Consider the following 102,929-nt stretch of genomic DNA (forward strand, 5'->3'; position numbering starts at 1 on the left):
GGCTTCCTGTCGCTGCAGGCCGGCTGGCTGTACGGCGGGACGCTGCTCGCCGCGCTGATCGTCCTCGGCCGGCGGGTGCGGCTGGTCAGGCGGCGGCGGGCGGACGGACGGGCGCAGGCGCGGCGGCGGCCATCGCGGCCCCCACGATCCCCGCGTCGTTCCCCAGCTCAGCGGGCACGATCTCGGCACTGACACCCTCGATCAGCGGCAGGAACCGCTCCGCCTTGCGGCTGACGCCCCCGCCGATGACGAAGAGCTCGGGCGAGAACAGCGCCTCGACGTGCCGCAGGTACTTCTGCACCCGGCGCGCCCAGTGGTGCCAGGAGAGGTCGCCTTCTTCCTTGGCCCGGCTGGAGGCCCGCGTCTCGGCGTCGTGGCCGCCGAGCTCCAGGTGGCCGAGTTCGGTGTTGGGGACGAGCCGGCCGTCGGTGAAGACCGCGCTGCCGATGCCGGTGCCGAAGGTGAGCACGATGACGGTGCCCGTGCGGCCCCGGCCGGCGCCGAAGGTCATCTCGGCGACACCGGCCGCGTCCGCGTCGTTCAGCACCGTCACGGGGGCGCCGATCCGCGCGCCGAGCAGGGCGGCGGCGTCCCGGCCGATCCAGCCCTTGTCGACGTTGGCGGCGGTCCTGGTGACGCCGCCGGTGACCACGCCGGGGAAGGTGGCGCCGACCGGGCCGCCGGACCAGCCGAAGTGGTCCAGCACCTCTTTGACGCGGTCGGCGACCGCGTCGGGGGTGGCCGGGTGCGGGGTGAGCACCTTGTGGCGCCCCGCCGCCGTCGCCCCCTTCGTCAGGTCGACCGGAGCGCCCTTGATGCCGGATCCGCCGATGTCCACACCGAATGCGTCCATGGCGACCACGCTACGGGCGGAAGCCCGCCGTCACCCCTCGGTGGACGTCCCCGAGGCGGTCCGCGGGCCCGCGACGGCCGCGGCGGCCTCGGCGCGCAGGTCGCGGCGGAGTTCCTTGGGGAGGGAGAAGGTGATGGACTCCTCGGCGGCCTTGACGGTCTCGACGTCCTCGTAGCCGCGGGCGGCGAGCCATTCGAGGACGCCTTCGACGAGGATCTCGGGGACGGAGGCGCCGGAGGTGACGCCGACCGTCGCCACGCCCTCCAGCCAGGTCTCGTCGATCTCCTCGGCGTAGTCGACCAGGTGCGCGGCGCGGGCGCCGGCGCCGAGGGCGACCTCGACCAGGCGGACGGAGTTGGAGGAGTTCTTGGAGCCGACGACGATGACGAGGTCGGCCTCGGCGCCCATCTGCTTCACCGCGGTCTGCCGGTTCTGCGTGGCGTAGCAGATGTCATCGCTGGGCGGGGAGAGCAGGTTGGGGAACTTGTTCTTCAGGGCGCCGACGGTCTCCATGGTCTCGTCGACGGAGAGGGTGGTCTGGGAGAGCCAGACGACCTTGTCGGGGTCGCGGACCTCGACGTTCGCGACGTCGTCGGGGCCGTCGACGAGCTGGATGTGGTCCGGGGCCTCGCCGGAGGTGCCGATGACCTCCTCGTGGCCCTCGTGGCCGATGAGGAGGATGTCGTAGTCCTCGCGCGCGTAGCGCACGGCCTCCTTGTGGACCTTGGTCACCAGCGGGCACGTCGCGTCGATCGTGGCGAGCTTGCCCCGCTTGGCCTCGTCGTGGACGACCGGTGCGACGCCGTGCGCCGAGAAGATCACGATGTTGCCCTCGGGCACCTCGAACGTCTCGTCGACGAAGATCGCACCCTTCTTCTCCAGGGTCTTGACCACGTATTTGTTGTGGACGATCTCGTGGCGCACGTACACCGGCGCGCCGTACTGCTCCAGGGCCTTCTCGACGGCGATCACGGCACGGTCCACGCCCGCGCAGTAGCCACGGGGGGCGGCGAGCAGGACCTTTCGAGCGCTGGTTGCAGTCATGTCGTCCATCGTACGGGCCACCACCGACATCGGCGGCGCGTCCCGGTGCCCTCCCCCGGGCCGGGCCGAATACTGGCCGGGCGGCCCCGCACCCGTTCCGACCGACCGCAGGGGAGGCACCCGTATGCCGGCACCTTCAGCACCTCCCTTCCCGGAGTCCGGCGGCGGGGACGGCGCGCTCCGCCGCACCCTGACCTACCGGGACCTCGTCGTCTACGGGCTGTTGTTCATCGCCCCGATGGCGCCCGTCGGCGTCTTCGGCACGCTGGTGGCGAAGGCGCACGGCGCGGTGGCCGCGGTGTATCTGGTGGCGACGGCCGCGATGGGGTTCACCGCGTACTCCTACGCGCGGATGGTGCGGGTGGTGCCGCGGGCCGGTTCCGTCTACGCCTACGCGCGGGTCGGGCTGGGCGAGGGGGCGGGGTTCGTCGCGGGGTGGATGGCGCTGCTCGACTACCTGCTGATCCCCGCGGTGGCCTATCTGTTCTCGGGGATCGCGATGCACGCGCTGGTGCCGGCGGTGCACCCGTGGGTGTGGACGGCGCTCGCGGTCGCGGTGACGACCGGCCTCAATCTGTCAGGAGTGCGGGTCGCGGCGCTGGCGGGGTTCGCGGTGCTGGCGGTGGAGATCGCGGTGCTGTGCGTCTTCGTCGCCGCGGCGGCCTGGGCGCTGGCGGCGGACGGGCCGCGACGCGGCTGGCTCGCGCCGCTGACCGGCGAGGGCGCCTTCGACACGGGTGCCGTGCTGACGGCGGTGTCCGTGGCGGTGCTGTCGTACCTGGGGTTCGACGCGATCGCCGCGTTCGCGGAGGAGGCGGCGGGCGGGCCAGGGCGGGTGGCCCGTGCGGTGCTCACCTGTCTGGTGGCGGCGGGTGTCCTGTTCCTCGTCCAGACGTATCTGGCGGCGCTGCTCGTGCCGCTGTCGGCGGCGGAGCTCGCTGCCGAACCGGCTCGGCAGGGGGCCGCGTTCTACGACACGGTGGATGCCTCGACGGGGCGGTGGCTGCACGATCTCGTCGCGGCGAGCAAGGCGGGCGGGGCGGCGTTCGCGGCCCTGTCCGGGCAGGCGGCCGCCGGGCGGCTGCTGTTCGCGATGGCTCGGGATCGGCGGCTGCCGGGGGCTCTGGCCGTCGTCGACCGGGGCACGGGGGTGCCGCGGCGGGCGGTGTTGTGTGCTGCCGTCGTCACGCTGGTCGCGGCGGTGTGGGCGGCCCGGCGGGGGGATGGGCTGGACCGGTTGGTGTCGGTGGTGGATGTGGGGGCGCTGGTGGCTTTTGGGTTGTTGCATTTGTCGGTTGTCGGGTGGTTCGCGGTACGGCAGCGGATGCGGTGCGGCGTCGTTCGGGACGTGCTCGCGCCGCTGGGCGGGTTGGCTGTGGTGGTCGCGGTGCTTGTTCGGGCGGCGGGGGTGGCGCAGGTGGTGGGAATGGTGTGGCTGGGGGTGGGGTTGGGGGTGCTGGCCGCGCAGGGGGCGCGCGGAGCGCGGTGAGCAGCCCCGGTCCCGCCCTTTCACCGTTTCCGCGGGAGGGCCCGCGCCCCCGCAACGCGGCTGCGCCGCGTTCGTCCTCAAACGCCGGACGGGCTGAATGCCGTGCCCGGGCGCGCACTCCAGCCCGTCCGGCGTTTGAGGACGAGCGGCGGAGCCGCGACAAGGGGGGGGCTGGGGCACAGCCCCAGGAAACGGCGAAAGGGCGGGACCGGGGCGTACCCACCCCCGATACCCTCGACCGCATGGCCCTCACCACCTCCCCCGACGCCCCCCTCCCCGTCGGCCAGGTCTCCCGCCTCATCGGGGGCTGGATCGACCGGCTCGGTGCCGTCTGGGTCGAGGGGCAGATCACGCAGTTGTCGCGGCGGCCCGGGGCGGGGGTGGTGTTTCTGACGCTGCGCGATCCGTCGCACGACATCTCCCTCTCCGTCACCTGCTACCGCGCGGTGTTCGACCAGGTCGCGGACGTCGTGTCCGAAGGTGCGCGGGTCGTGGTGCACGCGAAACCGGAGTGGTACGCGCCGCGCGGGTCGTTGTCGCTGCGGGCGGCGGAGATCCGGCCGGTGGGGGTCGGGGAACTGCTGGCGCGGCTGGAGCAGCTGAGGAAGTCACTGGCGCGGGAGGGGCTGTTCGACGCCGGGCGGAAGCGGCCGCTGCCGTTCCTGCCGCAGCTGATCGGTCTGGTCTGCGGGCGGGCGTCGGCCGCCGAGCGGGATGTGCTGGAGAACGCCCGGCACCGCTGGCCGGCCGTCCGCTTCGAGGTGCGGAATGTGCCGGTGCAGGGTGTGCACGCGGTGCCGAAGGTGGTCGAGGCGGTCCGGGAGCTGGACGCGCTCGACGAGGTGGACGTGATCATCGTCGCGCGCGGCGGCGGCAGCGTCGAGGACCTGCTGCCGTTCTCGGACGAGCAGCTGGTCCGGGCGGTTGCCGCGTGCCGGACGCCGGTGGTGTCGGCGATCGGGCACGAGCCGGACTCCCCGCTCCTCGACCTGGTCGCGGACCTGCGGGCCTCGACGCCCACCGACGCCGCCAAGCGCGTCGTCCCGGACGTGGGCGAGGAGCTGGCGCGCGTCGAGCAGTTGGGTGGCCGGGCGCTGCGCGCGGTGAGCACGCTGCTGGACCGGGAGGAGCGCGGGCTGGCGGCCGTACGGGCGCGGCCGTGCATGCAGCGTCCGCAACGGATGGTGGAGGAGCGCGAGGAGCAGGTGGAGGGGCTGCTGGGACGGGCCCGGCGGACGTTCGGGCACCTGCTGGACCGCGCCGACTCCGAGCTGACGCACACGCACGCCCGGGTGGTGGCGCTCTCCCCCGCCGCGACGCTGCGGCGCGGGTACGCCGTCCTCCAGCACGCCGACGGTTCGGTGGTCCGGGCCGCGGACGAGGTGGCGGCGGGCGAGGAGTTGCGGGCGCGGGTGGCCGAGGGCGCGTTCGCCGTACGCGTCGAGGGGCCGGCCGACTGAGCCCGCGGCGTGCCCGGCGGCAGGCCCTACGCTGGGCGGCATGGCGAAAACGGATGAGTCCGGCACCGGGACCGGCGCGGACGAGGAGCTGGGCGCGCTCGGCTACGAGCAGGCGCGGGACGAGCTGATCGAGGTCGTCCGCAGACTGGAGACCGGCGGCCAGACGCTGGAGGAGTCGCTGGCCCTGTGGGAGCGCGGCGAGGCGCTGGCCCGGGTGTGCCGGCACTGGCTGGAGGGGGCGCGGGCGCGGCTGGACGCGGCGCTCTCCGCGCCGGAGCCGGAGGCGGGGGCCGATGGGGGCCCGGCCGACGGGGGCTGAAAACCCCGGGGCCGCGCGGTCGGCGGCGCCGACCCCCGCCGCTTTAGTTTAACTTTCAGTTGAAAGTTCACATAGTTTGTTCTAGAGTGGACACCGGCCGACCCGAATACCCCAGCACAGCAAAGAAGGTCACCCCCCATGACTCTCGCCCTGGACACCGCCGCGCAGGACCTGCTCTTCCGTGAGGCGCACACGGCCAACGCGTTCACCGACGAGCCCGTCTCCGACGAGCAGATGCAGGCGCTCTACGACCTGATCAAGTACGCCCCCACGGCGTTCAACCAGTCGCCGCTGCGCATCGTCCTGGTCCGCTCCGAGGAGGCCCGCGAGCGTCTCGTCGCCCACATGTCCGAGGGCAACCAGGCCAAGACCAAGGCCGCGCCGCTGGTCGCGATCCTGGCCGCCGACAGCGAGTTCCACGAGGAGCTGCCGGCCCTGTTCCCGCACTTCCCGCAGGCCAAGGACGTCTTCTTCAGCGAGCGCCCGGTCCGTGAGAAGTCCGCCGAGCTGAACGCCGCGCTGCAGGCCGGCTACTTCATCCTGGGCGTCCGCGCCGCCGGCCTGGCCGCCGGCCCGATGACCGGCTTCGACGCCGCGGGCATCCAGAAGGAGTTCCTGGACGGCGACCACACCCCGATGCTCGTCGTCAACATCGGCAAGCCGTCGGAGGACGCCTACCGTCCGCGCTCCCCGCGCCTGGCCTACGACCAGGTCGTGTCGGTCGTCTGACCGGCGCACCGCCACAGCCTTCCAGGGGCCCCTCGTGGGCCCCTTCGGCATGTCCGGGGGCGGCGCGCGCCCCTGCGGTCAGCTCTTCGGCTTCCCGTCCGGCTTCCCGTCGGCCTTCCCGTCCCGGAGCGCGGCGGCCATCTCCGTGAGCCGGCGGTCGGACGCGGTCCCGGCGACCACCGTCGTCGCCCCGTGCTCCGTCCGTACCAGGGCGTTGTACTTCTCGCCCTCGTAGCGCTGCCAGACGGTGTCGCCCACCCGCTGCGTCCGCTTCGTCGGCTCCGCGTGCTGCGTGGAGTCCTCGATGAAGTCGCCCGCCGGGCCGTCGCTCTGCTCGATCTGGACGTACTCGGTGTCCGGGTCGACGAAGCCCAGGTGCCACACCTTGCCCCCGCCGGGCTCCTGGCGGTACCAGACCGAGGTCGCGCGCCAGTCGGCGCCGAGCCCCTCGGGGGCCACCACCGGGTACGGTGCCGCGCGCCGGGCGGAGGCGACCTCCACCTGGTAGGCGACGGTCCTCACCGGATCGCGCCCGCTGCCCTCGTGCGGGAGCAGCAGATAGCCCGTGCCCGCCACCGGAATCGTCACCGCCAGCGACAGCAGCATGTTGCGTGCCGTCTTGTTCTTCCCGTTCCTGCCTGCCACGCCCCCATCGTCCCCCATGACCTCGACGATCATCACGCCGGAGGGGGTCACGGCCGCGTCGGGGCGGGTGGCGGGGCCTTGACGCCGCTCATGCGTGGGGCGCCCTGCTCATTCTCGAAATCAGCGGATAAAGTCATGGACACCCTCACCCTCCTGGCTCACCCGGCAGGGGGGACCCACGGCCGACCGCCGTACAGAAAGGTGCGCCCGATGACCGATCACCATCTCCCGTCCCAGCTTGAGGTCAGCCCGGAGGCCCCGGACCGCAACCTCGCCCTGGAGCTGGTCAGGGTGACCGAGGCGGGCGCCATGGCCTCGGGCCGCTGGGTCGGCCGCGGAGACAAGAACGGCGCCGACGGCGCCGCCGTCCGCGCCATGCGCGCGCTCATCCACACCGTGTCGATGAACGGCGTCGTCGTCATCGGCGAGGGCGAGAAGGACAACGCCCCGATGCTCTACAACGGTGAGCGCGTCGGCGACGGGACCGGCCCGGAGTGCGACGTGGCCGTGGACCCGGTGGACGGCACCACCCTGACCGCCAAGGGCATGGCCAACGCCGTCTCCGTGCTCGCCGTCGCCGACCGCGGCTCGATGTTCGACCCGTCGGCCGTCTTCTACATGGACAAGCTGGTCACCGGTCCCGAGGCCGCGGACTACGTGGACATCAACGCCCCGGTGGCCGTGAACATCCGCCGGATCGCGAAGGCGAAGCGTTCCTCCCCCGAGGACGTCACGGTCGTCGTCCTCGACCGGCCGCGCCACGACGGCATCGTCAAGGAGATCCGCGAGGCGGGCGCCCGCATCAAGTTCATCTCCGACGGCGACGTGGCCGGCGCGATCATGGCGGCGCGCGAGGGCACCGGCGTCGACCTGCTGCTGGGCGTCGGCGGTACGCCCGAGGGCATCATCGCCGCCTGTGCCATCAAGTGCCTCGGCGGCACCATCCAGACCAAGCTGTGGCCCAAGGACGACGCCGAGCGGCAGCGGGCGATCGACGCCGGGCACGACCTGGACCGGGTGCTCTGCACCGACGACCTGGTCAGCGGAGACAACGTGTTCTTCGTCGCCACCGGCATCACCGACGGCGAGCTGCTGCGCGGGGTGCGCTACCGCGCGGAGACGGCGACCACGCAGTCGCTGGTCATGCGGTCGAAGTCGGGGACGATCCGGCAGATCGACTCGGTGCACCGGCTGTCGAAGCTCCGGGCGTACAGCGCGATCGACTTCGAGCGGCCCAGCTGAACCCGCTTCGCGCGGACCGGATCGGGTCCGGGCGGAGCGGCCGGATCGAGTCTGAGCGGAACGGCCGGATCGAGTCCGAGCGGGCCGGCCGCATCCGCTACGAGCGGACCGGCGGCGCCGAGCGACCCCGGCCGGCCGGATAGCCCGGGCGGTCGGAGCAGCCCGAGCGGTCAGGTCCGCCAAAGCGGTCCGAGCGGTCCGGCGCGGTCCGGCTGGAACTCGGCCCCGGGAAGCGGCTCGCCGCCCGTCCCCGGACGCCGGACGGGCGGAGCCGTGCGGATCAGTCACGGCCGGCCCGTCCGGCGTCCGGGAACCCCGGGGCGTCCGCTATCCCGCCGCGGCCACCCGGGTGGAGCGCTGGAGCTCCGCGTCCCGGCGCCGCCGGCGGGCGAGCACGACGCGGCGCTCGGCGGCGGTGAGGCCGCCCCACACGCCGTACGGCTCGGGCTGGAGCAGTGCGTGCTCCCGGCACTCGACCATCACGGGGCAGCGTGCGCAGACGCGTTTGGCGGCTTCCTCGCGGGACAGACGTGCCGCCGTGGGCTCCTTCGACGGTGCGAAGAAGAGACCGGCTTCGTCCCGGCGGCACACCGCCTCCGAATGCCAGGGGCCGGCCTGATCCCGCGCGGACATCCGCGGCGACGGTACGGCGGCTTCCTGCAGGGGCTGATGCGGTAGCAGCACGGTCCACTCCTGACGACGGCTTTGCTCGGCCGGTTGAGTCACCCTTGCCCGTCTCACCCTGCACGGCCTTTGTCCGACAGTCGCACCCGCAGCCGTACGAGAGACGATGCACCAAGCTTTACCCGCTGTGCGCGTGCTTATTCACACCGTTGCCATGACCGGAATCCCGTCCGTCACCCCCGCCCCGTCCTCGCCGGGCGCGGGGCGGTCAGCCGGCCGCGCGGAGGTCCTTGACCCGCTTGCCCCGACAGGCTTTGGCCGCGACCCCGCCGAACAGCGCCCAGCCGGTCACCACGACCACGGGGGCGCCCTCGTCGGACGACTCGTATCCGTCGACGTCGAAGCCGCCGAAGACACCCGTGCCGGTGCAGCGCAGCGAGACGTTCTCCGGGACCTTGATGTCGACGCCGCCGAAGAGGGCCCAGGTGCTGATGACCACCGTGCGCTGCTCGAAGAGCGCCTCGGTGAGGTCGATCTCCACACCGCCGAAGAGCGCGAACGCGTTCAGCCTGGCGCCGGCGCGCCAGCGTCCCCGGCGGCCGGCGCCGCCGAAGACGGCTATCAGGTTCTCCGCGGGGGCGGCCGGCGCGTGGGGGTCCGCCGGGAACGGGCGGTGGGCGGCGGCCGGCCGGCCGGCGCCGGCCGGCAGGTCCCGGACCAGCGGCTCCAGCTCGCCGACCGTACGGGCCCGGTAGACGGCGTCGACGCGGTCGGCGTGTTCGTCCGGGGTGAGCCGGCCCTCGGCCAGCGCCTCGCGCAGGATGTCCGCTGTCCGGTCGCGGTCCGCGTCGGACGCGCGCAGCGCCGGCCCGGCGGGTCCGGCGGGCGCGACCGGTGCCGCGGCGGGGGTCTTGGTCAGGGGCACTCGGCGCTTCTCCAGCGATGACTCGTCCACGGCCACCAGCCTAGCGACTCGCGATAGATCGCGACAGGGGCGCGGGTGCGGAGGCCCGCGGGCCACCGTTGTGAGGGCAACCTCACCGGCCCGCCGCCCTCCCGGCGGCCTACCCTGAGAGACGCCGACGGTCCCCCCGGACCCGTCCGGCACTCCCAACCCGCAGAGTGAGTGAGGAATCGCCGCGATGTCTGACCGGTCAGTCCCCCCAGGGTTCGCCTACACGGATCTGCTGCCCCTGGGCGAGGACGAGACGCCGTACCGACTGATCACCTCCGAGGGCGTGTCCACGTTCGAGGCGGACGGACGCACGTTCCTCAAGGTGGAGCCCGCGGCGCTGCGCCGGCTCGCGGAAGAGGCGATCCACGACATCCAGCACTACCTGCGCCCCGCGCACCTCGCCCAGCTGCGGAAGATCGTCGACGACCCCGAGGCGTCCTCCAACGACAAGTTCGTCGCCCTGGACCTGCTGAAGAACGCCAACATCGCCGCCGCGGGCGTGCTCCCGATGTGCCAGGACACCGGCACGGCGATCGTCATGGGCAAGCGCGGCCAGAACGTCCTCACCGAGGGCGGTGACGAGGAGGCGCTGTCCCTCGGCATCTTCGACGCCTACACCAAGCTCAATCTGCGCTACTCGCAGATGGCGCCGCTCACCATGTGGGAGGAGAAGAACACCGGCTCCAACCTCCCCGCGCAGATCGAGCTGTACGCGACGGACGGCGGCGCCTACAAGTTCCTCTTCATGGCCAAGGGCGGCGGCTCGGCCAACAAGTCCTTCCTCTACCAGGAGACGAAGGCCGTGCTCAACGAGGCGAGCATGATGAAGTTCCTGGAGGAGAAGATCCGTTCGCTGGGCACGGCCGCGTGCCCGCCGTACCACCTCGCGATCGTCGTGGGCGGCACCAGCGCCGAGTACGCGCTGAAGACCGCCAAGTACGCGTCCGCGCACTACCTCGACGAACTGCCCGAGGAGGGCTCCCCGCTCGGCCACGGCTTCCGTGACAAGGAGTTGGAGGAAAAGGTCTTCGAGCTGACGCAGAAGATCGGCATCGGCGCGCAGTTCGGCGGCAAGTACTTCTGCCACGACGTGCGTGTGGTGCGGCTGCCGCGGCACGGCGCGTCCTGCCCGGTCGCCATCGCCGTGTCCTGCTCGGCCGACCGGCAGGCCGTCGCGAAGATCACCGCCGAGGGCGTCTTCCTGGAGCAGCTGGAGACGGATCCGGCGCGGTTCCTGCCGGAGACCACCGACGAGCAGCTCGCCGAGGAGGGCGACGTCGTGCGCGTCGACCTCAACCGGCCCATGGACGAGATCCTCGCCGAGCTGACGAAGTACCCGGTCAAGACGCGGCTGTCGCTGAGCGGGCCGCTGGTCGTCGCCCGTGACATCGCGCACGCGAAGATCAAGGAGCGGCTGGACGCGGGCGAGGAGATGCCGCGGTACCTGCGCGATCACCCGGTCTACTACGCGGGCCCGGCCAAGACCCCCGAGGGGTACGCCTCGGGCTCCTTCGGGCCGACCACCGCGGGGCGCATGGACTCGTACGTCGAGCAGTTCCAGGCGGCGGGCGGGTCGAAGGTGATGCTCGCCAAGGGCAACCGGTCGAAGCAGGTCACCGACGCGTGTGCCGCCCATGGCGGCTTCTACCTCGGGTCGATCGGCGGGCCGGCGGCCCGGCTCGCGCAGGACTGCATCAAGAAGGTCGAGGTCGTCGAGTACGAGGAGCTCGGGATGGAGGCGGTCTGGCGGATCGAGGTGGAGGACTTCCCGGCGTTCATCGTGGTGGACGACAAGGGGAATGACTTCTTCCAGGATCCTGCGCCGGCGTCTCCGACGTTTACCTCGATCCCGGTGCGGGGGCCTGGGCTGTAGTTGGGTCTGCCCCGGTCCCGCCCCTTCGCCGATTCCTGGGGCTGCGCCCCAGACCTCCTTTTCGCGGCTTCGCCGCTCGTCCTCAAACGCCGGACAGGCTGATTTTTCAGCCCGTCCGGCGCTTGGGGACAACCGCGCGGAGCGCGGTTTCGGGAAGTGCGGGGCTTGCCCCCGCAGAAACGGTGAAAGGGCGGGACAGGGGCTCACCCCCCGCCGTCAGCCGAAGCTCTGGCTCCGCGAGCCGTCGCACCGCTGGAGCCGCACCGGATCCTTCGCCGACGCGAGCGTCAGGCAGAGATCGGGAGCCGCCGCGGGGCGGATCGACCCGCCGGAACGCGTGAAGCGCTGGTTGTCGCCACCGTGGCAGTTCCAGAGCGCCACCGCGACCCCGGCCGCGTACTTACCCGCCGGCACGTCCACGCACCGGTCGTGCGAAAGAGCCGTCCGCAACGACCCTCGCTGCGCGTCGTACCACCACTCCTGGTTCCGGTTCCCGGTGCAGTCCCAGCCCCCGACGGTGGTCCCGTTGCGGGACGAGGCGCCGTAGGCGTCCACACACGTGCCCGTCGCGTCGTTGCGCAGCGGCCGGTACGCGTCGTCCCAGGCGCCGCCGTACAGCTCGGGCTTCCCGGTGCTCGCCGGGTCGGCGCAGCCCGCCTCACGGCGGTCGGCGGCGTAGAACGCACTCAGGCAGGCGGCGAAGGCGGCGTGGCCGCGGGTGTTGGGGTGGAAGGACTGGCGGACGGAGTTGGAGTCCGGCGGGACGGGGTTGGAGAGGTCGATGTACAGGCCGCGGGCCCAGGCGTCGTCCATGCACACCTCGTGGCCGTGGAAGAGGCGCGAGTTGTCCAGGAAGAAGGCGCCGCTCTCGCGGGCGGCCCGGCGCATGCCGCGTTCGAAGGCGGGGACGGCGGTGTTGCGGCCCCAGGCGGCGTCCGAGGTGTAGCCGACGCAGCCGCCCGGGAGCTTGCCTGGGTAGTCCGGGTTGTCCTCGATGTCGGGGCCGATGGGGCTCGGGTAGCCCATGACGACGAGTTTGTAGTCGCCGTCGGCGTAGCCCGCGTCGCGCATCACCGTGCGCAGGTCGCGGACGGTCTGCTCGACCTTGGGGACCAGGCCGTCGACGCGGGCCTGCCAGCCGGGGTCGTACTTCGGCTCGCAGGTGCCCTGGAGGGTGAGGTAGCGGGTGACGCAGTCGGTCATGACCGGGCCGAACTGGAGGTCGTCGTTGGCGCCGGCGACGAGCAGGACCATCTTGACGCGGGTGTTGCGCGCCTTGACGGCGAGGTTGTCGCTCTGGACCGGTTCGTCCGCGTACTGCTTGGTGCCGCCGATGCGGATGTTGGCGGTGGTGGCGCCGGAGCAGGCGACGTTGTAGGTGACGTCGGCGGGGATCGTGGTGCGGTGGATGGCGGCCTCGGGCGAGCGGTGGCACCAGTTGTCCGGGCCGCTGGTGCCGGGTTCGTAGGTGCCGACGCCCTCGCCGGATATCTCGCTGTCGCCCAGGGACAGCAGGGAGGTCTTGCGTTCGGCGAGCGGGCGTTCGGCGGCGTCGCCGTAGAGCTTGACGGCCTCGGCGGCCCGCATCTTCTCCAGCTCGGGTGAGAGCGGAGTGGCGGTCGTGACGGCGGTGGCGGCGTGGGCGGTGCTACCGGTGGCCATGGTTCCGGTCATACCGCCGAATGCGGCCGCGAAGGCGGCGACGGCCGCGAGAGAACAGCGCAGGGTGGGTCTGCGTGTCATGGAGCCTCCCCGATTTCTGTTGTTACTCGCGGTATTTACTGGCTGGTAGTGGTGTTCGGGAACACGGTGAACCGGCCAAACGCTGTACTCCACAGGAGGTAAGTGACGATGACCGAGAGCGATCAGTACCGGATCGAGCACGACTCGATGGGTGAGGTGCGCGTCCCCGCACACGCCAAGTGGCGGGCGCAGACCCAGCGGGCCGTGGAGAACTTCCCGGTCAGCGGGCAGCGGCTGGAGCGGGCGCACATCGAGGCGCTGGCCCGGATCAAGGCGGCCGCCGCCAAGGTCAACGCCGAGCTGGGAGTGGTCGACAAGAAGGTGGCGGAGGCGATCGCCGACGCCGCGGCCGAGGTCGCCGAGGGGCGCTGGGACGAGCACTTCCCGGTCGACGTCTTCCAGACCGGATCCGGCACCTCCTCCAACATGAACACCAACGAGGTCGTCGCCACGCTCGCGAGCGAGCGCCTGGGCCGGGACGTGCACCCCAACGACCACGTCAACGCCAGCCAGTCGTCCAACGACGTCTTCCCGTCCTCCATCCACATCGCCGCCACGGCCGCCGTCACCCGCGAGCTGATCCCGGCGCTGGAGCACCTGGCGGCGGCGCTGGAGCGCAAGGCCGAGGAGTTCGCCGAGGTCGTCAAGTCGGGCCGGACGCACCTGATGGACGCCACGCCGGTGACGCTCGGCCAGGAGTTCGGCGGGTACGCGGCGCAGGTCCGGTACGGCGTCGAGCGGCTGCGCGCCTCGCTGCCGCGGCTGGCCGAACTCCCGCTGGGCGGCACGGCGGTGGGCACCGGCATCAACACCCCGGCGGGCTTCTCCGCCGCCGTCATCGCGGAGGTCACCCGGGCCACCGGGCTGCCGCTCACCGAGGCCCGCGACCACTTCGAGGCGCAGGGCGCGCGGGACGGGCTGGTGGAGACCAGCGGCCAGCTGCGGACCATCGCCGTCGGCCTCACGAAGATCGCCAACGATCTGCGCTGGATGTCCTCGGGGCCGCGCACGGGTCTGGCCGAGATCAGCCTTCCCGACCTCCAGCCGGGCTCCTCGATCATGCCGGGCAAGGTCAACCCGGTGATCCCGGAGGCCGTGCTGATGGTGGCCGCCCAGGTGATCGGCAACGACGCGACGGTGGCGACGGCGGGCGCCGCAGGCAACTTCGAGTTGAACGTGATGCTGCCGGTGATGGCGAAGAACCTGCTGGAGTCGGTGCGGCTGCTCGGCAACGCGGCGCGGCTGCTGGCCGACCGGACGGTCGACGGGATCACGGCGAACGTGGAGCGGGCGCGGGAGTACGCCGAGTCGTCCCCCTCGGTGGTCACGCCGCTGAACCGGTACATCGGGTACGAGGAGGCGGCGAAGGTCGCCAAGAAGTCGCTGGCGGAGCGGAAGACGATCCGTCAGGTGGTGCTCGACGGAGGGTACGTCGAGCGCGGCCTGCTGACCATGGAGCAGCTCGACGAGGCCCTGGACGTGCTGCGGATGACCCGGCCGTAACGCGGGATCCGAACGGCCGTTGCCCGTGCGGTACACATCACGGCACGGGCCCGGCCCCGCCCCCTAAGATCTGCGCATGGCAGCGGAGACAGCGGACACCAGGACCACGGCAGGCTCCGCGGGCGGTTTCTGGGCGCCCGGCGACCGGATCCTCTGGCGGTACCGCGCCAATGCCGAGGACCGTGTGCACATCTGCCGGCCGGTGACGGTCGTCCAGGACACCGCGGACCTGCTCGCCGTCTGGGTGGCGCCGGGGACGGCGTGCGTCCGGCCCGTGCTCGCCGACGGCAGACCCCCGTACCAGGAGCCCCTGGCGACCCGCTACACCAAGCCGCGCACCACCAGCGTCGACGCCTGGTCCGGGACCGGCGTGCTCAAGCTGGCCCGGCCCGGCGAGCCCTGGTCGGTCTGGCTCTTCTGGGACCTCGACTGGAGGTTCAGGAACTGGTACGTGAATCTTGAGGAACCGCTCGCGCGCTGGACCGGCGGGGTCGACTCCGAGGACCACTTCCTGGACATCGCCGTCTATCCGGACCGCAGTTGGGAGTGGAAGGACGAGGACGAGTTCGCGCAGGCGCAGCGGGTGGGCCTGATGTCAGCCGCCCGGGCCGAGGAGGTGCGGGCCGCCGGGCACGCGGCGGTCGAGCGGATCGAGGCGTGGGGCGCCCCGTTCGCCTCCGGCTGGGAGCACTGGCGGCCCGACCCCGCGTGGCCGGTGCCGGAGCTCCCGGACGACTGGGGGCGCACTCCGGCGCCCCTGCGGGCGTGAAGCGCTTGCCGTCGCCCCGCGGGGCAACCGTAGGATCGTCCTCCGCGCCCCCGTACGCGTTGCCGACCGGCAACGCACCAGGCGCGATACCGAAAATGACAGTCAGTCAGTCGTTACACAGGCAGCAGGCGGAAGGGCGGAGCGGTGAGCGGTGACCACATCCGGCGGGCCTATGACGGCTACGCCCCCGCGGGCCTGGACCGCAGCGGGCAGGCCGAGGCGTTCGACGCCATCGGCGACCGGTACGACGAGGCGTTCCCGCACAAGGAGGGCCAGCTGGCGTCCGGCGCCTGGCTCGCGGAGTCGCTGCCGGCCGGCTCCCGGATCCTCGACGTCGGCTGCGGCACCGGCCTCCCGACGGCCCGGCAGCTGGTGGAGGCGGGCCACGAGGTGGTGGGCGTCGACCTGTCCGCCGGGATGCTCGACCTGGCCCGCGCCCACGTCCCCGGGGCGGAGTTCCACCAGGCCGACCTGGCCGATCTGCGGGACGGCCGGCTCGGCGCCTTCGACGGCGTGGCGGCCTTCTTCGCGCTGCTGATGCTGCCGCGCCCGGAGATACCGCACGCGCTGCGGATGCTGCACGGGCTGCTGAGACCCGGGGGGCTGATGGCTCTCTCGATGGTGGAGGCGGACGTGGACGACTATGCGATACCGTTCCTCGGTAACACGATTCGGGTATCGGGTTACCTGCGCGACGAGTTGCGGGAGGTCGTCCGCGAGGCGGGGTTCGAGATCGTCGGGGAGAACTCGCTGGCCTACGCCCCGCTGAGCACGGACGTCCCGCCCGAGATCCAGCTCTTCCTCAATCTGCGACGCGCCGCCTGACCATGGTGCGCCCTGTGCGACCGGGCTCGACGCCCCGACGGATGGAACCCCACGCGTGACGGAGCAGACCGACTCCCACGGAGGACAGCGGAATGCCGCAGTCCGGCATAGCCCCGTGCCGACGCCCTCACCGGCCCCCGCGCCGGCGCCCGCCTCGGCCGAAGCGCCACGCCCCCGCCCCGGCGGTACCGCCGGTGACGCCCCCGGCGACCGGCCCGACGACGGGCTGCCGCTGCCGCGCGGGGCGCGGCCCGTACGGCCCGTCGTGAGCACCTCCGAGGCGGCCGGACCGCCCGGCGGCACGGGGCCCGCGGCCGGGCAGCACCCCGGCGGCAGCGGGGAGCGGCTGCGCTTCGTCGGCGCCGCCACCCGGCGGATCGCCCGCGGCATCGACCTGGACGAGATCGTGCTGGGCCTCTGCCGGGCCACCGTGCCGACCTTCGCCGACGCCATCCTCGTCTATCTGCGCGACCCGCTGCCGGTGGGCGACGAGCGGCCCGTCGGCCCCGTCGTGCTGCGGCTGCGCCGCACCGACCGGCTCCCCGAGTACGCGCGCGGCATGGGCACGGACAGCGTCTGGCCGCCGGAGGCACCCGGGTCGCCGGAGGGGACCCGGTCCGGCTCGGCCGACTCCCCCGGCCTGGGCCTGGAGCTCGCCGACGAGGCGGCCGAGCGCTGCGAGGTGCGCATAGGCGGGCCGCTCGCGGAAGTGCTGCGGGGTGTCCGGCCGGTCTTCGGGGACTCCTCGGCCGCGCGGGCGGCCCTGCCCGAACTGCTGGGCGAGGACCGGCACGTACCGCAGCGGCGCCGGACGATCCTCGCGCCGCTGCGCGGGCGCCGCCGGGTGATCGGCGCCGCGGTCTTCATCCGCCGCCCCGACCGGGCGGCGTTCGAGGGCGACGACCTGCTGGTGGCCGCGCAGCTGGCCACCCACACCGCGCTCGGCGTGGACAAGGCCGTCCTCTACGGCCGCGAGGTGTACATCGCGGACGAGCTCCAGCGCACCATGCTCCCCGACTCCCTCCCGCAGCCCACCGGTGTCCGGCTCGCCAGCCGCTACCTCCCGGCCGCGGAGACCGCCCGGGTGGGCGGCGACTGGTACGACGCGATCCCGCTGCCCGGCAACCGCATCGCGCTGGTCGTCGGCGACGTGATGGGCCACTCCATGACGTCCGCCGCGATCATGGGCCAGCTGCGCACCACCGCGCAGACCCTGGCGGGCCTGGACCTGCCGCCGCAGGAGGTGCTGCACCACCTCGACGAGCAGGCCCAGCGGCTGGGTTCGGACCGAATGGCGACCTGCCTCTACGCGGTCTACGACCCGGTCTCGCACCGCATCGTGATCGCCAACGCGGGCCACCCGCCGCCCATCATGCTGCACCGCGGCGGCCGTGCCGAGGTGCTCCGGGTGCCGCCGGGCGCACCGATCGGCGTGGGCGGGGTGGACTTCGAGGCCGTCGAGCTGGACGCGCCCGCCGGCGCCACGCTGCTCCTCTACACGGACGGGCTCGTCGAGTCGCGGATCCGGGACGTGTGGACGGGCATAGAGCAGCTCCGTGAGCGCCTCATCGACACCGCCCGCCTCACCGGCCCCAACCCGCCGCCGCTGGAGCCCCTGTGCGACGAGGTGCTGGGCATGCTCGGCCCGGGCGACCGGGACGACGACATCGCCCTGCTCGCCGCCCGCTTCGAGGGCATAGCCCCCAGCGACGTCGCGTACTGGTTCCTCGATCCGCGCCCGCAGACCGCCCGCCAGGCGCGCCGGCTGGCCCGCCGGGCGCTGGACCGCTGGGGCCTGACGGAGCTGACGGACGCGGTGGAGCTGCTGGTCAGCGAGGTGATCACCAACGCCGTCCGGTACGCGGAGCGGCCGATCACGCTGCGCCTGCTGCGGACGGACGTCCTCCGCTGCGAGGTCGGCGACGACGTGCCGCAACTGCCGCGGCTGCGGCAGGCCCGGCCGTCGGACGAGGGCGGACGCGGGCTGTACCTGGTGAACAAGCTGGCCCGGCGGTGGGGTGCGACCCGGCTGAGCACGGGCAAGGTGGTGTGGTTCGAGCTGGGGCTGCCGGGTCCGTCCGCTCAGGGGTACTGACCGCAGCGAACCGGCCAAGGTCGGGCGGGGTTCGGGGACCGTGTTGCCGAACCCGCCGCGGGCGGAGTTGACTTGCCCGGTGCGGGGGGCGGCGAGGGCGCCGCCCTCACCTCGTCCGTTGCGGGAGGCGTCTTCCATGACCGAATCGGCGCACGGTACTCCGGAAACGAGCACTCCTTACACCACGAACAACGTCGGCATCCCCGTGGAGAGCGACGAACACTCGCTCACCATCGGCGACACCGGCCCCATCCTTCTCCAGGACCACTATCTGATCGAGAAGATGGCCCAGTTCAACCGGGAGCGGGTCCCCGAGCGGGTGGTCCACGCCAAGGGCGGCGGCGCCTACGGCACGTTCCGGGTGACCAACAACGTCAGCCAGTTCACCAAGGCGGCCGTCTTCCAGCCGGGGGCCACGGCCGAGACGCTGGTGCGGTTCTCGACGGTGGCGGGTGAGCAGGGTTCGCCGGACACCTGGCGCGATCCGCGCGGCTTCGCGGTCAAGTTCTATACCGAACAGGGCAATTACGATCTGGTCGGCAACAACACGCCGGTCTTCTTCGTCCGCGACCCGCAGAAGTTCCAGGACTTCATCCGCTCGCAGAAGCGCCGCCCCGACAACGGGCTGCGCGACAACGACATGCAGTGGGACTTCTGGACGCTCTCCCCCGAGTCGGCCCACATGGTCGCCTGGCTGATGGGCGACCGCGGCGTCCCGCGCACCTGGCGGCACATGAACGGCTACGGCTCGCACACCTACCTGTGGGTCAACGGCGGCGGCGAGAAGCACTGGGTCAAGTACCACTTCAAGAGCGACCAGGGCATCGAGTGCCTCACCCAGGAGGAGGCCGACCACCTGGCCGGCGAGGACCCGGACCGGCACCGCCGCGACCTCTGGCAGGCGATCGACGGCGGGGACGCCCCCTCCTGGACCCTGCACGTCCAGGTGATGCCGTTCGACGACGCCCCGGACTACCGCTTCAACCCCTTCGACCTCACCAAGGTGTGGCCGCACGGCGACTACCCGCTGATCGAGGTGGGGCGCCTCACCCTGGACCGCAACCCCGACGATTTCTTCGTCCACGTCGAGCAGGCCGCCTTCGAGCCGTCCAACCTGGTCCCCGGCATCGGCCCGTCCCCCGACAAGATGCTCCTCGGCCGCCTCTTCTCCTACCCCGACGCCCACCGCTACCGCGTCGGCCCCAACTACGCCCAGCTGCCGCCCAACCGCCCGCGCTCCGGCGTGAACTCGTATGCGAAGGACGGCCCGATGCGCTACGAGCCGTCGCGCACGGCCCGCCCGTACGCCCCCAACTCGTACGGCGGCCCGGCCGCCGACACGGCCCGGTTCGGCGAGAACGCCGGCTGGCACGCCTCGGGCGACATGGTCCGCGAGGCGTACCGGCCGCACCGCGAGGACGACGACTGGGGCCAGGCCGGCACCCTTGTCCGCCAGGTCTACGACGACGCGGCCCGCGACCGCCTCGTCGCCACGGTCTCCGGCCACCTCCTCAACGGCGTCAGCGCCCCCGTCCTCTCGCGGGCGCTCCAGTACTGGCGCAACATCGACAAGGCGACCGGGGACCGCATCGCGGCGCGGGTGAACGGGGGCTGAGGCTCCCCCGGTTCCCGGGGTATGACGAAGGGCCGTTCCCCTCACCGTCGGGTGGGGGGAACGGCCCTTGTCGTGTCAGGTCGGATTCGCAGCGCGGCTACGGCAGGTTCAGCCCGCCGTCGTCACCGCCGCCCGGGCCTCCCTGGCCACCCGGGCCACCCGGGCCGCCCGGGCCACCGGTGTCCGGCGGGGTGGGCCGGTTGGTGTGCGGCGACTTGGTCGGCGGCTTGGACGGCGGCGTGTGCTTCGTCTCCCTGTCCGACGGCGTCGTCGGCTTGGCCGGCGGCGTCTTGGACGGCGGCGGAGTGGACGGCGCGCGCGTGGCGGTCGGCTGGGTCGTCGGGGCCGTCGTCGCGGTGGGTCCCGTGGTGGCCGGCGGCGGGGCCTCCGCGGTGGCGGCGCCGTTCTTGGTGTCGAGGTCGAACTCGGCGGTCGGGTTGTCGCCGAGCGCCTCGGACATGTAGGCGTCCCAGATCTTCGCCGGGAAGCCACCGCCGTTGACGCGGTCCTCGCCGCCGACTCCGTAGAGCTTGGCGTGGTCGCCCTTGGGCTCCTCGCCGAAGACGCCGACCGTGGTGACCAGGTCCGGGGTGTAGGCCGCGAACCAGGCCGAGCGGTCCTCGTCGGAGGTACCGGTCTTGCCCGCGATCTGGTAGCGGTCGCTCCGGACAACCTTGCCCGTACCGTCCTTCTGCACCACGCTCTTCAGGATCGCCGTGACACCGTCCGCGGCGCCCCGGGAGATCGCGTCGCCGCCGACCGCGCTGTCGAGGTCGATGTTCTGGCCGTTGCGGCTGATGGACTTGACGATGGTCGGCGTGACCTTCTTGCCGTGGCTGTCCAGCGAGGCGTAGGCCGCGGCCATGTGGAGCGGGCTCTGGCTCATGGCACCGAGGGCCATGGAGGCGTGGGCGCCGAAGTCCCTGGCCTCGCCGTTCATGCCGAGGTCCGTCGCGGTCTTCTTGACCTTCTCCAGACCGACGTCCACGGCCATCTGCGCGAAGACCGAGTTGACGGACTTCATCATCGACTCTTCGACGGTCTGCGGTCCGTAGGACTGCTGGTCCTCGTTCTCCGGGTGGTAGCCCGTCGGGCCGTTGGGGCCGACCACCATGCGCTCGTTGTCGCCGTTGTAGATGGTGTTGGCGTTGATCGGCTTGCCGTCCTGGGTCGTCGACCCGTTCTCCAGGGCGGAGGCGTAGATCAGCGGCTTGAACGTGGAGCCCGGCTGGTAGTCCTCACGGGTGGCGTTGGAGATCTGGTGCGTGGCCCACTCCTTGCCGCCGTACATGGCGACGATCTGGCCGGTCTTCGGATCCACGGAGACGGCGCCCGGCTGGACGTAGTTGTCGACCTTGCGGGTCTTGGGGCTCAGCTTGTCCCAGAGCTCGGTCTTGACCGCGTTCTCGAGCTGCTTCTGCCTCTTCGGGTCGATGCTCAGGGTGATCGTGTAACCACCGGCACCGATGTCCATGCCCTTTTTCTTGAGGATCTCCGAAGCCTGGTCCTCGGCCAGCTTGTAGAGGTACCCGTCCTGGCCCTTGAGTCCGGTGACCGGCTTGGGCTTCTTCACCTCGGGGAACTTCATCGTCTGGCGCTTGTCCTTCGCCAGCCAGTTCTTCTCGACCATCTTGTCGAGGACGTAGTTCCAGCGCTGCTTGGCGAGCTTCTTGCCCGTCTCGGTCCCCGTGACGACGTCGTACTGGCTCGGCGCCTGGAGCAGGGCGGCGAGGTACGCCGACTCCTCGACGGTGAGCTTGTCGAGGTCCTTGTTGAAGTACGCGTGGGAAGCGGCCTGGATGCCATAGGAGTTGCGGCCGAAGTAGCTCGTGTTCAGATAGCCCTCAAGGATCTTCTCCTTGGACAGCTTGTTCTTGAGCTTCAGCGAGATGATGAGCTCGGTGACCTTGCGGCTGACGGTCTGTCGCTGGTCGAGGTAGTAGTTCTTGACGTACTGCTGGGTGATCGTCGAACCACCCTGCTTGCCCTCGCCCATGACCGTCTTGAGAATGCCGCGCGTGGTGCCCATCAGGTCTACACCCGAGTCGTCCCAGAAGTCCTTGTTCTCCGCCGCGATGACGGCGTTCTGGACGTTCTTCGGAATCTTCGAGAAGTCGACCATCTCGCGGTTGAACTCGCCGTCCCGCTTGATGACCCTGCCGTCGGGCATCTTGTAGACCGTGGCCTGCGCCATCGCGGCGTGCTTGCCGTCGGTCGGCACGTCCACGTACAGGTACAGCGCAACGAAGGCGCCCACGCCCAGGGCTATCAGCCCAAAGAAGTAGGCGAGCAGCTTCTTCCAGGTGAAAAAGCGGCGTATACCGGTCTTTTTGGGCTTTTTGCCCTTGGCGCTGCGGGCACTGCCCTTCTGCGCCCGTCGTGCTTCGGCTCGACCCATCTCTCCCGTAGCTCCACTCTGTCCGCCCCCAACCAGCTCACGAAGCTAACACCGCAAGTGTGACCAAAGGCCCATCGATCAAGGGTTTGGCGCACGTGACATATAGCACCCCGGGGGACGGAACCCGGGTGCGGCGCGATGCGGGAAACCGTACAGGGCGATAAACTGATATCAGATTGCTAGACACCATCCAGGGGGACAGTCATGCCCGAAGCACCGCTCGACACCACCGCCGCACTCCCGGCCGAGGCACCCGCGCCGCCCGTCCGCGAGTTCCCGGCCAAGGACATCGGGGGCGGACTCGCCCTGCTGCTGGGGCTGCTGGGACTGCTGGCCGGGGTGGGACTGATCGTCCTGGGCGCCGGGTTCGGGGCCGACGGCAACAAGGGCGCGGCCGGCGGACTCATCGCGACGGGGGTGGTCGTCGGACTCGGCGCGATCATCGCCATGTGCGGGCTGAACACCATCGCCCCCGGCGAGACCCGCGTCGTCCAGCTCTTCGGCCGCTACCGCGGCACGATCCGCACCGAGGGCCTGCGCTGGGTCAACCCGTTCACCAGCCGGGAGAAGATCTCCACCCGGGTGCGCAACCACGAGACGGCCGTCATGAAGGTCAACGACGCCTACGGCAACCCGATCGAGCTGGCGGCGGTCGTGGTGTGGCAGGTCGAGGACACCGCGCAGGCGCGGTTCGCGGTCGAGGACTTCCAGGAGTTCGTGGCCGTCCAGACCGAGGCGGCCGTCCGGCACATCGCCATCGAGTACCCCTATGACGCCCACGACGAGTCGGCGCTGTCGCTGCGCGGCAACGCCGAGGAGATCACCGAGAAGCTGGCCGTCGAGCTGCACGCCCGGGTGGCGGCGGCGGGCGTCCGGATCGTCGAGTCGCGGTTCACCCACCTCGCCTACGCTCCGGAGATCGCCTCCGCGATGCTCCAGCGGCAGCAGGCCGGCGCGGTCGTGGCCGCCCGGCAGATGATCGTCGAGGGCGCGGTCGGCATGGTCGAGCAGGCCCTGGCCCGCATCAACGAGCAGGGCATCGTGGAGCTGGACGAGGAGCGGAAGGCGGCGATGGTGAGCAACCTGATGGTGGTCCTGTGCGGGGACCGGGCCGCACAGCCCGTCCTCAACACCGGCACCCTGTACCAGTGACGGACGACCTGCCACCCCAAGGCCGGCCGCGGCAGCGCAAGCAGGTGCTGCTGCGGCTCGACCCCCTGGTCCACGACGCGCTCTCGCGCTGGGCCGCCGAGGAGCTGCGGAGCGCCAACGCGCAGATCGAGTTCCTGCTGCGCAAGGCGCTGGCCGAGGCCGGCCGGCTGCCCCGGAACGTCGGCGCGATCCGCCGGCCCGGGCGCCCGGCCGCGTCGGAGGAGGGGCGGGAGGAACCTCGGGAGAGAAGGCGGGGAACCGAAAGTGGCGGCTGAGGCGTCTGGGTCGACAGAGGCGGTAGCGGCCCTTCCGGATGGACCGGCTGTACACCACGTCTCTACACTCAAGGTATAGACCTGTTGTACAGTCGCGGCATGTCGATCGGACACACTCTGCTCGGCCTGCTGGAATCCGGCCCCCGGCACGGTTACGACCTGAAGCGGGCCTTCGACGCCCACTTCGGCCACGACCGGCCGCTGCACTACGGCCAGGTGTACGCGACGATGTCGCGGCTGCTGAAGAACGGGCTCGTCGAGGTCGACGGGATCGAGCAGGGCAGCGGCCCGGACCGCAAGCGCTACGCGATCACCGAGGCCGGCGTCGACGACGTCGGCCGGTGGCTCGCCCGGCCCGAGAGGCCCGAGCCGTACCTCCAGTCGACGCTCTACACCAAAATCGTCCTCGCCTTGCTGACCGGGCGGGACGCCACCGGACTGCTCGACGCCCAGCGGGCGGAGCACCTGCGGATGATGCGCGGCCTGACCGAGCGCAAGCGCTCCGGCGACCTGGCCGACCAGCTGATCTGCGATCACGCCCTGTTCCACCTCGAAGCCGACCTGCGGTGGCTGGACATGACCGCCACCCGGCTCGGCCGGCTCGCCGAGGCGGTGGGCGCGTGATACCCGCCGGCTCCCTGCTGAGCGCCGTCGGCCTGCGCAAGTCCTACGGCCCGACGCGCGCCCTCGACGGCGCCGACTTCTCCGTCCACCCGGGCGAGGTCGTCGCCGTCATGGGCCCCTCCGGCTCCGGCAAGTCCACGCTGCTGCACTGCCTGGCCGGCATCGTGCGGCCGGACGACGGCGTCGTCACCTACGACGGCCGGCGCCTGACGGACCTGCCGGACGCCGAGCGGAGCGCCCTGCGGCGCGGGGAGTTCGGCTTCGTCTTCCAGTTCGGCCGGCTGGTGCCGGAGCTGACGTGCGTCGAGAACGCGGCCCTGCCGCTGCGGCTGGCCGGCCTCCGACGCAAGGAGGCCGAGGCCAGGGCCCTGCACTGGCTGGAGCGGCTGGACGTCGCCGACGCCCGCGACCAGCGCCCCGGCGAGGTGTCCGGCGGCCAGGGCCAGCGCGTCGCCGTCGCCCGCGCGCTCGTCACCACACCCCGCGTGATCTTCGCGGACGAGCCGACCGGCGCCCTCGACTCCCTCAACGGCGAGCGGGTGATGGAGCTCCTCACCGCCGCCGCCCGGGAGACGCGCGCGGCCGTCGTCCTCGTCACCCACGAGCCGCGGGTCGCCGCGTACTCCGACCGCGAGGTCATCGTCCGCGACGGCAGGGTGCGGGACATGACGGGGGTGCTGTGACGGACGGTGACGTCCGCGCGGTGGACCGGGATCCGGACGACGGGGACGTCCGCACGACGGCCCGGGACACGGGCGACGAGGTGCACCCGGACGACGAGGTGCGCCCGCGCGACGTACGCCCCACGCCCCCCGGCAAGGACCGCACCTCGCCCCGCGCCTCCCGCCCCACCGGCCCCCACGGCCCCGCCCGTTGGCTCCGCGACCTGTGCTTCGGCGCCCGGTACGCCGTCGCCGGCGGCCGCGAAGGACTGCTGCGGACCGCGCTCACGGCGGTGGGCGTCGGCCTCGGCGTGGCCCTGCTGCTGCTCGTCGCGTCCGTGCCGTCGATGCTCGCCCACCGGCACGCCCGGGAGGCGGCCCGCTCGGTCGGCGTCACCGGCGAGTTCCGGGACCCGGCCGAGCGGGACGCCCGGCGCGGCCCGGACACCCTGCTCTACCAGGAGGTCGGCACCGACTTCCGCGACAAGCCCGTCACCGGCGGGCTGCTGACCGCGGACGGCCCGGACGCGCCCCGCCCGCCGGGCGTGGACCGGATCCCGGAGCCCGGCGAGATGGTGGTCTCCCCCGCGCTCGCCGCGCTGCTGGCATCGGACCGGGGAGCGCTGCTCCGCGACCGGTTCGCCGCCTACCGGACGGTCGGCACCATCGGCGACGCGGGACTCGTCGGACCCGACGAGCTCCTCTATTACGCGGGCAGCGACCGCATCGGCCCGGCGACGGGCGCCAAGCGCGTCGACCGGTTCGGGTACGACGAGCCGGACACGCCGATGAGCCCGGTCCTCATCGTCCTCACCGTCCTTACCTGCGTGGTGCTGCTGACGCCGGTCGCCGTCTTCATAGGCACCTCCGTCCGGTTCGGCGGCGCGGGGCGCGACCGCAGGCTGGCCGCGCTGCGGCTGATCGGCGCGGACCTGCGGATGGTCCGCCGGATCGCGGCGGGCGAGGCGCTGACCGGCGCGGTGCTCGGGCTGGGCGCCGGCACGGCGGTCTTCCTGTCGCTGCGCGCGTACGCCCGTGACCTCACCATCCGCGACACCGGGGTCTTCCCGTCCGACGTCCTGCCGGCGCCCTGGACGATGGCGATGATCGCCGTCGCGGTGCCGGCCTGCGCGGTCGCGGTCACCCTGTTCACCCTGCGCGGCGTCGCCGTCGAACCGCTCGGGGTCGTACGCGGCACGGCGCCCCGGCGGCGCCGGCTGTGGTGGCGGCTGCTGGTGCCGGCGCTGGGGGCCGTCCTGCTCACCCCTGCGTTCGGCCGGGCGACCGGGGAACTGCCGGGCGTGCCGATGGACGCCTGGCAGGTGGCCATCGGCGCCGCGCTGCTGCTGCTGGGCGTCACGGCACTGCTGCCGTGGGCCGTCGAGGCGTTCGTCACCCGGCTGCGCGGCGGCCCGCCGTCCTGGCAACTGGCTGTGCGAAGACTCCAGTTGAACAGCGGTCCGGCGGCCCGGGCGATCAGCGGCATCACCGTCGCGGTCGCCGGGGCCATCGCCGTACAGACGGTCTTCACGGGTGTGCGCGGCGACTTCGACACATCGCCCGAGGCGCTCGCGACCCACTCGCAGCTCGTCGGCTCGCACACGGTCGGCTCCCCGCGGCAGGTGCACGACTGGGTGGACCGGCTCCGGCGCACCCAGGGCGTACGGGCGGCGGCCGGGTACGTGGAGCGGTACATCGAGAAGGACGGCGAGCCGGACACGGTCACCAGCGTCGTCATCGGCGACTGCGCCACCCTCGCCGAGCTCGCCGACATCGGCTCCTGCCGGGACGGCGACGTCTTCCTCGGCCGTTCCGAGGAGCCCGGCCACGCCGACGCGTTCGGTCCGGGCACCAAGGTCGTCGCCGACCCGTACACCGACGCCGCGGCGCGCCCGTACCGGTGGACCGTCCCCGACTCCGCGCGCGTGGTGCGCACCCGGCCCGATCCGACGGGCGAGCACCCCGACGGCGTCCTCGCCACCCCGTCGGCCGTCGACGCGTCCGCCCTGCCCGACGCCAGGACCCGGCTGGCCGTCCGGACCGAGCCGGGCGACCCCGACGCCATCGAAAGGGTCCGCAACACGGCGGCCGGCATCGATCCCACGTTGCGCATCGAGCGGCTGGGCGGCGTGGTGAAGGACGACAACTATCCGCTGGTCCACCGCGGCCTGCTGCTGGGCGCCGCGGGCATGCTGGCCCTGATCGGCGCGAGCATGCTCGTCACCACGCTGGAACAGCTCCGCGAACGGCGGCGCATGCTGGCCGCCCTCGTGGCCGTCGGCACCCCCCGCCGCACCCTGGCCTGGTCGGTGCTGTGGCAGACGGCGATCCCGGTGCTGCTGGGCATGGCCGTCGCCGTGGCCGGCGGCCTGGGCCTGGGCTGGGCCGTCCTGCGGCTGACGGACGCGCGGGTCGCGGACTGGTGGGCGTTCCTGCCGGTGACCGGCGCGGGCGTGGGCCTCATCGCCGTCGTCACCCTCGCCACCCTGCCGGTGCTGCTGCGGGTGACGCGGCCGGAGGGGCTGCGGACGGAGTAGCGGGCGGTTTACCACAGGTCAGGTGAGGTTCCGGGGTGCTGTTCCCCCCTGCGAGTGAACACCTGTGCAAGGGATCGGAACGGCTGTACCGGCCTACGATGATGGTCTCGACACCGGACGTCAGGAGGCACCTCATGTCCGCAGCACCAGTAGAGCCTTACGGCCACCACGTCCGAAAGCCGCATTCGCTTCTGGACGCGGCCGGGGAGATCTCCGAGCGTTTCCCCGGATACCGTGTCGAGATCTTCGGGGGAGAGATCCACGTGGCACCACCCGCGGACGGGCAGCACGGCGAGGTCCTGACCGACGTCATGCTGGCCATGGCCGCGCTGCACCGCGGCGAGAGCAGGCTGATCCAGGCCCTGGGCATGTGGCTTCCCACGGGGGAGGACGACTATGTGATCCCCGACCTCGCCCTGGTGGACGCCGATTACACCGAGCACCGGCTTCGGTACAACTGCTACGACCCCGCCGTCTTCCGCTTGGTCCTGGAGGTCACCTCGTCCAACCACAGGACGGACCTGCGGGACAAGGCCGCCCTCTACGCCGAGGTGGGCGTGCCGGTCTATGTCATCGTCGACCGCCGCCACCAGCGTGTCCACGTCCTCACCGAGCCGAAGGACGGCGAGTACCGGCACACCGTCCACGCTCCGGGCAGCACCTTCACGCTTCCGGAGTCGGTGGGGGCGGAGGTGGAGCTGTCCGTGGACACGCTCCTGCGGCTGAAGCCCTCGGGGGCCGTCGACTGAGAGCCGGGGCCCGCTCAGCCCACGATGCGGACCGGCAACGAGCTCAGCGCGTCCCGCAGGGCGTCCGCGAACTCCTCGAACTCGCTCTGCCGCGCCGCGCCCGAGCGCATGGCCAGGGCGATCCGGCGGGAGGGCGGGGGCGCGGCGAAGCAGCTGGTGGCGAGGCGGTCGCTGCGGGCGGCCTCGACGCGGACGGCCGTCCGGGGCAGCAGTGTGACGCCGAGCCCGCCGCCGACGAGCTGGACCAGCGTGGACAGGCCGGACGCGCTGGTGGCCACGGGTGCGCCGGGGGCGCGGCCCGCCTCGCGGCAGACGTCGAGGGCCTGGTCGCGCAGGCAGTGGCCCTCGTCCAGGAGCAGCAGGTCGAGGTCGCGCAGCGCGCTGCGCGGGACGTCCGCGCGCCCGGCCAGTTCGTGGTCGCAGGGTGTGACCAGGACGAAGTCCTCGTCGAACAGCGGTATTTCGGTGACCCCGGGGGCGCCGAGCGGCACCGCGAGCAGCAGCAGGTCCAGCCGGCCCTGGGTGAGGCCGTCGAGGAGGGACGAGGTCTGCTCCTCGTGCACATGGAGATCGAGGTCGGGATAGACCTCGTGGACCAGCCGGAGCACGGTGGGCAGCAGGTACGGCGCCACGGTGGGGATGACGCCCAGCCGCAGCACGCCGGTGAAGGGCGCCCGGGCGGCCTCGGCCTCCTCCAGGAAGTCGCCGACGGCGTCCAGCACCGTCCGGGCCCGCGCGGCCAGCCGTTCACCCGCCGGACTGAGCAGCACTCTCCGCGTCGTACGCTCGAAGAGCTGAATTCCGAGCGACTCCTCCAGGGCCGAGACGGCGCCCGAGAGCGCCGGCTGGCTCATCGAGATGGCCGTGGCGGCGTCCCGGAAGTGCAAGTGCTCGGCGACCGCCGCGAACGCCCTGAGCTGGGCCAGGCTGGGCTGGCGGGGCCGGCCGGACGACGTCTTCGCGCCGCCCGGGCGGGTGGCCGGCTCCTGGGGCGCGGCGCCCCGGGCGGCCCGGTTCCGCGGTATGGACGACTCCATCGATAACCACCTCCGATCAACACCAATCAGTCTAACTATTTCCGCTATCAATGCCTCCTGTGGCAGGGTGGATCACGTCCAACCCCGCAGAAAGTCCGCAACCAGGGACTTTCTTCGCTGCAAGGAGAGCGCGTGCTCACTGTCGGTGACAAGTTCCCCGAGTTCGACCTGACCGCCTGTGTGGACCTCGACGCGGACAAGGCTTTCGCGCAGATCGACCACAAGACCTACGAGGGCAAGTGGAAGGTCGTCTTCTTCTGGCCGAAGGACTTCACCTTCGTCTGCCCGACCGAGATCGCCGCGTTCGGCAAGCTGAACGACGAGTTCGCCGACCGCGACGCCCAGATCCTCGGCGTCTCCGGTGACTCGGAGTTCGTCCACCACGCCTGGCGCAAGGACCACGCCGACCTGCGTGACCTGCCCTTCCCGATGCTGGCCGACGCCAAGCACGAGCTCATGCGCGCGTGCGGCGTCGAGGGCGAGGACGGCTACGCCCAGCGCGCCGTCTTCATCGTCGACCAGAACAACGAGATCCAGTTCGTCATGGTGACCGCCGGCTCCGTCGGCCGTAACCCCAAGGAGGTCCTGCGGGTCCTCGACGCCCTGCAGACCGACGAGCTGTGCCCCTGCAACTGGAGCAAGGGCGACGAGACCCTCGACCCGGTCGCGCTCCTCTCGGGCGAGTGAGCTGATTCCCCATGGCTCTCGATGAACTGAAGTCCGCCATACCGGACTACGCCAAGGACCTGAAGCTGAACCTCGGCTCGGTTATCGGCAACTCCGACCTCCCGCAGCAGCAGCTGTGGGGCACCGTCCTCGCCTGCGCGATCGCGACCCGCTCGCCGATCGTCCTGCGCGAGCTGGAGCCCGAGGCGAAGGCGAACCTGTCCCCGGAGGCGTACACCGCCGCCAAGGCCGCCGCCGCCATCATGGCGATGAACAACGTCTACTACCGCACCCGGCACCTGCTGTCGGACCCGGAGTACGGCAACCTGCGCGCCGGTCTGCGGATGAACGTCATCGGCAACCCGGGCGTGGAGAAGGTCGACTTCGAGCTGTGGTCCCTGGCCGTCTCCGCCATCAACGGCTGCGGCATGTGCCTCGACTCGCACGAGCAGGTGCTGCGCAAGGCCGGTGTGGCCCGCGAGACGATCCAGGAGGCGTTCAAGATCGCCTCCGTGCTCCAGGCCGTCGGCGCCACGCTCGACGCCGAGGCCGTTCTCAACGGCTGAGCACACCCCGTAGTACGCACGGCGGCCCGCCGACCTCCTTGGTCGGCGGGCCGCCGTCGTCATGTCCGGCCGTGGAGCCACGGCCGGCGTCGTCATGTCCGGGCCGTGGGGCCGCGGTCGGTGTCGCGTCCGGGCCGTGGAACCGTGGCCGGCGTCGCGTCCAGGCCGGTTCACTCCAGGCGTTCGCCCGGGACCTCGCCCCGGGAGTACGCCTTCAGGTAGCCGACGACCGTATTGGTCACCGCCACCAGCGGTACCGCCACCACCGCGCCGCCGATCCCGGCGATCATCGAGCCGGCCGCCACGGAGAGCACGACCGCCAGCGGATGGACACGGACCGCCCGGCCGAGGATGAACGGCTGGAGGACGTGGCCCTCTATCTGCTGCACGGCCAGCACGACCACCAGCACCATCGTCGCCGTGAAGACACCCTCCGTGACCAGCGCCACCACGACCGCCAGCGCGCCGGAGACCACGGCACCGACGAGCGGGATGAAGGCGAAGAGGAAGATGAAGACGGCCAGCGGCACGGCCATCGGCACCTTGAGGAAGTAGAGGCCGATGCCGATGCAGATCGCGTCGATCATGGCCACTATCACCGTGCCCCGCACATACGCGGTGAGGGTCGCCCACGCGCGCGGCCCCGCCCCGGCGACACCCTCGCGGGCCGCGCTCGGCACGAGCCTGAGCACCCAGCGCCAGATCCGCGGCCCGTCGTAGAGCAGGAAGAGGGTGGTGAACATCGCCAGGACGATGCCGGTCAGGGTCTCGATGATGACCTGAACGCCCTGTATGCCCGCCGAGGTGATCTCGTCCGTGTTGGACCGGAGCGCCTTGGTCAGGTTGTCGGTGATGTTGTCGATCTGGTCCTGGGTGACGTGGAACGGACTGGTCCGCAGCCATTCCTTCAGGTCGTGGAGGCCCGTCTCCAGCTTCCCGGACAGGTCGTCGGCGTTGTCCATCACCTGCCAGACCACGAACCAGCCGACCAGCCCCATGATCACAAAGCCCGAGATGAAGGTCAGGGCCGCCGCGAGTCCCCGGGGCAGGCCCCGCCGGACGAGCGTCGCGACGGTCGGCTGGAGCAGCGCCGTGATCAGCAGGCCCGCGACGAACGCCAGCACCACCAGTTCCACCGCGCTGATGACGCGCATCAGCACCCACAGCGTTCCCGCGAGCACCAGCAGTCGCCAGCCCGCCTCGGCGGCGACGCGTACGCCCCAGGGCACGGCGGCGACGGGGTCGGGGCGCGGCGGTTCGGCGAGGACGGCCGCGGCGGAGGGGGGCGGGGTCCGGTCGGCCGGGGCCGACCCTGGGGCCGGCGCCTCGTCGGGTGCGGCGGCGGGCGGTTCGGCGGATTCGACGGATTCGGCCGATCCGGTCCGGGAGGGCGCGGCGGGTCCTGCGGGTTCGGGTGCGGCGGGTTCCCCGTCCGCCCGCTCCTGGACCGGTCGCCCGGGGGTCGAACCGCCGGCCGGCGGTCGCGCCCAGGCGGGCACACCGTCCGGGTCGGTGCGCGCCTTGCGCTCCTCCAGCCGCTGGGAGAGCCGCGTCAGGCCCGAGCCGGCCCTGCCGAGCCATTGTGGCAATCTGGACATTTCTCTTCCTCTACCCCCACATCCCCCGCGGCCATCCGGCATGAACGTTACCTGGGCCCCCTGGGTCGGAGACGAAAGGTTTCCGCCCGTGGGGCCCGCGTTCCCTCCGGAAGACCCACAAAGCCCCCGACCGGTTGAGGTCGGGGGCTCGTGGAAGCGTAGCGCGGCGCGCGCCGGAGAGCCTGATACCGGCCGTGGGCCTAGTACCAGCTGTTGGCCTGCCAGAAGGACCACGCGCCACACGGGCTGTGGTACCGCTCGTTCATATAGCTGAGGCCCCACTTGATCTGGGTGGCCGGGTTGGTCCGCCAGTCGGCGCCCGCGGAGGACATCTTCTCGGCGGGGAGCGCCTGGACGAGGCCGTAGGCACCGGAGGAGGCGTTGGTGGCCGTGTAGTCCCAGCTGCTCTCGTTGTTCACGATGTTGCTGAAGCACTGGAACTGGTCGGCGGGAACGATCTGCCGGGCTATCGCCTGCACCTCGGCGGCGCTGTAGGAGCCCTTGACCGGGATGTCGACGGAATCGCGCGTCGCCGAACGGCTCGCGACCTCGTCCTTGTCCTTCTTCTCCCGGTCCTTCTCCGCCTTCTCCTTGGCCTTCTCCTCCGCCTCCTTCTTGGCGGCGGCCTCGGCGGCTTCCTTCTTGGCGCTGGCGTCCTCGGCGGCCTGCTTGCGGGCGGCCTCCTCGGCTTCCTTCTTGGCGATCGTCTGGGCCACGCCGACCTGGGTGTCCGCCTGCTCCGTCAGCGAAGCGGTCTGGACGGCGTTCTGCCCGGCGGGAAGTTCCGCGAGGAGTGTCGTGTCGGCCGCGGCGGCCTGCACTCCGCCGGTCGTCGTCTTACCCTGCTCGTCGCCCTGGGCGACGCCCACGACGGCGCCGACGGTGGTGACCGCGGTGGCGGAGGCCACGGCGAATCCCCGGACCGAGATCCGGCTCACACGCTTTCCTTCCAGCATCGTCCGCGCACATGACCCTCGCGGACGCGATCGCGCCCCTGACGCTGGCCTCTGCTGGTACGGAGCCGCGGCATCGCGGGACCGGCCGGTCACTGGAGGCACTGGCCCGGCGGGCCGTCGGTGAACTTCCCGGTGCGGGAGGTACGTACGGTGCTCGGGCGGCATACGGCGACGCTGTTCAGTTGTCGGTTCACTCGCCGGTTCAAGGGCGGTGAACCGCGCGCTCCCTGGGGAGCCCGAGGTGCAAGTGCCGTATGCGGGGCCTGACAGGAACCAGACTCTGCCCGACGCGCACGCTCGGAGGCAATTCCGCGTTGCGTGGGAAACGTCACACCATGTTCGGCGCACCGGAATTCCGGGAATGGCGGCGCGGCGGCACAACGCGCGGCTAAGCTCCCAGGCTTTGCCGCGCGTTGTCTCCGGGCGTTGCCACTCGGTCTTGTCACCGGGCGTTGCCGCTGGGCCTCGCCGGACAGACCGCGTCCGGCTGCCCGTCAGATGCGCCCGTCCTCCAGCATCTCCGTGACCAGCGCCGCGATCGGCGACCGCTCCGAACGCGTCAGGGTCACATGCGAGAACAACGGGTGCCCCTTCAGCTTCTCCACCACCGCCGCCACCCCGTCGTACCGCCCGACCCGCAGGTTGTCGCGCTGGGCCACGTCATGGGTGAGGACGACACGGGAGTTGGCGCCGATGCGGGAGAGCACGGTGAGCAGGACGTTGCGCTCCAGCGACTGTGCCTCGTCCACGACGACGAACGCGTCGTGCAGCGACCGCCCGCGGATGTGCGTCAGCGGCAGCACCTCCAGCATCCCGCGCCCCACGACCTCCTCGATCACCTCGGCCGTGGTCACCGCCGAGAGCGTGTCGAAGACCGCCTGGGCCCAGGGGCTCATCTTCTCCGACTCGCTGCCGGGCAGATAGCCCAACTCCTGGCCCCCGACCGCGTACAGCGGACGGAACACCATCACCTTCCGGTGCTGCCGACGCTCCAGCACCGCCTCCAGGCCGGCGCAGAGCGCCAGCGCCGACTTGCCCGTACCGGCCCGGCCGCCCAGCGAGACGATGCCCACCTCGGGGTCGAGCAGCAGGTCCAGCGCGACGCGCTGCTCGGCGCTGCGCCCGTGGATGCCGAACGCCTCGCGGTCGCCGCGGACCAGGCGCACCGCGCCGTCGGCCGTCACCCGGCCCAGCGCCTTGCCCCGCGGCGACTGGAGCACCAGGCCGGTGTGGACGGGCAGTTCGACCGCTTCCGGGACGTATGTCCGTTCGGCGGCGAACAGTTCGTCCACCTGCTCGGCGGTGACGGACAGCTCCGCCATCCCCGTCCAGCCCGAGTCGGTGATGGCCAGCTCCGCCCGGTACTCCTCGGCCAGCAGGCCCACCGACGACGCCTTGATGCGCAGCGGCAGGTCCTTGGAGACCACCGTGACGTCGTACCCCTCCGCCTGGAGGTTGCGGGCGACCGCGAGGATGCGCGAGTCGTTGTCGCCCAGGCGGAAGCCGACCGGGAGTATGGCCGGATCGGAGTGGTTGAGCTCGACCCGCAGGCTGCCGCCGAGCTCCCCGATGGGGATCGGCGCGTCGAGCCGGCCGAACTGCACCCGGTACTCGTCGAGTCGGCGCAGCGCCTTCCGGGCGAAGTAACCGAGCTCCGGATGGTGCCTCTTGGCCTCCAACTCCGTGACCACCACGACGGGCAGCACCACCTCGTGCTCCTCGAAGCGGCACATGGCGCCTGGATCCGCCAGCAGGACGCTGGTGTCGAGGACATAGGTGCGCCGGTCGTTCTCACGGCGCTTCTTGCTGGTCACCACGGGTGCACGAACCCCCTCGGGGAGAGGTCTGGACGCGACCTGGGTCGCGGGGAAGGGGCCGGGTCCACGCCCTTCGAGGGCCGGTCGACGGCCCTCCACGTCCTCCGCGCGGCCCGCAGGGGCGGCAGAATCCGCCTGCACCGCTCAGCCGTCGCGGGCTTCGTCCGTTGCAAAGGGCCTCCCGGGCGGGCGGCCCCATGCCGCCCGCTGGCAGAGCGACGGTCATTGGGGCGACCGCCGGCCTGTGGGGGATATTCCCGCCGAAGCGCTTGACCATGCAACGGCATATGCGACGAGCAGGTGAACGACCGATCACCGGACCGCTACGGGGGCCCGGCCGGCAACGCTGTGACATCGGGCAATCGCCCAGCGCACATGCGGGACAAGGGCCGTGACGACCCGTACGGCGAGCCCCCGGAGGCCCGCGCCCGACACGTCCGTTCAGTATCCGTAACGCCGGTGGCGCGCCGCATAATCACGCAGTGCGCGGAGGAAGTCGACCTTTCGGAAGGCCGGCCAGAAAACCTCGCAGAAGTAGTACTCGGAATGCGCGCTCTGCCAGAGCATGAAGCCGGACAGCCGCTGCTCGCCGCTGGTACGGATGATGAGGTCCGGATCGGGCTGGCCGCGCGTGTAGAGGTGCTTGGTGATGTGGTCGATGTCGACCGACTCGGCCAGTTCCTCGAAGGACGTGCCGTTGTCGGCGGCTTCCAGGATCAGGGAACGGACGGCGTCCGCGATTTCCTGCCGGCCGCCGTAGCCGACGGCCACGTTGACGAGTATTCCCTTGACGTCGAGCGTGGCCTGCTCGGCCTCTTTCAGGACGGTCTGCGTCTCGGCCGGGAGCAGGTCGAGCTGGCCCACGTGGTGGACGCGCCAGCGGCCGTCCGCCGCCAGCCCGCGAACCGTGTTCTCGATGATGCCGAGGAGCGGCTTCAGCTCCTTCGCCGGCCGGTCCAGGTTGTCGGTCGAGAGCATCCACAGGGTGACGACCTCGACGTCCGTCTCGCCGCACCAGCCCAGGAGCTCCTGGATCTTGTCCGCGCCGGCCTGGTGACCCTGCTCCGGGGTCCGCCCGTCGGCACGGGCCCAGCGGCGGTTGCCGTCCAGGATGACGCCGATGTGCTTGGGCACCTGGGCGTGATCGAGGCGGCCTTCCACCCGGTGTGCGTAGAGCCTGTACACCAGGTCGCGCAACTTCACGTTTCCAGCCCCTCCATGCCACTGCGGTTCCCCGCCACTGCGGGCACCCGAGGGCGCCACATTACTGCCAGCGTGTCGCGAGGACCCAACTCGGCCGGTCACCGGGCCGTGATAGTCAGTGGCGACATGACCGATTCGCACTACCGCGCGGCCGAAACTCGCTACGACTCCATGGAGTACCGGCGAAGCGGCCGCAGCGGGCTCAAACTGCCCGCCATCTCCCTCGGACTGTGGCACAACTTCGGGGACGACCGCACCCTGGCCTCGCAGCGCGCCATTCTCCGGCGCGCCTTCGACCTGGGCGTCACCCACTTCGATCTGGCCAACAACTACGGACCGCCGCCCGGTTCCGCCGAGCTGAACTTCGGCAAGCTCTTCGCCCAGGACTTCCGGCCCTACCGCGACGAACTGCTCATCTCCACCAAGGCCGGCTATCTGATGCACCCCGGGCCGTACGGCGAATGGGGTTCGCGGAAATACCTGCTCTCGTCCCTCGACGCGTCACTGGTCCGAATGGGTGTCGATTACGTCGATATCTTCTACTCGCACCGCTTCGACCCGCACACCCCGCTGGAGGAAACGATGGGCGCCCTCGCGTCCGCCGTCCGGCAGGGGAAGGCCCTCTACGCCGGCGTCTCCTCGTACACGGCGGAGCAGACCAGGGAGGCCGCGCGGCTGCTGCGCGAGATGGGCGTGCCCGCGCTGATCCACCAGCCCTCCTACTCCATGATCAACCGCTGGACGGAGGACGACGGGCTGCTCGACGTCCTGGAGGACGAGGGCATGGGCTGCATCTCCTTCGCGCCGCTGGCCCAGGGGCTGCTCACGGACAAGTACCTGGGCGGGAACGTGCCGGCGGGCTCGCGGGCCGCCAAGGGGACGTCGCTGGACCCGACACTGCTCACCGAGGACATGCTGCGTCGGCTGCGCGGCCTGGACGGGATCGCGCGGCGGCGCGGGCAGTCCCTGGCGCAGCTGGCGCTGCGCTGGGTGCTGCGGGACGAGCGGATGACCTCCGCGCTGATCGGCGCCTCCAGCGTGGGGCAGCTGGAGGCGAATGTGGCGGCGCTGGAGGGACCGGAATTGACCGGGGAAGAACTGGCTGAGATCGATTCCTTCGCGGTGAGCGCGGAAGGGGTCAACATCTGGGCGAATCGGGGCGGCTCGTAGCGGTCTACGGGGATCGCGGGCCTACGGATGCGCGGGTGGGGTGAGAGGAGCGTGAGGGGTACGAGGGGTGGTGGCCGGGTGCCGGGGGCCGGGCGCCGGGGGCCGTGGTGAGCGGACGGCGCCGGTCGGGGTGGGCGGCGACCTGCGGCCGCGCGGGGCCGGCCGGCGCGGCCGGCCCCGCCCATCGGCCACAGGCATCCGACAGGTGTCCCGCACGCCTCGCGTAGACGCTTCACGAATGATTTGTGCATGAATCGTGGGTGATTCCGGCGCCCTTGCGGCGGGGGAATTCCACCGGATCCGGATCACAACTGCCCGGAGTCGCACGAATCCATACGGAGAGTGACATCCGCCCATGAAAAACGGGCCGGTCCGTGGGGGGGATACGGACCGGCCCGAGGGGGGGTTTCCACCATAACCGGTCGGAGGGGGTGCATCGCGCATCGGCGGGGGTGACATAGCGTGGCGCGCTGACTTTCGGCACAGTTGTTGATCTTGTAACGCTCGGCGGTCGAGGCCGCGGAACCCCCGTTCCTCCATGTCAGCACTGGGGCTACGGTGTAGAACCAGCCAAGTGATCACCTGCCGGCAGTGCGGTCCGTCACCGTCATCGAAATGTTGCACAAACTCGTCGCCGACTTGACGGGGGTGGGCCGAATGGGGGGGCGAGGCGGCCGTCCGAGTGTCGGGGGGGGCGGATGACGGCCGCGAGGCGCTCACCCCGATCGCCGGACCACAGGCTTCCCTGGGCCCCCTTCCCCTTCGTTACCGTCTTGCGTGGCTCCGCAAGAGACCTCCGGCCTTAGGCAAGCTCCGCGAGCTGTTCGCGAACCCTCAGGCCGAGCACGGAACAGTGCTGATCGTCGCCGTCCGGCCGGCCTCGATCGGCACCCTGACGTCCTCTTCACCAGGCTCCGCGACGGAACTTCCACGGAGACCGGCCGGCCACGGCAAGCGGCGTCCAGGAGAAGCGTCACCCCCAGCCGGAAGGTGAACAGCCACGTCACGGCTGGCGATTCGTGTCATGGTCGGCGAGCCGTCACGCCGGCCTTCCTCACCCGGCTTGATGGAACAGATAGGGGCACCCCCTGCCGCCTCCGCCCCCTCAGGGCCGCGCCGACCATCCGCCCGCCAGGAGGGCCAGCCAGGCCCCGGCGAGCAGGAAGGGACCGAGGGGCATGGTCGTGCCGCGTCCCGCGCCGCGGGTGAGCATCAGCGCGATGCCGTACACCGAACCGAGCAGCAGTCCCGCCAGGCCGCCGAGTATCAGCACGCCCCAGCCGTACCAGCCCAGGGCGCAGCCCAGCCCCGCGGCGAGCTTGACGTCGCCGAACCCCATTCCGGCCGGGTGGGCCAGGAACAGCAGGAGGTAGGCGCCGCCGAGCACCAGGCCCCCGAGCAGGGCTCCGGTCCAGGTGCCGCCGGACGCCGGCAGCAGGGCGGCCACTCCGAGCAGCGCGGCCGTGCCCACCGCCAGGGGCAGCGTCAGGACGTCCGGTAACCGGTGCACGGCCCAGTCCACTCCCGTGAGCACCACACCCACCGGTATCGCCAGCAGCCACACGCCGAGTTCGGGCCGCGGGCCGACCATCGCGGCCGTCACCGCGCACACCATGGCCGTCGCTCCGGCCGGCCACACCACCCCGGGGCCGTATCTCGTCCTCCCGCACGCCGTACACCTTCCCCATCCGATTCCGCCGCCGAGCACGTGCCCGCAGGGGGCCACGGTGCGCCACGGCTCGTCCGGCTCGACCGACAACCGGTAGCGGGCGCCCGGCACCAGCGTGCCGGCCAGGGTTCCGTAGAGGGCGGCCGAAGCCACCAGCACGATCGACAACCAGTTCATGCGGCGAGATTACGGAGCGGGGCGAGGGGAGGGGGCGATCCCCGCGAAAGCTGTGGACGACCCGCCGCATGTGGATAACTTGGCTACCCGGAAGGCTGATTGGTCGAGTTCTCTCCGGGCGAAGGGACGTGCCGATGCCAGGATGGGTGGACGGCTTCACCCACCTCACCGTCGAACCCGCGGGGTGCGGGGGCACGGTGGTTCCGGTGGAGGTCGCAGCCTCCTACCGCGCCCGGACGCGCGGGCTGCTCGGACGGGACGGGATCGAGGGCGCCATGCTGCTCACCCCGGCCGGCTCGGTGCACACCTTTGGCATGCGGTTCCCGATCGACGTCGCCTACCTGAGCCGGGACATGCGGGTGCTCGCCGTGCGCACCATGCCTCCGCACCGTCTCGGCAGGCCCCGGCCGACGGCCCGCCATGTGCTGGAGTCGGCGGCCGGAGCGATGGCGCGATGGGGGCTGCGCGAAGGGGCGTGCGTGCGGATTCCGCCCGTCACGCCCGGGTGAGAGGCGGCCTGGGGGCTCACTCCTCCGGTCTGCGGGCCGCCAGGTACCAGCCGCCGAGGCCCAGGAGGAGTGCCGTTCCGGTGCCGACGCCCGCGTAGCCGACGGCCTTCAAGCGCCCGTCCGGTGCCGGGGAGGCCGCTGCGGTGCGGAAGGTGGTCCCGTCGGGGGCGCGGTGGGCGTGAGGGCCGGGCGGGCCCGGCGGCGCGCTCCGGGCCGGTGCCGTGGTGACCATGAGCGTGACGGGTACCGCCTCCGAACGCCCGTGCCCGACCTTGGTGTTCAGGCTGACCTGGAGGTAGTACCAGCCTTCGGATCCCGTGTCCCGTCCCGGCGGCGGTGCGGCGAGGGGGACGGCGACGGCGTGGCCTTGGTAGCCGTCCGTCCGGTTCGTCACATGGCCGCGGGCGGCGTCGTTCAGGCCCAGGCGGACGCCGTTGGCGACATAGGGAACGCGTCCCGGGGCGTCCCCGAACGTCGCTTTCGCGAATAGTTGGCGGCCGGTGGTGACGGGGGTGCGGTAGAAGCGGGTCTCCCCCGGGCGGATCGTGTCCTTCCAGGTGCCCGTCCGGACGTCGGCCGCGTCGTTGAACCCGCTGCCCCCGGTGACGTCCTTCGCCGGTCCGGCCGGTTCCGATGGCGGTTCCGAGCTCCATGTACCGGGTGGGTACGTCGACTTGGATGTGGTCGGTGGGTGGCGGGTGACGGCGGTGAGTTCCAGGGACACGGGGGCGGGGTCGCCGCCGTCCGCTTCGCCCCGGACCACGACGAAGTGGTAGGTGCCGGCCGCGGCGCAGGGTCCGCCCGCTCCCCCGAGACGTTCGGCGTGGTCGGCGAGGGGGTAGGCACCGCCTTCGGCGAGGAAGGAGCGGTGGCGCGACGGTCCGCAAGGGGTGCCGTCGGCGCGTCGCAGCGATACGTCGATGCCGTCGCGGAGGCCCGGCGTGCCGCCCGGGCGGGGTGCGGCGACCGCGGAGACGTAGGCGTCGGAGGTGCCGTCCAGGCGGACGGCGTAGAACTTCCGCTCGCCCGGGGCGATGGTGTCCGTCGCCGTGCGGCCGCTCGGCACGAGGGGCGGGTCGGCCGTGGCGGCCCGTGCTCCGTGGATCTCCTGGGCGTCGGGGGCCGTCCGGTAGGCGGCCGGCGGTCCGACGCCGGCGGGTGCGGCGGCCGAGGGGGCCGCTGCCGTGGCGAGCGCTCCTACGGCGAGGGCCAGTCGCAGCGCGCCGGTTCCCTTCCGTGCCGACCGCCTCGTACCGCCCGTCACGTACCGCCCCCCTCATTCGCCACCAGGGCTTTCGAAAGCCCATCCTGCCGCCTGGCGAGGGTGGTTGGCGAGATACCGGTGGGGCGGTTTCAGTCGGTGAGGGAGGTGACTTCGCAGGCGCGGGCGTCGAGGCCCCAGGGGTGGGCCTCGGCCAGCACTTCCTCCGGTCCGTCGCCGAGGCGGGCGGTGAGGACGAACCGGTGGGTGTCCCCGACGCGCCGCGGTTCGAACGCGAGGTGGGCGAACCAGCCCGTCTCCGGCCCGGTCGCGGCCGTGCGCAGCCGGGCGAGCTCCGTCTCGACGCGTGCCCATTCCGCGGGTGGTACGTACTGACGCATCACGGAGTGCCAGACGACGGTGAGGGTGCCGGGGCGGAGGCCGGCGTCGGCGAGGAAGTCGGCCGCGCCCCGGGAGAGGACCCGGGCGGGCAGTCGGCCGGCCAGGTCGATGGCTCCGGAGAGCCGGACGGGGCGGGCCGGGTGGTCGGGCCAGACGTAGGCGCGGAGGGCGAGGGCGTCGGCGGGGTCGAGGGGGTCCAGCGGGTCGACGTCGCAGCCGAGGCGTTCGACGATGTCCAGGGCGGGGACGCGGGCCGCGGCGTCGGCGATCCGGGGCGGTGGGGTGCCGTCCCGCCAGGCGCCGTCGAGGACGACGGGCGAGGCGGGGTCTCCCCAGGCGAAGCGGGGTGCCGCCGGGTCGCCGGCGGTGACGCGGAAGCGGTCGGCGCGGAGGTTGAGGCCGCCGCTGGCGCCGAGTTCGAGCAGGCGGACGGGGGGTGGCCCAGGCGTTCCCAGGGCGGCGACCGTGGTGAGCAGGCCGCTGATCAGCATGTTCGCGCGGCCGACCTCGTTCGTCTGGGGCGGGCGGCGCATCCAGGCGGCGATGTGCTCGGGGTGGTCGGCGACGGCGCGCCGGAACGGCCCCCACGCCGCGTCCGGGTCGTCGGCCGTGCCGCCCGCCGTGGGGTAGTGGGCGGCCAGGTCCGGTGCTTCGCCGAGCAGGACGAGCGCGTGGACCGCGCCCATCAGCCGGAGTCCGACGGCGGCCGGGCCCGGGGCACCCTCCAGCGGGGCCACGGCGTCGGCGCAGGGTCCGCCGTCGCGGACGTCCTGGGCAGCGCGGGTGAGGAGTGTGGCGTAGAGGGGGGAGTTGAGTTCGGCGCAGGCGTGGGCCTGGGTGTCGAGGAGGTCGGCGGTGCGGGCGCGGGTCATGTGGCCTCCTCGGGAGCTGTCGGTGCTGTCCGGCGGTATCGGCCAACCTAGTGGCGGACGCGCTGGTTCCGGGGAGGTTGGGGCAGTGATCCGCACCTCAGGCGCGTCGGTCTCGGTGCGTGGGCGTGCGGAGGTGTGGTGCCAGGTGTTCAGCGGCCCTGGCGGGGGAAGCTGACCTCGACCCTGCGGTTCTTGCGGCGGCCGTCCTCCGTGGCGTTGTCCGCGATGGGGTAGTCCTCGCCGTAGCCGCGGATCTGGTAGGAGATCGAGGAGGAGCCGAGTTCTTTGGCGAGTTGGCGCTGTACGGCGTTGGCGCGTTCTTTGGACAGGGCTGTCCCGTGGTCGGCGGATCCCAGGTTGTCGGTGAATCCGAAGACGCGCAGGGTGGTGGCGTGTTGGCTGCGCGCCTCGTCGGCGATGGTCTTTATGCGTTGGGCCGCAGCGCCGTTGAGGGACGAGCTGTCCTTCTCGAAGAGGACTTCGGCCTGGAGGGCGAAGGTGACGTTGACGTTGGTGTCGACGCGGCGTTCGCTGCCGTTGCCGGTTTCGATGACGGATTTGATGTCGAGGACCCGGCCGGGGGCGAGTTTCGCGCCCTTGCGGAGTCTGAGTCCGGAGGCGTGGGCGTCGAGCTTGACGGGCGGCTCGCTGCGGGCCTGGTCTCCGGGGCCGGAGGCGTGGGCGGGGGCCGGCGCGGCGGTGACGAGGACCGCTGCCGTGAAGGCGGCCGCGGTGAGGACGGCCGTGGCGAGCGGCCCGTGGTGGCGGGCGGGCGGTGTCGGTGGGCGGCGGATCACGGGTCACCCCGAGAGCGCGATGCGGACGGTGGGCATGGTGGGGATCTGGAAGTCGACCTGGGCGACGTCGGCGGGAGGTGCGGGGAACTGGGCGAAGAGGGGCCGGGATTCCTGGGGTTTGATCCCCGTGAGGCCGGTGCTGCACAGGCATTGGCCGTCGGTGTCCCGGAGGACGAGGTAGCGCTTCTTTCCCTTGGTGTCCACGAGGGTGGCGCCGGAGACGGCGGACTGGGATCTCACGTCGGTTTCCTTGGACCGCCATTCCAGGGCGTTGAACATTTTGCTGCCGCGGTTGGTGACGGTTCCCTGGACGGTGACGAATCCGCCGTCCTCCCGGACTGCGGAGGTGATCGCGACGACGATTCCGTCGCCGTTGCGCATTTCGCCCAGCGTCGCGGACGACGAGGTTTTTCCCTGGCCTCCGGGCTCGGGTTTCCCGGTGTCCGCGGCGGTCGGGCGGCCCGACGCATTCCGCTCGTCGCCACCGCCGTCGCCGCCGTCTCCGCAGCCGGACAGGGCGAGCACCGCGGCGACGGCGAGCGACACCGGCAGCACGGCCCGGGGGTGTCGGCGCCCTGTGCTCATGGGTGGCATTCCTCCGCTCGTAGGGTCATCGGTCGGTGGCGGCGAGGCGGACGGCGAAGAGGGTGCGTGCCGTGAGCCGGGGGTCGGGGTGGGCGGGGTCGACGGTCAGCGGCCCGTCGTCACAGTCGAGCCGGGCGTACGCGGCTCCGGCGTCCCCGCCCGGTGCGGGGCGGCAGCGGGGGGTGACGACGGCACGGGAGCGGGCGGTGGGGCGGACGTCCTCGCTGCCGGGGACGACGGACGTGCCGATCCCGTCGCGGGCGGTGACGGTGACGTCGAAGGCCAGCGTCGTGGGGTCGGGCCCGGGGGCCGGGGTGCAGCCGGGGCCGGTGAGGCCGGCGGCGTTGTCGCGGGCGAGGCGTTCCGCTTCGCGGCAGGCGGTGACGGGGGTGTCGCCGCGGCCGTCGAACCAGCGCCGCCAGTCGCCGCCGGGCCGGGTGGCGAGGTCCCGGAGGAAGCCGGTGTAGGACTGCTCCCGGTAGTCCTGGGCGGCGGCGAGGGCGGCGGCGTCGGCGGCGGACCCGGTGCCGTTCCTGGCGGCTCCCGCCATGCCGACGGCGAAGACGGCAAGCGCGACGAACAGGAACCCGGCGACCGCCACGATGTACAGGGGAAACGCCTGGCCCGCGTCCCGTCGACCCGGCGGGCCGCGGAACGGCGTCGGCCCTGAGGTCACTTGGCGATTTTTTGGATCTGATCCATGATCGCTTTTGCGATCACCGTGCCGAAGTCCGTCGTCGTGAGGACGAGGACGATCGCCACCACGACGGCGATGATGCCGAGGTACTCGACCGAGGTCTGCCCCCGGTCGTCCTCCCAGAAGCGCTTCCCCATTCCCATCCCCTCCACGCGTGGCCGGGCGCTGCGGGCGGCGTCCGGAACGGCCGGTCGCCGCAGGGGAAACGTACGCCCGAACACCGGACGCGGGACAGTGCGCGTAGCTCGCATTCCCTCTTTCGCAGGGGAGTTGGGCGTTCCCTTGCGTCACACGCACCACCCCCGTCCAGCTTCGCGTACCACCGCCGAGGTCCCTTCGGGCGAAGACTGTCCCACAGCCGGTTGCAGAAGCGAAGAGGTTTCACAGAACTCCTCCGTCCGGACCGCCGCCCGCCGTGCCGGTCTCATCGGCCCGACACCGTGCCGAAGTCGACGCCCGAGCCGAGGAAGAATCCGGCGATCATCAGGGCCAGCGTGCCGGGAACCATGAAGGTGGTGATGACGACCGTGGCCTTGGGGACCGCGCGGGCCGCCCTGCGGCGGGCGTTCTGGGCGTCGGTGCGGCGCATGTCGGCGGCTATGTCCATGAGCGTGTCCACGATGGGCGAGCCGAGCTCCTCGCCCTGCTGGAGGGCCGAGACGAACTGCGCGACCTGCTCGGAGTCGTTCCGTCGGCGCAGCCCGTCGAAGGCGTCCCGACGGCTGACGCCCATGTCCATCTGCCGCAGCGCGATGCGGAGTTCGTCCACCCACGGGCCCTTGTACCGTTCGGCGACCCGGTCGAGGGCCTGCCGGAAGCTCAGCCCGGCGCTGACGACGACCGCCAGGACGTCGAGGAAATCGGGGAGCGTCCGCTCGATGGCGGTCCGCCGCTCCCGGACGGCGGCCCAGATGCCGACCTCGATCCAGAACAGGCCGAAGGCGACGAGCAGCGCCGCTATGAGCAGCCGTCCCTCGACCAGCATGACGAGGGCGCCACCGAAACCGAGGGCCCCGTACACCGCGCGGCGGGCCGCGTAGCGGTCGACGGTGAGACCGCCGGGGTTGCCCGCGCGGTCGATCCTCGTGCGGATCCGGGCCACGCGGCGCGGGCCCATCAGGCGCAGCACGAGCGGGGCCCACCGCATGCCGAGGCGGTCGACGGCCGAGCCGACGGCGGTGGTGCGGGTGGCTCCGACCTCCAGGGCGACGGCGAGGTCCGGGGGGAGTCTGGCCTCGCTGCGCCAGAGGGCGACGCCGTAGCAGACGCCGGCCACGGACGCGCCGGCCAGGAGGGCGATCAGCAGGCCCATGTCCGTCTCCTCGGATTCTGGTGGATGGGGTAGGGGGAATGGCAGGGGGTGGGGGGTGCGGGGGGGCTTCGCCGCGTGGGGCGGTTCAGATGTCGATGCGGGACATGTGGCGTATGAGGAAGAAGCCGACGCCGTAGAGCGCGAAGGCGCCTATGACGGTGAGCTGTCCGAGGGCGGTGCCCGTCATACGGTCGATGGAGCCGGGGGCGATGCGGTCCAGGAGGAAGAGGGTGCCGACGCCCATCAGGGGGACGACGTACGCCGTGGCGGTCACCTGGGACAGCTGGGTCCGGACCTCCCGTCGGGTCTCCTTCCGTTCCTCCAGCGTCTCGGTGAGGTTGCGCAGGGAGCGGACGACCGAACCGCCGGCGTGGTGGGAGAGGACCAGGGTGGTGACGAGCACGCCGAGCTCACGGGAGGGCAGCCGGTCGGCCAGTTCGGCGAGGGACTCCTCGACGGAGTGGCCGACGGCCAACCGGTCCGCCACGGCCGCCAGTTCCTCACCCGCGGGGGCGTCCATCTCCTCCGCCGCCATGCCGAGGGCCGTGCGCAGGGCGAGGCCCGCCTGGGTGGCGTTGGCGAGGATGCGGGCCAGCTCGGGGAGTTGGTTGATGAACTTCTCGATGCGTTTGCGGCGCTGCCGCCCCAGGAAGGCGAACGCCGTCCAGACGGCCACCACCGCGGCGAGCGGTCCGAAGAACGGGGCCAGGGCGAGGGCCGCCACGGCCCAGAGGGCGACGGCCGCGGCGCCGGTCCACAGCAGGAAGTCGCCCGGCGCGACGCCGAGTCCCGTGGCCGCGATGCGCAGTTCCAGCCGTCTGCCGAGGCGGGTCCCGCGCACCGCGCGGTCGAAGCGGCGTAAGGGCCGGGAGCGGGCGGTGGAGCGGGACGACTCCCCTGGGTCGGCGAGGCGCTCGGCGAGGGCGGCCTGCCGCTCCCGGCCGGTCAGGTACGTCCGTACGCCGGCGACGGCCAGCGCGCCGCACAGCAGGGTGATGCCCAGGGTCAGGAGCGCGAGGGTGTCGTTCATGTGCGGTCGCCTTTCGTGGCCTTCCTTGGCCTTCCGTGGCCTTCCGTGGCCCTCCGTGGCCGTCCATGGCCTCTGGTCCGTACGATCGTGGGGTGCCGCGGCGGCTGCCGCCGGTGCCCTGGTGGGTCTTCCCAAGAGGCGGCCCCGGGTGAACCCCGAGTCGACCCGGACACGTCCCGGATATCACCCCACTAGGGGGTCTGTTCGGCTTCCGCGGCCCCCTCGCCGTACGCGGTCACCTCGCTGTACACGGCCCTCTCGCCGTACGCCGTCATCGCTCCGTGCGCGGTCACCTCGCCGTGCGCGGTCACCTCGCCGTACGCGGTCACCTCGCCGTACGCGGTCACCTCGCCGGCCGCGGCCCGCCCGGCGTGGCGGCCCGTGGTGCGTGGCCCGGCGGCGGCGCCGGGCGGCGCGGCGACCCCGAACGCCTGCGGAACCGGCTCGTTGGCCAGGCGCAGCCGGCCGACGGCCCGCTCGGGCAGCGGGAAGTGGGCGAACGTGCCGCGGACGACGCGGTCCGGGCCCATGGGCAGCGCGTCGAAGCGGACGACGGTGGTGAGACGGTGGCCGGCGGCGGCCGGCGCCCCGGCGGCAGGCCGCTCGGCCGGAGCGCCGGGCCGCCCGTGGGGCGCGTAGGAGTCCAGCAGCGCCACTTCGCTGATGCGACGCGCCCCGTCGGCGGTGCGGGTGAGCTGGACGACGCAGTCCACGGCGCTGTCGATCTGGTCGCGCAGCGCCTCGTAGGGGATCTTGACCTCCGACATGGAGGCCAGTGTGCGCAGCCGCATCAGCGCGTCCTCGGCGCTGTTGGCGTGGACGGTGGCGAGGGAACCGTCGTGCCCGGTGGACATGGCCTGGAGCATGTCGAGGGTCTCGCCGCCCCGGACCTCACCCACGATGATGCGGTCGGGGCGCATGCGCAGGGAGTTGCGCACCAGGTCCCGAATGGTGATCCGGCCCTTGCCCTCCACGTTGGGCGGGCGGGATTCGAGGCGGATCACGTGTGTCTGCTGGAGCTGGAGTTCGGCGGCGTCCTCGATGGTGATGACGCGCTCGCCGTCCGGGATGAGGCCGGAGAGGGCGTTGAGCAGTGTGGTCTTGCCGGAGCCGGTGGGGCCGGAGATGACGATGTTGAACTTCGCCCGGACCAGGCCCGCGAGGAGCATCACCGCCGGCTCGTCCAGCGTGCCGATGCCGACGAGTTCGCGCAGCGTGTAGACGCGCGGGAAGCGGCGGATGGTGAGGGTGGCGCCGTTGAGGGCGAGGGGCGGGATGATGACGTTGACGCGTTCGCCGCTGGGGAGGCGGGCGTCGACCATGGGATTGGACTCGTCCACACGGCGGTTGACGGTGGAGACGATGCGTTCGATGGTCTGCATCAGCTGCTCGTGGGAGGCGAACCGCACGGGGACGGCCTCGACGCGGCCGGCGCGCTCGACGAAGACCTGGTCCGGTCCGTTGACCATGATCTCGGTGACGGTCGGGTCCTCCAGGAGGGGTTCGAGGATGCCCAGGCCCAGGGCCTCGTCCACGACCCGGCGGATGAGCCGGTCGCGTTCGGCGGTGGAGAGGACCGGGCCCTCGCGGCTGATGATGTGGCCCAGCACCCGCTCCAGCCGCGCCCGCCGCTCGGCGGCGGCGAGCGCGGACATCTCGGCGAGGTCGATCTCCTCCAGGAGCTTGGCGCGGTAGACGGGGACGAGGTGGTCCGACTCCCGTCCGCCGCCGGGCGGTTCGGGGCTGACGACGCGGGCCCGGAGGCTCATGGGCGGCTCTCCTGCGGAAGCGGCTTGAGCGGGACGACGGAAGGCCCGGCCGGAGCGCCGGCGGGGGCGTGCGCGTCATTCGGGCAGCGCATGGTGGCGTGCCGGGTGACGTGGAAACCGGTGCCGGGGAGGAGGCCGGGGACGGAGACGTCCACCGTGGCGGTCACTTCGGTGGTGCCGGGCGTGCAGGGGGGTGCCTGGACGGTGTCGGCGCGCCGGGCGACCCAGTCGGTCATGGCCGTCCTGGCGGCGGCTTCGGGGGTGGTGCGGGGGTCGTCGAGTGTTGCCGTACGGGCGGCGGCGCGGGCACCGGTCCCGGCCTGCTGCGCGGCGAAGGCCGCCAGGCCGAGCTGGATCGCGGCCAGACCCACGAGGAGGAGGACAGGCAGGAAACCGATGAACTCGACGGCAGCGGAACCGCGGTCGCCTGATGGCCGGCGGCGACTGCCCGTCGCTTCGGGGCGGGCGTGCGGGCGGCCTCGTACGGGCTCGGCCCGGGAACGTCGCGCCGCCCCGGCCCGGGAGCGAACGCGCTCCTCCGACTCCCCGGTCCCAGGGATCCGAACCGCCTCGGCCGGGAAGGCCGGCACCACCGCGGCCCGCGAGCGCCGGCGCTCTCGGGTGTCCTGGGCCGGAAGGAACGGCACCGCCTCGCCGGCGAGCGGCCGCGCCGCACCGGGCCCCAACGCCCACACGTCGTCCTCAGCCGCCGAAGACCGCCTCACCCCACCTCCGAGGAGCCACGTCACGCCGACCCCGATGGCCCCGATGGCCGCCGCCACCGCTCAGTCCTCCCGCGCCACGCCCGCCGTGCCGCTCACCGCCCACGGCCAGTCGACCGCGTCCGGCACCAGCACGGGCACCTTCAGCTTCACCGTCGCCTTGTAGACGTCGCCCTCCCGGCCGCAGTCGATCGAGCCGGTGCGCCACTCCCCCGGCAGGTCGGCGCGGGCCGCCTCCGCGCAGTCGCGGCCCACCGCCCCGGCACGGGCCGCGCGGTCCGCGGCGTGCCCGGCGAGGGAGTAGGTGTAACCGACCAGCACGCACTGCCAGACCACCGCCAGGGCGACGAGGATCATGGGGAAGATCCCGGCGAACTCGACGGCGACCTGGCCCCGGTCCCCGCCCCACCTGCGGAACCGGCGGAACGGCGAGGCCGCGGGGACGGGGGTGAGCCGGTCCGGGCCCGTCCCCCCGCCCGTCGCCGCCCCGGAACCGGTCACTCCTCCGGGACCGCTCGCCCCTCGGGAACCGGCCAACCCTTCGAGACCGCTCATCCCTTCGGGCCCTTCCGCCACAGAGCCCCCCGCCCCAAGCGCCCGGTGCCGGCGCGAGCCGCCCCCGGGCCGGGTGCCGGACGCCGGAGCGGCCAGTCCGAGCTCGCCGGCGAGGGCCCACAGCGCCTGCCGGACCCCCGACCGGGCGTCCAGGTCCTGCATCCGGCCGGAGTCGACGGCCGCCCGCAGCTCCTTGTACGCGGCGGGGACGACGGTACGGGCCACCCGCGTCCCCGTGGTCCGGGCGACGAGCGGCGGCTGTACCTCGGCGCCGCGGGTGTGCCGGTTGACGACGGTCATGGTGTCCTCCGCCTTGCGGATCTGGAGCCGGTCCCACAGCCGGACCATGCGTTTGGCGGCCCGCACGGAGACCACGTCGGGCGTGGTGACCAGCAGGGCGAGGTCGGCCGTCTCGATGACGGCCGCGCCCGCCGCCGTGATCTGCGTACCGCAGTCGGCGACGACGAGCGGATAGCGGCGGCGCAGCGCCGCCGTGATCTGGCGGGAGGCGGGGTCGCCTATCTCCTCGCCGCGTTCGCCCTCGGCCGGGGCGAGGAGCAGGCCGAGCCCGGTGGGGTGCGGGAAGACGGCGTCCTGGAGGACGCGGGGCGAGATGTCGCTGATGCCGGCGAGGTCGGCGACGGACCGCCGGAAGCGGACGTCCAGGTACGAGGCGACGTCGCCGGACTGGAGGTCCATGTCGACGAGGGCCACCTCGTGCCCCGCGGACCGGGCGGCGAGGGCGAGTTGGACGGCTACGACGGTCGTCCCCACGCCCCCTTTCGCGCCGACGACGGCGACGAGGCGCCCGTCGGCCGCGCCGGGCCCGCCGCCCGCCGGGCCGCCCGGGCCGGCGTCCAGGTGGCGGCGGACGCCGGTGGCCCAGTGGGCGGCCGCCTGGACGCGGGTACCGAGCTCGTCGTACGAGGGCGGGAGCGCGGCGAGGCCGCGGGCGCCGCAGTCCATGGCGGCCGCGTACAGGGCGGGTCCGGCGTCGGCGGAGAGGAGGACGACGCCGGTGGCGGGGAAGCGGAGGGCCACCTCCCGGACGACTTCGAGGGCGGGGGCGGGTCCCAGCCGTTCGTGGACGAGGACGACCTCGGGGAGGCCGGAGACCGAGGCGGCGCCCAGTACGGAGAGGGCGTCGAGGAGCGCCGTCGAGTCCCCGACGGTGCGCAGCGGTTCGACGCCGGGGAGCTGGGCGAGGAGTCCGCCGATGGTGCGGGCGGTCTCCGGGTCCGCGACGGCCGGGAGGATGCGGATGGTCACCGGGAACGTCCCCCGTCTACTTGTCGCCGTCGAGGGTGTACGTGCGGTCTGACCCGCTGACGCCGGTGTCGTCGCCCGGCGCCACCAGGGCCAGCCGCACGTGGGTCGCGAACGACTCGGCGTACGCGACGCGTTGCGCGTCCTTCGTGTCCAGGGCGAAGGTGATCGGCACGGCGTCGCCCGCCTGCCGCGCGCCGGACGTGCCGGTCCGGGCGCCGCCGCTCCGGCCGTCGAGCGGGGTGAGCCTGCCGACCTCGATGACCTGGGCGCCGCTGACGATGACCTTCGACACCGGCTGAGGGCTCGCGTCCTTCGCGTCCTTGCCGGCGCCGCCGGCAGGACCGCCGGCCGGGCCGCCCCTGCCGTCGAAGGTGGCGTAGATGTTGACCTTCGACCCCGGCGTGATCTTGCCGGCCACCCCGGTCGCCGCGTCGATCATGATGGCGATCTCCTGCTGCCCGGGCGCGAGGGCGGGCCGGTTGACGATCATGTCGCTCTGCAGCAGCGACCCCCTGCGGAGCGGAGTCACGGCGATCTTGCCGCGCACTTCGGCGAGATCCGTGACCGCCGTGGCGGGCAGCCAGCGCCTGGGCATGGACATCTTCTCGAACTGCCCCTCGTCCAGCGCCCGGTAGGCCGCGACGTCGGACCGCAGCCGGTAGGCGGTGACCTCCGGGCCGACCTTCGACTCGGCGTCGTCCACCACCGCGTACACCCCGGCGGCCGCTCCCACGGCGCAGAGGACCGACAGGAGCAGCAGGATGATCCCGCGTCGCTGACGTGAGTTCATGGTGCGGCGGACCTCACTGGGGCTCGGTTGGGATGCGGCGGCTCGGGTGGTCCCACGGAAGCGGCGACGGACGGCGGGGCGGTGGGCCGCTCACCGCCGGTCGTTCCCCGCGCGGGGATCGGCGTATACGCGCCGGCGCTCCCGTGCGGCGCCGGAGCCCGCGGCGCGGCACGTGCCCCCCGCGGGTCCGACGGGCGGGCGGCGGCCGGGGCTGCGAGGGTACGCCGATCGGCGTGCCCCCGTGGGCTGTTCCGGTATAACGCACCCCTTCGAGCGGTGTCCGGACGCACCCGGAACCGGCCCCTCACGCCGCAGCTCCCACACCTGCCGCACAGAACCCACAGCGGTCGCCGATGAGTTCGAGCCCGCACCAACGGCACTCCTCCCGCCGGACGGAGGCGATCAGCTGGTAGAGGATCGACGGGTCGGGGATGGCGGCGGCGAACTCCACGGCGCGGCGGGTGCCCCACCAGCGGACGGACTCCGCGGGCAGCGGCGACACCTCCTGGACTCCTTCGACGCGCCACTCCGGGGCGAGAACGTCCGTCACCCAGTCCTCGGCCCTGCGCGGGCCGTCCCGGGCCACGGTCAGCCGGGTCGGGTAGGCGGGGCCCGGGACGTCGTCGCCACCGGGGCGGACGAGACGGGGAGCGGGGTTGACGAGGACGCCGAAGCGGACGCCGGGGAGCAGTGAGGTGAGGTGCGGGCCGAGGCCGACCGGCACCCGGTCGAAGCGGGCGACGCTGGCCAGTTGGGCGCCGGCGTAGATGTAGTGGGCGAGGAGACGGGTGGCGGAGGCGAGGACTCCGGGGCCCAGGTCGGAGACGGACAGCTGACGTAACTGGCGGGCCAGGACGCCGACCGCCAGCGGCGGCAGGGAGACGGGCAGCAGGGCGATCCGTTCGCTCTCCAGGACCGCGCGGACGGTGTGCAGCCGGCGGACGTAGGCGGCGGGCAGCGCGTCGGAGTGGACGACGACCAGGTGGCCGCACCGGTCGAGCAGGACGGACGCCTGGGCCACCGCCGTCTCCAGCGGCTGCGCCTCGGGCGGCTGGAGGACGGCCGCGGCCGGCGCCGGGCCGTCGGGGGCGGGCAGCACCAGGTCGGGGCTGGTGACGGCTATCGCAATCGGCACGTCCGAATCCCCGTCCACTCCTGCCCCCGGAGCCCCGGCGGCCATGGATCGACCCTGCTCGGCGCCGGTGCCCCGCACGCGCCGGCGCCCCGCACTTTATCCACGAACGGAGCGGCCCGGAACCGTTCCTCCGAACCGGCTCGGTCCGGCCTCTTCCCGCCCTCTCCGGTCCGTTTCCGAGCGGCGGCCGGCTTTCGCACACAGGCCCGCACGGGGACCGCGAAGCGACCCGCCGGGCGCCATGTCCCGCCCGACCGGCCGTAGAGGAACAGCCCGGACCGATCCCGCCCACCACGGAAGCAGCTCCAGCGGCACCCCGCCGTCGAGTGCGAACGGCAGCGCCCGCGCCTCCCCTTGACGGATGGATTGGTCTGGACCATCCTCAGCGCACCGGTCGGTGACCCCCCTCTTCCGCAGCCATACCCCCCACTCACCGTTTCAACTCTCCCCCCACCGGAAGCAGTAGTGGATCGCCCGGATCACCCATGTCATGACGCACGCCCCGGTCCTACCCGCGCAGGAAGCAGAAGGAGCCACCGCCTCGGCGGCCTCCTCGCCGCCCTCGCCCTGGCCACCGCGGGCGCGGCCGCCACCGGCCCCGCGCACGCCGCACCCAACACCGCCGCACCCGCACCCGCACCCACCACCAGGGCCGACGCCCCGAAAGCCGCCCCCAACCTCCTCAAGAACGCCGGCTTCGAAAACGGACTGTCCCCCTGGTCCTGTTCCGCCGACAGCGGCACCACCGGCACCCCCGCCCACTCCGGCACCGCCGCCCTCAAAGCCGCGCCAAGCGGGCTCGACAACGCCCGCTGCGCGCAGACCGTCGCCGTCAAACCCGGCTCCGCCTACACGCTGAGCGCCTGGGTCCAGGGCTCGTACGTGTACTTGGGCGCCAGTGGCACCGGCACCACCGACGTCTCCACCTGGACGCCGGGAACGGGCACGGATTGGAAGGAGCTCACCACCTCCTTCACCACGGGACCCAACACCACCTCCGTCACCGTCTACACCCACGGCTGGTACGGCCAGAGCCCCTACCTCGCCGACGACATCACCCTCACCGGCCCGGGCGGCAGCGATCCGGGCGACCCGGGCGACCCCGTGCCCTCCGCCCCCGGCGGGCTGACGGCCGGCCGGACCACCTCCTCGTCCGTCGACCTGTCCTGGACCCCGGTCGGTGGCGCCACCGGCTACCAGGTCTACCGCGACGGGACGAAGGCGCAGTCGGTCACCGGCGCCTCGGCCACCGTCACCGGACTCACACCCTCCACCACGTACCGCTTCCAGGTCACGGCGGTCAACGCGGCCGGGGAATCCCCTCGTTCCGCCGAGATCAGCGTCACGACGGCGGCAGGCGGCCAGCCCCCCGCGTCCCAGCACGCGGTGACCGGCTACTGGCAGAACTTCGACAACGGCGCCAAGGTCCAGCGGATCAGCGACGTACAGGCGCAGTACGACATCATCGCCGTCGCGTTCGCCGACGCCACCGCCACGCCCGGCGCCGTGGACTTCACCCTCGACCCCGGCCTGCGCTACAACGAGGCGGACTTCAAGGCCGACATCGCGGCCAAACGGGCGGCCGGCAAGTCGGTGGTGATATCCGTCGGCGGCGAGCGCGGCAGCGTGCGCGTCAACGACGCCGCGTCCGCCGCCAACTTCGCGGACAGCGTCTACCGGGTGATGCAGAAGTACGGTTTCGACGGCGTCGACATCGACCTGGAGAACGGCCTCGACCCGACGTACATGACGCAGGCCCTGCGCACCCTCTCGGCGAAGGCCGGCAACAAGCTCGTGATCACCATGGCGCCGCAGACGCTCGACATGCAGTCGACGTCGGCGAGCTACTTCAAGACGGCGCTGAACGTCAAGGACATCCTGACCGTCGTCAACACGCAGTACTACAACAGCGGTTCCATGCTGGGCTGTGACGGCAAGGTGTACGCGCAGGGGTCGGTCGACTTCCTCACCGCCCTGGCCTGCATCCAGCTGGAGGGCGGGCTCGCTCCCTCGCAGGTCGGCCTGGGCCTGCCCGCCTCCCCGCGCGGCGCCGGCAGCGGCTATGTGGACCCGGCCGTGGTGAACAACGCCCTCGACTGCCTCGCCAAGGGCACCGGCTGCGGCTCGTTCAAGCCCGCGAAGACCTACCCGGGCATCCGTGGGGCGATGACCTGGTCGACGAACTGGGACGCGAGCAACGGCAACGCCTGGTCCAACGTGGTCGGCCCGCACGTCCACGGGCTGCCGTAACGGTCCCGCGCGACCGCGCGAGACCGCGCGACGAGGGCCCGCCGGATCCCCGGCGGGCCCCGCTTCACACCGCTTCCGTCGCCGCCGTCACGGCTTGGGCAGCGTGCAGCCCGGCAGGCTCAGGTCGATCCTGTTGCCGGCCGTCACGCACTTGGCGATGCCGTAGGTCTGCTCGGCGTAGTTGATGCCGCGCCGGACGGTGACGTTCCCGTTCTCGTCCACCTCGCACGGGTTGTTCTCCGTGCACCGCTCGCCGTTCTCGTTGCCGGTGTTGTTGACGGCGATCACCTTGCCGGTGTTCACGTCGATGACCGGCGAACCGGAGGTTCCCCCGATGGTGTTGCAGGAGGGCGTGTAGCGCAGCGAGTCCTTCCAGGTCCAGTCACCCTCGCGGAGCTCGTGGACGAAGCCGTCCACGTTGCAGGAGTAGATCCGCTTCCAGTAGCCCGAGACGACCTTGATCGGCGTGCCGGTGGCGGGGTGGTCGGCGGAGAGGTTGAGGGCGTTGATCCCGTAGCTCTTCTTGATCTGCGCGTAGGTGGTGGTGAGCTGGTACAGAGTGACGTCGGTGTCGGTCATGGTCGCGTAGGCGACCTTGCTCGCGCGGAGCGTGCCGGCCTTGCCCGCGGTGGAGTTGAGCAGGCTGAACGTACGGGACGACGGCTGGTCGACGATGACGTCGCCCGCGCCCGGCATGCCGGTCTCCAGGCAGTGCCCGTTGGTGAGCACGAGGGCCGGGTCGTTGTCGGCCGAGCTGGGGAGGCGTATCAGCGAACCCGAGCAGTTGCTGAGGGCGACGGTGCCGGCGAAGTCGACGGCCTTGGGTTTGGCCTTCGCCGTAGCCTCGGCCTTCGCCTCGACCTCGGCCTGCGCCGCGGACGCCCGTGGGGCGTCGGCCGTCTGTGGCGCGGCGCCCGCGGGGGCGGCGCCGATGCCGGTCGCGGCCGCGCCGCCGAGCAGCAGGGTGGTGAGTACGCCGACGAGAGGTCGTCTCATGGGGGGTGGTCCTCTCCGGACGGAATGCGTTCCGATTTGGCATGTGCATTGTTGGTGGCCTTGAGGTGACGCGCAATCAATCGGACCCGAGTGACGGCTAAGTTGGCCGGAACCCCTCGCACCGGAGTCCTTGACCTGCTCATGTCATTCTCTTGACACTGGCCTGGCCCAACCCCCCACCCGTCGCACACATCGGATCCCTCAGGAGGCCGTCATGCGACCGCGTTCCTCCGGCGGCCGGGCAGCCGCCCTCGCCACCGCCCTCTCCCTCGCCTCCCTCGCTCTGGCCGCGCCCGCCGTCTCCTCCGCGGGCGGTTCCGCACCCCGCCCCGCGACCGGGGCGTCCCACTCGTACGAGGTGACGGGCCCGCGCACCGCCGCCCAGCGCACCGCCGTCGCCGCGACCGGCGCGTCCGTCGACGCCGTCCACGGGAACACTGTGGTCATCACGGCGAACGCGGCCCAGGCCGACCGCGTCCGCGGCCTCGGCCACCGCGTGACCGAGCTGCCCGGCCCGCCGGACCGCTCGGGGGGCGAACGGCCCGTTCCGCACGACTTCCCGTCCCGCGACGCCAAGTACCACAACTACCGCGAGGCCATGGCCGAGATCGACGCGGACGTCGCGGCCCACCCCTCGCTCATGAGCAAGCGGGTCATCGGCAAGAGCCAGGAGGGCCGCGACATCGTCGCCGTCCGGATCAGCTCCGGCGTGAAGCCCGACGACGCCAAGCCGGAGGTCCTCTTCACCCACCACCAGCACGCGCGCGAACACCTGACCGTCGAGATGGCCCTCTACCTGCTGAAGGAGTTCGGCAACGGCTACGGCACCGACCCCCGGGTCACCAAGATGATCGACGAGCGGGTGATCTGGATCGTCCCCGATGTCAACCCCGACGGTGGCGAATACGACATCGCCACCGGCACCTACCGCAACTGGCGCAAGAACCGGCAGCCCAACTCCGGTTCCTCGAACGTCGGCACCGACCTCAACCGCAACTGGGGTTACAAGTGGGGCTGCTGCGGCGGCTCCTCCGGCAGCACCGGGTCGGAGACCTACCGCGGCCGGGCCGCCGAGTCGGCGCCCGAGGTCAAGGTCGTCGCCGACTTCGTCCGCGGCCGCGTCGTCAACGGGAAACAGCGGATCAAGGCCGCGATCGACTTCCACACCTACAGCGAACTGGTGATGTGGCCGTTCGGCTGGACGTACAGCGACACCGCGTCCGGCATGACCCAGGACGACCACGACGCGTTCGCCAAGGTGGGCAAGGCGATGGCGGCCAGCAACGGCTACACGGCCGAGCAGTCGAGCGACCTCTACATCACCGACGGCACCATCGACGACTGGCTGTGGGGCGAGCAGAAGGTCTTCGCCTACACCTTCGAGATGTACCCGACGGACGCGGGCGGCGGCGGCTTCTACCCGCCGGCCTCGGTGATCGACCGGGAGACGGCACGCAACCGGGACGCGGTGCTCCAGTTGCTGGAGAACGCGGACTGCATGTACCGGTCGATCGGCAAGGAACAGCAGTACTGCGCGAAGCGGTAGGAGGCCGTCGGAGAACGGGGCACGGGCGGGCGGGCCACGGCGGTCCGCCCGCCCGTGTGCTCCGATCGGCGCGCACCGTCGTCCACGAGACCCCGGTGACCGCCGTTGACCAGGCGTTCCGCCGGATGTTAGACAGCCGCGAGCGGTGCGCACGGCGGATGCCGCACCGGACGCGCAGAACGAGGAGGCTCGATGGCCGTCGCCGACGACGCCCTGGCCCGGCTCGCCCACGAGCCGGTGGACCACCGTTTCAAGGGGCTGCCCCCGGACGCGGAGGGGCTGACCGTCGGCGACCTCACGGCCCAGCGGCGCTCCTTGTTCACCGATGGCTTCACGACGCCCGTGCTGACCCTGTCGGCCGAGGCGCTGGACCACAACCTCGCGCTGATGGAGCGCTGGTCCGCGGAGCACGGCCTGGCGTTCGCGCCGCACGGCAAGACGTCCATGGCCCCGAGTCTGTTCGCCCGGCAGCTCGCGCACGGCGCCTGGGGCATCACCGCCGCCATGCCCGCCCAGGTCCGCGTCTACCGGGCCTTCGGCGTGCGGCGGATCTTCCTCGCCAACCAGGTGGTGGACGCCGCCGCGCTGCGCTGGCTGGCCGGCGAACTCGCCGCCGACCCGGGCTTCCGGATCGTCGTCTACGTGGACTCCGTGCGCGGCGTCGAGCTGATGGACGCGGCCCTGCGCGGCGCCGGAGCGGGACGGCCGCTGGACGTCGTCGTCGAACTCGGCGCCGCGGGAGGCCGGACGGGCGTGCGGACGGCGGCGGACGCCACGCTGGTCGCGGACGCGGTGGCGGGTGCGGAAACGTTGCGGCTGGTGGGTGTCGCCGGGTACGAGGCGGAGATCCCGGACGCCGACGAGGCGCGGGTCCGCTCCTGGGTGCGCGATCTGACGTCGCTGGCCGTGGAGTTCGACGCGGCCGGGCGGTTCGCCGGGGTCGAGGAGATCGTGGTCAGCGCGGGCGGCAGCTCGTGGTTCGACGCGGTGGCCGAGGTCTTCGGAGAGCTTCCGGAGCTGTCCGCGCCGGTGCTCAAGCTGCTGCGCTCCGGCGCGTACGTCACACATGACGACGGCCAGTACCGCCGCAAGACCCCCTTCGTCCGCCACCCCGCGGAGGGCGCCCTGCGGCCGGCCTTCCGGCTCTGGACCCAGTGTGTGTCCCGCCCGGAACCGGGCCGCGCCTACCTCAACGCGGGCAAGCGGGACGCCCCGTACGACCTCGGCTTCCCCGAGGCGCAGGTCGTCCGCTCGGCCCGTGACGGCGCCGAGCGCCCCGCCGGCCCCATGACGATCACGGGCCTCGCCGACCAGCACGCCTTCGTCACCCTGCCCGAGGACGATCCGCTGGAGGTCGGCGACTGGGTCGGCCTGGGCATCTCGCACCCCTGCACGGCCTTCGACAAGTGGCCGATGATCCCGGTGGTGGACGCGGGCGGGACGGTGACGGAGTACGTGCGGACGTTCTTCTGACGTCCGATCTTCTGACGTCCGACGCGGCGGACGCTCGTGGGTGGTTGAGCCTCAGGAGTCTCGGCGGCCTCGGGAGTCCCGGAAGCCGCCGGGGCCTCGCGAGTCCCGGCAGGCCGCCGTCGGGGTCTGTCGGAAGCGGGCCGGCGGACGTATCGTCCGGGTGAGCCGTGCCGAGGAGCGCCGGACGAGCGACCGACGCGCTCGGAGGACGGCGGCGTGCCCGGGCCTCCGACGCCGGCCACCGTCCCCGCCGGTCCGGCGTCGTCGAAAGGCGGTTGCCCATGGACACGGTCTTCCGGGACGTCCGGCTCGTCGACGGTGGCGGCGGCCCGTCCTTCCGCGCCGACGTCGGCGTGGAGGGCGGCCGGATCGCCGCGATCGTCCGCGAGTCCGCGGGGAGCCGCCCGTCCGGGCGGCGGACCGTCGACGCGCACGGCCTCGCTCTCTCCCCCGGCTTCGTCGACATGCACGCGCACAGCGACCTGGCCCTGCTGCGCGATCCCGGGCACGAGGCCAAGGTCGCGCAGGGCGTGACGCTGGAGGTGCTCGGGCAGGACGGGCTGTCGTACGCGCCCGTGGACGACCGGGCGCTCGCCGGGGTCCGGGCGCAGATCACCGGCTGGAACGGTGACGGGCGGGACGCCGACTTCACCTGGCGCACGACGGGCGAGTACCTGGACCGGCTCGACCACGGCTTCGGCGGCGAGGGCATCGCGGTGGACGCCGCGTACCTCGTGCCGCACGGGACGGTCCGGATACTGGCGGTCGGCTGGGAGAACCGTTCCGCCACGGACGCCGAGCTGGGGCGGATGCGGCGGCTGGTGGCGGAGGGACTGGAGCAGGGGGCCATGGGCCTGTCGGCGGGGCTCACCTACGCCCCGGGCCTGTACGCGGACGACGCCGAACTGACCGCGCTGTGCCGGGTGGTCGCGCGGTACGGCGGGTATTTCTGCCCGCACCACCGTTCGTACGGCGCGCACGCCCTGCGGGCGTACGCGGAGATGATCGAGGTCGCGCGGGACGCCGGCTGTGCGCTGCACCTCGCGCACACCGTCCTCAACTTCGCGGGGAACGAGGGGCGCGCACCGGAGTTACTGCGCCTGCTCGACGCCGCCCGCGCCGAGGGTGTGGACCTCACGCTCGACAGTTATCCCTACACCCCCGGCTGCACCACGCTCGCGTCACTGCTGCCGAGCTGGGCGGCCGAAGGGGGGCCCGAGGCGGTACTGGTCCGGCTGCGCGACGACGCGACGGCCGCCCGGATCCGGTACGCCCTGGAGGCGGCCGGCTCGGACGGGTGCCACGGTCTGCCGGTGGACTGGGCGGCGGTCGAGGTGTCGGGGGTCGCGGACGAGCGGCGGGCTCCCGGGTACGTGGGCAGGACGATCGCCGGGCTGGCCCGCGAGCGCGGCGAGGAGCCCTGGGCGACGGCCCGCCGGCTGCTGGTCGAGGACCGGCTCGGGACGACGGTCCTGCTGCACGTCGGCCACGAGGAGAACGTCCGTGCGATCATGCGCCACCCGGCGCACACCGGTGGGAGCGACGGCATCCTGCACGGCGCCAAGCCGCATCCGCGGGCGTACGGCACCTTTCCGCACTACCTCGGGCACTACGTCCGCGAGCTGGGGATCCTCTCCCTGGAGGAGTGCGTGGCGCATCTCACGTCCCGTCCCGCGGCCCGCCTCGGGCTGTCCGACCGGGGCCTCGTCCGGGTCGGGCGCCGGGCCGATCTGGTGCTCTTCGATCCGGAGACGGTCGCCGCCGGGGCCACTTTCGAAGATCCTCGGCGGCTTCCGACCGGTATTCCTTATGTCCTGATTGCCGGACGCTTTGTGATGGAAGACGGACGCCGGACGGACGTTCTGGCGGGCCGCGCCGTCCGGCGCGCTCCGGCGTCCTGAACCGCCCTGAACAGCGCCGATCGCGCGCGTCCGACGCACCCGGAAAGCCGGCGCACGGCGTGGCGCGCCCCCGTATGGTGGCCGTCATGCAGGTGATCCAGTCAACGAAACTCGCCAATGTCTGCTACGAGATCCGTGGTCCGGTGCTGGAGGAGGCGATGCGGCTGGAGGCGGCGGGCCATCGCATCCTCAAGCTCAACACCGGCAACCCGGCGATCTTCGGCTTCGAGTGCCCTCCGGAGATCCTGGAGGACATGCTGCGCAACGTCGGCGACGCGCACGGCTACGGCGACGCCAAGGGTCTGCTCTCGGCCCGGCGCGCGGTGGTGCAGCACTACGAGACCAAGGGCATCGAGCTGTCCGTCGAGGACGTGTACCTGGGCAACGGCGTCTCGGAGCTGATCCAGATGTCGATGCAGGCACTGCTCGACGACGGTGACGAGGTGCTCGTCCCGGCGCCGGACTATCCGCTGTGGACCGCGTCGGTCTCGCTGGCGGGCGGAACGGCGGTGCACTACCGCTGCGACGAGCAGTCCGACTGGATGCCGGACCTGGCCGACATCGAGCGCAAGGTCACCGACCGCACCAAGGCGCTCGTCATTATCAACCCCAACAACCCCACGGGCGCCGTCTACGACGACGAAATGCTGCGCGGCCTCACGGAGATCGCCCGCCGGCACAACCTGATCGTCTGCTCCGACGAGATCTACGACAAGATCCTCTACGACGGCGTCACCCACACCCCGACCGCCGCCATCGCCCCCGACCTGCTGACCCTCACCTTCAACGGGCTGTCCAAGGCGTACCGGGTCGCCGGCTACCGCAGCGGCTGGATGGCGGTGTGCGGCCCGAAGGCGCACGCGGACAGCTACATCGAGGGCCTGACGATCCTGGCCAACATGCGGCTGTGCGCCAACATGCCCGCCCAGTACGCGGTGGCCACCGCTCTCGGCGGCCGGCAGTCGATCAACGACCTGGTCCTGCCGGGCGGCCGGCTGCTGGAGCAGCGCGACGTGGCGCACGAGCTGCTGACCCGGATTCCCGGTGTGACGTGTGTGAAGCCGAAGGGCGCGCTGTACGCATTCCCGCGGCTCGACCCCAAGGTCTACAAGATCAAGGACGACCGGCAGATGGTGCTCGACCTGCTGCGCGCCGAGAAGATCATGGTGGTCCACGGCACGGGCTTCAACTGGCCGGAGCCGGACCACTTCCGCCTGGTCACGCTGCCGAACGCCAAGGACATGGCGGACGCGGTCACCCGGATCGGCACCTTCCTGGACGGCTACAGCCAGCCCTGACGCCTCCGCCGCCCCGGACGACCCCGGCCTCGTACAGGATATAACTTTAGACAGGATCTAAGTTAGGATGGCCTTCTAAGAAGGACAGGAGGCCATCCATGTACGAACCGATCCGCACCAAGTCGGTCCACACCATGGCCGAACCCGTGCGCGGCGGTCACGGCCCGCGCCGCTCCCGCGGCCAGGAGCTCGACATCCGGCTCGCGGGGCACCTGACCGCGCTGCTCACGGTGACCGACGAGCTGCGGGCCCTGACCCCGTCCGCCGAGCTGGACGACGCCGCCCGGCGGCTGGCCGCCCGGGTCGAGCGGCTGCGCGGCGGACACGCTCCGCTGCGTGCGGTGCCCACGGTGGCCGATGGCGGCCCGGCCCGTGTGCACGCCCTGCACCAGCGGGCGCACATGCTCGCCGGCCAGGCGCTGGTGGTCGCCGGCTCGCGCGGCGACACCGCCGGGGCGGCCCTGGCCGAGGGACGGCTGCGGGCGCACGCGGCGGCGCTGGGGATCACCGACGACATCTGAGCCGGACGGGCCCCGGCCCGGAGCACCCGGCTCGCCGTGAGAACACGGCAGGGCGGGACCGGACGACTTCCCGGCCCACGCCCCGTCACCTCAGCCCAGGCGCTTCACCAGTGCCCGGTACTCGTCCCACAGCTCCTTCGGCGTGTGCTCGCCGAAGGTGTTGAGGTGCTCCGGCACCAGCCCGGCCTCCTCGCGCCAGACGTCCTTGTCGACCGAGAGCAGCAGCTCGAGGTCGGCGTCGGCGATGTCCAGGCCGTTCGTGTCGAGCGCCTCACGCGTCGGCAGCACGCCGATCGGCGTCTCGACGCCCTCCGCGGCGCCGTCCAGGCGCTCGACGATCCACTTGAGCACCCGGCCGTTCTCGCCGAAGCCCGGCCACACGAAGCGGCCGCCCGCGTCCTTGCGGAACCAGTTGACGTAGTAGATCTTCGGCAGCTTCGCCTCGTCGCCCCGCTCGGCGGCGGCCTGGCCGATCTTGATCCAGTGCCCCATGTAGTCGCCCATGTTGTAGCCGCAGAACGGCAGCATGGCGAAGGGGTCGCGGCGCAGCTCTCCGACCTTGCCCTCGGCGGCGGCGGTCTTCTCGGAGGCGACGTTGGCGCCGATGAAGACGCCGTGCTGCCAGCTGAAGGACTCGGTGACCAGCGGCACGGCCGAGGCCCGGCGGCCGCCGAAGAGGATGGCCGAGATCGGCACGCCCTTGGGGTCCTCCCACTCGGGCGCGATGATCGGGCACTGGGCGGCGGGGACGGTGAAGCGGGCGTTGGGGTGGGCGGCCGGGGTGCCGGACTCCGGCGTCCAGTCGTTGCCCTTCCAGTCGGTGAGGTGGGCGGGCGGCTCCTCGGTCATGCCCTCCCACCACACGTCGCCGTCGTCGGTCAGGGCGACGTTGGTGAAGACCGCGTTGCCCCAGAGGGTCTTCATGGCGTTGGCGTTGGTGTGCTCGCCGGTGCCGGGCGCGACGCCGAAGAAGCCCGCCTCGGGGTTGATCGCGTAGAGCCGGCCGTCCTCGCCGAAGCGCATCCAGGCGATGTCGTCGCCGATGGTCTCCACCGTCCAGCCGGAGATGGTGGGCTCCAGCATGGCGAGGTTGGTCTTGCCGCAGGCGGACGGGAAGGCGGCGGCCACGTACTTGGCCTCGCCCTGCGGCGGGGTGAGCTTGAGGATGAGCATGTGCTCGGCGAGCCAGCCCTCGTCACGGGCCATGACGGAGGCGATGCGCAGTGCGTAGCACTTCTTGCCCAGCAGGGCGTTGCCGCCGTAGCCGGAGCCGTAGGACCAGATCTCGCGGTCCTCGGGGAAGTGCGAGATGTACTTGGTGGAGTTGCAGGGCCAGGGGACGTCGGCCTCGCCCTCGGCCAGCGGGGCGCCGAGCGTGTGGACGGCCTTGACGAAGAAGCCGTCGGTGCCGAGCTCGTCGAGGACCGGCTGTCCCATGCGGGTCATGGTGCGCATGGAGACGGCGACGTACGCGGAGTCGGTGATCTCGACGCCGATCGCGGAGAGCGGCGAGCCGAGCGGGCCCATGCAGAAGGGCACGACGTACATGGTGCGACCGCGCATGGAGCCGCGGAAGACGCCCCGCTCACCCTGGAAGATCTCCCGCATCTCGGCGGGGTCCTTCCAGTGGTTGGTCGGGCCGGCGTCCTCCTCCTTGGCGGAGCAGATGAACGTACGGTCCTCGACGCGCGCCACGTCCGTGGGGTCGGAGGCGGCGTAGTACGAGTTGGGGCGCTTGACCGGGTCGAGCTTCCGGAAGGTGCCCTTGGCGACGAGCTCCTCGCACAGGCGCTCGTACTCGGCCTCGGAGCCGTCGCACCAGACGACCCGGTCCGGCTGGGTGAGGGCGGCGATCTGATCGACCCAGGAGATCAGTTCCTGGTGGTGGGTGGGGGTGGTGGGAGCCGCATTTGCGCGCGCCACGATCGCTCCGTCCCGCCGGGGACCCAGGGGGCGCCCGGCGTCGCATCTTGAGGGTGGAACGGACCATCCGCTTGCCTGACCCGGCAGTTGGTCCGTTTCTGCACATTCGCCCCTTGGGGGCTGCGACCCAGACGCTTCGTGACCGCTCATCCGGTGCCGCCCGCACTCATTTGATCATCCGACTCCGTTTCGGTTCTGTCCAGGGGGCACTCCCGTGACCATCGCCACGTGATACCGGCCCGTAACCTACGGTGGCGTAGGTAGCATTGCGTCATGACACCCGCGTCCGACGCGGCGCCCGTCGCGCCCGCAACTCCCGCCGGTGCCGCGACCACCGCGCCTTCCACCTCCTGCCCCGAACCCCTGTCGGCAGTCGTCAAGCCGCGGCTCCGCGGCTGGCTGCACGCGGGGATGTTCCCCGCCGTCCTGATTGCCGGCGTCTTCCTGACCGCGCTCGCGGACAGCACCCGCGGCCGGGTCGCCTGCGCCGTCTACGTCCTCAGCGCATGCCTGCTGTTCGGCGTCAGCGCCCTCTACCACCGCGGCGACTGGAGCCCACGGGTCAATGCCGTGCTCCGCCGCCTCGACCACGCCAACATCTTCCTGATCATCGCCGGCACCTACACACCGCTGACCATGCTCCTGATCCCGGGCGGTCGCGGCCAGTTGCTCCTCTGGGCGGTCTGGGCCGCGGCCGCGGCCGGCATCGCCTTCCGGGTCTTCTGGGTCGGCGCGCCGCGCTGGCTCTACACCCCCTGCTACATCGCCATGGGCTGGGCGGCCGTCTTCTTCCTGCCCGACTTCTTGCGCAAGGGCGGCATCGCCGTGCTCGTCCTGGTGATCGTCGGCGGCCTCCTCTACAGCGCGGGCGGCGTGATCTACGGCATCAAGCGCCCGAATCCGTCGCCTCGTTGGTTCGGCTTCCACGAGGTGTTCCACTCACTGACGCTGGCGGCCTTCGCCGTGCACTACGTCGGCATCTCCCTGGTGGCCTATTCGCACGCCTGACCCACCCGCCTCCTCCGTTCGCCCTCTTCGCGCCCCGCTCCGCACGCCCGACGGCCCGGCCCACCGGCCGTCCGGCAGCGGCCGGGGCGCGTTCCGTTCCCGACGCGCCGTCCGTGGTGGCCGTGGCCGTGAGGTCACGGCCACGCGCCATGTCAGACCCATGACGCCGGCCAGCACTACGGCCACCACCGCCGCCTCGCCGGCGATCAGATACGCCCCCACGCTCAGTGCCGCGATCAGCACGGCACCGGCGTTCACCACGGCACCCACCAGGGATCACCCCTCCCGTTCGGTCTCTTACCGACCGTTCCCCTTCCCTGCACACAGCGTGACACACCCCACTGACAGTCAGCGTCGCGTCAGGAGGGGGCAAGGGGTGCGTCAGGAATTGACTGTTCCCATCTTTTGAGAGTTACTATCAAAAGCACGCAACAGTCAGAGCCTGTCCCGAGGAGTGCCGTGACGACCACGCCCACCCTGTCCCCGCCCAGCGCGGACCCCCGCCCCGACCCCCGCCGCTGGTGGGCCCTGGGCGCGATCGTCGCCTGCATGCTCGTCCTGGGCTTCGACGGCACGATCCTGAACGTGGCCCTGCCGACCATGGCCACCGAACTCGACGCCGACGCGGGCACCCTGCAGTGGATAGCCGACTCGTACCTCGTCGTCTTCGCCGCGCTGATGCTCCCCGCGGGCCTGCTGGGCGACCGCTTCGGCCGCCGCCGCACCCTCGTCGCCGGCCTCGTCCTCTTCCTCGCCGGCTCGCTCGCCGGAACCTTCGCGGAGGACGCGGGCACCGCCATCGCCGCCCGCTCGGTCATGGGGATCGGCGCGGCCTTCATCATGCCGCTCGCGATGTCCGTACTCCCCGCCCTCTTCACACCCGAGGAGCGGAGCAAGGCCATCGGGGCGGTGTCCGGCGCCTCCGCGCTCGGTCTTCCCCTCGGGCCGATCATCGGCGGGTTCCTGCTCGACCACTTCTGGTGGGGCTCGGTCTTCCTGGTCAACGTGCCGCTCGTCGGCGTGGCCGTCGTCGCCTGCCGCTTCCTGCTCCCGGAGATGAAGGACCCCGCGGCCCCCGGCGTCGACGGCCTCGCCACCGTGCTCACCGTCGGCGGCCTCGGAGCGCTCGTCTACGGCGTCACCGAGGGCCCCGACCGCGGCTGGACCTCCCCGGCCGTCCTCGGCACGCTCGCCGCCGCCGTCGTCCTGCTCACCCTGCTGACCCTGCGGTCACGCCGGCGGGCACGGCCGATGCTCGACCTGACGCTGCTCCGGCACCGCGGCTTCCTGTGGAACACCATCGCCGCCTCCCTGGCGATGTTCATCTTCACCGGCCTGCTGTTCGTCCTGCCCTCCTACCTCCAGACCGTGTGCGGCAACGACGCCTTCGGCACCGGCCTGCGCATGATCCCCATGCCCGTCGGCATGCTGATCGCCTCCCGGCTCGCTCCGCCGCTGACCCGGCGCGCGGGGGCGCGCGTCGTCATCCCCGCCGGACTCGTACTGCTCGGCCTGGGCGCGCTGCTCGGCAGCCGGACCGCCGTCGGCGACGGCTACGCGTTCACCGCGGCCTGGCTGGTCCTGGCCGGTGCCGGCGTCGGAATCGCTCTGATCCCCGCCATGGACGGCGCCCTGGGCATGCTGCCCCGCGAACGGGTGGGCGTGGGTTCCGGTCTCCTCATGACGCTGCGCCAGGTCGCGGGCGCGATCGGCGTCGCGATCCTGGGCAGCCTGCTCACCGCCGCGTACCGCGCGCGCCTGGAGACGCCCCGGGTGCCGGCCGCCGCCGCGGAGGCGGCCGAGGAGTCGGTCATGGGGGCCCACCGGGTGGCGGCCGGGCTCGGCGACGCCGCCCTGACCCGCTCGGCGGACGCCGCCTACCTGCACGGCATGGACCTGACCCTGCTGACCTCCGGCGGCATCGCCTTCGCGGCGGCCCTCCTGATCGCCGCCTTCCTGCCCGGCACCCGCGCACGGGCGGCGATCACACCCACCGCTGTGGCCGCCGAAACACCGAATGCCCGACAATGACGCTCATGGCCTCCGCACGAACCTCCCCCACCGCCCAGCCGGGCCCCCGGCTCGGGCTGCGCGAACGGAAGAAGATCCAGACCCGCCAGGCGATCCGCGCCGCCGCCTACCGGCTCTTCGAGGAGCAGGGGTACGACGCGACGCCGGTGGACCAGATCGCGGAGGCCGCCGACGTCTCGCCCAGCACCGTCTTCCGGTACTTCCCGACCAAGGAGGACATCGTCCTCACGGACGAGTACGACCCCCTTCTGGAGGCGGCGCTCCGGTCCCGCCCGGCCGACGAGCCCCCGCTCCGCGCGATCCGCAACACCGTCCTGGAGGGCCTGCGGGACATCCTCGGCAGCGCCAGCCCCGAGATGCGGATGCGCAACCGGCTGATCCGGGACGTCCCCAGCCTGCGGGCGCGCGCCGGCGAGGGCGTGGGCGAGTCGGCGCGCCTCCTGCGTTCCGTCCTGGCCGAGCGCACCGGCCGCTCGGAGGACGACTTCGAACTGCGCGTCGTGACGACCGCGGTGCTGGTCGTCATGCAGGAGGCCGTGATGGTGTGGGTGGACGAGGGCCAGGCCGGCGATCCGCTCGACTACCTGCGGCGCGCGCTGGACGTGCTGGAGCGGGGCCTCACCCTCTGAGCGCCGCCCCCTCTACGAGCGGGTTCACCTCCCCCTCAGCTTCGCGGCGAGCTCCTCGGGGTCGGAGGTCGGCGCGTCGCACGTGAAGCCGCGGCACACGTACGCGGCCGGGCGGCCGGCCAGCAGCGGCCGGTCCGCCAGCAGCGGCACCTCGGCGGCCGTCGCGGAGGCCGGTTCCCCCAGGGCGACGGCCAGCCCGGGCCGCTGGGAGAGCAGGGCGGTGCGGTGCAACTCCCGCGTGGCCGGGTCGTCGTACGGCCCGACGACGGCGACCTCGTACGGCCCGTCGAGCAGCGCCTCCGCCACCGCCAGGCCCCAGCCGATGAAGCGCGGCGCCTTGGGCCCGAGCGCCCGCACCACGCCGAGCGCCCGCTCGGCCGCCTCCCGGTGCGGCGCGCTCCCCGTGAGCGCCGCGTAGGTCAGCAGGGCCCCGGCGGCCGCGGTCCAGCCCGACGGGGTGGCGTTGTCCGTCGGGTCCTGCGGGCGGCGGATGAGCGCCTCGGCGTCGTCCGCCGTGTCGAAGAGGGCTCCCTCCTCGTCGCGGAACCGGATCAGGACGGTGTCCAGCAGCAGTCCCGCGAAGTCCACCCAGACGCCCTCGCCGGTGACGGCGGACAGCGCGAGGAAGCCCTCGGCCACGTCCGCGTAGTCCTCCAGTACGCCCGCGTGGCCCCCGGCGACGCCGTCCAGGGAGGTGCGGAAGAGGCGCGCGTTCCAGTCCATGTGGGTGCGGACGAGCAGGTCGGCGGCGTCCGTCGCGGCCTGGACCAGGTCGGGGCGGTCGAAGTAGGCGCCGGTCTCGGCCAGTGCGGCGACGGCCAGGCCGTTCCACCCCGCCACGACCTTGTCGTCCCGTCCCGGCCGGGGCCGCCGGGCACGGGCCGCCAGCAGCCGCTCCCGGATCGACGCGATCCGCTCGGCGTCCACGAGCCGTTCGCTGTCCGGCAGTTGGAGGACCGAGGCCCCCTCTTCGAAGGTCCCCTCCTCGGTGACGCCGAAGTAGTCGGCGGCCAGGTCGGCGTCCGCCTCCCCCAGCACCTCCCGTAGCTGCTCGGAGGTCCAGACGTAGTAGGCGCCCTCACGGTGCCGGCCCTGCCCGTCGTCGCTGTCCGCGTCCAGCGCGGAGGCGAAACCGCCCTGGTCGGTACGCATCTCCCGGACCAGGAAGTCGGCGGTGTCCAGGGCCACCCGCCGGGCGAGGCCCGAGCCCGTGGCCCGCCACAGGTGCGCGTAGACGCGGCACAGCAGGGCATTGTCGTACAGCATCTTCTCGAAGTGCGGCACGACCCACCCGTTGTCCACGGAGTAGCGGGCGAAGCCGCCGCCCAACTGATCGTGGATCCCGCCGCGGGCCATGGCCTCACAGGTGGCCGTCACCATGTCGAGAGGGGCGGCGGACCCGGTGCGCACGTGGTGGCGGAGCAGGAACTCCAGCACCATGGACGGCGGGAACTTCGGCGCCCCGCCGAAACCACCGCGCACCGCGTCGAACTCGCGGGTCAGTGCCATCAGCGCCATGTGCAGCTCATCGGCGGCGGGCGGCTGCCCGCCGACAGCCGCGGTCAGGGGCCGCCGCGACAGATCCTCGACGATCCGCCCGGCCACCTCGCCGACCTCGTCCCGCCGGTCACGCCACGCGGCCGCCACCCCCTCCAGCACCTGCCGGAAGGAGGGCATCCCATGCCGGGGGGCGGGCGGGAAGTACGTGCCGAAGTAGAAGGGTTCGGCGTCGGGCGTCAGGAAGACGGTCATGGGCCAGCCGCCCTGCCCGGTCGCGGCCTGCACCGCCTCCATGTAGACGGCGTCGATGTCGGGCCGTTCCTCGCGGTCGACCTTGACGGAGACGAAGTGCTCGTTGAGGTAGGCGGCGGTCTCCTCGTCCTCGAAACTCTCGCCGGCCATCACATGGCACCAGTGGCACGAGGAGTAACCGACCGACAGGAGAACGGGGACGTCGCGCCGCTCTGCCTCCTCGAAGGCCTCCGCCCCCCACAACCACCAGTCAACCGGGTTCTCGGCATGCTGCTGGAGGTACGGGGAGGTGGTATCTGCAAGTCGATTTGGCATGCCCTATGGTCCCTCAAATGCAGGTGCCCCTGCCAGCCGACACGGAGGCATAGAGGCTGGGCCGGAACCCGCTGCAGCCGTCAGCCCTCCCCCGGCAACAGAAGTCAGGATGACCTGGCCAGCCCTAGGAGAATGTGCCAGCCGAAGGGTAAGTCGATCACGCGTTCGGAGCCGCCCTCAGGCCGGCAAACCACCATCCCTGCGAACGAGTTTCAGCCCCAACAGCAGGCCTAGGACGGTTTCGCTACGGCCCGCATGCACCACACTCTCAACCTCAGACCCCAAGGAAGCAGAATACGATAATCCTATTTAAAGGAAAAGGTTTACCCAGGGACATTCTTGGACATCTTGCGAAGCAACGCTATGGAGGTTGCAATGATCGCGCCACTCGTAACGGCCGGAGCCAGTATGGCAGTTGCGATCATGGCGTACTGGTTGAACCATCGAGGGGAAGTTCGCAGGTCCCTCAGGGAGGCGCGGATCGACTGGGTCAGAAGTCAATTGAAAGATCTCTATGGCCCACTCCTTATTTTAGCAGAGACCAATGAACGCGCATGGCAAGAGTACCGGAGAGCATATTTTCCAACCGATTCAAGAGACCCATCGGAGAGCCCACTGTCAGAGTCGATGTCGGCGCGATGGCATACGTGGGTTGAGACAGTCTTCGCCCCGAGGGCTCGACAGATAAGGGACATCGTCACTGCGCGCGGAGATCTTATTATCGAAAAAGAGATGCCAGAAGTGGTACTTGACTTCTGCGCCCATGCGGCATCATATGACGCCCTGCTGGCTGACTGGGAAATTACCAGTGTCAATAACTCCACACTGATCCGTCACCCAGGGATTACCTTCCTATCCTATCTGCGCGAGTCGTACGTTACCTTGAAAACAGAACAAGAAAATCTACTGAACTCTAGGCGGCCACTTTAGCGGGACCAACAAGTCTTTACGAAGAGTGCAAGGCGAGGGGAATCTTGCGTGAAAATATTCCTGAGCTGGTCCGGAGCGCGCTCACGGCAAATCGCCGAGTCCCTGAAATCTTGGCTTCCAGATGTTATCCAAGAGATTGACCCATGGGTCTCGACTCAGGACATCGCCAAAGGAGGAAGAGGGATCGACGAGATTACCCATGAACTTGCCGCGACAGACTTTGGAATCGTCTGCATAACCCCAGAGAATGAGGCGTCAAAATGGATCAATTTTGAGGCGGGCGGCCTGGCCAAGCAATTCGAAATTGCGCACGTAGTGCCATTTCTAGTTGACATGAAAATTGCGGATTTAGCCGGCCCCCTTGCCCAGTTCCAGGCAACCGTTGGGGAAAGTCGGGACGACGTTAGGAAGCTCATCGGCGACATCAATAAAGCGTCGACAGGAAGAATGGTGGCAGAGGACCGTCTGGATCGAGCATTCACGCGAAGCTGGCCCGAACTACAAAGGACCCTTCGGGGTATCCGCAAATCATCCCCTAGGGAAGGTATGCCAAATCCGGTCGAGCGGTCGGAGGCAGAAGTACTGGAAGAGATCCTTTTGCTAGTTCGAAAGCAAGAATATCGGCGAGCAGATATGGAGGGGAAGGCGACTCAAGCAGAAGAAAAGCTATCACGAGGCCGACGCATTAGCGAGGACGAGTTCATCGTATCGTCATTCGCAAAGATAGGATGGCAGGTCCTTGGATCCTCCTGGGAAAGTGCTGGAGTGAGCATCGTGGCACAGAATACGGAGGGCTGCGGCGTATCACTGTCACGTGATTTCATCGAACGGATTGCTAAGTCTCTGGGCAGACGCTTGGTTGTGGTGGGAGAGTCGGGGAATGTAATAATCCGCAGCAGCCTCAACTTTTCCTAGCATGACGTGGTGCTAGCTCATCGATCAAACTTCACCTCCACGGGAACCGGCATCTTCTCTGTTCTCCTGAAGCGTAGCTTGTCGATTTTCTCTTCCCGAACCCAAGCGTTCCACGCCTTGATATACATAGCTACTTGCTCACGCATGGAGTACCGCCGTTTGAAACCCCGCCTCTGCACATGAGGAACCTTGAGCAGGGCAAGCCGCAGGTCTCCCACCTCAAGATTCGCACCCGAGGTCAGTCCTTCGATCCAGTTGTCAACCTTAACAGCGGGGGCCGCCTCAGTCGTTACGAAATACCCCACCGCCACTGCAGTTTGGCTCGCAAACACGCGCTTGGAAATATTGCGACCCGTCACTACAGCTTCTCGGTACATGTCACTATCTTCATTGTATGCAGCTAGGATCCGGCCATTTGCGATTCGAGATCCGCTGCCACTCCAAGGGGAGTCTGGAATATTTTTAAAAAGGAGAACGTGGCGAATAGTAGAGTGAAGCAGGGGAAGGTATTTTTCGCCTGTAGATGAAAGCGTGTCCACACCGCTGCGACGCTTACCCGTATCAAGGACAGGAAATGCAGTCCTCGGAAGTCCTTCAAATACGAAAATCCACACCGGAATGCCGGCCTTTATGATGGCGTTCAAGCGATGTTGGCCGTCCAGAAGGCTTCCAGTCTGAAGGGGTCCGTCAAGCGCAATCCCCTGGTGTGTCAATTGCCACTCTTCGCGGATTATCGAATCAGCCAAGAAGTCAACTTGGCCCACGTCCAGGCGGCGATTTACTACGGCTCGAGATAGCAAATCCTCTGCCATCTCTGGAGTCACTCGGACGAGACGCGGGATAGGTGCGCCCCCTGGAACCTCACTATCGGTGAGCATTCCAAGACTATACGGGCTTTAATGGCGCACACATGGCCGAAGATCAGAAGTGGCCTGTTTTGATCATAAGCATTCAAGTATGATCCGTAATGGATGGGGTGGGCGCAATCCAGTGGGAAACTCCCACGCAGCTTGCCCCGGTTTCCCTCTCTTTGGATGGGCTAGGCCGTCGCATGACATCCTGGGGCGTCGGGTTCCGCAGACGCGATGTTGGTGGACACTCACCTGTACGGCGTCGTCGATGTCGCAACAGCCGCCAGGCGAGGCTGAGGATCAGGTTGGCCGCTGCCAAACAGTAGCGAACAACGAGCTGGGGCGGTGCATCAGCGGGCGTCTACCTCGGGCCGGGACACCTCGTCAGGTCGAGGGTGTAGGTCCGTCCATCAACCAGCTCGATAGCAACTTGCCTGAGCCGTACTTATGCGTGCAGGCGGTGAGGTAGCCGGAGCTGGTGGGCTGGGTGTGGACGATGCTCTCCCGGCGTACGGGTCCACCACCGCGAGACCAGGACTCCGTGTAGCCCTCACTTCACTGAGAAGTCGCCATAGTCCTTGCACGCGGAGGCCACGGATACCACCTGGTCGATCAGCAGCACATCCTCGGATCCGTAGCCTTACCTTGCCGCTTCGCGTCTTCCCGCATGACCGCGAGGTCAGGAGCGGAGTTCTCGTCAGTCAGGAAGTCGATGTGCACGTCGGAGATGGCTTCGCCTACCAGTCGAGGGGCAGGGAGTTGATCCGCGTCGACCTGATGCTGAAGTACTCCCCGCTCCGCAGAGCGATGGCCACCTTGCCGTCGATACCGAGCGGCACAGGGGCAGTTCAGCCTACGTGCAACCACCGGATCGGCGGAAATAACGCCCCTGCCCCTACTCGTAGCCACGGTTGCGGTGGCAGGGCCGCTGCCTTCCGCGTTCGGCCGAATCGTGGCGCACTGAGCGATCGAGCAAGCCAACTGCTCTTCATTTCGCGCGTCTACGCCCCGACCCGGCTGATCACCATAAGCGTCTATAGCACTACTACTAGCTGAAAACACCCCAAATCAGTACTACCGGGAACGCCTCATGCCACGCTCCTCAGGCTTCCCCCGACAGAACCCTACGGCGCCGTGGCTCCTCCCAGAGACCGTTCGACCGGGTTTCCCACAGGGGGTTTTCCACAGGCCTGCCGGAATCCTCGTCGACGCGGAAGACTGGGACGCCTTCAGCATTCGCTGGTCGAAGGGGGGACGGCACATGCAGAGCTCGCTGCCCGCGCTGCGGCAGGATCACCGGGCGGAAGTCGAGGGCCTGCTGGAGCGGGCGATCGGGGAGGAGGTGCGGCGGTCGGGTGGGCGTGTCGATGGGGATGTGCTGCTGCGGCGGGCGCGCGAGGAGTTGGACGCGCTGGCCCGGGCGGCGGCCGAGGAGTACGCGGCGTACGTCCGGGCGCTGGACGAGGAGGCCGCGGCCGTCGGGCCGTTGTCCGCGCGCTTGTCGGGGGCCGCGCTCGGTACGCCCATGCTGGTGACGGCCGTGACGGCGGTGACGGCCCTCGGGGCCGATCTGGGGTACGGGACGTCCACGGGCACCGCCGTCAGCACGGCGGTGGCGGTGGCTCTCGCGGGCTCCGTGGCGACGCTCGCGAAGCTGACGGCCGGACACTGGCCGGCCCGTCACCGGCGGGCCGGGCTGCGAGGACAGCCGGGCGGGGCCGAGCAGTTGAGGCTTCAGTGGCGGACGGCGGTGGAGGTACGGGGGATCCGGCCGTTCCTCGACCGACAGCGGATGCTTCAGGGAGCGAATAACGGCAAGAGCCCGGCGGGGGGCACGCCGGGGACGGGTGGTTCGTCACGAGGACCGCAACTGCGCGGCGGCGACCGCAGCGCGATGGCCCGGCAGCGCAGCCTCCTGGCCCGCTCCTTTGATGATCTCCCCCAGGACGGAGGGGTGTTCGCCGGGCGGAAGGCTCAGGTGGACCGGATCGCCCAGTGGGTGCGCCAGGCCCGGGCGAGCACCGAGACGAGACCGACGGTCGTGGTGCTGCACGGCCCGTCGGGGGTGGGCCGGTCCGCGTTGGCGCTGCGCGCGGCGCATCAGCTGCGGGATCAGTTCCGTGGCGCCTGCCTGGTGGACCTGCGCGGCGAGAGCCAGGAGGAGCCGCCGCTGCCGACCCGCGACGCACTGCTGCACCTGCTCAACCGACTCGGCGCCCCTCGCGATCAGTTGCTCTTCCGGGAACGCACCTCGCGCGAGCAGCACCTCAGGCGGCTGTCCGAGGTGTACCACAAGCACCTCGCCCGGCTGCCGGTGACGATCGTGCTGGACGACGCGTCCGACGCGGAGCAGGTGCGCGCCCTGGTGCCAGACCGGTCGGAGAGCCTGGTGCTCGTCACCTCCCGTGAGCCGCTGGAGCTGCCACCCGAGTTGGAGGCGTGGGTGCACCGGCTGGAGGTCGGCCCACTGGACGAGGCGGGCGCGGAGGAACTGCTGCGCTCGGTCGCCGCGCCTGAGGAGGAGCGCGAGGACGGCGCCGCACAGGAGGACGAGCTGTACGACGCCCAGTCGCTCACCCGCGTAACGGAGTTGTGCGGCGGCCTGCCGCTGGCCCTGCGGGTGGCCGGGTCCTCGCTCGGCGCGCGAACGCCACGCGCGCTGGCCATGGAGCTGGAGGCGGCGGGCCAGGACGGCCCGGTGGAACGGGCCCTGTGGCTGCGCTACATGGATCAGGGAGAGGACGCCCGGCGATTGCTGCGGCGACTCGCGCTGGCCGGCCGGGCGTCACTGGGCGCGGCCGCCGCGGCGGCCCTGCTCGCGGCCGACGGACAGGAGGCGGCGCAGCGGCTGACGGAGCTGGCACGGGCCGGGCTGATCGAGCCGGTGCGCCCCGGGCGCTACCGGATGCACGATCTGGTACGGGACTTCGCGCACGCCCGGCTGCACGAGGAAGAGGACCCCGGGGAGCGGGGGGCGGCCCAGGAGCGGCTGATCCGCAGTTACGCCGAGCTCGCCGACACGGTCATCCGCATGGTGGACGGCAAGACGTCGACACGCGCGGACATGTTCTCCGAAGGCGCGGCCGGAGGCCACGGATTCCCGTCGCTGGACGCGGCCCTGCGCTGGCTGGACGACGAGTCGAGCTTCATCACGGCCGCTCTCCGGCACGCGGAGGGCGTCGACCAGTCGGCGGTGCTGCACCTGCTGGGTGCCCTGTGCGACTACTGCCTGCTGCGCGGGGACCTGTACCGGCTCGGTGAGCTGAGCGAGCTGACGCAGGCCACGGACCGGGAGCTGCTGACCCGCTCCGTGCAGTGGCGCACGGGTGTGGCCGCCCGGCAGCTCGGCGAGCTGGACTCCTCCCGGACGACGCTGACGTCGGTGGTGGACCTGTACCTCGACGCCCAGCACCACGCCGGCGCGGCACGGGCCCTGCGCGACCTGGGCATCACCCTCCAGCACCAGGGGAATCTCAAGGAGGCCGCGGCGAAGCTGAGGGAGGCGCTGGAGCTGCAGGCGGCCCCTGAGCTGAGCGGTGACCGGGCGTGGACGATGCACGCGCTGGCCGCGGTGGAACGCGACCGCGGTCGGCTGGCGGAGGCGCTGGACCTGCTGGCCGTGGCGCTGGAGCTGCACCGGGAGAGCGAGAGCCTGCACGGCCAGGCGTGGGCGCACTTCCAGCTGGGCCAGGTGCGGCTGCGCATGGGCCGCCCCGAGCCGGCGGAGGCCGAGCTGCGCCAGGCGCTGGAGCTGTACGGACGGACGCAGGACGGCCGGGGCGCGGCCTGGGCCCTGACCCAGCTGGCGCGGGGCCGGCTGATAGCCGGGGACGCGGCGGCGGCCGTGGAGGGTCTCCGGCAGGCCGTCTCCCGGCACCGGGAGCACGAGGACGCGCGGGGTGAGGCGTGGACCCTCTTCTACCTGGGCCAGGCCCTGGAGGAGCTGGGCGATCTGCCGGCCGCGCTGCGGGAGCTGGAACGAGCCCGGACGATGTTCAACCGGATGCGTGACGTGTACGGGCTGGCCTGTGCCCGCCACCACTCGGCGCGGGTGACCCGCGACCAGCGGGCGGCCCAGACGGGGAGCCTGCGGAACAGCGGTTTCGCCCGGCAGTTGCTCCAGGACGCGCGGCTGGACTTCCAGCGGGTGGGCGTCGCGCACGGCGAGGCGTGGTCGTGCCTGGAGCTGGCGGTGGTCGACGCGGGGAACGGGAGGCTGGAGCAGGCGCTGGAGCTGACGGAGGAGGCGGAGCGGCTGTTCACCGGGTTCGGCGACCGGCGCGGCGAGAGCTGGGCGCGTTTCCTGCGCTGCACCTTGCTGCCGTTCGTGTCGCCGGGCGGCTCGGTGGTGGGCGCGGCCGTCGCCGGGGAGGACCTGGCTCGCCTGCGGCGTGAGCTGCGGGGTGCGGACTGGGCGGTGGACCCGGCGCTGGAGCAGTACGCGGAGGCGTACGCGCTGGTACTGGAGCGCGGGGTGGAGCCGGAGGCCGGGTGGCAGGCGTGGCGCCTGGGCATGGTGCCGGGACGGCGGGCACGGGAGGTGATGGCCGTGCTGCCGCGTTGAGACCGAGCCGTCGCGTGCGCATGCATGGTGCCACCGGCGTGTGCCGCGGCCTCGCTACCTCGTCGGGATCTTGCTCCCGAGCGCGTGGCGCGGCGCTGCTACCGCATCGGGTTCCTGCTCGCGAGTCGGGATCTTGCCACCTACCGCATCGGGGCGTCGCGGCCACCGCCCGCTGGAGCCGCGCCGGCGCGCCGGAGAGCCCGCTGCCGCCGCGTGATGGGGCCGCGCTGTCGCCGCGTGCGAGGGCGTGCCGGCGCTTAGGAGCCGTGCGCCGCCGCGCGCCGAGGGCGTACCAGCGCATCGGAACCGTCTGCCGCCGCGTGCCGAGGGCGTGCGGACGTGTCGGAAGCGTGCCGCCGCCGTCGCCAAGGCGTCCCGGCGTGCCGGAAGCGTGCTGCCGCCGCCGCTGCCAAGGGCGTGCCGACGCGCGGAAGCGTGCTGCCGTCGCGTTCCGACCCCCTACCGCGCAGGTCCGGACCGTCCGGATGCCCGCGCGGCGGGCGGCCGGGCGATTCGGTCCCGCCGCGGGTCAGGCGGAGGGCTTGCCGCCCGCCGCCGGTGCCGCCTCGTCTGTAGTAGCCGCGGCGGTGGTGGCGGACACGGCGGCGGGCGCCGGGGCGGCGCCCTCGGGCGCCTCCTCGAAGGACACCCGCTTCATGTGCTTCGTCATGCTCTTCATCAGCAGCCACACGGCGGCACCGATGACGGCGAAGACGATGAAGCCCAGGACACCGGGGGTGACCTTGCTCTTGTCGAGGTCGTCCCCGGCGGCGGCGAGCGGCACCAAGTGGGTGGCGGCGAAGGAGGCAGTCGCGCTCATCATGGGCTCAATTGTTGCGGATGCCCGCGAAGAGGTCGTCCTCGGGGAGGGACGTGCCGACGAGCGACTTGGCGAGCTCGTACTCCTCGGTGGGCCACACCTCCCGCTGGAGGTCCAGCGGCACCTTGAACCAACCGCCGTCCGGGTCGATCTGCGTGGCGTGGGCGATCAGCGCCTTGTCACGGATCTCGAAGAAGTCGCCGCAGGGGACGAAGGTGGTGAGGTTGCGCTCCCGGCCCATCGAGTCCCAGCGCTCCAGCCACTCCCCGTAGGGCGACTCCAGGCCGCGCTCCAGCAGCGCGTCGTGCAGCGCCTGGGTGCGCGGCCGGTTGAAGCCCTGGTTGTAGTAGAGCTTCAGCGGCTGCCAGGGCTCGCCGGCCTCGGGGTAGCGCGAGGGGTCGCCGGCCGCCTCGAAGGCCACCATCGAGATCTTGTGGGTCATGATGTGGTCGGGGTGCGGGTAACCGCCGTTCTCGTCGTACGTGGTGATCACGTGCGGCTTGAACTCGCGGATCAGCTTGACCAGCGCACCGGCCGCCTCGTCCACGTCCTGGAGCGCGAAGCAGCCCTCGGGCAGCGGGGGCAGCGGGTCGCCCTCGGGGAGGCCGGAGTCCACATAGCCCAGCCACTCCTGTTTGACGCCCAGGATGTCCCGGGCCTCGTCCATCTCCTTGGCACGGACCTCGTGGATGTGCTCCTCGATGTAGGGGTCCCCCTGGAGCTTGGGGTTGAGGATGGAACCGCGCTCCCCACCCGTGCAGGTGGCGACCAGCACGTCCACCCCCTCGGACACGTACTTGGCCATCGTGGCCGCGCCCTTGCTCGACTCATCGTCGGGGTGGGCGTGAACGGCCATCATTCGCAGCTGCTCAGTCAAGGCTCGATCCTCAGTCACTCGTCTCGGCAGACGCCTCCTATAGTGACCGAAGCGGGAGCCGTTTCATTCCGCGTTCACAAATCGGCGTCCGGGAGGCGATGATCATGGCTGCGCAGCGCGAGGCCCTGCCCGAGGGGCGTTACGGCCGCTCGGCGGACGAGCGCGCGAACCGCAAGCTCAAGATCGTCGGAGGGGCGCTGTTCGCGGTGCTGCTCGGGTTCGTCGCGTGGGCCGGTGTGCACTATGTCACCAAGTCGGACGTCAGCGGTCAGCTCATCCGGTCGAAGAAGATCTCCGCGACGTCGGTCCAGGCGGTCATCGAGGTCCGCAAGGAGAAGAACGACAGCGGTGTGTGCACCCTCCGCTCGCTGGGCGAGGACGGGGCCGAGGTGGCCCGCAAGGACGTGTCCCTCGACCGCCGTGAGACGCACTTCACCGAGCTCGTCACCCTCCGTACCACCGCTCCCGCCCGCATCACGGAGCTGGAGGGCTGCCGGACCACCGACCGCGGCTGACGGCGGCGGCCGACCGGCGGGCGCGAGCGGCCGGCGGGCACGGACGGCGAACGGACGAGCGATCGGCGCCGCAGCCGGGGAGACCCGACGATCAGCGCTCTGACCTGCTGCGACGCGATCCTTGCGGGATTTCGTCCCACGACTTCTTCCCCCATTCCGGACGTAATTGTTAGGCTCGTGGTTTCGCCCGCCTTTGGAGGTGCACCCTTCTGAGTAGGGCGTTCATTTGTATCCGTGACCCCGAAGTTTTTCCCAGCACCGACGAGGAGCACCTGTGACCCAGACCAGCGACAGCGTCACCTGGCTGACTCAGGAGGCGTACGACCAGCTCAAGGCCGAGCTGGAGTACCTGTCTGGTCCCGCTCGCACCGAGATCGCGGCCAAGATCGCCGCGGCGCGCGAGGAAGGTGACCTGCGAGAGAACGGCGGGTACCACGCGGCCAAGGAGGAGCAGGGCAAGCAGGAGCTCCGTGTGCGCCAGCTGACGCAGCTGCTCGAGCACGCGAAGGTCGGCGAGGCCCCGGCCGCCACCGGCGTGGTCGCCCCCGGCATGGTCGTCACCATCGCCTTCGACGGCGACCCGGACGACACCCTGACCTTCCTGCTCGCCTCCCGCGAGTACGCGAGCTCGGACATCGAGACGTACTCTCCCCAGTCCCCGCTGGGCACCGGCGTCAATGGCAAGAAGGTCGGCGAGGACGCCGAGTACGAGCTGCCGAACGGCCGCAAGGCGAAGGTCCGCATCATGGACGCCACGCCGTACCAGGGCTGAGACCGCCCGTCGAGGCGCGTCGCGGAGTCGCGCAGCGAAGGCGCGCTGCGGAGGCGCGTCGCACCACCTGCTTCCCGGCCCCGGACCGCCCGCAACGGTCCGGGGCCGGAGCTCTGTCGGGACGGGCCCGTCGCCCTCACCCCGTGGCGGACCGGTACTTCCGTACCGCCAGCCACCGGAACACCAGGATGATCAGGGCCGACCAGATCAGCGACGCCCACACCGGGTGCCGCATCGGCCAGGCCGCCGGCACGGGATAGCCGGGCGGCAGGTTGCCGAAAAGCTCCCGGGCCGCCTGGACGGTGGCGCTGAAGGGGTTCCACTCGGCGATCACCCGCAGGACGGTCGGCATGTTGCCGGACGGCACGAACGCGTTCGAGATGAACGTCAGCGGGAACAGCCAGACGAGTCCGCCGGAGGTGGCCGCCTCCGGAGTCCGCACGGAGAGCCCGATCAGCGCGCCGATCCACGAGAACGCGTATCCCAGCAGGAGCAGCAGGGCGAAGCCCGCCAGCGCCTTCGGCACCCCCTCGTGGATCCGCCAGCCCACGATGGCGGCCACGATCGCCAGCACCACCAGGGTCAGCGCGGTCTGCACGAGGTCGGCGAGCGTCCGTCCGGTGAGGACGGCGCCCCGGGCCATCGGCAGGGAACGGAAGCGGTCGATGAGGCCCTTGTGCATGTCGTCGGCGATCCCCGCCCCCGCCCCCGCGGTGGCGAACGTGACCGTCTGGGCGAAGATGCCCGCCATGAGGAACTCGCGGTAGAGCGACGGCTTCGTATCGCCGCCCACGGCGATCGAGCCACCGAAGACGTAGCTGAACAGCACCACGAACATGACGGGCTGTACGACGCCGAACACGACCACCTCGGGGATCCGCCGCATGCGCAGCAGGTTCCTCTGGGCGATGACCAGGGAGTCGTGGACGGACCGGCCGACGCGGCCTCGCCTGAGCGCCGGCGGTCCCCCTTGCACGGTGTGGTCGACGGCGGTCATCGCGAGACCCCTCCTTGTTGACGTCCCTGCTCCCGCTCCCGCTCGCGCTCCCGCTCTTGCTCCCGCTCGCCCGCGCCCTCGGCGGCGTGACCGGTCAGCGAGATGAACACGTCGTCCAGCGTGGGACGGCGCAGCCCGATGTCGTCGATGCCGACGTCCCGGGCGTCCAGTTCGCGGATGATCTCGGCGAGCAGCCGGGCGCCGCCGGAGACCGGGACGGTGATCCGCCGGGTGTGCGGTTCGACGGCGGAGCCGCCGTCGCCGAAGCCCCGCAGGACGGCGTCGGCGACGGGAATGTGCTCGGGCCGGTGTACGACGACCTCGACGCGCTCCCCGCCGGTCCGCGCCTTGAGCTGGTCGGACGTACCGCGCGCGATCACCCGGCCGTGGTCCACGACGGCGATGTCGTGCGCAAGGTGGTCGGCCTCCTCCAGGTACTGCGTGGTGAGCAGCAACGTCGTTCCACCGGCGACCAGTTCCTGGATGACCTCCCACAACTGCTGCCGGTTGCGGGGGTCGAGGCCGGTCGTCGGTTCGTCCATGAACATCACGGGCGGGCTGACGACCAGGGCCGCCGCGAGGTCGAGGCGGCGGCGCATCCCGCCGGAGTACGTCTTGGCGGGGCGGTCGGCGGCGTCGGCGAGGTGGAAGCGGTCCAGGAGTTCGCCGGCCCGGCGCTTCGCCTCGCGCCCGCTCAACTGGTAGAGCCTGCCGACCATCCGCAGGTTCTCACGGCCGGTCAGGTACTCGTCGACAGCGGCGAACTGGCCGGACAGGCCGATGCTGCGGCGGACCTCGTCGGGCCGCCGCAGCACGTCGACGCCCGCCACCGAGGCCGTGCCGCGATCGGGTTTGATGAGGGTCGTCAGGACGCGTACGGCCGTGGTCTTCCCGGCGCCGTTGGGTCCGAGCAGCCCCAGGACCGTCCCCTCCGGGACGTCGAGGTCGACGCCGTCCAGAGCCCTTACCTCGCCGAATGCCTTGACCAGACCTTCGGCGTGAATCGCTCCCGGCATGGAGCTTCTCCCCGTTCGGTGGCGTCATACAGGGACGTGGGACCAAGGATGTAGGGACGTAGTAGAGGATTTTACGTTCGTGGGGAGCATTCCGCTCTGTGAACGGAAATTCCGGATATTCCCACGACCGGCGACCACGGCCGCGGCCGAAGGCGACCGATCGACGGCGACCGGCCGGCGGCCGCCGGAACGGCTCAGGACAGCACCGGATAGCCCGCCTCCCGCAGCGCCGTGCGCACGGCGGCGCAATGCTCGTGGCCCTTCGTCTCCAGGTGCAGTTCGACCTCCGCCTCCGTGAGCCGCAGCCGCGGGTCGGTACGGACGTGGCCGATGTCGAGGATGTTGACGTCCACCGCGGACAGCACCTCCAGCAGGGCGGCGAGCGCCCCCGGGCGGTCGGTGAGCCGCAGCCGCAGTGAGAGGTAGCGCCCGGCGGCGGCCATGCCGTGCCGCAGGACGCCCTGCAGCAGCAGGGGATCGACGTTCCCGCCGGACAGCACCGCCACGACGGGCCCCTCGAACGAGCGCGGGGCGGCCAGCAGCGCGGCCACCGGGCTCGCACCGGCCGGCTCCACCAGCAGTTTCGCCCGCTCCAGGCAGAGCAGCAGCGCGCTCGCCAACTGGTCCTCGGAGACGGTGCGGACCTCGTCCACCAGCCGCCGGACGATCCCGAACGGTACGTCGCCGGGCCGCGCGACCTTGATGCCGTCGGCCATCGTGACCGGCGCCTCCACGGTCACCGGCCGGCCGGCGGCCAGCGACCGCGGGTACGACGCCGCGTCCGCCGCCTGGACGCCGACGACCCGGACGTCCGGCCGCAACGCCTTGAGCGCCACGGCGATTCCGGCCGCCAGCCCGCCGCCGCCCATGCCCACCACGACGGTGCGCACCTCGGGGCACTGCTCCAAAATCTCCAGCCCCACGGTCCCCTGGCCCGCGATGACGTCCGGGTGGTCGAAGGGATGGATGAGGACCGCGCCCGTGCGCCGCGCGTGCTCCCGGGCGGCGCACAGCGCGTCGTCCACCACCTGTCCGCGCAACCGCACTTCGGCTCCGTACTCACGGGTGGCGACGACCTTCGGCAGCGGCGCGCCCTCCGGCATGAAGACCGTGGACCGCACGCCGAGCAGGGACGCCGCGAGGGCCACGCCCTGTGCGTGGTTGCCCGCGCTCGCCGCGACCACACCGGCCGCGCGCTCCGCCGGGGAGAGGCCCGCGATCCGCACGTACGCGCCGCGGACCTTGAACGAGCCGGTCCGCTGGAGGTTCTCGCACTTGAGGTGCACCGGGGAACCGATCAGTCCGGACAGATGCCGGCTGCCCTCCAGCGCGGTGACCCGGGCGACGCCGGACAGCGTCTTCTGCGCCTGGCGGATGGCGTCGAGGGTGACGGGGAGGTCGGAGGGAGACCCTCCGGAGCCTCCGGGCTCTACGGATCCTCCGGGCTCTACGGCCTCTCGGACCTCTCGCCGCTCTACGGGCTCTACGGCCTCTCGGGTCTCTCGCCACTCTCCGAGCTCTCCGGGCTTGCTCGACGTACCGGCCTCTCCCTGCATACCAGGGTCGCCGGCAGGGCCGGGCATCGGAACCGAGCACGCCGACGAACCGGGCGAGCCGGGCGGAACGCGCGCCGGACGGTCGCCGCCGCCCACTCGTGCAGCCATACCGCCAGTCTCGCAGCCCGGGCCCCGCCGTGGGGCCGCCATCCGAACGAACGGAACCCCGCGACCATACGAACCGACCGGTTTGCCCGGCAACGGCACGCGCGCCCGTCCGGCCGCGTACTCTGTCCCCCATTCCCGAGCAATTCCAGCCCGCCGCACGAAGTGAGTCCCCAGCCATGCCCACCCCTCCGGACATGACGACCGACCTCGCACCAGGTGTCCTCGACACTCTCCAGCACCAGGTTGCCGTCTTCGCCCGTCGTGCAGAACAGACCCGGCTCGGCGGCGTCGGCCGGGTCCACAACTCGATGGACCGCGCCGCCTATCTGCTGCTCAACCGCCTCGACCAGGAAGGCCCGATGGGCGTCAAGGCGCTCGCCGCGGGCATGGGCATCGACTCGTCGACCGTCACCCGCCAGGTGGCGCCCCTCGTCGACACCGGCCTGGTCAAGCGCACCTCGCACCCCGAGGACGGCCGGGCCGTCGTCCTCCAGCTCTCGCCGCGCGGCAAGGCACGGCTTGACGAGGTCCGCGCTTCGCGCCGGCAGCTGATGGCGCTGTGCACGGAGGGGTGGACGGAGGAGGAGCGGGCGGTGTTCTGCACGTTGCTGACGCGCTTCAACTCCGCGTTGTCCGAGGTGCACAGCTCTCTGCCGCAGGTGCCGCCGGCTTCTTGACGGCGCGCGCCGTCTTTCCCGCGGCGGGGCCGCCGCCGGTGTCATCCACCGTGCGGCGCCCGGGCGTCCGGTGCGGCGGGGCCGCTAGGGTGTCGCCCCGGCCCCGCCCTTTCACCGTTTCTTGCAGGGGCAAGCCCCCGTACCCCCGAAACCGCGCTCCGCGCGGTTGTCCTCAAACGCCGGACGGGCTGGGTACTCAGCCCAGCGCCTGCTTGACGTCCGCCAGCAGGTCGTCCACCGACTCGATGCCCACGGACAGGCGGACGAGGTCCGCCGGGACCTCCAGGGCCGAACCGGCCACCGAGGCGTGGGTCATCCGGCCCGGGTGCTCGATCAGCGACTCGACGCCGCCGAGGGACTCACCGAGGGTGAACAGCTTGGCGCGGTTGCAGACCTCGACCGCCGCCTCCTCGCCGCCCTCGACGCGGAACGAGACCATGCCGCCGAAGGCGCGCATCTGCTTGGCCGCGACCTCGTGCAGCGGGTGCTCGGGCAGGCCGGGGTAGTAGACCCGGGTGACCTTGGGGTGGGAGAGCAGCAGGTCGGCGACGCGCTCGGCGTTGGCGCTGTGCCGGTCCATGCGGACGGCGAGGGTCTTGATGCCGCGCAGCGTCAGCCAGGAGTCGAAGGGGCCGGCGACGGCGCCCATGGCGTTCTGGTGGTAGGCGAGCTCGTCGCCCAGCGCGGCGTCGTTGGTGATCAGGGCGCCGCCGACGACGTCGGAGTGGCCGCCCATGTACTTGGTGGTCGAGTGCACGATGACGTCCGCGCCGAGCGCCAGCGGCTGCTGGAGGTAGGGGCTGGCGAAGGTGTTGTCCACCACCAGCTTGGCCCCGCCCTCGTGGGCCACCTGGGCGACGGCGGCGATGTCCGTGATGCCGAGCAGCGGGTTCGAGGGGGTCTCGACCCAGACGGCCTTGGTGCGGTCGGTGATCGCGTCCCGGACGGAGGCGGGGTCCGAGGTGTCGGCGACGGACCACTCGACGCCCCAGCGGCCGACGACCTTGGCGAACAGCCGGAACGTTCCGCCGTAGGCGTCGTTCGGGATGACGACGTGGTCGCCGGGGGCCAGCAGCGTACGCAGCAGGCAGTCCTCGGCGGCCAGGCCGGAGGCGAAGGCCAGGCCCCGGACGCCGCCCTCCAGCGCCGCCAGGTTCTCCTCCAGGGCGGTACGGGTCGGGTTGGCGCTCCGGCTGTACTCGTACCCGCCGCGCAGGCCCCCCACGCCGTCCTGCTTGTAGGTCGAGACTTGGTAGATCGGCGGCACGACGGCCCCGGTCAGCGGGTCCGCCTCCTGCCCGGCGTGGATGGCGAGGGTCTCGAAGGATTGCTGCTGCTGGTCGCTCATTGTTCCGAGAGTAGTACCCGCCTTACCGGAATACTCCTGTTCACTTGTAACCGGCGGATGAACGATCGGCCGGGCCGCGGAATCCGAGGTCAGGAACGATCGGGCGCCCTGCCTCGTCCTTACGTCGTCGGCTCCTCACAGAGCGCCCCCCGCACTCCCTCCCACCCAGGACAGCTCATGGAGTTTCTGTTCATCCTGCTCGCCCTCGTCGTCGTCTGCGGCGTCGTCGTCGCGCCCGCGCTGCGCCGCCGGCGCGCGGCCCAGGACGCGCTGCGGGGCGCCGGCGCGGCCGTCGACCCGTCGTACGGGCACGGCTTCGTCCCCGCCGAGCGGCTGGACGTGCGTCTGCCGGGCCCCGACCCCGAACTGCTGGCCGCCGTCGAGGAGGCCCGCCGCACCCAGGACTGGAAGCCGGCCGCCGAGCTGCTGGCCCGCACCCCGGCGGACGGCTCCGCCGAGTTGCGCTGGCAGCGCGTGCAGACGCTGGCCGGGGCGGCCGCGCGGGAGCTGGCCGAGACGCCCGGCACCGGCGGCATGTGGCTGCGCCACTGGCGCGTGGTGGCCCCCAAGGACGCGGGGGGTGCGGCCGTGCAGGCCGAGTTCCTGGTCCAGCAGGCGATGCGCGACCCCTCGTCGCAGGACTACCGCATGATCCTGGAGGAGGCCCGGACGGTCTGCGCGGAGGCCGCGCTGCTCGCGCCCGGCGACCCCGTCCCGTACATCGTCCGGCTGAACGTCGAGCGGGGGCTCGGGGCGGACGAGGCGGAGTTCCAGTCCGTCTGGGAGACCGTCCTCTCCCGCGCACCGGGGCACATGGGGGCGCATCTGGTGGCGCTGCGCTACTGGAGCGCGAAGTGGCACGGTTCGCAGGAGCAGGCCGACGCCTTCGCCCGGCGCGCCGCCGCGGCGGCCCCGCAGGGCAGCCTGCTGCCCGCGCTGCCGCTGTTCGCCGTCCACGACCACCTGCCCGACGTGAACCTGGTGCGCGGCCTGTACGAGAGCGTCGTGGTGCGGGACGCGATCGAGGCGGCCCGGTACGCGGTCGTCCACGCCCCCGCCGACCACCCCGTCCTGCCGCACGTGCGGCACCTGCTGGTCTGGTTCCTGGTCAACGCGGGACGGTACCCCGAGGCCCTGGAGCAGCTGCGGGCGGTGGACGGCCACATCGGCGCGATCCCGTGGACGTACGAGCCGGACCCGGTCGCCGTGTACACCGCGTACCGGGCGCGGGCGGTTTCGGGATTCTGAGCGAGGGGAGGGCGGTGGGGTCCCGAGAGTGTCCGAGGAGAGGGGCAGCGGTGGGGGAACCGGGAATTCCGACCCCCGGGCCGCACGTTCCCCTGATCCGCACCGTACCGTTCACCGCCGCCGCCCTGGAGTCGTGATGCTCTTCCCCCACCTCCGCCACGACCACCGTCTGCCCACCGAGCAGGAGGCCCTCAAGGGCCGCCCCGAACCGGCCTTCCCGCTCACCGGCCGCCACACCGTCCTCGGCAACCCGCTGGCCGGGCCGTACCCCGAGGGTCTGGCCGTCGCCGACTTCGGCCTGGGCTGCTTCTGGGGCGCCGAGCGCCGCTTCTGGCAGACGCCCGGCGTGTGGACGACCCTCGTCGGCTACCAGGGCGGCATCACCCCTAACCCGACGTACGACGAGGTGTGCAGCGGCCTGACCGGGCACACGGAGGCGGTCCGGGTGGTCTTCGACCCGGCCGTCGTCCCCTACGAGACGCTGCTCAAGGTCTTCTGGGAGTCCCACGACCCCACCCAGGGCTTCCGCCAGGGCAACGACCGCGGCACCCAGTACCGCTCCGCCGTCTACACCCACTCCCCCGCCCAGCAACGCGCCGCCGAGTCCTCGCGCGACGCCTACCAGGCCGTCCTCCGCGCCTCCGGCCACGGCGACATCACCACCGAGATCGCCCCGGCGGGCCCGTTCTACTGGGCCGAGGACCACCACCAGCAGTACCTCGACAAGAACCCGGGCGGCTACTGCGGCATCGGCGGGACGGGCGTGAGCTGCCCGATCGGGGTCGCGCCCGCCGGGGAGTAACGGCGACGGGGCGCCGGGCAAACCTGTGGTGCCCCCCTTCGCGTCCTCCGCCACCGGCAGGGGGATCAGCAGAGGAGGAGGCTCAGGCCGCTGTCCGGGGGGCCGAGGATGGAGGCCGTCTCCGGTTCTCCTCCCGGCCCGCGGGCCCCGGTGTCCCACTCCGCTTCCATCACCTGAAGATCGAGCAGCACCACTGTCCCTCACCCTCTCCGCGTCGCGACGGACATCCCGCTTCGAGGTGTAGCGGGGAAGCGCCGGGCAGCGGCAGGCGTGCAGCCCGTCGTCCGGACGCGTGGCCCGGCGCGGCCGCCGTGGTGCGCCCCTTCACGCCCCCGCGAGCCGGTTCACCGCCGTGACCACCGGGGCCACGCCGTCCTCCGCGCGGAGCCGGGCCGCCAAGGCCTGGGCGCGGGTGCGGTAGCCGGGGTCGGTGGTGGCTCTGCGGAGGGCCGCGGTGAGGGTGGGGGCGGTGAGGCGGCGGAGGGGGACGGGGCCGGGGGAGACGCCGAGGGCGGCCAGCCGGCCGGACCAGAAGAAGGCGTCGAACTGGACGGGCACGGGCACGGCGGGCACCCCCGCGCGCAGGCCGGCGGCCGTGGTCCCCGCGCCCGCGTGGTGCACCACGGCCGCCAGGTGCGGGAACAGGACGGCGTGCGGCAGGTCGTCGACGGTCAGCAGGTCGTCGCCCTCGGCCTCCAGTCCGGTCCAGCCCCGCTGGACGATGCCCCGCAGACCGGCCGCGCGCAGGGCGCGTACGAAGGTCGCGGCGAGGCGCTCGGTGTGCGGCAGGGTCGCGCTGCCCATCCCCACGAAGACCGGCGGCGGGCCGGCGGCGAGGAAGTCCCGGACCCGCGCGGGCAGTTCCGCGTCGGGCGCGGTGTACGGCCACCAGTAGCCGTCGACGGTGAGGCCCGGGTGCCAGTCGGCGGGGCGTGGTACGACGAGGGGGCTGAAGCCGTGGCGCACGGGCCAGCACTGCCGTTCCCGGATCCGGCGGGCGGCGCGCGAGCCGAGGGGCGGCAGGCCGAGCCGGGCGCGTACGGTGCGCGAGGCTTGTACGAAGATGCCGTCCACGGCGGCGTTCACGGCCCGCCCGGCCAGCCGGTTCGCGGTGGCGCCCCAGGAACCGGAGACGAGGAGCGGGGGCGCGAACGCCGCTGAGGGGGCGTGCGGTTGCAGGTAGACGCCCATGCTCGGCAGGCCGAGCCCGGTGGCGATGGTGTGCCCCAGGGTGCCGAGCCCGCTGGACACCAGCAGCACGTCCGCCTCTTCCGCCGCCCGGAGGAGGTCGTCGAGCATCCGGTCCAGGGCCTCCCGGGCCATGGCCCCCACCCGGACCAGTTGCCCGATGCCCGTCGGGCTCTCCTGGAGGGCCCGGCCCTGTTCGGTGTGCATTTCCGCCCGCGGGTCCACGGGCAGGGGGTGGAAGCGGAGCCCCGCGGCCTCGGCCGACGGCGCGAAACAGCCGTGGGTGACCAGGGTGACCTCGTGCCCGGCGCGGGCCAAGCCGCGTCCCAGACCCGTGAAGGGCGCCACGTCGCCCCGCGATCCCGCCGTCATCAACGCCACTCGCATGGTCCGCAGTATGCCGCGCGACGGCGGCCGCCGCCCCCCGCCTCCGGGAGCCCGCGCACACCCGCTCGGCCGGCGGACTCCGGCCGGTCCGGGGATCACCCCTCCGTGGCGCACATCGCGGGGAGAGGTCACGTCAACCCAACTCGCCTTATTTGCAAGCTTATTGACATGCGTCGCCTATGCAACTGTTCGTTCCGGTCGGACAGTTGGCGGACGCCCCGCGTTCCGTGACCTTTGCCACGATGCCGCGCCCTGGGGTATCGCCACAGGAGTGAGCTAGCGTCACAGCACCCCATCCGGCCACACCAAGTCCCCCAGTAAATGCCGGACATGAAGACGGGGAAGAAGGCCGCGCGCGTCCCGAATCGGCTGCAATCCTCACCGGAACGCCCGCATGCCCTCTTCCCCGGCATACCACAGGAGGAGTGTACGTGAAGCGCACAACCCTACGCTCGGCGGGCGTCATCGCACTGGCCGCCGTCACCATCGGCGTCGCGGCTCCCGCCGCCCTGGCCGCGACCGAGGGCACCAGGCCCGCGGCCGTCGCCGGTCTCGACGATCCCACCGAGGAGGACCTGCACGCCGTCACCCTGGAAGAGGCCCAGGAGGCCGCGCGGTCGCTGCTCGCCAGCGACGAGCGCGAGGCCCAGGAGCTGGTGGCGTCCCTCGACCCCGAGGAACTGGCCGACCTGCGGGCCGTCGCCGACGGGCAGGTCCCCCGGGACCTCAACGCGGCCTGGGCGAAGATCCTGAAGTTGATGAAGAAGATCGGCGGTTACGGCAAAGCCGTCGTCGGCTCCTACAAGACGTTCAGGAACTGGTACCTCGGGCTGCCTTGGCCGGTCAGGGCCGCGATCAGGTCCTTGTCGGTGGGCTACTCGCTCTACGACATCTACTGGCACTTCCACAACGATGGTTACGCATCCGACGCGAAGACGCCCGCCGCCACATGACGGAACGGGGTGGCCGGGCCGCGGCGGTCTCGCGGCCCGGTCGCCCCGGCACACGGCATCATGAGGCGGACGACCCGAGGAGGCGACAGCGAGCCATGACACCCCCGGCCGGTGATCAGGAGATGTCGGACGACAAGGCGAGCGAAGGCACCTGGGCGCTCCCGCTCCTGGCGGTCATCCCGACCGTCTGCCTGACGTTCGTCACCGATCCGTCCACCGCCTGGTACGTCATCGCCTGGGTCTTCTGGGGCCTGTCCGCGGTCCTTCTCGCCGTCGGCTGGACGGACGTCGTGCGCCACGGAGCGCGCGGGGCCACCGGCTGGACGACGTGCGCGATCGCCCACGGTGTCATCGGGTGGCAGGTGGCGCACCTGCTCGCCTGACCGGCGAGAGGCGGCCGGCGGCCGGCGACCCGACAGGGCCGCCCGCGCCGCTCCCTCCCGACGAATGAGCGTCGAACAGACCGTGAAATACCCGGAAACGGCCGCCGATCCGGGCGCACGAGGGGTACCGTTCGAACCCCAGTTCAGTAATCTCGGCCGGGTGCTTGATCACGACGAGACCAGCCCGCCGTCGCGCCACCGGCCCACGACGGGGGACCGCCTGCGCATCGCCCGTCGGGCGCGCGGGCTGTCGGCCGCCCAGTTGGCGCAGAAGGTCGCCATTTCCCCGAGCTACGTACAGAAGTTGGAGTCGGGTAAGCGGAAGCCGTCGGCCGCGCTCGTCCTGGCCCTCGCGAAGGCGCTTCACCTCGGGCCGGAGTCCCTCACCGGGCAGCCGCACTACGGTGAACCGGAAGCGGACGATGGGGTGTACGCCGTGCTGCCGGAGCTCCGCAGGGCCCTGCTGTGCTACGACAGCCCCGACGACCTGCTCATAGCTCCCCGCCCGCTGCCGGTGCTGGCCTCGGAGGTCGACCAGGTGGCGGCCCTCCGGCGGGACGCCTGGTACGTCCCCATGGGCCCCCTTCTCGCCCCCGTCATCACGGAGTTGACGCATATCGCCCTGGACGGCCGGGAGGCCGACCGGTACGAGGCCTTCCGCCAGCTGGCCCGCTCCTACCGGGCGGTCAACTCCCTGGCGCACAAGACCGGCCACCACGATCTGTCGCACACCGCCCTGGAACGGGTGCGGTGGGCCGCCGACCGCTCCGGCGACCCGTTGCTGCCGATCACGGCCGGATATCTGGTCGCCGGGGCGATGCTCCGCCACGGCGCGTACGCCCCAGCGCGCCGCCAACTCCGCGCGCTCTGCGCCGAACTCGGAGAGCTGCGCCCCGCGGCCGCATCCGCCACGACCGCACCGGACGACGTGCTCGCCGTTCATGGAGCGGTCCTGCTGAAGCTCGCGGTGCTGGAAGCGCGCGAGAACGCCCCCGAACGGGCGCGGGACCGGCTGCGGGAGGCGGAGGACGTGGCACGGGCGGCCGGGAACCGCGACTCCCTCGCGTACGAGATGTCGTTCGGGCCGACGAACATCCGCATCCACGAGTTGCACACGGCGCTGGTCACGGGAGATACGGAAGGGGCCCTCGCGCTGCCGGCTCGGTGGTCGCCGGTTCCGGGCGGGGAGTGGACTCCCCCCGCCGGAACGGCCGGTGAGCGGTCGAGCCACCACTTCATCGACCTGGCCTCCGCCCGGCTCGCCGCCGGGGACAGGACCGGGGCGTTCGCCGCGCTGAAGCGGGCGCGCAAACTGGCGCCGAACCACACGCGGTTCCACCCGTCCGTCCGCGAGACGTCGGCCGCGCTGCTGCGGATGGACGCGAGTCCGCCCAATGAGCTGGTGCGGTTCGGCAGTTGGGCAGGCGTCGGAGCCGCATGACGGCTGTGTCAAGAGGCCGCGCCGGAGGACGCGCGGACAATCTGTCCGCACGCGAACGCCCGGTGAATGGAATGGTCGGCCTCACGTTGTGGAAGAGGAGACCGTTCGATGTCCAGCGCCCGTCCGGCGGCCCGGCAGCCCCTCCCCCCGCGCTGGGTGCCCGTCGGCGACGGGCCGCACCTGTGCGCGGCGGGGGAACGGTGGGACGCCGTACGCGTCGGGGAGGCCGTCGGCCGGCGGGCGGTCGCCCTCCTCCGAGAGGCCGGCGAACCGGTCGGCCCGGTGGTGCTGGACCCCGAAGGGCCCGAGCCCCGGATGTACTTCCTCGTCCCGGTGGGCACGGCAGCCCTGTGGGAGGAGCAGGGCACGGTGCCGCTCGGGGCGCGCTGCCACGTCCTCGTCCCGTCCGCCGAGCGCACCGGGCCGCCCGGCCTGCACTGGCACGTCGTCCCCGCCGCACCCCGATCACCCACGCGACCGGACGCGCTGCGGCGGGCGATCGGCAGGGCGCGCAGGGCCCGTGCCGAGGAGGAGTCCCGGGAAAGCCGGGCGGCGCGGCCCGGGGACGTGGCGTCCTGATGGCGCCGATCACCCGAGGGGCCGCCGGCCGGGGCGAGTTCCGGCCCCGCTTCGACCCCGCCGGCCTGGACGACGAGCTGCGGATGGTGCTGCCCGACCTGCCCGCCGGGCGCTGGCTGTCGATGCGGACCCTGCTGGACCGGACCGTCCGCGCCCGCGACTGGAGCCGGTGGGCGAGCCGCACCCAGGTCCTGGGCGCGGCCGCCGCCGGAACGGACATGGTGCGGGTGTGGCGGGCGGAGGAACCGGACAGCGTCGCCGCGGCCGTGATGCACGCCCGGGTGGCGGTGGAACGGACCGTACGCGCGTACCGCGTCGGGCACCCGGACGCCGCCCGGCTGTGGGACGAGGCGGTGGAGGCGTGCCGCGTCGCGGCGTACGCGTCCCCGGACGACCCCGTGCCGTGGATCTGCCTGCTCGCCCTGGCCCCGCTGGACGGGCACCAGCGGCTCCCCGAGCACCGGGTGCCCGCCCCGGACCCGCTGCTGGCCCCCGGTCCGTGGAACCTGCTGGGCGAGGTCGAGCGGCGCGATCCGGGCAACCGCGAGGCGTACCACCGGATGACGACGCTGCTGGCCACCCGGGCGGACGGTTCCTGGGGGCAGGCGCACCAGTTCGTCCGGTGGGTGCTCGACCGGACACCGCACGGCTCACCGCTGCTGGTCCTGCCGCTGTACGTGCGCGTGGGGCTGTGGCGCGACCGGCACGGCCCCGGGCGGGAGCTGGACATGTACTGGGCCGGGGAGTACGCCGTCCAGGACGCCGAACGCGCCCTGTGGGGCTGGTTCGACGCGGCGGGCTTCGACACGGCGGGCTTCGACGCGGCCGGCCCGGACGGACCGGGAGCCGGCGCGGCGGGTTCCGGCGCGTCCGGCCCGGGCAGGCCGGGGGCCGGCCCGGCAGGCCCGCCCGACCTCTCGATCCTCGACCTCAGCCACCTCGCCCACGCCTTATGGGCGGCCCACCGGTTCACCGAGGCCGCCCGGGTGTTCGCGGCGATGGGGCCGTGTGCGGCCACCCGGCCCTGGATCCACCGCGCAGAGGCCCACGACCGCCGGCCCGCGGAGGAGGTGGCGGCCGAGTGGATCGTCCGGGCCCGCGCCCAGTGCGAGGCGGCGGCGGAGGGGCAGGGGGGCGGGGGATCGCGCCGGTGAGCTTCCGGTAGTCCCCCACCACATACCCGTCCCGCCCCCGCTGCCCGCGTCGCGCACGACAGACCGTCCCCGAACAGACCGTCCCCGAACAGACCCCCTTGTCACCCTTCCCGTTCAGCGCTTCGGAGGTAAGTCCTGTGTCCTTTACGTCGAGACCACGAGCAGGAGTGGGGCCGGACCACTCCATGCGGCTGCCGGACGAGAGCGAGCGGCTGCGGGACCTCGGCTACCAGCCGGTGCTGGCGCGGCGCATGGGCGGTTTCGGCAACTTCGCCATCAGCTTCAGCATCATCTCGGTGCTGTCCGGCTGCATGACCCTCTACGGCTTCGGCCTGAACACCGGCGGCCCGTCGGTGATGATGTGGGGCTGGGCCGGCGTCGGCCTGATGGTGCTCTTCATCGGCATGGCGCTGGCCGAGGTCACCAGCGCCTACCCGACCTCCGGCGCGATGTTCTACATGGCCAACCGGCTCGGCGGCCGCCGCTGGGGCTACTACACCGGCTGGGTCAACCTGCTGGGCCTGCTGGGCAGCATCGCGGGCAGCGGCTACGGCGCGGCCCAGTTCATCGGCGCGCTCATCGAGCTGCGGTTCGGGCACGCGCCGACCCCGGAGTCGACCCTGCTGATCTTCGGTGTCATCCTCCTCGTCTTCGGCGTGCTGAACCTCTTCGGCGTGCGGATGGTCGGGTTCCTCAACTCGGTCAGCGTGTGGTGGCACCTGCTCGGTGTGGCCATCATCGTCGGCGTGCTGTGGATCGCGCCGGACGGCCACCAGTCGCCGTCGTTCGTCTTCACCAAGTTCGTGAACAACACCGGCTGGGACAACCCGCTGTACGTGACGGCGCTCGGCCTGCTGCTCGCCCAGTACACGTTCACCGGCTACGACGCGTCGGCCCACCTCTCCGAGGAGACCACCAACGCCTCGGTGGCCTCCGCCCGCGGAATGGTGCGCTCGATCTGGGTGTCGTGGATCGCGGGCTTCGTCCTGCTGGCCGGTCTGACCTTCGCCATCAGCGACTACACGACGACGGCCGAGGCGGGGGTGCCGCCCGCGCAGATCTTCCTCGACGCCGTGGGGACGAACGGCGCGACGTTCCTGCTGCTGATCGTCATCGGCGCGCAGCTGTTCTGCGCCAACGCGGGCATCGCGTCGGCGAGCCGGATGACGTTCGCGTTCAGCCGCGACGGCGCGCTGCCGGGCTCCCGGCTGTGGCGGCGGGTCAGCAGCAAGACGCAGACCCCGTACCCGGCCGTGTGGTTGGCGGTCGTCGGTCCCTTCGTCCTCGCCCTGCCGTCGCTGTACTCCACCACCGCCTACAACGCCGTCACGGCCATCAACGTCATCGGCATCACGCCCTCGTACGTCATCCCCGTGTTCCTGCGGCTGCGCCACCCGGAGCGGTTCACCCCGGGGCCGTGGAGCCTGGGCCGCTGGAGCCGGCCGGTCGGCTGGATAGCCGTCGGCTGGGTGACGTTCGCGACCGTCCTGTTCTGCCTGCCGCAGACCAGCCCGGTCAACGCGGAGACGATGAACTACGCTTCCATCGCCCTGGCCGCCGCGCTGCTGCTGGCCACCGCCTGGTGGCCGTTCGCCAAGAGCTCCCTCACCACGCCCACGTACGACACCTCGTCCCGCGGCACCCAGCTCATGGAGGACATCGTCTGATGGACACTCCCACACCGGCGAACGGCCGGCTCACCCTGGACGCCCTGCGCGAGGAGGTCCGGCTCGGCCGCGTGGAGACCGTGGCGCTGGCCCTGGTCGACATGCAGGGCCGGCTGAAGGGCAAGCGCTACGACGCCGGGCACTTCGTCGAGAAGGTCGTCGACGGCGGCTCACAGATGTGCGCCTACGCGCTCGCCACCGACGTCGACATGCGCCCGCTGCCCGGCTACGCCCTCTCCTCCTGGGACACCGGCTACGGCGACCTGCACCTCACCCCGGACCCGGAGACCGTCCGGGTGCTCCCCTGGTGGCCGGGGACCGCGCTGGTGCACGCGGACGCGACGATCGACGGACGGCCGGTGGCGGTGGCGCCCCGGGAGATGCTCCGGCGGGAGCTGGCCCTGCTCGCGGAGCGCGGGCTGAGCGTCCGGACGGGGCTGGAGACCGAGTTCGCCCTCTACGAGGGGTCGTACGACGCGGTGGCGGCCGGACGCGCCGGGCTGCGGCCCGTCACCGGCCGGAACCGGGACCTCGCCCTCGACCACGACGACCGGACGGACGCGTTCCTGCGCGGGCTCGGCGCGGCGATGCGCGGGGCGGGACTGCCGCTGGAGGCGGCCAAGACCGAAGCCGGGCCGGGGCAGGTGGAGATCACCTTCCCGTACGGCGAGGCGCTGGCGGCCTGCGACGGGCACGTCCTCTTCAAGCACGCCGTCCGGCACTTGGGGACGCGGGCGGGCCTGGCGCCCACGTTCATGGCGGTCCCGGCGCCCGGGGTGGGCAGCGGGCTGCACCTGCACCTGTCCCTGTGGTCGGGCGCCACGGGCGACAAGGCCGACGAGCCGGTGGTGCCGGACGCCGGCGGCGGACTGTCGGCGACGGGCCGGCACGCCGTGGCGGGGCTGCTCGCCGCGCTGCCGGAGCTGACGCCCCTGTACGCGCCGAACGTCAACTCCTACCGGCGCTATGTGGCGGAGAGCTTCGCGCCGACCGCCTTCACCTGGGGGTTCGACAACCGGACCTGTGCGGTCCGGGTCGTCGGCCGGGGCAAGGGCCTCCACCTGGAGATCCGGCTGCCCGGTGCGGACGCCAACCCGTACCTCGCGCTCACCGCCGCGCTGGCCGCGATCCGGCACGGCCTCGACCACACCCTCGAACCCCCGCCCGCCGTCACCGGCAGCGCCTACAGGCAGGACGCGCCCCCGGTGCCGACCGGCCTGGCGGAGGCCCTGGACCGGTTCCGCGCCGGCACCCTGGCCGAGGAGTTGCTCACGGACGAGGTCGTCACGCACTACGCGCGCGCGGCCGAGGTCGAGGTGGAGGCGTTGGGCGCGGTGGCGGAGGCCGAGGAGGTCACCGACGAGGAGGTGCGGCGGTGGTGGGAGTATGCGTAAGGGGCGGGTGAGACCGCCTTCTTGAGGGCCCTGACCTTGTTGGGGTTCCCGCCGCCTTGAAGTTCCCGCCGCCTTGGGGTTCCCGCCTTCTCGAAGGAGGCGGTCTCACCCCGCCGGGCGCCGCCGCCCCAGCCGGGCCGCGTCGGCGGCCTCCGTCCCCCGGGCCCAGCCCTCCGCGTCGCGGCCCCTGAGCCGGTGCGAGGTGGTCTCGGGGAAGAGGCGCCCGGCCGTCTCGCCGACGGCGACGTCGCGGGCGGCGAGCACCGGCAGGGCCTCGGGGCGGGCGGCGTGCTCGGTCGCGTCCCGGGCGGCGGCGGACAGCCGGTCGCCGATCCGGGCGGCGTAGGCGATGAGGAAGGACTCGCGGAAGTCGCGCGTCCGACGGCCCGAACGGGCGCGCGCACCGCGCTCGTTCGGGCCGCGCTCGTCCGGGCCGCGGTGGTGGGCGTCGGCGGCGCGGATCATCGCCGCGTCCGCCTGCACCAACAGCGAGGTGTACATCAGCTCGACGAGCTCCAGATCGGCCTCGAAGCCCACGACCGTCGAGAAGCCGTACTCGCCGGACCACACCGCGTGGCAGTGGTTGGCTTCGGCGACGGCGCTGAGCAGCAGGGCCTTCGCGGACTCGTACGGGCCCTCGACGCCGAGCCGGCAGACCCCCGGCCCCTCGGCGGCGGAGGCGTCCGCGGCGGCGGCCAGGAGGGCGTCGTCGAGCGAGTGCCGCGCCATGAGCTCCTGCGCCTTGGCGGAGAACGCCTCGGCCTCGTCGGGGAAGTCCGTCGACTCGGCCTTGGCCAGCAGGGCCCGGATCCGGGCGAGCGTCTTGGGCTCGACGGCGGCGGCCCGCACGTCCGTGTGGCCCGCGGCGCCGGGGAGCGGCCCGGCGGTGCCGACGTGCGGCAGGCGGACGACGAGGCGCAGGGCGAGGAGCGCGGTGGCGACGGTCTCGAAGCGGCTGAGGCGCTCGCGGCGCGCGAAGCCGTCCAGGAACGCGTCGTCGTCCGGCCACCACACGGCCGCGTCCAGGTCGCGGAGCTGCCCGGCCCAGCGCGGGGGCAGCGTGCCGGGGGCGTAGCGGCGGGCCTCGGCGGCCACGGCGGCGAGGACGAAGCGGAGGCCGGGGCCGGTCGCGTCGCGGCGGGCCAGCCGGACGACGTCGGCGGGCTGCCAGCCGCGTTCCCAGGCGCGCCGGAGCTCCGCCTCGGCGGTGGCGAGCAGGGCGCGTCCGACGGCCGCCGGCCCGGCGGGCGCGGCGGCGAGGACGGAGGCGTCGGCGTCGGCGGCGTCCTCGATGGCCCCGACGGCGTCCGCGGGGAGCGCGCGGAGCCGGCGCACGGCCGCCTCGACGGCGAGCCGCGGCCCGGCGGCCTCCTCGGGCCGCTCACGGTCCCGGCGCTTGCCCACGGGGGTTTCCTCCTCGGTGCTCCGTGCTTCGTACAAAACCGCCGGGCGGCGGCCGCGCGGGGCGGCCGCCGCCCGGCGGCGGGACGGATCGGGATCAGGCGCCGGTGGCGCTGCCCTTGACCCAGTCCTGCCAGCTCATGTTCCAGCCGTTGAGGCCGTTGTCCGGGGAGATCGTCTTGTCGTCGGAGTTCTTCACCACGACGACGTCGCCGATCTGGGAGTTCTTGAAGAACCAGGCGCCCGGCGTGTTCGGGTCGTCGGCGCCCTGCTTGTCCTGCAGGCCGACGCAGCCGTGGCTGGTGTTCTCGACGCCGAAGATGCCGCTGCCCCAGTAGTTGCCGTGGATGAACGTGCCCGACGTGGACAGCCGCATGGCGTGCGGGACGTCCTTGATGTCGTACTCGCCCTTGCCGTCGGCCTTGGAGAAGCCCACGGTGGAGCCGTCCATGCGGGTCTCGGTGAACTTCTCCGAGATCACCATCCTGCCGTTGTAGGTGGGGTTGGAGGGGCTGCCGGCCGAGATCGGGATGGTCTTGAGGACCTTGCCGTCGCGCACCACGGTCATCTGGTGGGTCTTGGCGTCCACCGTGGAGACCTGGGAGTGGCCGATCCGGAACTTGACCGTCTTGTTCTGCAGGCCCTTGATGCCCGGTGCGGCTTCGACGTCACCGAGCTCCATCTTGAGGGTGACCTCGGAGTTGGCCTTCCAGTACTCCTGCGGGCGGAAGTCGAGGCGCTGGTCGTTGAACCAGTGGCCGACGACCTGCTGGCCGCTGCTGGAGGTCACCTGCAGGTGGGACTGGACGGCCTTGCGGTTCTTGATCGGCTTGTCGAAGTTGATCGAGACCGGCATGCCGACGCCGACGGTCTGGCCGCTCTCCGGAGTGAAGCTGCCGATGAAGCTGTTGTTCGGCGAGACCGTGGAGAACGAGGAGTTCTCCGTGGCGCGACGGCCCTTGTCGTCCTTCGCCTCAGCGACGATCTTGTACTTGGAGGACCGCTCCAGCGGGTTCTTGAGCCGCCAGCTCTTCTTGTCCGGCGCGAGGGAACCCTCGACCGGGCGACCCTTCTCGTCCGTCATCTTGACGCTCGTGAGCTCACCGTCGCTGACCGTGACCTGAACGGCGTCCACGGCGGTGCCGGCGTTGCTGGTGCCACCCTTGGGCGTGATCTTGATCTGCGCCGTGGAGGCGTCCTTGGCGGCTGCCGCGTCGACGTTCTGCTGGGACTTCTCCTTGCCGGAGCCCCCACCCTTGTTGTCGCCGTCGCCGCCACCGCCGCAGGCGGCGAGGGTGAGCACCCCACCGAGCACGGCGGCCGCGGCCACCAGGCCCTTGCGGCGCTTGCCGTCCTTCATCACACGCATCTCCATCGCTCTGAACCCCGAAAATCCCCGGACCGGGCCACGAGGGCACGCTCCGGCCCCTCGGCCTTCACCGGCACAGCGGGACGCCCACGCGCGCCCACCGGTCCCGGCTACTGCTTAGGGAACGCCTGACCCGTCGCGCCCGTTCCACCCACGCGCAAAGTGTGGGGAAGACCACCCAGTAAAGACCCTCGGGGCGCCTGTGCCCAAGCCGGGTGGTCAGAGGCCCGTCAGGGGGCCTTCGGCGGGCCCGCGAAGGGCCTTCGGGGGACCTTGGGGGCGTCGGTCCGCCGGCACCCGCGCCTTCCGCACCGCGCACGCGTATCACTACCATCAGTTCGACGTTCACCGATGCCAAGGGGATGCCCCGCCGTGACCGCTCGCCGCCCACTGCTGACCGCCGTCGCCGCCGGGGCGCTGCTGTGCGCGGGCTGGCTGGTCCCGACCGCCCACGCGGCGACCACCCACCCCCCGTCGCCCGCCACCCGTCCGTCCGTCCCGGGGCCGGACGACGGCCACCGCCTCGCGGACTCGGGCAGCGTGGACACCACGCCGTACGTCTACGGCGGCGTGGGCTTCGTGACGGCGGGCGGGGCGCTGATCACCCTGGCGATACGCCGCTCGCGGGCGACCGGCGCTGCCGGCCCGTCCGGCGCCTGAGGACGCCGGCCCTACCCGGCCCGTCCGCGTCTGAGGGCTGGGGGGACCCCTCCGGGGGAGCGCGCAGCGTGCTGCGGGGGTGCGGGGGCTCGCCCCCGCGAGAAACGGTGAGAGGGCGGGGCCGGGGCACCCCTACCGGGCCTCAGCCCGCATTCACCCGAGCTCCCCGACAACCCCCTCCACGGCCTCCACAAGCCCCCCGGACCGCACAAACCCCTCCGCCGCCGCCAGATCCGGCGCGAGGAACCGATCCGCCCCCGGCCCCTCGACGCCGGCCTCCCGCACCGCCCGCAGCACAGCGGCCGTGGCCGGCGAGGGCGTCAGCCCGCCCCGCAGCTCGACGGCCCGCGTGGCGGCGACGAGCTCCACGGCGATGACCCGGGCGAGGGCGTCCAGCGCGGTGCGCAGCTTGCGCGCCGCGGACCAGCCCATCGAGACGTGGTCCTCTTGCATCGCCGAGGACGGGATGGAGTCCACCGACGCGGGCGCGGCGAGCCGCTTCATCTCGCTGACCAGAGCCGCCTGCGTGTACTGGGCGATCATGAGACCGGAGTCGACGCCGGGGTCGTCCGCGAGGAACGGCGGCAGGCCGTGCGAACGGTTCTTGTCGAGCAGCCGGTCGGTGCGCCGCTCGGCGATGGACGCCAGGTCGGCAGCGGCGATGGCCAGGAAGTCGAGGACGTACGCGACGGGCGCGCCATGGAAGTTGCCGTTGGACTCGACGCGCCCGTCGGGCAGGACGACCGGGTTGTCGACGGCGGCGGCCAGCTCACGGTCGGCGACGAGCCGGGCGTGCGCGAGGGTGTCGCGCCCCGCGCCCGCGACCTGGGGCGCGCAGCGGATCGAGTACGCGTCCTGCACGCGCGGCGCGTCGTCCTGGAGGTGGCCCGTCATCCCGGAACCGGCCAGCACGCGCAGCATGTTGTCGGCGCTGGCGCCCTGGCCGGGGTGCGGGCGGATGGCGTGCAGCTCGGGGGCGAGGACCTTCTCGGAGCCGAGCAGGGCCTCCAGGGAGAGCGCGGCGGTGACGTCGGCGGAGGTGATCAGGCGGGCGAGGTCGGCGCAGGCCATGACGAGCATGCCGAGCATGCCGTCGGTGCCGTTGAGGAGCGCGAGCCCCTCCTTCTCGCGGAGTTCGACGGGCTCGATGCCGTGCGCGGCGAGCAGTTCGGCGGCGGGGGCGAGGACGCCGTCGGGGCCCTCCGCCTCGCCCTCGCCCATGAGCGTCAGCGCGCAGTGCGACAGCGGCGCGAGGTCGCCGGAGCAGCCGAGGGAGCCGTACTCGTGGACGACGGGGGTGATCCCCGCGTTGAGCAGGGCGGCCATCGTCTCGACGACGACGGGCCGGACGCCGGTGCGGCCGGAGGCCAGGGTCTTGAGGCGCAGGAACATCAGCGCGCGCACGACATCGCGCTCCACGCGCGGTCCCATGCCGGCGGCGTGCGAGCGCACGATGTTGCGCTGGAGCTGGGCGCGCAGCTCGGGGCTGATGTGGCGGACGGCGAGGGCGCCGAAGCCGGTGGAGACGCCGTAGACCGGGTCCGGCTTGGCCGCCAGGTCCTCGATGACCTGCCGGGAGGCGGCGACGGCGGCCAGGGCCTCGGGGGACACGACGACGCGCGCGTCGTGGCGCGCCACGGCGATCACGTCGTTCGCGGTCGTTCCGGAGCTTCCCACCACCACGTCGGTGTCCACGCGCATCTGCATATCCATATTCAGGCACCCTAGGGTCTGAATCGCGGTCTGTCACTAGGGGAACTGTCCGGTACAACACCGTGCGGGCTGCGCGCATGCCGTCCGGCGTCTGCCGGGGGGGGTGCCCCGGTCCCGCCCTTTCACCGTTTCCTGGGGCTGCGCCCCAGACCCCCTTTTCGCGGCTTCGCCGCTCGTCCTCAAACGCCGGACGGGCTGATTTCAGCCCGTCCGGCGTTTGAGGACAGCGCCCGCAGGGCGCTTCGGGGGTGCGGGGGCGCGCCCCCCCCACAAACGGGGAAAGGGCGGGGCCCGGGCCCCCCCCCCGGCGCGGCCCC

The 102,929-nt window shown here is 71.9% G+C and carries 87 protein-coding genes (1 of these 87 only partly in view); 46 read left to right on the forward strand and 41 right to left on the reverse strand.

Annotation, left to right across the window (positions count from 1 at the left end; translation table 11 throughout):
• Window positions 1-192, forward strand: partial view of a DUF6542 domain-containing protein gene (locus ACH4PU_RS03260; RefSeq protein ID WP_398265034.1) — the final stretch only. 444 nt of this gene lie to the left of the window's left edge; the window shows 192 of its 636 coding nt (coding positions 445-636); its start codon lies beyond the left edge, outside the window; it ends in the stop codon at window positions 190-192.
• Here ACH4PU_RS03260 and ppgK read toward each other — a convergent pair.
• Window positions 86-853 carry a polyphosphate--glucose phosphotransferase gene (ppgK, locus tag ACH4PU_RS03265; RefSeq protein WP_398265037.1) on the reverse strand — a complete coding sequence of 256 codons (768 nt, stop codon included), beginning with the start codon at window positions 851-853 and terminating at the stop codon, window positions 86-88. The genes ACH4PU_RS03260 and ppgK overlap by 107 nt on opposite strands.
• Window positions 854-883: 30 nt before the next feature.
• Window positions 884-1,906, reverse strand: coding sequence for a 4-hydroxy-3-methylbut-2-enyl diphosphate reductase (locus ACH4PU_RS03270; RefSeq protein ID WP_398265040.1), 1,023 nt, complete (start codon window positions 1,904-1,906; stop codon window positions 884-886).
• 115 nt (window positions 1,907-2,021) lie between these two features.
• Between ACH4PU_RS03270 and ACH4PU_RS03275 the strand changes: the two genes are divergently transcribed.
• The 4 genes from ACH4PU_RS03275 (at window position 2,022) to ACH4PU_RS03290 (ending at window position 5,894) form a co-directional block, all read left to right on the forward strand.
• Window positions 2,022-3,386, forward strand: a complete 1,365-nt coding sequence (locus ACH4PU_RS03275) for an APC family permease (RefSeq protein ID WP_398265043.1) — start codon at window positions 2,022-2,024, stop codon at window positions 3,384-3,386.
• Window positions 3,387-3,628: 242 nt separating this feature from the next.
• Window positions 3,629-4,846 (forward strand): exodeoxyribonuclease VII large subunit, encoded by a 1,218-nt coding sequence (gene xseA / locus ACH4PU_RS03280; RefSeq protein ID WP_398265046.1) that lies wholly within the window; start codon window positions 3,629-3,631, stop codon window positions 4,844-4,846.
• 40 nt (window positions 4,847-4,886) lie between these two features.
• On the forward strand, window positions 4,887-5,165 hold the full coding sequence (locus ACH4PU_RS03285; RefSeq protein ID WP_398265049.1) for an exodeoxyribonuclease VII small subunit: 279 nt from the start codon (window positions 4,887-4,889) through the stop codon (window positions 5,163-5,165).
• 138 nt (window positions 5,166-5,303) lie between these two features.
• Entirely contained in the window at window positions 5,304-5,894 is a 591-nt protein-coding gene (locus tag ACH4PU_RS03290) for a malonic semialdehyde reductase (protein WP_398265052.1), read from the forward strand.
• 78 nt (window positions 5,895-5,972) lie between these two features.
• Here ACH4PU_RS03290 and ACH4PU_RS03295 read toward each other — a convergent pair whose 3' ends face one another.
• On the reverse strand, window positions 5,973-6,539 hold the full coding sequence (locus ACH4PU_RS03295) for a DUF4245 domain-containing protein (RefSeq protein ID WP_398265055.1): 567 nt from the start codon (window positions 6,537-6,539) through the stop codon (window positions 5,973-5,975).
• 210 nt (window positions 6,540-6,749) lie between these two features.
• Between ACH4PU_RS03295 and glpX the strand changes: the two genes are divergently transcribed.
• Window positions 6,750-7,781, forward strand: coding sequence for a class II fructose-bisphosphatase (glpX, locus tag ACH4PU_RS03300; RefSeq protein WP_185941802.1), 1,032 nt, complete (start codon window positions 6,750-6,752; stop codon window positions 7,779-7,781).
• Between the two features lie 327 nt (window positions 7,782-8,108).
• Here the strand turns inward: glpX and ACH4PU_RS03305 are convergent, their stop codons facing one another.
• Both ACH4PU_RS03305 and ACH4PU_RS03310 read right to left on the reverse strand, forming a co-directional pair.
• A complete protein-coding gene (locus ACH4PU_RS03305; protein WP_004941922.1) occupies window positions 8,109-8,414 on the reverse strand; it encodes a WhiB family transcriptional regulator in 306 nt (101 codons plus the stop codon).
• 259 nt (window positions 8,415-8,673) lie between these two features.
• Entirely contained in the window at window positions 8,674-9,330 is a 657-nt protein-coding gene (locus ACH4PU_RS03310) for a DUF1707 domain-containing protein (RefSeq protein WP_398265370.1), read from the reverse strand.
• Window positions 9,331-9,547: 217 nt separating this feature from the next.
• Between ACH4PU_RS03310 and ACH4PU_RS03315 the strand changes: the two genes are divergently transcribed.
• The gene (locus ACH4PU_RS03315; protein ID WP_398265060.1) at window positions 9,548-11,233 is read left to right on the forward strand and encodes a fumarate hydratase; all 1,686 of its coding nucleotides are present in this window, start codon (window positions 9,548-9,550) and stop codon (window positions 11,231-11,233) included.
• 216 nt (window positions 11,234-11,449) lie between these two features.
• Here ACH4PU_RS03315 and ACH4PU_RS03320 read toward each other — a convergent pair whose 3' ends face one another.
• Window positions 11,450-12,976 carry a ricin-type beta-trefoil lectin domain protein gene (locus ACH4PU_RS03320; RefSeq protein ID WP_398265063.1) on the reverse strand — a complete coding sequence of 509 codons (1,527 nt, stop codon included), beginning with the start codon at window positions 12,974-12,976 and terminating at the stop codon, window positions 11,450-11,452.
• 108 nt (window positions 12,977-13,084) lie between these two features.
• On the opposite strand from ACH4PU_RS03320, the gene ACH4PU_RS03325 reads away from it, so the two are divergent.
• The 5 genes from ACH4PU_RS03325 (at window position 13,085) to ACH4PU_RS03345 (ending at window position 19,783) form a co-directional block, all read left to right on the forward strand.
• The gene (locus tag ACH4PU_RS03325; protein WP_398265066.1) at window positions 13,085-14,479 is read left to right on the forward strand and encodes a class II fumarate hydratase; all 1,395 of its coding nucleotides are present in this window, start codon (window positions 13,085-13,087) and stop codon (window positions 14,477-14,479) included.
• Window positions 14,480-14,555: 76 nt separating this feature from the next.
• A complete protein-coding gene (locus tag ACH4PU_RS03330; RefSeq protein ID WP_398265069.1) occupies window positions 14,556-15,248 on the forward strand; it encodes a DUF402 domain-containing protein in 693 nt (230 codons plus the stop codon).
• Between the two features lie 144 nt (window positions 15,249-15,392).
• On the forward strand, window positions 15,393-16,073 hold the full coding sequence (locus ACH4PU_RS03335) for a class I SAM-dependent methyltransferase (protein WP_398265072.1): 681 nt from the start codon (window positions 15,393-15,395) through the stop codon (window positions 16,071-16,073).
• Window positions 16,074-16,188: 115 nt separating this feature from the next.
• Window positions 16,189-18,168: a SpoIIE family protein phosphatase gene (locus ACH4PU_RS03340; protein WP_398265074.1), complete on the forward strand. Its 1,980-nt coding sequence runs from the start codon at window positions 16,189-16,191 to the stop codon at window positions 18,166-18,168.
• 136 nt (window positions 18,169-18,304) lie between these two features.
• Entirely contained in the window at window positions 18,305-19,783 is a 1,479-nt protein-coding gene (locus tag ACH4PU_RS03345) for a catalase (RefSeq protein ID WP_398265077.1), read from the forward strand.
• A gap of 97 nt (window positions 19,784-19,880) precedes the next feature.
• On the opposite strand, the gene ACH4PU_RS03350 is transcribed toward ACH4PU_RS03345, so the two are convergent.
• Window positions 19,881-22,181 (reverse strand): transglycosylase domain-containing protein, encoded by a 2,301-nt coding sequence (locus ACH4PU_RS03350; RefSeq protein ID WP_398265080.1) that lies wholly within the window; start codon window positions 22,179-22,181, stop codon window positions 19,881-19,883.
• Between the two features lie 204 nt (window positions 22,182-22,385).
• Between ACH4PU_RS03350 and ACH4PU_RS03355 the strand changes: the two genes are divergently transcribed.
• The 6 genes from ACH4PU_RS03355 (at window position 22,386) to ACH4PU_RS03380 (ending at window position 28,180) form a co-directional block, all read left to right on the forward strand.
• Entirely contained in the window at window positions 22,386-23,333 is a 948-nt protein-coding gene (locus ACH4PU_RS03355) for an SPFH domain-containing protein (protein ID WP_398265083.1), read from the forward strand.
• Window positions 23,330-23,608 carry a hypothetical protein gene (locus ACH4PU_RS03360; protein WP_398265086.1) on the forward strand — a complete coding sequence of 93 codons (279 nt, stop codon included), beginning with the start codon at window positions 23,330-23,332 and terminating at the stop codon, window positions 23,606-23,608. Before ACH4PU_RS03355 ends, ACH4PU_RS03360 begins: the two co-directional genes overlap by 4 nt.
• 99 nt (window positions 23,609-23,707) lie before the next feature.
• Window positions 23,708-24,232: a PadR family transcriptional regulator gene (locus ACH4PU_RS03365; protein WP_398265089.1), complete on the forward strand. Its 525-nt coding sequence runs from the start codon at window positions 23,708-23,710 to the stop codon at window positions 24,230-24,232.
• Entirely contained in the window at window positions 24,229-24,915 is a 687-nt protein-coding gene (locus tag ACH4PU_RS03370) for an ABC transporter ATP-binding protein (protein ID WP_398265092.1), read from the forward strand. Before ACH4PU_RS03365 ends, ACH4PU_RS03370 begins: the two co-directional genes overlap by 4 nt.
• The gene (locus ACH4PU_RS03375; protein WP_398265095.1) at window positions 24,912-27,431 is read left to right on the forward strand and encodes an FtsX-like permease family protein; all 2,520 of its coding nucleotides are present in this window, start codon (window positions 24,912-24,914) and stop codon (window positions 27,429-27,431) included. Before ACH4PU_RS03370 ends, ACH4PU_RS03375 begins: the two co-directional genes overlap by 4 nt.
• Before the next feature lie 134 nt (window positions 27,432-27,565).
• Window positions 27,566-28,180 carry a Uma2 family endonuclease gene (locus ACH4PU_RS03380; RefSeq protein WP_398265098.1) on the forward strand — a complete coding sequence of 205 codons (615 nt, stop codon included), beginning with the start codon at window positions 27,566-27,568 and terminating at the stop codon, window positions 28,178-28,180.
• A gap of 14 nt (window positions 28,181-28,194) precedes the next feature.
• On the opposite strand, the gene ACH4PU_RS03385 is transcribed toward ACH4PU_RS03380, so the two are convergent.
• Window positions 28,195-29,217: a LysR substrate-binding domain-containing protein gene (locus ACH4PU_RS03385; protein WP_398265101.1), complete on the reverse strand. Its 1,023-nt coding sequence runs from the start codon at window positions 29,215-29,217 to the stop codon at window positions 28,195-28,197.
• 132 nt (window positions 29,218-29,349) lie between these two features.
• Between ACH4PU_RS03385 and ACH4PU_RS03390 the strand changes: the two genes are divergently transcribed.
• Together ACH4PU_RS03390 and ACH4PU_RS03395 are read left to right on the forward strand one after the other, a co-directional pair.
• Window positions 29,350-29,904 carry a peroxiredoxin gene (locus tag ACH4PU_RS03390; protein WP_185941816.1) on the forward strand — a complete coding sequence of 185 codons (555 nt, stop codon included), beginning with the start codon at window positions 29,350-29,352 and terminating at the stop codon, window positions 29,902-29,904.
• Between the two features lie 11 nt (window positions 29,905-29,915).
• Window positions 29,916-30,449, forward strand: a complete 534-nt coding sequence (locus ACH4PU_RS03395; RefSeq protein WP_004941958.1) for an alkyl hydroperoxide reductase — start codon at window positions 29,916-29,918, stop codon at window positions 30,447-30,449.
• A 170-nt stretch (window positions 30,450-30,619) separates the two neighbouring features.
• On the opposite strand, the gene ACH4PU_RS03400 is transcribed toward ACH4PU_RS03395, so the two are convergent.
• From ACH4PU_RS03400 to ACH4PU_RS03415, 4 genes are all read right to left on the reverse strand, one after another.
• The gene (locus ACH4PU_RS03400; protein WP_398265106.1) at window positions 30,620-32,047 is read right to left on the reverse strand and encodes an AI-2E family transporter; all 1,428 of its coding nucleotides are present in this window, start codon (window positions 32,045-32,047) and stop codon (window positions 30,620-30,622) included.
• Between the two features lie 200 nt (window positions 32,048-32,247).
• Window positions 32,248-32,985 (reverse strand): transglycosylase SLT domain-containing protein, encoded by a 738-nt coding sequence (locus ACH4PU_RS03405; protein WP_398265109.1) that lies wholly within the window; start codon window positions 32,983-32,985, stop codon window positions 32,248-32,250.
• Window positions 32,986-33,497: 512 nt separating this feature from the next.
• Window positions 33,498-34,820, reverse strand: a complete 1,323-nt coding sequence (locus ACH4PU_RS03410) for a PhoH family protein (RefSeq protein ID WP_398265112.1) — start codon at window positions 34,818-34,820, stop codon at window positions 33,498-33,500.
• A gap of 441 nt (window positions 34,821-35,261) precedes the next feature.
• Window positions 35,262-36,023 (reverse strand): isoprenyl transferase, encoded by a 762-nt coding sequence (locus tag ACH4PU_RS03415; RefSeq protein WP_398265116.1) that lies wholly within the window; start codon window positions 36,021-36,023, stop codon window positions 35,262-35,264.
• A gap of 126 nt (window positions 36,024-36,149) precedes the next feature.
• Here ACH4PU_RS03415 and mgrA point away from each other — a divergent pair, with 126 nt between their 5' ends.
• Window positions 36,150-37,193, forward strand: a complete 1,044-nt coding sequence (gene mgrA / locus ACH4PU_RS03420; RefSeq protein WP_398265118.1) for an L-glyceraldehyde 3-phosphate reductase — start codon at window positions 36,150-36,152, stop codon at window positions 37,191-37,193.
• Between the two features lie 1,105 nt (window positions 37,194-38,298).
• Here the strand turns inward: mgrA and ACH4PU_RS03425 are convergent.
• A complete protein-coding gene (locus ACH4PU_RS03425) occupies window positions 38,299-39,039 on the reverse strand; it encodes a prepilin peptidase (protein ID WP_398265121.1) in 741 nt (246 codons plus the stop codon).
• A 134-nt stretch (window positions 39,040-39,173) separates the two neighbouring features.
• On the opposite strand from ACH4PU_RS03425, the gene ACH4PU_RS03430 reads away from it, so the two are divergent.
• The gene (locus tag ACH4PU_RS03430; protein ID WP_398265124.1) at window positions 39,174-39,548 is read left to right on the forward strand and encodes a DUF192 domain-containing protein; all 375 of its coding nucleotides are present in this window, start codon (window positions 39,174-39,176) and stop codon (window positions 39,546-39,548) included.
• A 16-nt stretch (window positions 39,549-39,564) separates the two neighbouring features.
• Here ACH4PU_RS03430 and ACH4PU_RS03435 read toward each other — a convergent pair whose 3' ends face one another.
• The 13 genes from ACH4PU_RS03435 to ACH4PU_RS03495 form a co-directional block, all read right to left on the reverse strand.
• The gene (locus ACH4PU_RS03435; protein ID WP_398265127.1) at window positions 39,565-40,812 is read right to left on the reverse strand and encodes a hypothetical protein; all 1,248 of its coding nucleotides are present in this window, start codon (window positions 40,810-40,812) and stop codon (window positions 39,565-39,567) included.
• Window positions 40,813-40,901: 89 nt separating this feature from the next.
• Window positions 40,902-42,023, reverse strand: coding sequence for a DUF2332 domain-containing protein (locus ACH4PU_RS03440; protein ID WP_398265130.1), 1,122 nt, complete (start codon window positions 42,021-42,023; stop codon window positions 40,902-40,904).
• 149 nt (window positions 42,024-42,172) lie between these two features.
• The gene (locus ACH4PU_RS03445) at window positions 42,173-42,820 is read right to left on the reverse strand and encodes an OmpA family protein (protein WP_398265133.1); all 648 of its coding nucleotides are present in this window, start codon (window positions 42,818-42,820) and stop codon (window positions 42,173-42,175) included.
• A 3-nt stretch (window positions 42,821-42,823) separates the two neighbouring features.
• Window positions 42,824-43,405, reverse strand: a complete 582-nt coding sequence (locus ACH4PU_RS03450; protein ID WP_398265135.1) for a hypothetical protein — start codon at window positions 43,403-43,405, stop codon at window positions 42,824-42,826.
• Window positions 43,406-43,430: 25 nt separating this feature from the next.
• Window positions 43,431-44,081 (reverse strand): pilus assembly protein TadG-related protein, encoded by a 651-nt coding sequence (locus ACH4PU_RS03455; RefSeq protein ID WP_398265138.1) that lies wholly within the window; start codon window positions 44,079-44,081, stop codon window positions 43,431-43,433.
• On the reverse strand, window positions 44,078-44,239 hold the full coding sequence (locus ACH4PU_RS03460) for a Flp family type IVb pilin (RefSeq protein WP_004947925.1): 162 nt from the start codon (window positions 44,237-44,239) through the stop codon (window positions 44,078-44,080). The genes ACH4PU_RS03455 and ACH4PU_RS03460 overlap by 4 nt, the downstream gene beginning before the upstream one ends.
• 287 nt (window positions 44,240-44,526) lie before the next feature.
• The gene (locus ACH4PU_RS03465; RefSeq protein WP_398265141.1) at window positions 44,527-45,414 is read right to left on the reverse strand and encodes a DUF5936 domain-containing protein; all 888 of its coding nucleotides are present in this window, start codon (window positions 45,412-45,414) and stop codon (window positions 44,527-44,529) included.
• A gap of 85 nt (window positions 45,415-45,499) precedes the next feature.
• Window positions 45,500-46,444: a type II secretion system F family protein gene (locus ACH4PU_RS03470; protein WP_398265144.1), complete on the reverse strand. Its 945-nt coding sequence runs from the start codon at window positions 46,442-46,444 to the stop codon at window positions 45,500-45,502.
• A gap of 191 nt (window positions 46,445-46,635) precedes the next feature.
• Window positions 46,636-48,213 carry a CpaF family protein gene (locus ACH4PU_RS03475; protein WP_398265146.1) on the reverse strand — a complete coding sequence of 526 codons (1,578 nt, stop codon included), beginning with the start codon at window positions 48,211-48,213 and terminating at the stop codon, window positions 46,636-46,638.
• Complete coding sequence (locus tag ACH4PU_RS03480) at window positions 48,210-48,584, reverse strand: pilus assembly protein (RefSeq protein WP_398265149.1); 375 nt, start codon at window positions 48,582-48,584, stop codon at window positions 48,210-48,212. Before ACH4PU_RS03480 ends, ACH4PU_RS03475 begins: the two co-directional genes overlap by 4 nt.
• 414 nt (window positions 48,585-48,998) lie before the next feature.
• On the reverse strand, window positions 48,999-50,759 hold the full coding sequence (locus tag ACH4PU_RS03485) for a CpaE family protein (RefSeq protein ID WP_398265152.1): 1,761 nt from the start codon (window positions 50,757-50,759) through the stop codon (window positions 48,999-49,001).
• Between the two features lie 16 nt (window positions 50,760-50,775).
• A complete protein-coding gene (gene cpaB / locus ACH4PU_RS03490) occupies window positions 50,776-51,549 on the reverse strand; it encodes a Flp pilus assembly protein CpaB (protein WP_398265155.1) in 774 nt (257 codons plus the stop codon).
• Window positions 51,550-51,853: 304 nt separating this feature from the next.
• Window positions 51,854-52,684, reverse strand: coding sequence for a hypothetical protein (locus ACH4PU_RS03495; RefSeq protein ID WP_398265158.1), 831 nt, complete (start codon window positions 52,682-52,684; stop codon window positions 51,854-51,856).
• 465 nt (window positions 52,685-53,149) lie between these two features.
• Between ACH4PU_RS03495 and ACH4PU_RS03500 the strand changes: the two genes are divergently transcribed.
• Window positions 53,150-54,934, forward strand: a complete 1,785-nt coding sequence (locus tag ACH4PU_RS03500; protein WP_398265161.1) for a chitinase — start codon at window positions 53,150-53,152, stop codon at window positions 54,932-54,934.
• Between the two features lie 87 nt (window positions 54,935-55,021).
• On the opposite strand, the gene ACH4PU_RS03505 is transcribed toward ACH4PU_RS03500, so the two are convergent.
• Window positions 55,022-55,930: a trypsin-like serine peptidase gene (locus tag ACH4PU_RS03505; protein WP_398265164.1), complete on the reverse strand. Its 909-nt coding sequence runs from the start codon at window positions 55,928-55,930 to the stop codon at window positions 55,022-55,024.
• Between the two features lie 214 nt (window positions 55,931-56,144).
• Here ACH4PU_RS03505 and ACH4PU_RS03510 point away from each other — a divergent pair, with 214 nt between their 5' ends.
• The 5 genes from ACH4PU_RS03510 to ACH4PU_RS03530 all read left to right on the forward strand — a co-directional run bounded on the left by ACH4PU_RS03510 (window position 56,145) and on the right by ACH4PU_RS03530 (window position 62,669).
• The gene (locus ACH4PU_RS03510; RefSeq protein ID WP_398265167.1) at window positions 56,145-57,476 is read left to right on the forward strand and encodes a M14 family metallopeptidase; all 1,332 of its coding nucleotides are present in this window, start codon (window positions 56,145-56,147) and stop codon (window positions 57,474-57,476) included.
• A 192-nt stretch (window positions 57,477-57,668) separates the two neighbouring features.
• Window positions 57,669-58,949 carry an amino acid deaminase gene (locus tag ACH4PU_RS03515; RefSeq protein WP_398265170.1) on the forward strand — a complete coding sequence of 427 codons (1,281 nt, stop codon included), beginning with the start codon at window positions 57,669-57,671 and terminating at the stop codon, window positions 58,947-58,949.
• A gap of 281 nt (window positions 58,950-59,230) precedes the next feature.
• On the forward strand, window positions 59,231-60,850 hold the full coding sequence (locus ACH4PU_RS03520) for an amidohydrolase family protein (RefSeq protein WP_398265173.1): 1,620 nt from the start codon (window positions 59,231-59,233) through the stop codon (window positions 60,848-60,850).
• Between the two features lie 86 nt (window positions 60,851-60,936).
• Window positions 60,937-62,148 carry a pyridoxal phosphate-dependent aminotransferase gene (locus ACH4PU_RS03525; RefSeq protein WP_398265176.1) on the forward strand — a complete coding sequence of 404 codons (1,212 nt, stop codon included), beginning with the start codon at window positions 60,937-60,939 and terminating at the stop codon, window positions 62,146-62,148.
• A 98-nt stretch (window positions 62,149-62,246) separates the two neighbouring features.
• Complete coding sequence (locus ACH4PU_RS03530; protein WP_398265179.1) at window positions 62,247-62,669, forward strand: hypothetical protein; 423 nt, start codon at window positions 62,247-62,249, stop codon at window positions 62,667-62,669.
• 90 nt (window positions 62,670-62,759) lie between these two features.
• Here ACH4PU_RS03530 and ACH4PU_RS03535 read toward each other — a convergent pair whose 3' ends face one another.
• Complete coding sequence (locus ACH4PU_RS03535) at window positions 62,760-64,592, reverse strand: phosphoenolpyruvate carboxykinase (GTP) (protein WP_398265182.1); 1,833 nt, start codon at window positions 64,590-64,592, stop codon at window positions 62,760-62,762.
• Window positions 64,593-64,865: 273 nt separating this feature from the next.
• On the opposite strand from ACH4PU_RS03535, the gene ACH4PU_RS03540 reads away from it, so the two are divergent.
• The 3 genes from ACH4PU_RS03540 (at window position 64,866) to ACH4PU_RS03550 (ending at window position 68,260) form a co-directional block, all read left to right on the forward strand.
• Window positions 64,866-65,600 carry a hemolysin III family protein gene (locus ACH4PU_RS03540; protein WP_398265185.1) on the forward strand — a complete coding sequence of 245 codons (735 nt, stop codon included), beginning with the start codon at window positions 64,866-64,868 and terminating at the stop codon, window positions 65,598-65,600.
• 459 nt (window positions 65,601-66,059) lie between these two features.
• Window positions 66,060-67,631, forward strand: coding sequence for an MFS transporter (locus ACH4PU_RS03545; protein ID WP_398265188.1), 1,572 nt, complete (start codon window positions 66,060-66,062; stop codon window positions 67,629-67,631).
• Window positions 67,628-68,260 carry a TetR/AcrR family transcriptional regulator gene (locus tag ACH4PU_RS03550; RefSeq protein ID WP_398265190.1) on the forward strand — a complete coding sequence of 211 codons (633 nt, stop codon included), beginning with the start codon at window positions 67,628-67,630 and terminating at the stop codon, window positions 68,258-68,260. Before ACH4PU_RS03545 ends, ACH4PU_RS03550 begins: the two co-directional genes overlap by 4 nt.
• A gap of 24 nt (window positions 68,261-68,284) precedes the next feature.
• On the opposite strand, the gene ACH4PU_RS03555 is transcribed toward ACH4PU_RS03550, so the two are convergent.
• Complete coding sequence (locus ACH4PU_RS03555; protein ID WP_398265193.1) at window positions 68,285-70,327, reverse strand: thioredoxin domain-containing protein; 2,043 nt, start codon at window positions 70,325-70,327, stop codon at window positions 68,285-68,287.
• A 978-nt stretch (window positions 70,328-71,305) separates the two neighbouring features.
• On the opposite strand from ACH4PU_RS03555, the gene ACH4PU_RS03560 reads away from it, so the two are divergent.
• Window positions 71,306-72,172 carry a TIR domain-containing protein gene (locus ACH4PU_RS03560; RefSeq protein WP_398265196.1) on the forward strand — a complete coding sequence of 289 codons (867 nt, stop codon included), beginning with the start codon at window positions 71,306-71,308 and terminating at the stop codon, window positions 72,170-72,172.
• A gap of 17 nt (window positions 72,173-72,189) precedes the next feature.
• Here ACH4PU_RS03560 and ACH4PU_RS03565 read toward each other — a convergent pair whose 3' ends face one another.
• On the reverse strand, window positions 72,190-72,918 hold the full coding sequence (locus ACH4PU_RS03565; protein WP_398265199.1) for a hypothetical protein: 729 nt from the start codon (window positions 72,916-72,918) through the stop codon (window positions 72,190-72,192).
• Between the two features lie 1,366 nt (window positions 72,919-74,284).
• Here ACH4PU_RS03565 and ACH4PU_RS03570 point away from each other — a divergent pair.
• Entirely contained in the window at window positions 74,285-77,587 is a 3,303-nt protein-coding gene (locus ACH4PU_RS03570; RefSeq protein ID WP_398265202.1) for a tetratricopeptide repeat protein, read from the forward strand.
• Window positions 77,588-78,116: 529 nt separating this feature from the next.
• Here ACH4PU_RS03570 and ACH4PU_RS03575 read toward each other — a convergent pair.
• Together ACH4PU_RS03575 and mca are read right to left on the reverse strand one after the other, a co-directional pair.
• Window positions 78,117-78,407 (reverse strand): hypothetical protein, encoded by a 291-nt coding sequence (locus tag ACH4PU_RS03575; protein WP_398265373.1) that lies wholly within the window; start codon window positions 78,405-78,407, stop codon window positions 78,117-78,119.
• A 7-nt stretch (window positions 78,408-78,414) separates the two neighbouring features.
• The gene (gene mca, locus ACH4PU_RS03580) at window positions 78,415-79,284 is read right to left on the reverse strand and encodes a mycothiol conjugate amidase Mca (protein ID WP_398265205.1); all 870 of its coding nucleotides are present in this window, start codon (window positions 79,282-79,284) and stop codon (window positions 78,415-78,417) included.
• A gap of 104 nt (window positions 79,285-79,388) precedes the next feature.
• On the opposite strand from mca, the gene ACH4PU_RS03585 reads away from it, so the two are divergent.
• Window positions 79,389-79,799, forward strand: coding sequence for a DUF4307 domain-containing protein (locus ACH4PU_RS03585; protein ID WP_398265208.1), 411 nt, complete (start codon window positions 79,389-79,391; stop codon window positions 79,797-79,799).
• Between the two features lie 274 nt (window positions 79,800-80,073).
• Window positions 80,074-80,571: a transcription elongation factor GreA gene (gene greA, locus ACH4PU_RS03590; RefSeq protein ID WP_004947986.1), complete on the forward strand. Its 498-nt coding sequence runs from the start codon at window positions 80,074-80,076 to the stop codon at window positions 80,569-80,571.
• A 136-nt stretch (window positions 80,572-80,707) separates the two neighbouring features.
• Here greA and ACH4PU_RS03595 read toward each other — a convergent pair whose 3' ends face one another.
• From ACH4PU_RS03595 to ilvA, 3 genes are all read right to left on the reverse strand, one after another.
• Entirely contained in the window at window positions 80,708-81,568 is an 861-nt protein-coding gene (locus ACH4PU_RS03595; protein WP_398265212.1) for an ABC transporter permease, read from the reverse strand.
• Window positions 81,565-82,584, reverse strand: a complete 1,020-nt coding sequence (locus tag ACH4PU_RS03600) for an ATP-binding cassette domain-containing protein (RefSeq protein WP_398265215.1) — start codon at window positions 82,582-82,584, stop codon at window positions 81,565-81,567. Before ACH4PU_RS03600 ends, ACH4PU_RS03595 begins: the two co-directional genes overlap by 4 nt.
• Window positions 82,585-82,778: 194 nt before the next feature.
• Window positions 82,779-84,248 carry a threonine ammonia-lyase gene (gene ilvA, locus ACH4PU_RS03605; RefSeq protein WP_398265218.1) on the reverse strand — a complete coding sequence of 490 codons (1,470 nt, stop codon included), beginning with the start codon at window positions 84,246-84,248 and terminating at the stop codon, window positions 82,779-82,781.
• A 176-nt stretch (window positions 84,249-84,424) separates the two neighbouring features.
• Between ilvA and ACH4PU_RS03610 the strand changes: the two genes are divergently transcribed.
• Window positions 84,425-84,925: a MarR family winged helix-turn-helix transcriptional regulator gene (locus ACH4PU_RS03610; protein WP_004949133.1), complete on the forward strand. Its 501-nt coding sequence runs from the start codon at window positions 84,425-84,427 to the stop codon at window positions 84,923-84,925.
• Between the two features lie 196 nt (window positions 84,926-85,121).
• Here the strand turns inward: ACH4PU_RS03610 and ACH4PU_RS03615 are convergent, their stop codons facing one another.
• Window positions 85,122-86,273: a cystathionine gamma-synthase gene (locus ACH4PU_RS03615; RefSeq protein ID WP_398265222.1), complete on the reverse strand. Its 1,152-nt coding sequence runs from the start codon at window positions 86,271-86,273 to the stop codon at window positions 85,122-85,124.
• A gap of 177 nt (window positions 86,274-86,450) precedes the next feature.
• Here ACH4PU_RS03615 and ACH4PU_RS03620 point away from each other — a divergent pair, with 177 nt between their 5' ends.
• Window positions 86,451-87,521 (forward strand): hypothetical protein, encoded by a 1,071-nt coding sequence (locus ACH4PU_RS03620; protein ID WP_398265225.1) that lies wholly within the window; start codon window positions 86,451-86,453, stop codon window positions 87,519-87,521.
• Window positions 87,522-87,657: 136 nt separating this feature from the next.
• A complete protein-coding gene (gene msrA / locus ACH4PU_RS03625) occupies window positions 87,658-88,323 on the forward strand; it encodes a peptide-methionine (S)-S-oxide reductase MsrA (protein WP_398265228.1) in 666 nt (221 codons plus the stop codon).
• A gap of 65 nt (window positions 88,324-88,388) precedes the next feature.
• On the opposite strand, the gene ACH4PU_RS03630 is transcribed toward msrA, so the two are convergent.
• Window positions 88,389-88,517, reverse strand: coding sequence for a SapB/AmfS family lanthipeptide (locus ACH4PU_RS03630; RefSeq protein WP_398265231.1), 129 nt, complete (start codon window positions 88,515-88,517; stop codon window positions 88,389-88,391).
• A gap of 130 nt (window positions 88,518-88,647) precedes the next feature.
• A complete protein-coding gene (locus ACH4PU_RS03635; RefSeq protein ID WP_398265234.1) occupies window positions 88,648-89,898 on the reverse strand; it encodes a glycosyltransferase in 1,251 nt (416 codons plus the stop codon).
• A gap of 431 nt (window positions 89,899-90,329) precedes the next feature.
• Between ACH4PU_RS03635 and ACH4PU_RS03640 the strand changes: the two genes are divergently transcribed.
• The 7 genes from ACH4PU_RS03640 (at window position 90,330) to ACH4PU_RS03670 (ending at window position 97,469) form a co-directional block, all read left to right on the forward strand.
• A complete protein-coding gene (locus ACH4PU_RS03640) occupies window positions 90,330-90,851 on the forward strand; it encodes a hypothetical protein (RefSeq protein WP_398265237.1) in 522 nt (173 codons plus the stop codon).
• Window positions 90,852-90,946: 95 nt separating this feature from the next.
• A complete protein-coding gene (locus ACH4PU_RS03645; protein ID WP_398265240.1) occupies window positions 90,947-91,234 on the forward strand; it encodes a hypothetical protein in 288 nt (95 codons plus the stop codon).
• 160 nt (window positions 91,235-91,394) lie between these two features.
• On the forward strand, window positions 91,395-92,675 hold the full coding sequence (locus ACH4PU_RS03650; protein WP_398265243.1) for a helix-turn-helix domain-containing protein: 1,281 nt from the start codon (window positions 91,395-91,397) through the stop codon (window positions 92,673-92,675).
• Window positions 92,676-92,783: 108 nt separating this feature from the next.
• Window positions 92,784-93,254: a hypothetical protein gene (locus tag ACH4PU_RS03655; RefSeq protein WP_398265246.1), complete on the forward strand. Its 471-nt coding sequence runs from the start codon at window positions 92,784-92,786 to the stop codon at window positions 93,252-93,254.
• Window positions 93,254-94,408 carry a hypothetical protein gene (locus ACH4PU_RS03660; RefSeq protein WP_398265248.1) on the forward strand — a complete coding sequence of 385 codons (1,155 nt, stop codon included), beginning with the start codon at window positions 93,254-93,256 and terminating at the stop codon, window positions 94,406-94,408. Before ACH4PU_RS03655 ends, ACH4PU_RS03660 begins: the two co-directional genes overlap by 1 nt.
• Window positions 94,409-94,593: 185 nt before the next feature.
• Window positions 94,594-96,075 (forward strand): amino acid permease, encoded by a 1,482-nt coding sequence (locus ACH4PU_RS03665; RefSeq protein ID WP_398265376.1) that lies wholly within the window; start codon window positions 94,594-94,596, stop codon window positions 96,073-96,075.
• Window positions 96,075-97,469 (forward strand): glutamine synthetase family protein, encoded by a 1,395-nt coding sequence (locus ACH4PU_RS03670; RefSeq protein ID WP_398265251.1) that lies wholly within the window; start codon window positions 96,075-96,077, stop codon window positions 97,467-97,469. Before ACH4PU_RS03665 ends, ACH4PU_RS03670 begins: the two co-directional genes overlap by 1 nt.
• A gap of 105 nt (window positions 97,470-97,574) precedes the next feature.
• Here the strand turns inward: ACH4PU_RS03670 and ACH4PU_RS03675 are convergent, their stop codons facing one another.
• Entirely contained in the window at window positions 97,575-98,873 is a 1,299-nt protein-coding gene (locus ACH4PU_RS03675) for a DUF2786 domain-containing protein (RefSeq protein ID WP_398265254.1), read from the reverse strand.
• Window positions 98,874-98,967: 94 nt separating this feature from the next.
• A complete protein-coding gene (locus tag ACH4PU_RS03680) occupies window positions 98,968-100,245 on the reverse strand; it encodes an Ig-like domain-containing protein (protein WP_398265257.1) in 1,278 nt (425 codons plus the stop codon).
• A gap of 366 nt (window positions 100,246-100,611) precedes the next feature.
• Here ACH4PU_RS03680 and ACH4PU_RS03685 point away from each other — a divergent pair, with 366 nt between their 5' ends.
• Entirely contained in the window at window positions 100,612-100,899 is a 288-nt protein-coding gene (locus ACH4PU_RS03685) for a hypothetical protein (protein WP_398265260.1), read from the forward strand.
• A 153-nt stretch (window positions 100,900-101,052) separates the two neighbouring features.
• Here the strand turns inward: ACH4PU_RS03685 and hutH are convergent, their stop codons facing one another.
• A complete protein-coding gene (gene hutH, locus ACH4PU_RS03690) occupies window positions 101,053-102,606 on the reverse strand; it encodes a histidine ammonia-lyase (protein WP_398265379.1) in 1,554 nt (517 codons plus the stop codon).
• Window positions 102,607-102,929 lie beyond the last annotated feature (323 nt).

The organism is Streptomyces sp. NPDC021100 (assembly GCF_044333095.1).
GTDB lineage: Bacteria > Actinomycetota > Actinomycetes > Streptomycetales > Streptomycetaceae > Streptomyces.

Excerpts from the sequence above, each read along its gene's own strand:
- ppgK (WP_398265037.1), bottom strand. The coding sequence starts at position 853 with ATGGACGCATTCGGTGTGGACATCGGCGGATCCGGCATCAAGGGCGCT.
- ACH4PU_RS03270 (WP_398265040.1), bottom strand. The coding sequence starts at position 1,906 with ATGGACGACATGACTGCAACCAGCGCTCGAAAGGTCCTGCTCGCCGCC.
- ACH4PU_RS03275 (WP_398265043.1), top strand. The coding sequence starts at position 2,022 with ATGCCGGCACCTTCAGCACCTCCCTTCCCGGAGTCCGGCGGCGGGGAC.
- xseA (WP_398265046.1), top strand. The coding sequence starts at position 3,629 with ATGGCCCTCACCACCTCCCCCGACGCCCCCCTCCCCGTCGGCCAGGTC.
- ACH4PU_RS03285 (WP_398265049.1), top strand. The coding sequence starts at position 4,887 with ATGGCGAAAACGGATGAGTCCGGCACCGGGACCGGCGCGGACGAGGAG.
- ACH4PU_RS03290 (WP_398265052.1), top strand. The coding sequence starts at position 5,304 with ATGACTCTCGCCCTGGACACCGCCGCGCAGGACCTGCTCTTCCGTGAG.
- glpX (WP_185941802.1), top strand. The coding sequence starts at position 6,750 with ATGACCGATCACCATCTCCCGTCCCAGCTTGAGGTCAGCCCGGAGGCC.
- ACH4PU_RS03305 (WP_004941922.1), bottom strand. The coding sequence starts at position 8,414 with ATGTCCGCGCGGGATCAGGCCGGCCCCTGGCATTCGGAGGCGGTGTGC.
- ACH4PU_RS03315 (WP_398265060.1), top strand. The coding sequence starts at position 9,548 with ATGTCTGACCGGTCAGTCCCCCCAGGGTTCGCCTACACGGATCTGCTG.
- ACH4PU_RS03320 (WP_398265063.1), bottom strand. The coding sequence starts at position 12,976 with ATGACACGCAGACCCACCCTGCGCTGTTCTCTCGCGGCCGTCGCCGCC.
- ACH4PU_RS03325 (WP_398265066.1), top strand. The coding sequence starts at position 13,085 with ATGACCGAGAGCGATCAGTACCGGATCGAGCACGACTCGATGGGTGAG.
- ACH4PU_RS03330 (WP_398265069.1), top strand. The coding sequence starts at position 14,556 with ATGGCAGCGGAGACAGCGGACACCAGGACCACGGCAGGCTCCGCGGGC.
- ACH4PU_RS03345 (WP_398265077.1), top strand. The coding sequence starts at position 18,305 with ATGACCGAATCGGCGCACGGTACTCCGGAAACGAGCACTCCTTACACC.
- ACH4PU_RS03350 (WP_398265080.1), bottom strand. The coding sequence starts at position 22,181 with ATGGGTCGAGCCGAAGCACGACGGGCGCAGAAGGGCAGTGCCCGCAGC.
- ACH4PU_RS03355 (WP_398265083.1), top strand. The coding sequence starts at position 22,386 with ATGCCCGAAGCACCGCTCGACACCACCGCCGCACTCCCGGCCGAGGCA.
- ACH4PU_RS03365 (WP_398265089.1), top strand. The coding sequence starts at position 23,708 with ATGTCGATCGGACACACTCTGCTCGGCCTGCTGGAATCCGGCCCCCGG.
- ACH4PU_RS03380 (WP_398265098.1), top strand. The coding sequence starts at position 27,566 with ATGTCCGCAGCACCAGTAGAGCCTTACGGCCACCACGTCCGAAAGCCG.
- ACH4PU_RS03385 (WP_398265101.1), bottom strand. The coding sequence starts at position 29,217 with ATGGAGTCGTCCATACCGCGGAACCGGGCCGCCCGGGGCGCCGCGCCC.
- ACH4PU_RS03395 (WP_004941958.1), top strand. The coding sequence starts at position 29,916 with ATGGCTCTCGATGAACTGAAGTCCGCCATACCGGACTACGCCAAGGAC.
- ACH4PU_RS03400 (WP_398265106.1), bottom strand. The coding sequence starts at position 32,047 with ATGTCCAGATTGCCACAATGGCTCGGCAGGGCCGGCTCGGGCCTGACG.
- mgrA (WP_398265118.1), top strand. The coding sequence starts at position 36,150 with ATGACCGATTCGCACTACCGCGCGGCCGAAACTCGCTACGACTCCATG.
- ACH4PU_RS03425 (WP_398265121.1), bottom strand. The coding sequence starts at position 39,039 with ATGAACTGGTTGTCGATCGTGCTGGTGGCTTCGGCCGCCCTCTACGGA.
- ACH4PU_RS03430 (WP_398265124.1), top strand. The coding sequence starts at position 39,174 with ATGCCAGGATGGGTGGACGGCTTCACCCACCTCACCGTCGAACCCGCG.
- ACH4PU_RS03440 (WP_398265130.1), bottom strand. The coding sequence starts at position 42,023 with ATGACCCGCGCCCGCACCGCCGACCTCCTCGACACCCAGGCCCACGCC.
- ACH4PU_RS03450 (WP_398265135.1), bottom strand. The coding sequence starts at position 43,405 with ATGAGCACAGGGCGCCGACACCCCCGGGCCGTGCTGCCGGTGTCGCTC.
- ACH4PU_RS03460 (WP_004947925.1), bottom strand. The coding sequence starts at position 44,239 with ATGGGGAAGCGCTTCTGGGAGGACGACCGGGGGCAGACCTCGGTCGAG.
- ACH4PU_RS03465 (WP_398265141.1), bottom strand. The coding sequence starts at position 45,414 with ATGGGCCTGCTGATCGCCCTCCTGGCCGGCGCGTCCGTGGCCGGCGTC.
- ACH4PU_RS03470 (WP_398265144.1), bottom strand. The coding sequence starts at position 46,444 with ATGAACGACACCCTCGCGCTCCTGACCCTGGGCATCACCCTGCTGTGC.
- ACH4PU_RS03475 (WP_398265146.1), bottom strand. The coding sequence starts at position 48,213 with ATGAGCCTCCGGGCCCGCGTCGTCAGCCCCGAACCGCCCGGCGGCGGA.
- cpaB (WP_398265155.1), bottom strand. The coding sequence starts at position 51,549 with ATGAACTCACGTCAGCGACGCGGGATCATCCTGCTGCTCCTGTCGGTC.
- ACH4PU_RS03505 (WP_398265164.1), bottom strand. The coding sequence starts at position 55,930 with ATGAGACGACCTCTCGTCGGCGTACTCACCACCCTGCTGCTCGGCGGC.
- ACH4PU_RS03510 (WP_398265167.1), top strand. The coding sequence starts at position 56,145 with ATGCGACCGCGTTCCTCCGGCGGCCGGGCAGCCGCCCTCGCCACCGCC.
- ACH4PU_RS03515 (WP_398265170.1), top strand. The coding sequence starts at position 57,669 with ATGGCCGTCGCCGACGACGCCCTGGCCCGGCTCGCCCACGAGCCGGTG.
- ACH4PU_RS03520 (WP_398265173.1), top strand. The coding sequence starts at position 59,231 with ATGGACACGGTCTTCCGGGACGTCCGGCTCGTCGACGGTGGCGGCGGC.
- ACH4PU_RS03525 (WP_398265176.1), top strand. The coding sequence starts at position 60,937 with ATGCAGGTGATCCAGTCAACGAAACTCGCCAATGTCTGCTACGAGATC.
- ACH4PU_RS03530 (WP_398265179.1), top strand. The coding sequence starts at position 62,247 with ATGTACGAACCGATCCGCACCAAGTCGGTCCACACCATGGCCGAACCC.
- ACH4PU_RS03540 (WP_398265185.1), top strand. The coding sequence starts at position 64,866 with ATGACACCCGCGTCCGACGCGGCGCCCGTCGCGCCCGCAACTCCCGCC.
- ACH4PU_RS03550 (WP_398265190.1), top strand. The coding sequence starts at position 67,628 with ATGACGCTCATGGCCTCCGCACGAACCTCCCCCACCGCCCAGCCGGGC.
- ACH4PU_RS03555 (WP_398265193.1), bottom strand. The coding sequence starts at position 70,327 with ATGCCAAATCGACTTGCAGATACCACCTCCCCGTACCTCCAGCAGCAT.
- ACH4PU_RS03570 (WP_398265202.1), top strand. The coding sequence starts at position 74,285 with ATGCAGAGCTCGCTGCCCGCGCTGCGGCAGGATCACCGGGCGGAAGTC.
- ACH4PU_RS03575 (WP_398265373.1), bottom strand. The coding sequence starts at position 78,407 with ATGAGCGCGACTGCCTCCTTCGCCGCCACCCACTTGGTGCCGCTCGCC.
- ACH4PU_RS03585 (WP_398265208.1), top strand. The coding sequence starts at position 79,389 with ATGGCTGCGCAGCGCGAGGCCCTGCCCGAGGGGCGTTACGGCCGCTCG.
- ACH4PU_RS03595 (WP_398265212.1), bottom strand. The coding sequence starts at position 81,568 with ATGACCGCCGTCGACCACACCGTGCAAGGGGGACCGCCGGCGCTCAGG.
- ACH4PU_RS03600 (WP_398265215.1), bottom strand. The coding sequence starts at position 82,584 with ATGCCGGGAGCGATTCACGCCGAAGGTCTGGTCAAGGCATTCGGCGAG.
- ilvA (WP_398265218.1), bottom strand. The coding sequence starts at position 84,248 with ATGGCTGCACGAGTGGGCGGCGGCGACCGTCCGGCGCGCGTTCCGCCC.
- ACH4PU_RS03610 (WP_004949133.1), top strand. The coding sequence starts at position 84,425 with ATGCCCACCCCTCCGGACATGACGACCGACCTCGCACCAGGTGTCCTC.
- ACH4PU_RS03615 (WP_398265222.1), bottom strand. The coding sequence starts at position 86,273 with ATGAGCGACCAGCAGCAGCAATCCTTCGAGACCCTCGCCATCCACGCC.
- ACH4PU_RS03620 (WP_398265225.1), top strand. The coding sequence starts at position 86,451 with ATGGAGTTTCTGTTCATCCTGCTCGCCCTCGTCGTCGTCTGCGGCGTC.
- msrA (WP_398265228.1), top strand. The coding sequence starts at position 87,658 with ATGCTCTTCCCCCACCTCCGCCACGACCACCGTCTGCCCACCGAGCAG.
- ACH4PU_RS03635 (WP_398265234.1), bottom strand. The coding sequence starts at position 89,898 with ATGCGAGTGGCGTTGATGACGGCGGGATCGCGGGGCGACGTGGCGCCC.
- ACH4PU_RS03645 (WP_398265240.1), top strand. The coding sequence starts at position 90,947 with ATGACACCCCCGGCCGGTGATCAGGAGATGTCGGACGACAAGGCGAGC.
- ACH4PU_RS03655 (WP_398265246.1), top strand. The coding sequence starts at position 92,784 with ATGTCCAGCGCCCGTCCGGCGGCCCGGCAGCCCCTCCCCCCGCGCTGG.
- ACH4PU_RS03660 (WP_398265248.1), top strand. The coding sequence starts at position 93,254 with ATGGCGCCGATCACCCGAGGGGCCGCCGGCCGGGGCGAGTTCCGGCCC.
- ACH4PU_RS03665 (WP_398265376.1), top strand. The coding sequence starts at position 94,594 with ATGCGGCTGCCGGACGAGAGCGAGCGGCTGCGGGACCTCGGCTACCAG.
- ACH4PU_RS03670 (WP_398265251.1), top strand. The coding sequence starts at position 96,075 with ATGGACACTCCCACACCGGCGAACGGCCGGCTCACCCTGGACGCCCTG.
- ACH4PU_RS03680 (WP_398265257.1), bottom strand. The coding sequence starts at position 100,245 with ATGGAGATGCGTGTGATGAAGGACGGCAAGCGCCGCAAGGGCCTGGTG.
- hutH (WP_398265379.1), bottom strand. The coding sequence starts at position 102,606 with ATGCAGATGCGCGTGGACACCGACGTGGTGGTGGGAAGCTCCGGAACG.